Here is a 115,343-nt window from a genome sequence, read left to right on the forward strand (position 1 = left end):
GGCGAAAATCAGCGTTTATATGCCCTCCGGAGTAGAGCTGCTGAATGGGAAGAGCTATACCCTTCCGCTGAATAATCTGTACGGATCCAAAGCGGAAGCGGAAATTGCGTTTCATACAGAAGGTTATGACGACGGAAAGCTGGAATTTGTGGTAGAGGTATCGCTGGAAGGACGACACTCTTCAGGGGCTGTAAAGGTAACACTGATGCGGGAGGCATAGTACTGTTCAGACTCATCGGAACGGTTGCGGAAGCATATAGTATAAGCCCATGGCCGGAAGGCCGTGGGCTTACGGTCTTTGCCGCGGGCACGGCAGATGGCAGGGGAGGCAGAATGGGAAATTCGCTGAAAGTAATGCTTGTGGATGATGAAGTGACAATATTGGAGGGGTTTAAAAGACTGTTCGACTGGAAAGCCTATGGCTGTGAGGTGGTGTGCGAGGCATGGGACGGGGTGATGGCGGTAAACCAGGCAAAAATATACCGGCCGGATATTATTGTTATGGATATCAATATTCCCATTATGTCGGGGCTGGAGGCGCTCCGGGTGATTCGGGATCAAAATGGGGAATGCGCCTGTATTATTGTGAGCGGCTATGATGAATTTGCATACTGCAGGGAGGCGCTGCGATTGCGGATAACGGATTATATTCTGAAACCGGTTGACTTCAGCGAGTTCGGCAGAGTGATCGAAGGCATAAAGCTGAAGCTGATAGAAAACAGATGCCCACAGGAAGGCAGCTGCGGAGAAAAGCCGGTATTCCAGCTTGCGGCTTATCTTCAGGAGCACCTTGCGGAGGATATCACCCTGCTGACCCTTTCGGAGGAATTCCATATGAACCCCTCCTATATCAGCCAGCTGTTTAAAAATGAGCTGGGTATGAAATATCATGATTACCTGACCCGTCTGCGTATGGATAAAGCAAGGACGCTTCTGGCTTCCACCGGAAAAAGCATTACGGAGATAGCAGGGGAGGCCGGATTCCGGGATTACCGGGTATTTACAAAGGTTTTTAAAAGTGCGGAAGGGGTATCCCCCACCGCTTTCAGAAACGGATTTTCAGTCAAATAGCCCGACATAAACATCGGGCTGTTTGGCCACAGGATTTGCTATTGACAAGTAAGGTTTATTATTATAAACTAGGTTTATAATAATAAACCTTACTTGCGTTCGGAGATAGATAAGGCCGGACGGCGCAGAAAGCAGGGAAGGTGTGCCGATGCGCACAGAAGGGAGCGAATATGGAAATACCAAGGATTCCGGATGGGGAATACCGGTTTGCACAGATCGTCTGGGATACAGAGCCTGTAAACTCCACAACACTGATAAAGCTTGCCGGGGAACGTCTGGGCTGGAAAAAAGCGACCAGTTATACGGTGCTTCGAAAACTTTGTGAGAAAGGGATACTCAGGAATGAAAACGCCACCGTTACCGCGCTTGTGAAGAAGGAAGCCGTCTGCAGACAGGAAAGCGAGCAGCTGCTGCACAGAAGCTTCGGTAATTCCCTGCCTGCATTTGTCGCGTCCTTTCTTCAGGATAAAAAGCTGACGCAGCAGGAGGCAGAGGAGCTGAAACGCCTGATCGACGCCGCCAGCCTGGGCGGGGATGAAAAGGAAAACAATTCATAATGTCCCGTACGATGGGAGGAGGCGTGAACATGTATGCAATTTTACGTATGCTGCCCCAAATGATAAATATGACACTTGCCGCGTCCTGTGCCGGCTTTGTGGTCTTACTGCTGCGCACGGTGCTCCGGAAGGTGCCGTCAGGGTATTTTTATGCGCTCTGGCTCCTGGTGTTCCTTCGTTTCCTGTGCCCCTTTACCCTGGAGTCTGCGGTAAGCCTGATTCCGGTAAGTCGGGACGCGGTAACCTATAAATCCATAGTCACTGCCGGGATCAATGCATATACGGGAATGAGTGCGGCGCTGCCTTCGGACAGTGTGCTCCGTACAATCCCGGCCGCCGCCGGGCGGATGGGGGTGGACCACGGGAAGCTGTTCATGGGGGGCTGCACAGCGGTATGGCTTGCGGGAATGCTTGTGTTCCTGGCTGTTGCGCTGCGTTCCTGTCTGCGCCTGAAAAAGCAGGTGTCGGAAGCTGTTCTTCTGTTTCCGAAAGAAAAGGGGCAGGCCCGTGTATATGAAAGCCAGCAAATCACTTCCCCTTTTCTGCTGGGGTTTGTACGGCCTGCGGTTTATCTGCCTGCCGGGATGAAGGAGAGTGAAAAACAACACGTGCTTGCACATGAATACCAGCATATACGGCGTAAGGATTATCTGATAAAGCCGGTTTGTTTTCTTGCTGCTGTGCTTCATTGGTTCAATCCGCTGGTCTGGCTTTTTTTCCGGTTTATGACGGAGGATATGGAACGTTCCTGCGACGACGGCGTATTGCGGAATATGACCGCACAGGAACGTGCAGGGTATGCACAGACCCTTTTACGCCTGGGGCTTCGTAATAATGGGCTGGGGTATATGCTGCCGGCGGCTTTTGGGGAAAGCAACACAAAAAAACGTATTTCCCATATTCTTAGCTTCCGTAAGCCTTCCGGCTGGCTGTGTGCCGCAGCGCTGCTTCTTGTGGCGGCGGCGGGCGTAATGCTTCTCACTTCTCCGGCGGCCGGAAAAGGAGGTGCGCAGGAAGAAGAAAGCACACAGGAAGAAAGCACCGTAACGGCCGGTCCTCTGGAAGGAGAGGCGCTGGCGGCCGGGCTGTCGGATAACAGAAATCCGTATATAGGGGATCACATCAGGGATGCGGCACTGTTCGGGATGCTTCCGGTTCCGGAGGTATTGGAATACCGCAAAATGGAACTGCAGACGACGCAGGAGCCATATGAACTGATTATGGTTTACCGCCTCCGGGAAAATGCGGAAATGCCGGGAAAGGAATGGAGCTTCTCCAACGCGGCTCTACTATTTGCCTCCATCGAAAATGCCGGAAAAATCAGCTGCGCCGTAGAAAAAGGAGCGGAGGAATACCGTATTACTTATGACAGGAGTGAGGCGGAAGCTGTTTTCGGCCCGCTGTACGCGTATTCTGCCGATACGGAAAAAATGGCTGAACTGCAGAGGCTGCTTTCCGCATATCTGGAGAACGGAATGACCATATCCCTTGGAGAGGAACGGATATACGATCTGGATTCCGAAGGAAACAGGACTCTGCGTGAGACGGCAGCGGAAACTTCGGAGGAACCGGCTTCGGAAACGGAAACGGGGCAGACGGAGCACGCGTCCGTCCGGATGGAACTGGACAAAGACGTGTATTCCCTGAAGGAGCCTGTTCTGACTATGACGATAACCAATCTGTCGGACTATAATCTGAACTTCGGTGATCCTTATGATTTGATGAAGGAAGAAAACGGGGAATACCGGCTTGTCCCGATGAAAGAAAATACCGGCTGGCATGATATATTACATGTGCTGGAGCCGGGGGAAGAAAAGGAACAGGAAATGGATATAAGCCTGGTTTATGGAGAACTGGAACCCAGTAATTATTGCATTAACAAGTCGGCTGCTCTGGAAAAAGAGGACGGGGAAGAGGATCCCGTCATACTTCTCAATATCCCTTTTGTATTATATTAAGGATCAAGCGGAAAAAACCTGGGACTGCCGGAGCATGTAAACGTGCTGCCGGCAGTTTTTAATCGGATTTGTTTAGAATGAACGTATTTTGAATATTTATAAGAAGGGTACAGGCACAATTGGTATGCGGATTTATACATTCAGACGCTGCGTTGTAAAATATATATGAAAATGCGGAAAAATAATTGAGAATTTTAATCAATAATGCTAGCGGAGCGGAAAAGAATATGTTATAATTTTAACAGTTATGCGGCCGTACATTTTATCCTGCCGGCCGCATACGGAACGGATGGGCTGTCTGAGGGGAACGGCCCGGCCTGTGCCGGCAGGGAGCCGGTACGGAAAACGAGAAGGAAAGGGGAAGTTACATTTCAATGAGCCGACTGAAAATCAGCACACCTGACCGTGCCCAGTTAACTGTGGAACGGTTATACAAGGATCTGGAACGTCATATTGTTGCCAGCCCGCCGGGATTATGCCCGGTCGATCTGCAGCTGTCCTTTTTGAAGCTGTGCCACGCACAGACCTGCGGCAAATGTGTGCCCTGCCGAGTGGGCCTGCTGCAGCTTCAGAATCTGCTGGAACAGGTTCTGGACGGGACCGCCACTATGGATACACTGGCCCTTATTGAGGAAACCGCGAATAATATCACGGATTCCGCAGACTGCGCCATCGGTTTTGAAGCCGCCCATATGGTTCTGGCGGGGCTTCAGGGCTGCAGAGATGATTATGTTTACCATATTGAGCACGGTAAGTGCTCTTATTCCATCAACCAGCCGGTTCCCTGTGTGGCGCTGTGTCCGGCGGGGGTTGATATTCCGGGCTATATCGCCCTGGTTGGAGAGGAAAGATATGCGGATGCTGTTTCCCTCATCCGTAAGGACAACCCTTTTCCCACGGCATGTGCCCTGATCTGTGAGCATCCCTGTGAAGCCAGATGCCGCAGGAACATGATTGACAGCTCCGTGAATATCCGGGGACTGAAACGGATGGCGGTGGATAATGCCCGGGCCAATACGGTGCCTGTGCCGCCGAAGGCTCCGTCCACCGGAAAGAGGATCGCTATTGCCGGCGGCGGCCCCGGCGGCCTGTCTGCCGCTTATTACCTGGAGCTGATGGGGCATCATGCGGTGGTGTTTGAACAGAAAAGCAAGCTGGGAGGCATGCTGCGCTATGGGATTCCTAATTACCGGTTCCCAAGGGAGCGGCTGGATGAGGACATTGAAGCCATTTTGTCCACCGGTGTGGAAGTACATACCAATGTCAATATCGGAAATGGGGAGGAGGACATTCCCCTGAGCCGGCTCAGAGAAGAATTTGATGCGGTTTATATCGCTATCGGCGCCCATACCGATAAGAAGATCGGGATGGACGGAGAGGACGTGGGCGGCGTGATTTCGGCCGTGGAAATGCTCCGCAATATCGGCGACGGGAACCCGCCTGATTTTACCGGTAAAAGGGTAATCGTGGTAGGGGGCGGCAACGTGGCTATGGACTGTACCCGTTCGGCGTTACGGCTTGGGGCCGATAAGGTGGGGATAGCCTACCGGAGGCGCCAGAATGATATGACGGCGCTGCCGGAGGAAGTGGAAGGCGCGATTGCAGAGGGTGCCGAACTTTACAGCCTGAAGGCCCCTGTGCGCGTGGAAGCGGGCGAGGATGGAAATGTGGCGGCTCTCTGGGTGCAGCCTCAGATAATAGGGCCTATTGATGCCTGGGGACGTGCCCGTCCGGTACAGGCCAATGTGGAATTAAAAAGGATACCCTGCGATGTTGTTATCGTTGCGGTCGGCCAGGGAATTGAATCCCGCCATTTTGAAAATTCCGGCGTGCCGGTACACCGCGGTACCATTGAAGCGCTTGCGGAATCCAGTGTCAGGGATATCCCCGGCATCTTTGCGGGAGGGGACTGCGTAACCGGCCCGGCTACGGTAATACGCGCCATCGCGGCGGGAAAAGTTGCCGCGGCTAATATTGACGAATACCTGGGGTATCATCATGTGATTTCCTGTGATGTGGAAATCCCTCAGGTGACCTATGCGGATAAAAAGCCCTGCGGCCGTGTGAATATGGAAGAACGGGAAGCCGGCGAAAGGAAATGTGATTTCTGTGAGATTGAACGCTGCATGACAAAGGAGGAGGCCGCACAGGAAGCGGGCCGCTGTCTCAGGTGTGATCATTACGGATATGGAAATCTGAAAGGAGGCCGCGCGGCAATATGGTAACACTGACAATAGATAACAGAAAAATCAGCGTGCCGGAAGGTACTACAATCATGAAAGCGGCTGCGTCCGTTGGGATTATGATTCCCCATCTTTGCTATCTGGAGGGTATAAATGAAATAAGTGCCTGCAAGGTGTGCGTGGTGGAGATGCAGGGCAAAACCAAACTGATTACCGCCTGCAACAACCCGGTGGAGGAAGGGATGGTGCTTTATACCAATTCCCCCAAGGTACGTTCGGTGAGAAGGACAAATGTGGAATTGATCCTTTCCCAGCATAACAGCAACTGTGCCACCTGCGTGCGCAGCGGGAACTGTAACCTGCAGAAACTGTCCAATGATCTGGGGATTATCGATATCCCATATAAAAAAGAAATCATGGAAATGCCCTGGAACCGGGATTTCCCTCTGATACGGGATTTCAGTAAATGTATTAAGTGCATGCGCTGCGTGCAGATATGCGACAAGGTACAGGATCTGCATATATGGGATGTGCAGAACACAGGGTCCAGAACAACGGTGGATGTGTCACAGAACCGTATCATAGAAGAATCCGACTGCAGTATCTGCGGGCAGTGCATCACCCACTGTCCCACAGGGGCGCTGCGCGAAAGGGATGATACGGCCGGAATATTCCGTGCGCTGGCGGATCCGGAAACCGTTACCGTTGTCCAGGTGGCACCTGCGGTGAGAGCGGCCTGGGGCGAGGCCCTGGATTTGCCGGCTTATATGGCAACGGAAGGGAGAATGGTTGCCGCCCTCAAAAAAATAGGTTTCGATTATGTATTTGATACCAATTTTTCAGCGGATCTCACTATCATGGAAGAAGGCAATGAGCTGCTCGCAAGACTGGCGGATCCGGAAGAGAAGAGATGGCCCATGTTCACCTCCTGCTGCCCGGCCTGGGTGCGTTTTATCAAATCCCAGTACCCGGAAATGGCGGCGCATCTGTCCACCGCCAAATCCCCCCAGCAGATGTTCGGTGCCATAACCAAAAGCTATTTCGCCGGGAAAACAGGAGTGGATCCGGAAAAGATCTGCAGCATCTCCATCATGCCCTGTGTGTCTAAAAAGATGGAAGCCGTCCTGCCGGATATGTACAGTGCGGGAGCGGGGGCCGATGTGGATATTGTTCTGACGACCAGGGAGTTTGCCAGGCTTGTAAAAGCGGAGCATATCGCCCCGGCTCTCCTTACGGAAGAGGCCTTTGATTCCCCCCTGGGAGAAAGCACCGGCGCCGGTGTGATTTTCGGCGTGACGGGCGGCGTTATGGAAGCCGCCCTGAGAACAGCCTACTATTGTGTGGAAGGTGTAAACCCTCCTCCGGATACCTTTTCCGATGTAAGGGGATATGAAGGGAGAAAGGAGGCCACCTTTACCTTGGGAGGAAAAACGCTTCGTACCTGTACGGTCAGCGGGCTTAAGAATGCCAGGGATCTGATGGAGGATATCCGGTCGGGAGCCGTCCGGTATGATTTTGTTGAGGTCATGGCCTGTCCCGGCGGCTGTGTGGGAGGAGGAGGCCAGCCGATTCTCGACGGCGCGGAGATGGCGGATGTCCGCGGGCCGAAGCTTTATAAGCTGGATACCCAGAGACCGCTGCGTTTTTCCCATGATAATCCGGAAATCAGAAAGCTTTATGAGGACTATCTGGGCAAACCGCTGGGAGAAAAAGCGCATCATCTGCTGCATACCCACGGGTAAAATCTAAACAAAATGCTTGACAGCGCAGGAAGTCCCACAGTATAATAAAACGGATTCGTAGAAGGAAAGGACAACACCCTTATACCACGGGTGTTGTCTTTTTGTGTGAAAAGCTTGAAATAAAGGAAGGATTTTTTGAATGGAAATAACGAGATACCAGGACGCAGCAATTGATTCCCGCATACTTCGTGCCGTGGAGGAAATGGGTTTTGTAGACATGACACCTATACAGGAGCAGGCAATACCCGTATTATTGGAAAGAAAAGATGTAATTGGCCAGGCACAGACGGGAACCGGTAAAACAGCGGCCTTCGGAATCCCGGTTATACAGAATACAGATCCGGATAACAGGAACCTGCAGGCGGTGGTTCTGTGCCCGACCAGGGAGCTGGCGATTCAGGCGGCGGATGAGATGCGCCGTTTTGCAAAATATATGCATGGAGTCAAGATTCTCCCCATTTACGGAGGGCAGGATATTAACCGCCAGATAAAGGCATTGAAGGGCGGTGTTCAGATTATTGTGGGAACCCCGGGCCGCGTGATGGATCATATGCGCCGCCATACCCTTAAAATGGAGCAGGTGAACATGGTGGTTCTGGATGAGGCTGACGAAATGCTGAATATGGGCTTCCGCGAGGATATCGAAACTATCCTTCAGGGAATCCCCTCCGAACATCAGACTGCATTGTTTTCCGCAACGATGCCCAAGCCGATTCTGGAAATCACGGATACCTATCAGAAGGATGCGGTATATCTGAAGATGACAAGGCAGGAACTGACCATTCCTCTTGTGAAGCAGTATTATTACCGGGTTAACAGCCAGATTAAGGTGGAAGTGACAAGCCGCCTGCTGGACTATTATGGCATACAGAGATCCCTCATTTTCTGCAATACCAAGAGAATGGTGGATGAGCTTTCCGAGACTTTGAAAAACAAAGGCTATGCTGCAGAAGGCCTGCATGGGGATCTGTCCCAGAACCAGAGGGATACGGTGATGAACCGTTTCCGCAGCGGTAACCTGCAGATATTGATCGCCACGGATGTGGCCGCCAGAGGAATTGATGTGGACGATGTGGAAGCCGTATTCAATTATGATCTTCCGCAGGATATCGAGTATTATGTGCACCGCATCGGACGTACCGGCAGAGCGGGAAGGGAAGGACGTTCCTTCACCTTTGTTTCCAACCGGGAGATGTACCGGCTCAGGGACATTGAAAGAAGCTGCAAAACCACGATACAGGAAAGGAAAGTTCCTTCTGCATCGGATATAGTTTCCATTAAAGCAGAAAAAGCGCTCCGTGAGGCGTTTGACCTTTTGGAAGGGGATTCCCTTAAGAACCTGACGGAAATGGTGGAAAGAAAAATCGAAGATTGTGAATACAGCGCCGCAGAGCTTGCTGCCGCGTTCCTGAAGCTTCAGATGGGGGAAGAACCCCAGGAAATAGCAGAGGTGCTTCCGGAAAGAAGACGGAGTTATGCAAAAGGCAGCCGGGATTTCCGCGACGGACGCCAGGACAGGGGCAGAAGCAGGAATGCCGGAAGTTCCGATGGCAGACGGCAGCGTTTCTCTGATGACAGAGGCGGAGAACGACGCAGATACAGAGATACCGCTTCCGGAAAAGATACGAGGGGCGAACGGAACCACGGTTCCGAACGGAACTACAGTTCCGGGCGCAGCTATGGCACCGGACGCCGTCAGGCGGAAAACGCCGGACACAGGGAAAAAGACAGACGCATCGGTTGATTATAGGGAAAACAGCGAGCTGCTGCCGGGAAATAGCCTGGCAGCGGCTTATTTTTTCGAAGATCTTTCATAAACAGGAAGTGGGGCGGAATACCTTTAAGAAAAGAATTTTTTTTGTTTATGGAGGAAACTTATGTTACAATTAATGACGGACGGAATCCTGCGGTTCCTGGCAAACCAGCCGCAGGCTTTTGCCCACGTAAGAGGGTCTGAGAGCTTCCCTGACGTGCAGGGCCTGGTTACTTTTTATGATTTTTTGGATGGGACCATTGTTATGGCGGATATTTCCGGACTGCCGGATTCGCAGGAACCCTGTGAAAGAAAATTTTATGGATTCCATATTCATGAAGGAGCGGCCTGTACCGGGAATGAAACGGATCCTTTTGCGGATGCCGGAGCTCATTATAACCCGGACGGCTGCCCCCATCCAGCCCATGCAGGAGATATGCCTGTGCTGGAAGGAAACAGGGGAAGGGCCTGGCTGTCCTTCTACACGGAACGCTTTACTCCCGCCCAGGTCAGGGGCAAAACGGTGATTGTGCATGACATGGCGGATGACTATCATTCCCAGCCCTCCGGGGATTCCGGGCAGAAGATGGCCTGCGGGATTATCCAGTGAGCTTGCGTGGGAAAAAAAGAACGTGTATAATACCAATAATATGCTTATTTTAGTGAATACGAAACGAGGAAAATATGAACGATAACAATAGTCAGGAACGCTTAAACAAATATCTGGCCGACTGCGGGATTTGCTCCCGCAGGGAGGCCGACCGCATGATTGAGGCCGGCAGGGTTATGGTGAACAAAGCTCCTGCATCCATGGGAATGCGGGTTTCCGGTACGGAAGATATCACGGTTGACGGACGGCTGCTGGATAAAAAGGATCGTAAGGTAGTTCTTGCTTACTACAAACCGGTAGGTGTTACCTGTACGGAAAAAGATAAATACGCGGAAAAAACCATACGTGATGCCATTGATTATCCCATCCGGGTTACCTATGCGGGCAGGCTGGACAAGGACTCGGAGGGACTTCTCCTTCTGACAAACGACGGAGATCTGATCAACGGTCTGATGCGGGCTTCTAATTATCATGAAAAAGAATACCTGGTCAGGGTAAACAAACCTGTGACGGATACGTTTTTGCAGAAGATGGCGGAAGGCGTTTTTCTGAAGGAGCTTAATGTACAGACCCGCCCCTGTCAGGTGGAGAAGGAAGGGAAATTTGTGTTCCGCATCGTTCTTACCCAGGGTCTTAACCGGCAGATCCGCCGGATGTGCCGTGCTTTGGGATTTGACGCACAGGGAATAAAAAGAGTGCGTGTGGCCAATATTACCATTGGAAAGCTGAAGCCGGGAAATTACCGTCTGCTGACAGGAGAGGAATTGGAGGAGCTTTACGGGCTGCTGGATTCCTGAAGGCGCACGGACTATAAAAGGAGATTGGCAGGTAATGGATAAGACTGCAAGAATGAAGGAATTGATTGCGGCTCTGAATGAAGCGTCCCGGGCTTATTATGCCCAGGACAGAGAGATCATGAGCAATTATGAATACGATAAGCTGTATGATGAACTGACGGCTCTTGAGGAAGAAACGGGAACGGTCATGGCAGGAAGCCCGACGGTTACCGTTGGCTTTGAGGCGGTTGACGAGCTTCCCAAGGAACGCCATGAAAGCCCTATGCTGTCTTTGGGCAAAACAAAAAGCAGAGAGGATTTGCAGGACTGGCTGGGGGAACAGAAGGGACTGCTCTCCTGGAAGCTGGATGGGCTGACGATCGTGCTCACTTACAGGGACGGGCAGCTTTATAAGGCGGTAACAAGAGGAAACGGGGAAATCGGCGAAGTGATTACCCCGAATGCCAGGGTGTTCGTAAACCTGCCGCTCACCATTTCTTTTAAAGGAGAATTGGTGATCCGCGGAGAAGCCGTTATCACCTATGAAGATTTCCGCAAAATTAACGAACTGATTGAAGATGCCGATGCCAGATATAAAAATCCAAGGAATCTTTGTTCGGGTTCCGTAAGACAGCTGAATAACGAAATAACGGCGCAGAGAAATGTCCGTTTTTTTGCTTTTGCACTCGTGAAAGCGGACGGGGCGGATTTTAAGAATTCACGGAAGGAACAGTTTTGTTTCCTGCAGGAACAGGGCTTTGAGGTTGTGGAATATAAAGAAGTGGATGGGGAAACGATCCTTTCCGCCGTGGAAGAATTTGAGGACAAAGTGGCAGGCTACCCGGTACCGTCGGACGGCCTGGTGCTGATTTATGACGATATTGCCTATGGTCTCTCCCTGGGGCGTACAGCCAAATTCCCAAGGGATTCCATCGCTTTTAAATGGGCGGATGAAACCGCGGAAACCACATTAAAGGAAATAGAATGGAGTGCCAGCAGGACGGGGCTTATCAATCCGGTTGCCATATTCGATCCTGTGGAACTGGAGGGGACGACGGTGAGCCGCGCGAGCGTGCATAATATCAGTATCGTACGGAGCCTGAAGCTGGGAATCGGCGACCGTATCACTGTCTATAAGGCGAATATGATAATCCCCCAGATAGCGGAAAACCTGACAGGCAGCGACACGCTGCCCATCCCGGATACCTGCCCCGTATGCGGGGGAGCCACCAGGATTGAACAGGTGAACGATGTGCAGTCTCTGTACTGTACCAACCCCGACTGCGATGCCAAAAAGCTGAAGGCCTTTACTCTTTTTGTGAGCAGGGATGCCCTGAACATCGACGGACTCTCAGAGGCTACTCTGGAAAAATTCCTGGGAAGAGGTTACCTTCATACCTTTGCCGATTTATTCCATCTGCAAAACTATGAGGAAGATATCATAGAGATGGAGGGATTCGGGGAAAAATCCTTCCGGAATCTGATGGACAGCCTGGAAAAAGCAAGAAAAACAACACTTCCCAGAGTGATTTACGGCCTGGGAATTGCCAATATCGGCCTGGCGAATGCCAAGATGCTCTGCCGGGAATACCACGATAATCTGGAACGTATGATGCAGGCGGATGTGGAGGAACTGAGTCTGATTGACGGCATCGGAGGAGTGATTGCAGGAACCTTCCATGATTACTGGCAGTCTGAAAAAAACAGGGAAAATATGCATAAGCTCCTGAAGGAACTGGAAATCGAACAGATAGAGGTGGACGAGGCGTCTCTCACCCTGCAGGGAAAGGTTTTCGTCGTAACGGGCAGCCTGGAACATTTTGAGGGGCGCAGCGCCCTGAAAGAGCTGATTGAAAGCAAAGGGGGGAAGGTGACCGGAAGTGTTACCGGCAAGACTACCTGCCTGATTAATAATGACTATGCTTCCAATTCCTCCAAGAACAAAAAAGCAAAGGAGCTTGAGGTCCCTATCGTTACGGAAGAAGATTTTATGAGACAATATCTGGATATGGAGGTATAAGAAATGCCGATTAAAGTACAAAGCGATCTGCCTGCAAGGGCAATATTGGAAAATGAAAACATCTTTGTTATGGACGAATACCGGGCGCAGCATCAGGATATGCGCCCTCTTCAGATATGTATCCTCAACCTGATGCCGGTCAAACAGGATACGGAGCTTCAGCTTCTCCGATCCCTTTCCAACACGCCGCTTCAGGTGGATGTATCCTTTATGAAGATGAACAGCCATACATCCTTGAATACCTCTCCCACCCATCTGAATAAGTTCTATAATACCTTCGACGAACTGAAAAAATACAAATTTGACGGCTTGATTATCACAGGTGCTCCTGTGGAACAGATCCCGTTTGAAGAGGTGGATTACTGGCCGGAGCTATGCGAGATCATGGAATGGTCCAAAAGCCATGTGACCAGTACCTTCCATATATGCTGGGGAGCGCAGGCCGGTTTGTATTATCATTTCGGCTTAAATAAGGTCCTGCTGCCGGAGAAACTGTTCGGAGTGTTTTCCCATAAGGTATCCAACCGGAAGGTGCCGCTGGTGAGAGGGTTTGATGATTATTTCTACATACCGCACAGCCGCCATACTACCGTACCTGCCGAAGAAATCCATGCCTGCAGGGAACTTATGGTCATGGCGGAGTCGGAGGAAGCCGGCGTGCTTCTTGCCATGGCGGGAGAGGGGAAGCAGATCTTTGTCATGGGACATCCGGAATATGACAGATATACCCTCCATAACGAATATATGCGGGACAAGGAAAAAGATCTGCCGATACAGGTGCCTGTCAATTATTATCCGGAAGATGATTTTACCCGGAGACCGACCCTGCTCTGGAGATCCCACTGCAATGATTTGTATACCAACTGGCTGAATTATTACGTATACCAGGCGACACCCTATGATCTCGGTGAGATATAGAGTTTGCCGGGGAAACAGAAAGGCGGTGTATGGAATAACGACAGCCCCGGGGAGAGACGATCCCTCCGGGGCTTTTTTGTATTGGAAGTGTGCCGGAAGTACCGGAGGAACGGGTGCAAAATAGAAGGTTCTGTCAATTTTCCTTACATGCCCTCAATTACCGGGACAATCGAAGCAAAACAGCGCATTAAAATCAATCCCTACAATATCTACATAGGCAATTAAAAAATCCACCGAAGGATTCACGTTTCCCTGTTCTATCCGGGTCATATTATAGCTGTTTGTAGGCACTCCCCGAAGCTGCAGTTCTCTAATCACATCCACCTCTTTAAGGCCCCTGGCTTTTCTGTATTTTCTTATGTTTGCCCCAATTCGGTTAATACAGCCGGTCTGGATGATTTTTTCGTTTTTTGCCATAATTACATTCTCTTAATAATGAAATCTGTGGATACATAATAATTTACTTATTGCAATAATAATGGTTATTATGTGTAGAAAAGTTGCACAATATGCAGTTTTAGCATTATAATAGCTGTAAGTTGTGTCGCTCAGGCAAAAGAGAGAGAGTGGAGGCAGATATGAATTTATATATATCCAAAGAAGATGTGACAAATGTATTGAATGAAAGACTGAAAATCCTGACAAATGAAGACGTTCCGGATGATGAAGAGGTAAAAGTCATATTAGATGCCTTAGATTATTATGCACCTATAATGCAATCGGCAGTAGAAGAAAGTTATATAAATTTTGTTGACCGGTATTTGTAACAAAGGAAAAGACCGAATTTCTTCCTGTTTACAGAAAAATGGCTGTTTGCTATAATAAGAGACAGCTTATAAATTGCGGCATTTACTGCGGCCGTACGGCGTTGTCGGGCTGCGGCTGACAGAAAGGGAACGGACGGAAGATGATAAACAGAGAGGATATGCTGGAGCTGACCAGACGGATGACCCTTTCCCGGACATCATTTGACAGAATCGCAGGCTGTTATGTGGATGAGGACGGGGATTTTGAGGGGAGCTTTAATACGAATTTCCTGAAGCTGTCAGCAGCAGAGAGAGCCAAAAAACTGAAGCTGGCAAAGGCAATCCCTTTTTCTCCCACGAATGTAAACCTTAAAGAATATGAATTTCCGCAATGTGTGCAAAAACCGGGAAGTATGTGGCAGCTGCTTCTGTCGATGAACGAATGCGGCCTGAAGAATGATGCGCTGATGGATACCTTTTATGATATCTTGATGGAACGCTATCAGGCGGAATCGGAGTATGCGGTTCTTGTGTTCCATGGGCGTTATGATATTCCCGTGAAGGCTTCGGATAAGGAAAGCCTGTGGGAGTCGGAGGAAGTATTTGAATATATGATTTGCGCGATTTGTCCGTTGTTTGGAGAATATGAGCCGGGAGATCCGGAATGCGGATTCCTGTTTCCCGCTTTTACGGACAGGAGCAGGGATTTGAATCACATAGCGGTATTCCAGGCGGATGCAGGGCGGCCTCACACGGAGCTGCTTGAGGTTTTGGGGGTGGATTGGGAAAACAGAAAACGTGGTTTTTAGTATCGGGAGGTAACGGATGAAGAAATATTTTTGGATAATCGCAGTAGTTTTTGCTTTGACTTCTGCTGCCTGCGGTGTTAAGAAACCGGTGGAAGCGCCATCCGTGGATGCAGCGGAAACAGCGTCGGAAACGGTGGATGATACGCAGGAGGGGGACAGTACGCCGGAAGAGAGTACGCAGGAGCCGGTGGAGGAAACTTCGGGCGAAGCGGTGAAGGAAACTCCGGGGGAACCGGCGGAGGAAGGCCTTATCCTGACCAGCGCGCCAGTGCTTTATCTTTCCGACATGCTTTCAAGTACATGGAACCGGACGGAGCTTCATTCCGGTAATTATTCATGGAGCTATATGGAAAAGGGAGAAACAGTCAGCATGGTAGCCTGCGGGACGCATCCTCTGGATGAAAACAGTGGTGGGCAGGATAAGCTGAAGCTGCCGGAATACAACGGGATCGATTTTGTATCTTATGCCGTTTCCTGTGATGTCAGCCCTGATCGCATTGTGATAAGGGAATGGGATGCCTCCGAAGAAGGGAATATCCAGGCGGAGCCGGATTCCGAAACGGTCTGTGAGGAAACCTTATTTGCCGATCTGAAACCGGATAAAATTTATGAAATCACTGCGGAATGGAAGGAAGAGCTGCTGGAAGAAAGAGGTTTCTGCGGCGAAGCTTCTTATGAATTGCGGACGGAATAAGAAAGCAGCGTTTATAGGCGGCCAAAACGGCGAACGGTCAATAAAATAAAGGTGTGGTAAGCGGCATAGTCTGTTTGGGGCTATGCCGTTTTTGACTGAGTAGAAGGGAACGCAGCGAAGGAATCCATTTTTATAACTACAAAAAAAATGTACTAAAATCCTTGTTTGCATATCTTTTGTATAAAATAAATAATAAATATTGAAAAATATTAGATAGCAATATATAATAAGTGCATAAATAACACAAAAGACAAAGGTGATAGCGCTATCATATAGTCAAAATGATTATTTTGAGCAAAAGAATGAAAGGATTAATAGTTAAATAATTTGACGGAACAAAAGCGGAACAAGAAAGTAAAAGAGTATTATAGATACAACAAAGTTGCAATAAAGACGGCGAGAGAAAATGAGAAGTCAAAACGGAACTGTTAATTCAACAAAGTAAAGGAGGAAATGGTTATGAAGAAACTGGGAGCGTTTTTATTGTCGGCGGCTATGGTTATGTCGCTTACAGCGTGTGGGGGGGGGCAAAAAGCTGATGCACCTGCTGCTTCCGAACCGGTAAAAGAGTCCGCTTCTGCAGATGCTGCCCCTGCTGAATCCACACCCGCGGAAGGTGCTGCTGCAGAAGGCACAGACATCAGCGGAAGCACGCTGGAAGTTGCAGTTACTTATACCGGTGACCAGGCAACCACGTTCCAGGGACTGGTGGACAAGTTTGAAGAAGAGTACGGATGTACGGTCAATGTGGCGGAGTATGGTACGGACTATGAAAACACCTTAAAGACACGTATGGCCGCCAATGAGCTTCCCGATGTATTCCAGACACATGGATGGTCCATTCTGCGTTACAAGGAATATCTGATGAACCTTCAGGATCAGCCCTGGGTTTCCGATTATGATGATTCCGCACTGGGCGTTATCCAGGATGACGACGGGGCAATCTATGTTCTGATGATTTCCGAACTCATTAACGGAACGCTTGTGAACACTGATGTTTGTGAAGCGGCGGGAGTTGATCCCTATGCCATCCATACGTGGGATGATTTCACAGAAGCCTGCGAAAAAGTGAAGGCCAGCGGGACAACCCCTATCTGTGTACTTTCCAATCCCGGACTTCTTGCGAACTTTGCAGGAACCTTTGTAAGCTATGACGGTGAGATGTTCCAGGATTCCGCCGCTATGCTGGACGGTTCCTATGACTGGCAGAATTACAAGGCATCCCTCATCAAGTATATGTCCGACTGGATTGAATCCGGCTATTATTTTGAAGATATCCTTACCCTGGTAGATACCGATCTTACCGAGCGTTTTGCAGCCGGCAAGGGTGCGTTCTGTTTGGGAAATGACCCTTCCGTTATGCTTACCTGCCTTACCCTTAACCCGGATGCCAACTTTATTTTCCTTCCTTCCTTCGCATCCAAAGAAGGCGGAAAAGAGCATGTGGGCATCGGCGAAGGTGATACCTTTGGTATTTGGAAAGACACCAAGAATGCAGATGCAGCCAAAGTATTCTTAGAGTATATGGCACGTCCGGAAGTAGCAAAAGAGATGAATGCCGCTACCGGTAAAATCAGCTGCCTGAAATCCACCATGGAAATTGACGACGGATATGGCCTGAAAGTATTCCAGGATATGAAAGAAAAATGTGCGGACTGTGATATTTTCTATGAAAACCTTTGGGACAGACAGTATATGCCTTCCGGTATGTGGCCGATTTTCGGAAATGCCAGCAATATGCTCTTTGACGACCACAGTGAAAAGGGACAGGATGATGTGATTGAATATCTGTTAGAAAACTATCAGGATCTTTATGAAGCTGCGAAAGAAGGCTGAAATAGTTAACCAGAGAGAACAACTGAAAGAAAGCTGAAACGATGGTGGGGTGGCAATGCCATCTCACCTGTTTTGATAAAGGAGGTATTGCTTTGAAAAAAAGAAAATGGATATATCTCTCCTTGACTATTCCGGCTCTGGCTTTGATGGTTTTATTTATAGCAGCTCCGCTGGTAAACGCGATCCGCATATCCTTTTTTAAATGGAACGGCTATTCGCAGAATATGCGCTGGTACGGTCTGAAGAATTTTGTGAATCTGTTCACGGATGATTTGTTTTGGAGAGCCACACTGAATACATTTATTTATGGCTTTGGTTCCACGCTTATTCAGAATGTATGCGGTCTTGCTGCCGCATTGTTTCTGAACAATAAATTCAAAGGAAGAAACGGCGTCAGGGTAATTCTGTATATGCCTATCATGATTTCCGCATTTATTATGGGCCAGATCCTCTATTACTTTGTACAGGCGGAGGGCGGTGTGTTTAATGAGCTTTTGGGCATCATCGGTATCCCTTCCGTTTATTGGATGAAAACGGGACTTTCTTCCACCCTGATGATTACCCTTGCCAATTCCTGGCAGTATATGGGGCTTTGTATGATCATTTATCTGGCAGGGCTTCAGAACATTCCTGCTATGTATAAGGAAGCGGCCAAGCTGGACGGCGCGAACAGGGTAAAAGAATTTATCCATGTAACGCTGCCTCTGTTAATCCCGTCCATTACAACCGCAGTAGTAACCAACCTGATCGGCGGCTTCAAGCTGTTCGATGCCATTGTGGCTATGTCAAACGGCGGCCCTAACAGAAAGTCCATGTCCCTGTCTTTCTATATATCCCAGCTGTATTTCAATGATGAAAAAGCAGGATATGCTTCCGCAGTGGGTATCATGACCTTCTTTATCATTATGATCGTAGCGCTGCCTGTCAACGCTTATCTTCGTAAGAAGGAGGTGGAGTATTAATGGAAGCAAGGCTTAAAAAGACAAAAGGACCGAATACACACTCCGTATGGTGGTGCTATATTGTAGCGATTGTTTTAATCCTGATTTATTTACTTCCTATATATATCATGCTCAACCTGTCCTTCCGGACGATGCAGGATTTGGGAACGAAGCTGTCCCTGCCTGCAGCCTGGAATTTCCAGAATTACATAGAAGTTTTCAAAAGTGGGGATTTGTGGCTTGGTTTTAAAAACTCCATTATCCTTGTGGTGGAAACGGTAACTCTTGAAATCGTGCTCGCCGCACTTGCCGCCTACGGGCTTGCCAGAAGCAACGGAAAGCTTGCGGAATCCATCCGTAACCTGAATATGGGTATTATGATGATCCCCAGTGTAGCACTGTTGGTAGGTACCTATGGCCTTATGGTTAAATTCCATATGACCAATACGCTTTATGGCCTGGCTCTGCTGTCTGCAGCAGGGGGGATCCCCGGAACGATGTTCATGTACGTAAACTTTGTGGTTTCCATCCCGACAGCCCTGGATGAGGCGGCGGCTATCGACGGCGCCGGCGTGCTGCGGACCTTTACCCAGATTATTATGCCGCAGCTGAAGGCTGTGACGGTAACCAGAATTATCATGTCTGCAACGGGCTGCTGGAATAATTACCTGATGCCTATGTACCTGCTGCAGGATAAGTCCAAATTTACCATTATCCTTGTTATCAAATCGGCGTTTAACCGTACAAACGGGGTGGGAAACCTGCCGAAAGCCTGCGCCACGTGCGCCCTTGGCCTGCTGCCGGTCATTCTGCTGTATCTGTTCCTGCAGAAATATATTATTGAGGGACAGATAGACAGCTCCGTGAAATAACAGGATTGATTTATTGTAACTGTGCAGGTACGGAACGGTTACGGATTATGAATGCAGGGAGGAATAAGAACCATGAAACTATATAATCGTAAGCAAAATGACCCGGCTCCGCTTGGTCAGGCGGATCCCTATATGATAAAGGCAGGAGACGGCAGGTATTATATATATGCCACAGGCCCTTCCGGCCCGCAGCTGTATAGCAGCGACACACTGCTGGAAGGCTGGGAATATGAGGGAGGCTGCCTGGATATGACAGGGCAGAAAAATTGCTGGGCTCCCTGTGTGATTGAGATTGACGGGAAATATTATATGTATTATTCAAGCATGGATGCGGATGATGAGGACGAACATGGACAGACCATGCGGGTGGCTGTTTCGGATTCTCCGGGAGGGGAATTCCGGCTGGTAAAAAATCTCCTGCCGCCTTTTTCCATCGATCCCCATGCGGTTATCACTCCTTCCGGAATGTACTTTTTCTACTGTGTAAATGAATATGAGGCGGAGAGAGTAGGCACGGTGGTAATGTGCGATAAAATGACGGATCCCTTTACCCTGGAGGGAAATCCGGTATGCGTGATCCGGCCGACTCTGGATGAAGAGATTTACCAGAGGGACCGCTTTAAAGAAGGGCAGCATTGGCATACCATCGAGGGTGCATTTTACTTCTGCGTAGGGAATACCCATTATTTAATGTATTCCGGCGCCTGCCATCAGAATCCCACATACTTCATAGGTTACAGTGTGGCCCATGGATCGCCCGATGCGGATCTGAGAACCCTGGACTGGAAAAAATATCCCGATGATACCACCTATGCGCCGCTGCTTTCCAAAAACGATTTTGTGGAAGGCATGGGACATAACAGCGTGATCTTTGATAATGGGAAATGTTATATCGTCTATCATGGACGTGACAAGGAAGGCCGGGCTTCCCGGGAGGAGACGGCTGAAGATACCCGATCCGCCAGAATCGACGAAATGAAAATTGACGGAGATGTCTTATCCGTAGTGCCTACGAGATAATATAGCGTAAGGAACAGGGCCGGCATGCTGCCGGCCCTGTTCTGTTATGGAATGATTCGGTAAGCGACGGAAACGGATTCGGACGGTTTATGTATGGTGTGGGAACGGCTGCCCGGATTCATACTTCAGAAATATCTTCGTCGTCCTGATAGTTAATATGTTTTTTAAACATAGACTCCTGAAGGTATGACGACAGATAGAAGAAACCGGCAGGAACGATGAACAGCAGGGGCGGATAATATATCGCCAGTTCCACAGCAAAAACCAGGATACACAGGAGAAGGAAATTTTTAAAGAGATGTCCGAAGCTGAGTCTGACGATTAAGGTAAACAGCTCCTGCCTCTTCAGATGGAAACGCCCCAGCAGGGCGAAGCCATGAATCTGTATGCACAGGCAGACGAGAATGGAAAAAATGGAAAAGAATACATACATACTGGCAATGAGGCTGTCCGGTTTCTGCCAGCAAACATAGCAGGTTATACCGAACAGGGCGTATAGGAGAATCAGCAGGGCGGTAAACGGTACCGACTGTTTCAGATTACTTTTGAAAGCATCTTTAAATGTGGCAAACGCATAGCCGCGGTTCTGCCGGATTACCTTTATTATGGTGTGATAAAGAGCAGAGCTGGAGGCTCCCAGTGTGAGAACCGGCAGACTGCAGAGGCACCACAATACACTGAGAACCACCATATCCGCAGCCTTATTCAAGATTGTCATTAGAGTGCTGTCCTGATTAAACATAGGTTTTCCTTTCCGGGCCTATCAGCCGTTTTCGTATTCTACTTTCATGACGATATCCTGCGCGAAATCGCCGAAGTGTTTGCCGAATAAATTCATCCCGCCCACGTGCTGGCTGTCATTGTCTATTTTCAGGATGAAGGAGAAAAAATAGTCATTCAGCAGCCCCAGGCTTTCGATGGTTTCCTCCGAAACCTTTTGGTTGTCAATATAGCAGCCATGGTGGGTGACGTAGATTTTTTTGTATTCACCGAACTGGGTGTTGGATTCGCTCCACCAGGTGGGATTGTAAATCCCTTTCCTTCCGCCGTAATCTCCTTTGGTAAGAAAGGTGGCCACTTTTTTGTGGTTCAGCTCAAAGGTTATGTCAGAGGGCCAGTTGTTGTTATAGCCGGGGGCCTCAGAGCATATTTCAAAAGAGAATTCAATCTGTGCCACCTTATCCTGCAGGAGGGAATAATTGGAGAACTGGTATTCCAGAAACCCTTTGGTAAACCACATGAGGGAGGCATCTGTACGATCGGGGGAATAAAAGCCGTAAGGGCTGTCCTCATAATACAGATACGAAACAGCGGATGCGATTCCGCAGGGCGGGAATATCTCACAATTGCAGTAATGGCCGATAGGCATGTTTACGAATACAGGAGGCTTGCGGGTTATTTTGCTCACATGGGCGAAAACATCCAGGGATATATTGGCGGTTTTAATACCGCACAGCTTCTGGGAACCGCGCATGCCGGGCTTGGGAACGACGGTTATGAGATTGGCCTCCTTCAGTGTTTTGATATGAAGGCACATGGAGGACATGGGAAGATAAAAGGCTTCCGCAAGCTCGCTGATAGTCATGGATTTGGCAACCAGGCATTTCAGGATTTCCAGGCGGGTTTCCGAGGACAAGGCCCGGCATATTTTGGCAGTGGTTTCCGTGTCGGATAAATCCATAACGATATCTTTTTTATTTTTTATTTCTTCGTACATAAGCTGTGCTCCTTTATACTTGGCTGGACGGTAGCATATGCGGATTCTAAACAAAGTATAAAAGGAAAAGGCAGTTATTGCAAGACATAATTACATTAAAAATGTATTAAATGGGATATTGGCATATAAAATGTATAGTATTTAACTTAGATATTGAAAAGTAATGTATAAATTATATAATCAAATTATCCATAGGTACAAAAAATATGGATAAGAAAGGCGGGTGAAGATTTGAACATTTTATGGATCTGTACGGATCAGCAAAGGGCGGATACCCTGGGGTGTATGGGAAATAAATGGGTGCATACACCCAATCTGGATCGCCTGGCATCCGAGGGTGTGGTGTTTGAAAATGCCTATTCCCAAAGCCCTGTCTGTGCGCCGAGCAGGGGAAGCTTTCTGTCCGGACGTTATCCAAGAACCTGCGGACCCAGGCAGAACGGACAGGATATCGACAGCAGGGAACGGCTGCTGCCCAGAATCCTGGCTGACAACGGATATTACTGCGGACTTGCTGGCAAACTGCATCTAACCGCCTGTCATCCGGATACGGGGCGGCTGGAAGAGGCGCGGATTGATGATGGGTACCATGTCTTTTCCTGGTCACATCATCCCCAGCCCCATCAGGGTACAAACTGGCCGGCCAACGCCTATAACCGGTTCCTGCTGAAAAACGGGAGGGACTATATTACCCCGGACAGAGAGGATTGTACCTACGTCCAGACCGGTGTGGAGGAAACATGGCATCAGACCACCTGGTGTGCGGATGAGGCACTCCGGTTTATGGAAAACGCCAGGGTTTTTGGAAAGGACTGGATGTTTTCCCTGAATTGTTTTGATCCCCACCATCCCTTTGATCCTCCGGCGGATTATCTGCAGCGTTATCTGGATAAGCTGGATCAGCTTCCTCTTCCCAATTACGGGGAAGGAGAACTTGCGGATAAACCGGTTTTCCAGCAGAAAGATCATGAAGGAGCTTATGATACCAAAGGGTATTATGCGTATGACAGCATGAACGATCATGATCACAGGATGATCCGGGCCGCTTATTGGGCTATGGTGGATCTCATTGATAAACAGGTGGGCAGGCTGCTTGATTATCTGGACAGAACCGGCCAGAGGGAAGATACACTGATTGTATTCCATTCGGATCATGGGGAGAACCTGGGAGATCACGGTATGTATTTAAAGGGGCCTTATTTCTATGAAAATAATGTCCATGTGCCGCTGCTTATCAGCTGGCCCGGCAAGATTCCGGGAGGCCGCAGAAGCAGGGCGCTGGTGGAATTAACCGATCTGGCCCCTACTTTGTGTGATGCTGCCGGGATCCCTGCCGGTGATGGCTTTCAGGGAAAATCCTTCTGGAAGCTGCTTACCGGGGAAGCGGATCTGCATACGCACAGAAGCAGCGTGTACAGTGAGTATTATAACAGCAATATCAACCACAGAGATCCGCTGGCCTTTGCGACCATGGTGTGCGACGGCCGCTATAAGCTGGTGAGGGTACACGGCTGCCGGGAAGGGGAAACCTGCTGCACAGAGCTGTACGATTTGCAGGAACAGCCTTTGGAAAGGAAAAATCATTACCGGGATCCCGCAATGGCGGATGTGAAAATGCGCCTGCTGGAAACCATGTGCGACCGGATGGCAGGGACCTGCGATCCCCTCCCGGTGAGAAAGGCCTGCTGGTAAACAAGAGCGATGAAGGTACGAACAATAAAAAAGGAGGATATTATGGGATTAGTAAGAGTAAGGGATATTTTAAAGATGGCGGATGACAACCGTTTTGCGGCGGCGGCTATTGATGTATTTGATTTCCAGTCCGCGGAGTGGGTGGTGAAGGCGGCGGAAAGAGAACAGGTACCGGTGCTGCTGATGTTTTACCCGGATATGAGTTCCTTTATCCCATTCAGCACGATGGCGGGTATTGCCGTGGATCTGGCAAAACAGGCGAGCGTACCTGTGGGGGTCCATCTGGATCACGGGAAATCCTACGAGGTGGCGGTAGGAGGGATCGCCGCAGGTTTTCCTTCCATCATGTATGACGGATCCGCAAGGCCCTTTGAAGAAAATCTGGAAGTTACGGCAAGCGTGGTGAAATGCGCCCATATCATGGGGATTGATGTGGAGGCGGAGCTGGGGACTGTGGGACAGGGAAGCCGGAAAGAGGATTTCTGCAATGAAGAGCTGTATACCAAACCGGAAATGGCAAAAGATTTTGTGGAAAGAACACAGGTGGATTCTCTGGCGGTAGCTATCGGAAACAGCCACGGCCATTATGTATGCGAGCCGCATCTGGATATCCGGAGGCTGGATGAAATCAATAAAACCATTGATGTACCGCTGGTACTTCACGGCGGTTCCGGAATCCCGGCAGAGCAGATGATTGAATCCGTAAAATACGGAATCAATAAAGTGAATATCGGTACGGAATTCTTTGAAAAATGCAAAAACTGCGTGGCGGCTCATATGGGGGCGGACGGCTTTATCCTGGATCATTATAAAGAAGCGGGAGAAGAGGTGATCGATTTTGTGAGAGGCCGGATTGCCAGAATCAATCCGTATCATTTCACGCTCTGAGCGGCGGCACGCCGGGATAATGCGGGAGGGTTACAGATATGGGAATGAAAGAATCCATGGAAACAAGCCGTTCCATAGAGGTGGTGGGAATCGGGATCCCCTATTATGATATGGTGATCAATGTGAACAAAATGCCGGGGCTTGACGGAGCGGCAAGCGCCAACGAGGCTTTCTACCAGGGAGGGGGAAAGGTGGCAACAGCTATGGCGGCGGTGGCACGGCTGGGAAGAAGAGCCGGTATCATCGCCAAGGTGGGGGAAAACCACAGGGGAAGATTTGTCCTTGAGGATTTCCGGTACAACGGTGTGGATACTTCGGCTGTGATCGTAGATGAACCGGGAACCTCCAGCCCCTTTTGCCTTTCCTTATCCGAGGAAGAGCACAAAACCAGAATTTTTATAGGCAAAGAGGGAACGGCGGGGGAGCTGCAGCCGGAAGAAATTGACTACGGCTATCTGGGACAGGCGAAGTATCTGCATCTGGAAAACGGAAGGCCGGCCAGCGCGGCGGCGGCCCGTTTTGCAAAGGAGCACGGAATCGTGACGGTGATGGATGCGGATAATTATCAGGAGGGGATTGTTAAGCTGCTCCCTTTTCTGGATGTATTTATCGCATCGGAGTTCTTTTACCGTGATATGTTCGGCGGGCTGGCTTATGAAGCGGGATGCCGGAAGCTGATGGAGGCCGGGCCGTCTGTTGTGATCGTGACGCTTGGCAGCCGGGGGAGTGTGGGACTGACGGAGAAGGACGGCTTCTTTTGTACCGAAAGCTTCCGGGTGCCGGTACGGGATACCACCGGTGCGGGGGATGTGTTCCACGGGGCCTATATTGTAGGGATGCTGGAAGGCATGGAGGCGCCGGAATGCGCCAGATTTGCCAGTGCGGTTTCCGCTGTCAAATGTACCTGCTTCGGCGGCAGGACAGGGATACCGGACAGGGAAACGGCAGGAAAATTCCTGGAAACTGGAATTATCGACGACACGGAGGCGCTGGAGCGTCTGGATTATTACAGAAAGAATCTTTAGGGAGATTAGAAAATGGTAAAATTGGGGAAAACGGATATACAGGTTTCTGAAATCATTCAGGGAACCTGGGTTATGGGAAAAGATTATTGGGGAGGAGCAGAAGACAAGGAATCCATAGAAGCGATTCAATGTGCGCTGGAACACGGCATCCGGACCTTTGATACGGCATATATCTATGGAAAAGGCCACGCTGAGGAGCTGTTGGGGGCAGCGATTCGCGGTGTGCGGGATACCTGTACGGTTATTACCAAGCTGTGGAAAACGGACATGGCAAAGGAACGGGTGCAGCAGGGCCTGGAGGAAGCGATGCGGCGGCTTCAGACAGATTATATTGATGTCTTTTTCATCCACTATCCTTCGGAAACCGTACCGATAGAAGAAACGATGACGGAGCTTATGCGGCTGAAGGGAGAAGGGAAAATCGGTGCAATCGGGGTATCCAATTTCAGCCTCAGGCAGATGGAAGAGGCCATGCAGTTCGGGGATATTGACGTGATACAGCCCTGCTACAGCCTGCTCTGGCGGTTTATTGACAGGGATATCCTGCCCTTTGTCATCCGGAACGAGATCGCGGTGATTCCTTATTCCCCTTTGGGGCAGGGGATCCTCACCGGTTCCATGAAGCCGGGCCATACCTTCCGGGAGGGGGATTCCCGGCAGAATACGCCTTTGTTTGCGCCGGAGAATTTTGAACGGGCGCTGGCTGTAACGGAACGGGTGAAGGAGGTTGCACGAAAATATGATAAGACACCGGCTCAGACCGCCGTACGATGGGTAATGCAGTGCGAGGGCATGACGGCTCCTATTGTGGGAGCCAGGAAAAGAAGCCAGGTGGAGGATAATGCCGGCGCCATAGGCTGGGAGCTTGCGAAAGAGGATAGGGAGTATCTGGATGCCTACAGCAGGGAATTTGCCTACAGCCTGCCCATGTATAAAACATTATTTGACAAAACAATTGAGAAGGAATAGTAACGTGAAAACATCATGGGGGTAATTATGGTATGAAGAACAGGGATAAACAGCTAAAGGTAGGCCTGGTCCCCACGCGGAGAGAGGCCTTCGCCAATGAAACCACCACAAGACAGAAGGAAGCGGTGGTACAAAGATTCCGTCAGCTGGCGGACGAACTGGATTTTACAATAGTGGACATTGAAGATATTAATGAAGAAGGCATGTTAATGACCTACCGGGATGCGGAGGCCGCTTATGATAAGCTGTCTGCCGCCAGGGTGGATGCCCTGATTTTCCCGCACTGCAATTTCGGGCAGGAGGAGGCGGTGGGCAGGCTGGCAAAGGACATGAATCTGCCGGTCCTCATATGGGGGCCGAGGGACGGCTGTCCCAAAGGGCTGGAATGGCGGCCTACAGACAGCCAGTGCGGCATGTTTGCCACCACAAAGCTTCTCATGCATTATGGGGTTATCTTTTCCTACATAGAAAACTGTGAGATGGAAAGCGCTGTTCTTAAGGAGGGGCTGGCCGATTTCCTGGCGGCGGCAAATGTGGTAAAAGCCTTCCGTGCCCTGCGCATAGCCCGGATCAGCAGCAGGCCAAAGGAATTCTTAAGCGTCATGGTCAATGAAGCGGAGCTTCTGGAAAAATATGATATTGAAATCGTACCGGGAGAGCCAACAGTCATCCTGGATCGGGTGGATCGTATCCTGGCGGGGGATAAGGCGCGTATGGAGGAGCTGCTTACGAGTCTGACGGACGCGGGGCTTGATATCAGTGCGCTGGGGGAAAAGAAATATCCGCTGGCCGCCATTGAACTTGCGCTTCTGGATTTTGCCGGAGAGAATGACTGTAATGCCCTTTCCTGCGAGTGCTGGAATCTGTTCCGGAAAAAATACGGGGTTTCCCCCTGCTTTATCCTGGGGGATTTGAATGACAGGGGACTTCCGGCTGCCTGCGAAAATGATGTGCATGCCGCAATTACTTCCGTTATGGCTGTGGCGGCGGCCCGGTACAAGACGCCGTCCTTTGTGGCGGATCTCACGATCAGACATCCGGAAAACGACAATGCGGAGCTTCTGTGGCATTGCGGTTCCTTTGCCAAAGCACTGAAAAAGAAAGGCGTGCCGGGAAGCGTCATCCGGGAAGGTAAGGGCTTTTATGAGCTGGAAGGCGGTGCGGTTACCGTGCTGCGGTTTGACGGAAACCATGGGGAATATTATATGTTTGCCGGGGAAGCCCGGGGAGTGGACGGTCCTGTCACTAACGGGAACTATCTCTGGATTGAGACGGATAACTGGGTGAAGTGGGAGAAGAAGTTTATATTCGGGCCTTATATCCATCATGTGGTGGGAATCCATGGAAGCTATTCCGGCATTATCCGGGAGGCATGCCGTTATCTGGGGATCCGGATCGATCTGCCGGATATGCCGAACCAGTATTGATAAGCGGGGAATAAGAATGAGAGGCGATAAAAAGACTATCCGGATCTTCTGGACATTGTTTGCCTTTAATGCGTTCTTTTATGTGCCGGGAGCCACCTTCGGCGCCTATATCGGCGTATATTACCGCTCCCGGGGCATGGACGTGTCCCAGATTGGCCTGCTCTCTGCAATCGGGCCGCTTCTGGCCCTGATCATGCAGCCCCTGTGGGGTATCGTCTCTGACAGGAAGGGCCGGCACATGGCAATTCTGCGCCTTGCCCTCATCGGATCGGCAGCGGGGGTTCTGTGTTATTACCGGGCGGATACGTTCTGGCTTTTTGCCGCATGTGTGCTTGTCTATAGTTTCTTCAACTGTGCGGTAGGGCCTATCGGAGATTCCATTGTGGTGGATATGGCGCTGGAAAACGGCCTGCAGTTCTCCTCCATCCGGATGGGAGGAACACTGGCTTATGCGGTGGTGGTTATTTTTGCGGGAATGTACCTGAAAACAAACCCCACCGCGTCCTTCGGGATCACGGCGGCCGCTTGGACGGTGATGCTGTTTACAACGCTGTTCATGAACGGGGAAGTAAAGAAATATAAGTGTGAGAAACGGAAAGGTATTCTGACGGTGTTTAAAAACAGGAAAATACTGTTTGTGCTGTTTTACGCCTGTATTTTCCAGATAGTCCTGGGCTGCTACGGCTCTTTCCTGGGCCTTGTCGTGACGGATATGGGGTACGATAATGCCACGATAGGCCGTTTGATGTGTGTTTCCGCACTCAGTGAAATACCGGTTCTTCTCTGCATCGGTTATGTTTCCAGGAAAATCCGGATTGAATATCTGCTGCTCATTGCGGGGGCGGCCATGACCATAAGAATCTGGCTGCCTCTGACCGGAAGCATAGCCGGGGTGTTTCTGGGACAGTCCCTTCAGGGAATGACTTATATGATCATGTATTACAGCTGTGTCATGTTTATGAACCAGAATCTTTCCAAAGAACTGCATGGTACGGGGCAGTCCCTGTTTTATATGGTTCAGACGGGGCTGGCCTGTACCTTCAGCAACATTTTTGGGGGCTGGCTGGGAGGAAAAATAGGTCTCCTCAGAACCTATTTCCTCTATGGCCTGATACTGCTCTTCGTCACGGTGCTTTGTGCATTTGTGCTGAGGAGCCATTTTCATAGGAAAAAGCAAGAGCAAAAGGAGGCGGAATTTTTATGAGTGAAGCAGGATCATTACTGGCAGGACTTACCTGCCTGGCAGATGCAAAAACAAGATCGATCAGCCCGGAAAATTTCCATGGGGAAAAGGGGAAGGGCGGTATGGCGGTGGAAGGCACCGGAAAGGAATGTGCCAGGCAGCTGGGGCAGGGATGGAAAATCTCCCCGTCGGTGGAGATAGGAGGCAGGGAGCTTCTGGTACTTGCGGATATCGAAGGAAGCGGTATCATCCAGCATATCTGGCTGACCTGTCCCCATGAGGACTGGCGTTTCCTGATACTGCGCATGTATTGGGACGGGGAAGAAGCCCCTTCCATTGAAGTACCTCTGGGAGATTTCTTTTGCATGGGATGGTGCGAGCCGGGGCTTCTGCAGTCCCTTCCGGTATGTGTCAATCCAAACGGAGGGATGAACAGCTACTGGCAGATGCCGTTCCGTAAAGGGGCAAGGGTGACACTGGAAAACCTGACGGACAAAAAGAGCGTGGTTTATTATCAGATCACCTATGCCCAGACAGCAGTGGCGGAGGATACCCCTTATTTCCACGCCTGTTTTTCCCGGGATAACCCGCTGGAATATAAGAAAAACCATGTCATTCTTCCGTGTGCCGGGGGAAAGGGGCAATATGTGGGAACCTATCTCGCCTGGGGAGTGAACAGCAACCGTTGGTGGGGAGAAGGGGAGATCAAGTTTTATATGGACGGGGACAAAGAATTTCCCACCATCTGCGGAACGGGCACGGAGGATTATATCGGCGGTGCCTGGAATTTTGAGTATCCCAAGGGGGAATATTGCCGGTTTTCCAGCCCTTATTCCGGCCTTCATCAGATCATTCGTCCGGATGGCCTGTACAGCTCCCAGCAGCGCTTCGGTATGTACCGTTTTCATCTGACGGATCCGATACGGTTTGACCGGGATCTGCGTGTGGAAATCCAGGCGCTGGGCTGGCGGAGCGAGGGCCGCTACCTTCCATTGCAGGATGACATAGCATCCGTGGGCTACTGGTATCAGCTGGAGCCTCACAGGCCGCTTCCGCCGCTGCCGGGCGCGGATGAGCTGGAAGTGAACTGATATGGAAAAAGTACGGATACATTTGGATACGGATTTGGGGGCGGACGTGGATGATCTATGTGCATTAGCCTGGCTGATGCGCAATCCGAAGGTGGAGATAACAGGGATCACCACCTGCCTGGAACAGGGCGGTGTGCGTGCGGCTTATGCGGAGGATATTCTGCGGCAATACGGGCAGGGAGTCAGGGTACCGGTTGTCGGAGGGGCGGATTATACCTGGTCGGGGGAAAAGGATTTTTCTTTTACCTATGCCCATGAGGAAAGAATGTTCGGGCACCGTTATCCCAGGAAGGCGGCCTATCAGTCCCGGGCAGTTTCTTCTATCCGGGAGAGTCTGGAACAGGGGGCTGTGGTGGCGGCTATCGGCCCTCTGACCAATATAGCGGAATTCGACCGGGAATATCCCGGAAGGCTGAACCGGAATAATTTATTTATTATGGGGGGCTGTCTGCATCCGCCGGAAGAAGGGTGGCCCCAATGGGGGCCATCCAGTGACTGGAATCTGCATATGGATAAGGATGCGGCACAATGGGTGATGAACCGGATATCTCTTACTATGGTGGAGGTGGCAGTTACGCTGAAAACTTATCTGACGGAACGGGATTGCAGGCAGCTGGATAAAGGGGATGGCTTCTGCAGGCTGCTTGCCCGTCAGGCAAGGGAATGGAGAACGGTATCCGGCTTTATAGAAGAGCAGGCGGCGCAGTGTACCCGTTTGCCTTCCGATTTGTGCAATTTCCATTATGATCCGCTGACCGTGGCGATTGCATCCGGGTATGAGCACATCAAAAGTGAGGATATCCGGATCCGTTTTTCGGCAGGGGAAGCAGGGGAGGAATATGTATTACAGGAGGTGTCGGAGGGAAACCCTGTACGTGTGATAACGGATGTGGACACAGAAGCATTTAACCGGGATTGGCTTGCGGTGGTAACAGGCACCTCAATCTCTGACAGTAATCCGGCTTACATATAAAGACAGGACTCGTCAGACAAACAGGAGGCATGATTGCAAAAGGGAGGTTTTATGAGCACTTTTACATATTATAAGGACAGGCAGCGGACCATATCGTTCCCGGTGGGGGGATTAGGAACCGGAAGCATCGGGATTGCAGGAAACGGCTGTCTGATAGACTGGCAGGTATATAACCGGCCTGCTATGGGAACAAGGAACGGCTACAGCCATTTTGCCGTGAAAGCACAGGATGAAACAGGACTGCTGGATGCCCGGGTTCTTGTGTCGGATCTGGAGAAGCCTTATATGGGGCAGGTGGATGAAAAAACTATGCTGGGTATGCCCCATTTCCGGGAACTGGTGTTTGAAGGAAGGTATCCTGTGGCGGAGCTGTCCTTCCTGGATGAAAGATTTCCGGGAAAGGTCACGATCCGGTATTATAATCCGTTTATTCCTTTAAATGATAAAGATTCCAGCATTCCCGGGTTGTTTGCGGATCTGATTGTGGAAAATACCACGGATCACACCATACGCTATACGGCGGCAGGGGTGGTAACCAATCCTAATAAAGGCCGCTGCACCAGCAACCATTATTTCGAGGACGGAAGGGTGAAGGGAATCCGTTTTGTAACGGACGGAATGGATGAAAAGGATGTTTCCTACAGTGATTTCACCCTGGCGACGGACTCGGAGGAGGTATCATACCAGGAATACTGGTTCCGGGGGAACTGGCGGGATCATGTGGAAACCTACTGGCGGGAATTCGCTTCATGTAAGCCCCTGCCGAACAGGCATTATGAGGCAGGGATCGCAGATTATAAGGATACGGGTATCCTTTGTGCCAGCCAGGTTATCGCGCCGGGGGAAAAGAAGGAATTCCATTATATACTCACCTGGAATGTACCTAACTGCAGCAATTACTGGAGCGGCCTGGATATCAGCACCTCCAATATCCATTATGATGTATGCGACCGGACACCCTGGAAAAATTATTATGCGGTACTTTTTCAGGATTCCCGGGCAAGCGCTGCTTATAGTCTGGAAAACCGGCCCCGCCTTCTGGCGGAAACGAGGGAATTTATGGATGCTATGTACAGCACTTCCATCCCGGAAGAAGCCCTGGACGCGGTTACGGCAAATCTGGCAATCCTGCGTTCGCCTACCTGTCTGCGGCTGGAGGATGGATCCTTTTACGGCTGGGAAGGCTGCTTTGATGATGTGGGAAGCTGTGAAGGGACCTGTACCCATGTGTGGAATTATGCCTATGCGCTGCCTTTTCTTTTTCCTGCACTTTCCCGGAGCATCCGGGATCTGGAATATACCTACAGCCAGCAAAAGGACGGCGGACTGGAATTCCGTCTCCGCCTGCCGCTGGGAAGTACGGGCAGGCGGTTCCATTCCTGTGTGGACGGACAGCTTGGCAGCGTGATGCTGATCTACAGGGATTACAAAATAAGCGGTGACAGACAGTGGCTGGAAGGAAAGTGGGAGAAGATCAAGAAAGCAGTTGCGTATGCCTGGTCGGAGGAAAATACGGATGCCTGGGACAGGAAGAAACAGGGCGTTCTGGACGGCAGGCAGCACCATACCCTGGACATGGAGCTGTTCGGCCCCAACGCCTGGCTGCAGGGTTTTTATGTGGGAGCGTTGTATGCAGCAGCAGAAATGGCGTCTGTTCTGGGAGACAGGGAGGCGGAAGCGGAGTATGGGCAGCTTGCTGAAAAAGGCAAGGAATATCTGAACCGGGAGCTGTTTAATGGGGAATATTTTTACCAGAAGATCGATGTCCGTGATTCTTCCATAGCAGAGCGGTTTCAGGCCGGCAGCGATTATTGGAACGAGGAAAAAGGACAGATAAAATACCAGATAGCCGAGGGCTGCGGGATCGATCAGCTCCTGGCACAGTGGCATGCGAACCTGTGCGGCCTGCCTGAAATATTTGAAGAGGAGAAAGCGCGTACAGCGCTGGCTTCTATCTTCCACTATAATTACAAGCCGGCACTGGGGGATATTTATAATCCCTGGCGTATTTTCGCTATTGATGAAGAAAGCGGTGTCATCATGTGCGAATGGCCGGAGGGGACGGATAAGCCTGCCATACCATTGACTTATGCACAGGAGTGTATGGACGGCATGCAATATCAGGTGGCATCCCATATGATTCAGGAAGGAATGACAGAGCAGGGGGAACGGATAATAAAGGCGGTAAGGGAGAAATACCGGGGGGATAACAGGAACCCCTGGTGTGAAATCGAATGCGGCAGCTACTATGCCCGTTCCATGGCAAGCTATGCGCTGCTGCTTTCCTACAGCGGATTTATCTATGATGCGGCATCCGGCGTCATGGGTTTCCGTCCGGCCGGGAGAAAGGAGAAAGAAGGCTTTTCCAGCTTCTGGTCCATGGGCAGCGGGTGGGGAACCGTCCGTTATGAAAAGGACGGCAGCGTCCGGCTTGTCATTCTCCATGGCAGTCTTATGCTGAAGCAGTTTGTTTACGGAACCGGAGAAAACGTGACGTCGGTATCTGCAGACGGGGAAAAGACGGCATTTATCCGGGAAAAGGATGCCGTGAGCTTTCCGGAAGAAATAAGAATAGAGAAAAGCCTGGAACTGAAGGCGGATTAATCCGCCTTCAGTTCTATCCGCCGTCCGGTTTGGAAGGATTGGACAGCCCCATAAGCCAGCTCCAGTGCCCGCAGACCCCTTCTGGCGGGAACCGGCGGTTTTTGGCCCGCCCGCAGTGCCGGGATAAGCGCGTCCAGATGCCGGTCCAGATTCCGGCCAAAGCTTCGCTTATCGTCCTCAAAGAACCCGGCCTGCCAGGTTTCCGCCGTGTCGCTGTCTGTGGACTGGAAGGAATAGGAGCGCACATTATCTTCTATGAGAATCCTTCCGTCCGTGCCTCCGATTTCCACAAGCTGGGAGAGACGGTTATGTTCGTTGGCATCCAGCGTGGCAAGAAAAGAACCCACAGCATTGTTTTCAAAACGAAGAGCCAATGTAAAACTGGAATAGCTGTTGCGGCCGCCGTTGTCCGTCATTTCCGCCATACAGGAACGGATAGGACCGCAGAGGTGTTCCAGCAGATCCAGCCCATGGCATTGGGCTTCGATTAGATTTAAAAAAGGGTGATCCAGGTAAGGCGTATCCCAGCCATGGCCGAAACGCCAGTGCGCGAATACCAACCGTCCCAGACGGCCTTCATCGATGGCCTGTTTGGCTTTCAGGCAGGGAATGCTGTATCGCTGGTTGAAATCGATGGCATAGAAGAGGTCTTTTTCTTCCGCCTTCTCCACAAGGGCTCTTGCTTCCTCCAGTTTATAGGCCAGGGGCTTTTCCGATAAAAGGGGAACACCCGCTTCTATGACAGTCATGGTGGGCCCGAAGGTATGCTGGGCGGGCAGGCAGAGGGAAACGAAATCCGGCCGTTCCTTCTCCAGCATCTCCGGGATGGAAAGGTAACTGGGAACCCCGAATTCTGCGGCTCTTTTCTGCGTCCGTTCGGGCGAGCGTCCGGCAATTGCGATTAGCTGTGTGTCGCTTCGGACGGAAAAAGCCCTGGCGTGCTGATAGCCCCAATTACCGGCGCCGACAACCGCAACCCGTAATTTATTTTTGTCCATGCGGAATACCTCCTTTTTCCGGTGCTTCCTGAAAGAAAAGAGGCTGGGGATCTGTGGAAGGCCCGTCCACTACCAGAATATCCGGCCCGCCTTCCTTCTCTTCGAAACGGATGCGGTCCACACAGAGGCGGCGCGGGCTCATCTTAGTCCGATCATAATGCTGATGATATACGATAAACATCCGGGTATGATCCGGCGACCAGGTAATACAGTGATGGCCTACGCCATGTACCTTGTCGTTGGAACGAAGGATCGGGTTGTTTTCATATTTCGTGAATTCCCCAAGAGGAGAGGCGGCAACCGCATAGCCGGATCCATAGCTGGACAGGCAGTGGCTGCCGGAATAGGTGAGATAGTAAAGCCCCTTATGAAGCAGCATATACGGCGCTTCATTTACCGGCCACTGGATGCATTCCCAGGGAGTGTCCGGTACCAGAAGACGGGTAAGCGTTTCTTCCCGGATACCGAGCAGATCGCCGGTCATTTCAGCGCCCCAGATTTGGTTGGAATCAAAGAAGCGCACAAAATAAAGATACCAGGTCCCATCCGTATCCTGGAAAAAGTGACTGTCTATTTCCTTGATATCCTCATGAAGCGGTTTTTTCACCTCCTGGATAAAAGGGCCGAGGGGCGATTTGCTGGTGGCGATGCACAAATGCTCTTCCACGGAATAGGAAAGATAAAAGGTATTGTTTGTAAAGATGATATCAGGCGCCCAAAACTGCTTTTCCCCCCAGGAATCGCAGGCTTTCAGCGCCATACCTCTGTCGGTCCAGTGCACCAGATCCTGCGAAGTGTAGACCTTGAAGCCCATTTCCGAATCGTCCTTCATGTCCGTATTGGTGGCATAAAGATAATAAGTTCCTTCATAATAGATGACGTCCGGATCGGCGCAGCCGTCCAGAACCGGGTTTGTAAACATTTCCGCTCCCATTATAATACCTCCTGTGTTCCTTTGAATTTGCAGGCAGCCTTTTTGGCCTGCAACCTGCCGCTGGTTCTATTTTAGCAAATGCGGCAGGGAGAAGAAACCGTTTCGATGCGTTCCAGTAATTTTATATCCACTTTGAAAAACAACTACAAAAATGGTAAAGGAGTAAGCATGAGAGAAAAAGCATTGATAAAAGAAGGAAAGCTGCTGCCTTCGGAATACAGCAGGAGAAGAGAGAGGGATATCGCCTATCTCATGGAGCTGAAGGAGGAAAATCTTCTGTTTCCTTATTATACGGAAGCCGGATTAAACGGCCGCCTGAATTACCGTCCGGGTCCGGAGCTTCACGGGGGCTGGGACAGCCCTCTCAGCCAAATACGGGGAACCTTTACCGGGCACTGGCTGAGCGCGGCCGCCAGGCTGTATCAGGAAACAGGGGACAGCCGGCTGAAGGCCAAAGCGGACTACATCACAGCGGAAATCGGGCGCTGCCAGGAGGCAAACGGAGGGGAGTGGGCATTTCCTATTCCTGAGAAATACCTGTATGGGTTAAAAGAAGGCCGGCATTTCTGGGCGCCGCAGTATGTCTGCCACAAGGTGATGATGGGGCTGCTGGATATGTATCAGTATGCTGGCAATTCCGGTGCGCTCACCATCCTCCGGGGTTGTGCGGACTGGTTCTGCCGGTTTACCCGGGATATCCGTGCAGACACCATGGCGGATATGATGGACAGGGAAGAAACCGGCGGAATTATGGAGTTGTGGGCTGATCTTTACGATGTCACCGGCGATCCCCGCCATCTGGAGCTGATGAGGCGTTACGAGAGAACCCGGCTTACCGGGCCGCTTCTGGAAGGCAGGGATGTGCTCACCAACATGCATGCCAACGCCACCATACCGGAAATCCACGGCTGCGCCAGGGCCTATGAGGTGACGGGGGAACAGCGGTATCGGGATATTGCGGAAAGCTACTGGAGGCTGGCCGTGGAAGAACGGATGCCCTTTGCCACAGGAGGACAGACGGATGCGGAGGTCTGGACGCCGCGGAATAAGCAGGCGGCGCGGCTTTCTGATATGAACCAGGAGCATTGTGTGGTTTATAATATGATCCGCCTGGCAGATTACCTTTACCGCTTCAGCGGGGAGAAGAAATACCAGGATTACATAGAGCTGAACCTGCATAACGGGCTTCTGGCACAGGGCTTTTGGGAGGCAAGGGCGCTGGACGGCGCGCTGGAGCCTCATGTTCCGGATTCCGGCATCGTCTGTTATTACCTGCCGCTGGCCCCCGGATCCGTAAAGAAATGGGGAAGAAAGACGGAGGATTTCTGGTGCTGCCATTGTACGGCGGTACAGGCCAATGCCCGATACCGGGAATGGATCTGGTACCAGGATCAGGAGGAAATCACGGCTGCGCAGTATATTCCGTCGGAAATAACAACGCAGATAGGAAACAGCCGGGTGACACTGACAATGAAGGAAAGTGATTTGGGCGGTAATTATCTGCAGATATTTGAAGTGGCGGAAAACATACCGGTAAGACCGGAATTTAGCGGAATGGATATTACCGTTTCCGTGCAGGAACCGACAGCTTTCGTCCTGCGTCTGCGCAGTCCGTGGTGGCTGAAGGGGAAGGCCCGCATTTTCCTGAACGGGGAAAAGGAAATTCCCTACAGCGAGAAAGACGGGTATCTGTGCATAGAAAGAAAGTGGGAGGAAACGCAGCGCCTCACCATAGAGCTTCCTAAAGGGCTTACCAGCTGGCCGCTGGCGGATGAAGAGGAAACCGTCGCGTTCCTCGACGGACCGGTACTTCTGGCCGGGCTTACGCCGCATGCCCGGATGCTTTATGGAAACAGGCACATGCCGGAGCGGCTTCTGGCAGCGGATCATGAACGGGAATGGGAGGCCTGGAAAGGCGGCTTCAGGACTGTGGGACAGGAAAAAAATTTCCGCTTGATTCCTTTGAAGGAAATCGGGCGGGAGTGTTATACGGTTTATTTTCCGGTAAAAGAAAGAGAAGAAAATAATAAGGCATGAAACACCATGTCGGCGAAAAAGTCAACTTTTTTATTGTCTTGAATTATGTTATGATAATAAAATAAAGTAACAGCAGATAGGATATACGTTTGCTATAAAATGGACAGGTATTCCCGGATGCCGGCCGGAATAAGAGTTCGGAAGGGAGGCGGCATGTACGAGTGTACGGAAGCGATTTTCTACGATGAGATATGGAAGGCAGCTTCTTTAAAGGATGAAAATGGGAATTATAAGCAGGAGCTGCGTCTGCAGATGAAAAAGGAAAGCCAGAAGAACCGTTTTATCTGCCCGGAGTGCGGGGAAAGCCTTATTCTTAATGCGGGAAATATCAGGCAGCCTTATTTCAGCCATTACGCGGGGAGCGATTGTGTGCTGACAAGCAAAGAGCAGGCGGAGAGCAGCCGGCAGATGAGATACAGGATGCTGCTGCTGGCAAAAAGCAGCTTTCCTGATTCCGATATACGGGAATATGCGCCTTTAGAGGGAAATATGCGCAGCCAGATTCTTATTTCGCTCCCTGATAGAAAAATTGCGCTGAATTATGTTTCCGATTTCGTGAAGCTTGAACCGCTGGAGAAGAAGAATGCGTGCATCAGGGAAAAAGGGATACTGCCTGTGTGGTTTACTCCGTTCCGAGCGGAGGGAAGGGAGAAGCTGACCACGGCGGAGTATCTGATAAGCGCCGTGCAGCCGGTTCTCAAATGTATTGACTGGGGTAGGCAGATTATTTATATGAGAGAATATGACAGGGGCGCTGACCGGATTATATGGGAGAACTGTTATTCACTGGAAGAACTGAGATTGGATGAGGAAGGGGAATTTGTCTGCAGGGAACAGATAGAACCGGATGAAAGCCGGCTGCCGGAACGCAGGAAGGAGGAAAAGCAGCAGGAGGAAAAGCAGCACAGGCTGGAAAGCGGAAGATGTGCTGCCGGCCGGCTGTTCCGGCAGACGGAAAACATCACCATGCCTGTTTATAATCCGGATCAGGTGGTGATGCGGGTTCCGAGAGAAGAATACCTGCATCAGGATTATTTTTATGGACAGGCCGTTTATCTGGAAGCTTTTGATGAGTACTGGATTCTGAAAAAGCTGAAGGGAGAGATGCGGGAACGGACGGCGGCGGGAGCCGTAAGGGAAATGTTCCTGGAGTATGCGGATTATGAGCTTCTGCACGTTCAGGAAAAGGAAGAAAAAGAGCGATTCTTAAGACAGGTCTTATGGGCTTTGGAAGAAGTACGGGACAGCAAAGAATGGCTGAAGGCCGCAAGGCAGAGTCTTTTAACATCCAATTGACTTCTGATACGGGAGAAAACCACTTATGGTAACCATCAAGCAAATAGCGGAAGAACTGGGAATAAGCCCCACAACGGTATCCAATGTCATCAACGGGCGTACCGGCAAAATGTCGGCGGAAACCAGGAAAAAGATTGAAGAAGCCCTGTGGAAATACCACTATGAGGTGGCGGGCAAGAGCGGCGGCATGGCGGCGGAAGAGAATATGATCGCAGTGGGATTCTGTATGGGACAGAACAAAAATGTCCTGACGGATCCCTTCTGCGGAGAGCTTCTGGGTGCGATCCAAAGGGCGGTGAAGGAATACGGCAGGTATATTGTGATTGATGTACCGGAGACGGAAGAGGATCTGCTCCGCCTGTGCGCCCCCTGGAATATAGACGGGGCGATTGTTCTGGGCTGGAATCCGGAGCAGTGTTCCAGGCTTCAGAAAAAAATGGGGAAGCCTCTTGTTTTTATCGATTCCTGTTTTGAGGATAATGAGGAATATGATAACATTGGCCTGCAGGACTATGAAGGGGCCTTTGAACTGATCTCCTATCTCCTCCGTCTGGGGCACCGGTCCATCGCTTTTTTCTCGGATCAGGAGTCTCCTCTTGCCAGCAACCGGGAACGGCTGAAGGGGTATCAGGATGCGCGGAAGGCTTATGGACTTCCTTTTTCACAGGAGGATTTCTTTTTCCTGCCGGAAAATAAAACGCTGCGTCATGAAGTGCTGCGCCAGTTTGTGAGAAAAGACGGGAGAAACTACAGTGCGGCTTTTTTTGTTTCCGATTATTATGCGAATGAAGCGATCAGTGTATTTTATTCCAAAGGGCTGCATGTGCCGGAGGATATTTCCGTGGCAGGTTTTGATGACAATATCTATGCAAGGCTTTCCCGGCCGGCGCTGACCACAGTACGGCAGCTTCCGGAAGAAAAGGGGAAACAGGCGGTCGATCTGCTGATGAAACGGATCCGGGGAGTGGATTGCCCGGTACGTTCCCTGTCGCTTCCCACCGAGTTGATCGTGCGGGAAAGTACCAGGGCCGTATTCCCTTCCGGCGGGCAGGAAAGGGAAACGCGGTGATTCCTTTTCCAAAGGAATCAAGGTCCTGTTTATACCGCAATAACCCTCGCGGCGTGTATCTGCCTGGTTCGCTGTCCGCAGGAATAAACAGTTTGTAATTGTGCATTCTATCCAATTACAGACTGTTTTTTTGTGCAATAAATTGGTTTTGCAGAACACTTATTGAACAACCTGACAAAACCAACTACTCTTTAAAGCAGAAAGACAGATGCCGGATACGCAAAAATAGGTGACAGTTCAGAAAGGGGATTCTATATGGAAAACAAAAAGACAAAATGGTGGCAGAAAGCAGTGATTTATCAGATTTATCCGAGAAGCTTTTACGACAGCAATGCGGACGGGATAGGCGATTTACAGGGGATTATAAAGAAACTGCCTTATCTGCAGGAGCTTGGGATTGACGCGATCTGGCTGTCTCCCGTGTTCCGTTCCCCGCAGGATGATAACGGATATGACATTTCCGATTACCAGGACATTGATCCTATATTCGGGAACCTGCAGGATATGGATGAACTGATTGCTGAGGCGAAGAAACGGGGGATCCGGATTATTATGGATCTGGTTTTGAACCACAGTTCGGATGAGCACCCCTGGTTTCTGGAAGCGAAAAAAAGCAAAGATAATCCGTACCATGATTATTATGTATGGCGCGACGGCATAGAGGGAAGCGAAGCATTCCCAGGAAGCGAAGCATCTCCGGGAGGTTATCCCAACGATTTGAAGTCGGCCTTCTGCGGCCCGGCCTGGGAATGGGTGCCGGAATGCGGACAGTATTATCTCCATCAGTTTTCCGTGAAGCAGCCGGATTTGAACTGGGAAAACCCGAAGCTGCGCAAAGCCATATACGATATGATAAACTGGTGGATTGACCGGGGCGTGGGCGGTTTCCGCCTGGATGTCATCGACCTGATTGGTAAAGATACGGATAACTGTGTCATGGCGGAAGGCCCCATGCTGCATCCCTATATCAGGGAAATGAGCAGCGCCGCCTTCCAGGGAGCGGATTTGGTGACGGTAGGCGAGGCGTGGAGCGCAACCCCGGAGAGGGCATTCCTGTACAGCAATCCCGATGGTTCAGAGCTTTCCATGGTATTCCAGTTTGAACACATGCTGCTGGATCAGCAGCCCGGAAAAGAAAAATGGGACTTGGCTCCTCTTCCTTTTGTGGAATTTAAGAAGGTGTTTACGAAATGGCAGCAGAGCCTGTACCAGAAAGGCTGGAACAGCCTGTTCCTGGATAACCATGACCTGCCCCGTGCCGTATCCCATTTCGGAAATGATGAAAAATACCGTGTGGAATCGGCTAAAATGCTGGCAACCATGATACACGGCATGCAGGGGACCCCTTACATTTATCAGGGGGAAGAACTGGGCATGACAAATGTGAGATTTGATATCGAAGAGTACAGGGATATCGAGCTTTTGAATATGTATAAGGAACGTATGGAAAAGGGATACGAGGAACAGGAAATCATGCGTTCCATCTATACCAAAGGCAGGGATAATGCAAGAACCCCCATGCAGTGGGATGAAAGCCCCAACGCCGGATTTACCGCTGGGACCCCCTGGATCCGCTGCAACCCCAACTATACGGTAATCAATGCCCAGGAAGCGCTGGTGGATCAGGATTCTGTTTTCCATTATTACCAGAAGCTGATTGCTCTGCGAAAACAGGAGACTGTTCTGATCGATGGCTGGTATGAGCCTGTCATGGAAGAGGATACGGATATTTTTGCCTATACCAGAGAAAATGAAACGGATAAGCTTCTGGTGCTCTGCAACTTTAAAGAACAGCCCCAGACACGCACCCTTGCGGAAGAATGGAAAAACGGGGAAGTTCTGATTTCCAATTATCCGGACAGCTGTGCGGACGGAAAATTACGGCCCTATGAAGCGATGATGATAAAGGTGAGAAAGGGGTAATGCCAATATGAGAAAACGGGGGAAAACAGCGGCATATCTGACGCTGGCAGCGGTAACGGCCATGATGGCTGTGCTGCCGGGCTGCGCTCAGACGGCCGGGAAAGGCATAATCGAAATAGAACTTGTCCAGTATAAACAGGAGGCCGTGGAGGTCTTTGAAATGCTGGAAGAAAAATTTAATGCCACCCATGATAACATCCATCTGACAATAGAATCGCCCAATGATGCGATGACCATCCTGAAAACCCGTTTTATCAGGGAGGATGCGCCGGATATTATAGGGATAGGCGGAGATATCAACTACTCCAATTTCCTGGATTCCGAGATGCTTATGGATATTTCCGATTATCAGGGCCTTGCGGACATCAACCCATCGTATCTGACCATTGACAAGCAGCTGGAATTCATCCCCAAGGACGGCACTTATGCGGTTCCCTATGTAGCAAATGCAGCAGGGGTGTTGTATAACCGTACGATGTTTGAAGAGAACGGCTGGGAAATTCCAACGACCTGGAGTGAATTTACGAACCTGTGCGATACCATACAGGCGGCAGGCATGCAGCCTCTGTATTTCGGCTTTAAGGATACCTGGAACTGTCTGGCTCCCTGGAACGCCATAGCTGTGGATTTGGCCCCTGCAGATGTCTGCAGCCAGGTGAATAAAGGGGAAACCACGTTTACCGCACAGTACCGGGAGGTGGCGGAACGGATGATGGAGCTTCTTCCCTATGGACAAAAAGATCCCTTCTCATACGGTTATAACGATGCCTGTACCGCCTTTGCCCGCGGACAGTCCGCCATGTTTACCATCGGCAGCTATGCGGTGCCCCAGATCAAATCCGTGAACCCGGATATCGATATCGACACCTTTGTCCTGCCCGCCAGCGAAAACGCGGAAGACAACGTCCTGAACTCCGGGATTGACCTCCAGTTTTCCGTTCTGGCCGACTGCTCTGAAAAAGAAGCGGCCTATGAAGTGCTGGATTTTCTCCTTGCGGATGAGAACGTACAGGCGTATCTGGATAACCAGAATGCCGTACCCTGTAAGACCGGAGACTTCCAGCTTCCGTCCATGCTGGACGGTGTGGCCGGTTACATCAAAGAAGGGAAAATGGTGGACTACCAGGATCACCATTATCCTACGGAAATGGCAGTGGACGCCCTGATACAGACCTTTCTTATTGAAAAGGATACCGATGCGTTCCTGAAAAGATTTGACCAGGAATGGCAGCGCTATAACAGGGATTTAATCACGAAGGTGCAGCAGTATGAAAAAGAGCACCCGGATATCGGTGCCGAAGGGGGGACGAATCCATGAACAAAAAGAAAAAAATGAGCGACAGAAACAGGACCTTCCTGCTGATTACCATTCCTATACTGCTTTTGTTTTTCTGCTTTAACACCCTGCCTCTTCTCAAGGGCTTTCTCTACAGCTTTACCAACTTTAAAGGCTACGGAAGCTATGATTATGTGGGACTGCGGAATTATGCCGACCTCTTTCAGGATGCCCGAGTGGGAAAATCCTACCTCTTTACATTTAAATTCGCCCTGGTTTCCACCATTCTGGTGAATGTTCTGAGCCTGATTCTGGCCCTTGGGCTGAACAGCAGGATTAAAGGCAAGAGCGCGCTTCGCGGTATCTATTTCATCCCCAATGTGCTGGGCGGGTTGGTGGTAGGCTACATTTTCAGTTACCTTTTCACCTATATTCTGCCGGCTCTTGGCCAGGCGGCGGGTATTGATGCCCTGAGTACCAGCCTTTTGTCCGGAACCGGAACGGCCTGGTTTGCCATTGTGCTCGTATGCTCCTGGCAGTCCATTGCCATGAATACCATTATTTATATATCCGGCCTGCAGACCGTTCCCGAGGATGTGTATGAAGCGGGTGCCATAGACGGCGTATCGGGCTGGAAGAAATTCCGGAGCCTGACCTTTCCGCTGATTATCCCGTTTTTCTCCATCAATATGGTACTCTGCATGAAAAATTTCCTCATGGTATTCGATCAGATCATGGCACTGACCAAAGGCGGGCCGGCGCAAAGCACGGAATCCATTTCCTATCTCATTTATAACAACGGTATGAGCGGAGGACAGTTCGGATTCCAGAGTGCCAATGCCTTTATCTTCTTTATCGTAATAGTAGCCATATCCGTCATCCAGATGCGAATCACCGGTAAGAAGGAGGAGCAGCTATGAAAAAAAGACAGCAAAAAGGGACCGGACGGGTCAATTGGCCCATTACGGTTCTGTTGATTCTGGGAAGCCTGACGATTTTCTTCCCCTTATATATGGCGATTGTGATAGCCTTCAAAAAGCCCTCTGAAATGACCAACGATATCGCCGGTATTCTTTCCCTGCCCTCGGCCTTACGTTTGGATAATTTTACGGAAGCCATGCGGGTAACCGATTTCTGGCGTTCCCTGGGAAACAGTCTGCTCATTACCTGTATTGTCATTCTCATTGCCATGGCCGTCCACTCTCTGGCGGGCTATGCAATCGGACGGAATATGGCGCACAGCCGCTTTTACAATTTTGTATACCTGTATATCGTGAGCGGTATGTTCGTCCCCTTTGCTATCCTCATGATGCCCCTGGTAAAACAGACGGCCCAGATAGGCCTGGCAAACCGGGCGGGAGTCATCCTTTTATATTTGGTTTTCTATATGCCAATGAACCTGCTTCTCTATGCAGGTTACCTGAAAAATATCCCGCTGGCTCTGGAAGAAGCTGCGAGAGTGGACGGAGCCAGCACATGGGCCACCTACTGGAAAATCATCTTTCCTATCATGAAACCCATGCATGCAACGGTAGCCGTGCTCACCGCACTGGGAACCTGGAATGACGTAATGACTCCTTTGGTCATCATGTCCGGAACCGGGCACAATACCCTGCCTCTCGCACAGCTGAACTTCCAGACACAATTCGGTACCAACTACAACCTGGCGTTCGCTTCTTACCTGCTGGCGCTGCTGCCCATCCTGGTTTTCTATCTGTTCTGCCAAAAACAGATCTTGAATGGAGTGGTGAACGGGGCGGTGAAGTAAGGAGCCATTTACAATAATGACAAAGCGGAAAAACCGTTACAATTAATTTTTTTCTGGTCAGTATCCCAAAAAAGAAGAATGCAGCATGATAAAAAAGCAGATGCGTAATGCATCTGCTTTTTGCGTGCGGATTCTTCCTGCGGGTTTCATTCCTCTATTCGTGATTTCAGGCTTATGACTTTCCGGTTTTCATTTCGCAAAATCTCACCTTATGCGAAAATTAGAGTAAGTTTTAAACTGACATTATATGGTAATTATAAACTCAACACTGGAATTTATTGTAAGACAAGTTTTGTATTTTGTCAATTAATGCGTAAAAAAAGATATTGGAATGTCATTTTCTGACATGAAAAGCAAAAAATACCTTGAAATGACATTGTCAAAAAACATACCGGACCGTCTTATCCGGTAAATTACAAACGTTTGAGTTGCCATAGGTGTTGCAGTTAATTTATGAGCCGTCAAATATTTCGTCGAAAATGTGGAGGAGTCTATGGCAAGAAAAGGGGAAAATATCTACAAAAGGAAGGATGGCCGCTGGGAAGGGAGATACCACAGGGAAAACGCGCCGGACGGACGGAAAAGATACGGTTCCGTGTATGGCAGGACTTACAGGGAAGTGAAGGAAAAGCTTGTTCTGATGAAGAGAGAACAACTGACGGAACAAGACAATTGCGGCCGCCTGCCTGCCGGTTACACAATGGGAGAAGCGGCACGCCTTTGGCTGGAGGAACGGAAAGGCGGTTGGAAGGAGTCTACCTTTGCCACCTACCGTTCCATCGTGGAAAAACATATTCTGCCCGGGGTCGGTTCCCAACAGATAAAGGCCTGGGATACCATTTTATGCCAAAAATATTTTAAAACGCTGCGGGAGGGAAACAAAGGAAAAGGACTGTCTGCAAACTATCTCCACCAGATCGGTATTATTATTGACCAGATCCTGCAGGTCGTTGAAGAAAAATACCAATGCGGCAGGCTGGAACACCCGCATACCTCTTCCGTGCCGAAGCACAGAACGATACAGACACCTCCGGATGCGGATATCCGGAAGCTGGAGGAATACCTGCAATCGGAAGCTATGAATGGGGATGTAACCTGTATGGGTATTCTGCTGACCGGCTGCAGCGGAATCCGGATTGGAGAGCTTTGTGCCTTGCGGTGGGAGGATATCCGCTTTGACAAGGGAACTATGCATATCGGGAAAACGTTGCAGAGAATACGAACCTTCCGGGATAATAACCCAGAAGAGGAGGAGCATCCCCGGACAGGAACGAAAATAACAATCACAACGCCAAAATCCCTGAATTCGGACAGGGAGATTCCCCTCCCGGACTATCTTCTGTGTCTTCTGCAAAAAAAGAAAGGAAACAAAAACGGCTACCTTCTTCCGGGAAAGAAAAAAGAATATACCGAACCGAGGACCCTGCAGTACCGATTCCGGAAAATCCTGGACACACTTGGCCTGCCCTCCTTTAACTTTCATATGCTCCGTCATATCTTTGCAACCAACTGCATTTCCCATGGATTTGACATGAAAACAGTAAGTGAACTGCTGGGGCATTCCAATGTGACTACCACGATGCATATCTATGTCCATTCGGATATGGAACGGAAAAAAATGCTCATGGCCGGTTACCGCATGACGGCTTAGCCGGGAAAGAAAGAGAATTCTTTCCATATTTATTTCTAAGCCGTCAAAAAAATCGTCATTACTACTACACATATATAGAACGCATCTGCTTCCTGCGCGTTTTTTCGCATAAGGTGAGATTTAGCGAAAAACAGCGGTAACCGTTTGGATTCATTGTATAACAGATCGGAGTGCTTCGGAAGGTGGGAAAGAATGGAAAAAGATACATACGACAGAAAGGCCGCCGGTGAGCGGATCCGGGAAAAACGCAGACAGCTGGGAATCACCATGAGAGAAGCGGCAGAAAAGCTGGGGAGAGTACCGACCTATTATGCGGATATCGAACGCGGCAGCTGCGGAATGTCGGTGGAAACCATGATTGCCATATCCCGACTGTACCATATGTCTCTTGATTACTTGATCCTCGGAACAGAAGAAGAGGAAAAGACAGAAGATGCAGGAAGGACATACCAGGAAGAAACAGAGGCTGTATACCAGCTTCTGAACCATGTGTCGAAGAAAGAAAGACTTTACGCGGCCAAGGTCCTGCGGACCTTTCTGATAGCCTGCAGTGATATGGGAACAGAGGACGGCAGGACAGAGCAGACCATAGCCGGTCCCTCAAAGGGAGAGTAAGAAAGAATGAATGGACTGATTGATATCCATTCTCATATACTGCCTCTCGTGGATGATGGGGCGGAAAGTGTGGAAATGGCTCTGCTTATGCTGAAGAAAGCAGCAGAGGAAGGAATTGAAAAAATCATACTCACTCCTCATCAAAAACCGGATCGAAGATGTGTTACCCCGGAAGGAATACTCCGGAGAATGGAAGAACTCCGGGAACTGGCCGGAAAAGAAAAAATACCGGTGCGGCTCTATCCGGGGAATGAGATTTTTTACCGACATGGGCTTGCGGAATTGCTGGATAAAGGAAAAATACGGACTATGGCAGATTCCCGTTACGTACTGATCGAGTTTTTACCCGGAGAGGATTATACATATATCCGGGATGCGCTCAGCAGAGTCGCCTCCTTCGGATACCGGCCCATAACAGCCCATGTGGAACGCTATGTGAATGTGATGAGCCGGATAGACAAGGCAGAGGAACTGAAAGAGGATACAGGCTGCTATTTTCAGGTGAATGCCGCCAGCGTAACGGGTGAGAATGGGTTTTCTGTAAAAAATATGACCCGGAAGCTTTTGAAAGAAGGACTTGTTGATTTTATTGCCACGGATGCCCATAGAAGCGAAGGAAAACGAAGCCCTGACATGAAAGCCTGTGCAGAATGGGTGAAAAAAAAGTTGGGTGAAGAACGGATGGAACAGATATTCTGCGGAAATCCCACAGCCCTGCTGAAGGATCAAATCATATGATACAGCCCTGACATTTTTAAAATAACAGAACCGCCGAAATTTGATGAGCAAACAGGAATACAGATTGGAGAATACAAAAGTGATGGAAGAGAACACAATGCAGCAGACAGATGAGATAGAAATCGATTTATGGGAAATCTGCCTGGTGCTGGTACATAATCTGGCATTGATTGTATCTGTGGGAATTATGACTGCGCTGGGTACCTTTCTGATAACACAGCTGTTTATCACCCCCAAATATGAGTCCACCACTAAAATTTACATTCTGAATAAGCAGGAAAACAATGCGGTTACCTACTCTGATATCCAGTTGGGTACCCAGCTGACCAAAGACTATGCGGAACTGATCCAGAGCCGTTTTGTCCTTGAAGAAGTAGTACAGGGAATGGGGCTGGATCTGAGTTATGAAGAAATGAAGAAAAAAGTATCGGTAACAACCCCGACAGATACGCGGATCCTGGCTATTACTGTGGAAGATACCGATCCGGTGATGGCAATGCAGCTTGCCAATTCCATTCGTGAGGCTGCCGCCGTACATATCATGAATGTTATGGACATTCAGGCCGTAAACGTGTCGGAAACCGCGAATATGCCTATGAAAAAAGCTAGCCCCAGCGTGATGAAAAATACATTTATCGGCGGTGTGCTTGGCATATTCCTGATGATTGCCGTGATTTTGGTGCGTTTCCTTATGGATGATACCGTAAAGACTCCCGAAGACGTGGAAAAATATCTGCAGCTTTCCACCCTGGCGGTAATCCCCCTGAATGAAGGGGAAGAAGACGGGAAGAAGAAAAAGAAAAAAGTAAAAAGAAGCTAGTAAGAGAAGCAAAAAAGAGTATCGAAGGAACGGTTGCTTTTCTACTGTTGTCTTGTGCGGAAAGCAGAAATGGACAACTGTGAGCGGCAGGAGTATACAGCTGTTACCTACCAAAAACGGATACAACGGATAAAGGAGAAAGGCCACCATGCAGACAGTCACATTTAATTCCATAGAAAAGCTGGATTTCAGAACAAAGGAAAGCTATAAGACCCTGCGGACAAACCTGGAATTTTCAGGAAAAGACAGGAAAGTGATTTCAATAACCAGCAGTACGCCCAATGAGGGAAAAACGAGCGTATCCTTTCAGCTTGCCCTGTCAATTGCGGAAGGCGGGAAAAAGGTAGTCCTGGTGGATGCGGATCTTCGAAAATCCGTGCTGAAAGGCCGTTATAAAACCAATGCAGCCCGGTATGGTCTGTCCCATTACCTCAGCGGACAGGCATCCATTTCAGATATATCCTGCAAGACCAATATCCCTGATTTTTATGTGATTTTCTCCGGCCCGGTACCTCCGAATCCCAGTGAATTATTGGGAAACGATGCATTCCGGCTGCTGCTCGAATATCTGCGGAAGGAATACGACTATGTGATCGTGGATACGCCGCCGTTAGGGAGCGTCATTGACGGTGCGGTAGCTGCGCAGCATTGCGACGGAACCGTCATAGTGGTTGAAAGCGGGGCTATCAGCTATAAATTTGCCCAGAAGGTAAAGGAACAGCTGGAAAAAGTGGACTGCCGGATTTTAGGCGTGATTCTGAATAAGGTGAACATGAGCGGCAAGGGATATTACGGCGCTTATTATGGGAAGTATTATGGGAAATATTATGGAAAGTATTATGGGAATAGTGAGGAAGGCGGGCTGCATGCCGCTGTGGTGCAGAAAGGGGCAAAAGGAGCCAAAGCCGTGAAGGGGGAAGGGAATCTGCATTCCCATGACAATAAAAGTACCAGAGAATCGGGGAAAGAAAAGGCAGCGGAAGAAGTCGTAATCGCTGAGGATGATATGATTCAGCTTGATATGGATATTGTGGAATTGGCTGAAGATACGGAATTGGTAGAGGAACTGAAGTAAAGGAGGCATAAGAGGAATATGAAAAAGTTAGTATTCATAATCGGAGGAATTGACATTGTTCTCCTGGCAGTTTGTATGTTCCTGTATCTGGGGAAGGACAGAACCGCGCCGGTGATCTCATTTGGCGAGAATACGGTGAGCTATGAAGAAGGGATGGATGAAAGCCTTCTGCTTCAGGGAGTTGTGGCTATGGATGAGAAGGACGGGGAAGTGAGTGACAGCCTGCTGGTGGAAAAAATAGCGGGGACGAACGGGAAAGAAGTGATTGTTACCTATGTGGCGAGGGACAGTGCGAATAATGTGGGGAAGGCCTCCAGGGCGTTTCCTGTAGCAGGGAGTTATACGGGAGGAGATGTGCTGTCGTCTGCGGGGGAAGGACTGGACGACGAATATGGAATGGATGAAAGCAGGCTGGAGGAATCGGAGACAGAGACGGAGAGTAATGAGGAGAGTAGTTCTGTGCCGGATGATGTGGACAGGAATGATGCAGAGGAGGAACGGAATGGGGGAGATGGAGAAGAGGGGAGGCAGGATGAGCAGGGAGCGGAACCTCAGGATCGTCAGGAGCCGCAGGCTGGGCCGAATCCGATGTTGGTGACGAGCGGGGATGTGGTGAATACGAAAATTGGTACAGCACCGAATTGGGGACAGGTGATAGCGGCGATGACGGATGATAAGGATGATTATAATACGCTTTACAATAATTTGAAGCTGGAGGGGCATGTGGATTTGAATGCGGCTGGGGAGTATCCGGTGATGTTGTATACGGTGGATTCGGATGGGAACCGGTCGGAGGTGAGGAATTTGGTGGTTAGGGTTGAGGAGTAAATCAATCTGCATCAAATTTACAAAACCATTAAACGATTTAACATGATACGGTTTTATATAAGTAGGGATGTCGGTAAAAAACAATAAAATGTGCAAAAATCTACTATATGTACTTATATCGGCAATACGAAATGGGAAGAGGAGTTGGAAATGAAGGTTTGCTTAGTGGGATCAAGTGGTGGACATTTAGTTCATTTATATATGTTGAAACCATTCTGGGGAAATAAGGAACGATTCTGGGTAACATTTGATAAGTCTGATGCTCAGTCTCTTCTTTTGGATGAGAAAATATATCCTTGCTATTACCCTACAAACAGGAGTCTCAAAGCTCTTATTAAAAATACTGTCATTGCATGGAAAGTACTCCGAAAAGAAAAGCCAGATCTTATCATATCATCCGGTGCGGCTGTCGCTGTACCATTCTTCTACTTAGGAAAACTCTTTGGAGCAAAGCTTATTTATATTGAAGTTTTTGATCGTATTGATATATCTACCATGACTGGCAAGATGATATATCCAATCGCAGACAAGTTCATCGTGGAGTGGGAAGAGATGAAGAAAGTTTATCCTAAGGCTGTTAATTTGGGAAGTATTTTTTAAAGAGGAGCATGAAAAGTGATATTTGTAACAGTTGGAACGCATGAGCAACAGTTTAACAGACTTGTTCAGAAAATAGATGAGCTTAGGGGGAGTGGTGTGATTAAGGAAGAGGTATTTATTCAGACTGGATATTCCACATATGGGCCGAAATATTGTTTATGGAGCCAGTGGATTCCATATCCGCAGATGATTGAAAATGTCAATAAGGCAAGGATCGTTATTACCCATGGTGGCCCGTCCAGTTTTATCATGTCACTCCAAGTTGGTAAGACTCCAATCGTCGTTCCACGTCAGTCTAAATTTGAAGAACATGTGAATAATCATCAAGTGAAGTTCTGTAGGGCAGTTGCAGACAGATATGGCTCTATTATTGTCGTAGAAGATGTGGGGCGGCTTGATGAGATGATTGGAAAATATGATGAGTTAGTGAAGTCTATGCATGGAAAACAGGAAAGCAATAATGCCAAGTTCAATGAGGAACTTGAGAAGATTGTAGAGGAGTTGTTCTGATGGGAGATTTGAGGGTGTTGGTGATGTTATCAACATATAATGGGGAGAAATATCTCAAGGCTCAACTAGATAGTCTTAGAAATCAGACAAATGTTAACTTGTGTGTATTAGTTAGAGATGATGGATCAAAAGATAGAACATTAGAAATTTTAGAACAGTATAAGTCATTAATGAATTTGGCTTATGAAGCGGCCGAAAATGTTGGATCGACAAGAAGTTTTATGGAATTGATCCGTAATTGTTCTTCTGAGTACGATTTTTATGCGTTCTGTGATCAGGATGATTATTGGCATGCTGATAAATTATCCACTGCAATTGTGGGGTTAGAGAACTTAGATATAAAGAAGCCGTCACTATACTATTCTGGGCAGAAATTAGTGGATTCCAATTTGAGTCCAATATATGACCATACCCTTGATACATACAGAAACGAATATGCAAATGCAATATTTAATCAAATGGCAGGATGCACGACTGTTTTTAACAAGACATTATTGTTACTACTAAAACAATACCAAAATGTTTTAAATGTTCCTGGCTTCCATGATTCATTTACTTATAGGGTATGTGTGTTGGCTGGTGGAGAGTTTATATGTGATTCAGAAGGGCAAATAGACTACCGGCAACATGGCTCTAATATTGTGGGGCTTGATTATAGTTTGAAAGGTAAGTTGAACAAAGTTCTGCGGTACATACGTCCGAGTGAGTTGAAGCAGGACTTAGATTACATTTTTGATCAGGACTTGAAATGGTGTGACATGGAAAGAGTAGTTTTTTTCAATCATGTACGTTTATCAAACCATTCCATAAAATCAAAGCTGTGGCTACTAGTACATCAAGGACGGATTGATTTTCATAGCCCAGTATTGAGAGTGATTTATAACTTTAAAATACTAAGTTCACAATTATAAAGGATAAGAGTGATGAAGTTTAGCATTGTTGTACCGGTATACAATGTAAAAAAGTATTTAAGAGAATGCCTGGATACATTAGTTGAACAAATACGTGAAATAGATAATGATGCAGAAATAATAGTTGTAGATGACGGCTCAACGGATGGTTCATCAGCTATTTGTGATAAATATGAAAAAAATAATCTAGGTATTGTAAAAGTTATCCATAAAAAGAATGGTGGTTTATTATCGGCACGACGGACAGGATTTGCGGCGGCAAAAGGAGAATATATCATTAACTGCGACTCGGATGACAAATTGTTACCGGGAGCATTGAAAAATGTGGTGCAAGGCCTATTGATTACTAATACTGATGTACTTTTTTATAATGCGGAGCAGTTACTTGAGAATGGGACATCAAAGATATGGTTCGAGAATATTTTCTCTACAGATGAAGTATCGATGGTTACCAAAGAAGAGGTTTGGAAAAATTATTTTAACGGATATGCGACTGTTTCAATGTGCTGCAAAGCCTTTCGTCTAAAATGTCTTGCACTCGAAGATGATTATAGCCATTTTAACCATATAAACATGGGCGAAGATAGTCTTCAATCGATAGAAGTTTATAATAAAGCAAAGACGTTTGCATACTTAAACATACCGATATATGGATATCGAATGTCATCTGGAATGACAGCGAAATTTGATCATAATTTTTATGCTCAATTTAAAGTCGTTTTAAATGAGGTTTTGAAGAATAAGGATAATATTAATCTTGCAGATTTCGATAAACGTTTTTCTAAGAAATTATTTGATATTGTAGGCAGATCGATTACACAGGGGAGAGTTTCTCGTAAGTTGGGACTCACTGGAGAGAAAGATTATTTTAATAAAATTAGTTCAGATGAATTAGTATGTCGCTTCAAACTATATTATCCAGCAGTGAGATATGAACTACAGAGAAGTCATAGGATAGTATGTGATTTTCTTATCAACGGACGGTATGGAATGCTGTACCTGTTATTAATGATAATGAACACTATTAAGAAAGGGTGATTGTTTTTGAAATCAATTATGAGATTTCTTCAGTGTTGCGTTTACTCACTGAATACAATGATAAACTTTAGAGATCATTCAAAGAATGAAAAAGCTAGGAAATATCGTTCTATCCTATTAATTCCACTGGGACTTGTTCGTTACTTAATGCTATCTTTATATGAACATGTATTTTTTATAAAAAAATCTGAAAATATAGCAGTGGTTTGTATTGTAAAAAATGAAGGGCGTTACATCAGAGAGTTCATTGAATATTATATTGGGCTTGGATGCGATTTGATTATTTATGATAATGGATCAACTGATGACACGGCTAGTATTATTAAAGAATACTCAGAACACACTCATTATATTTACTATCCAGGAGTTAAAAGACAGATAGATGCTTATAATCAAGCCATAAAAAAATATCGTGTAAGGTATAAATATTTAATTGTAGTAGATGCTGATGAGTTCTTGGTTTGTGATGAACTGCTAAATGGAAAAAGTCTTTTGACTATCATAAACGAATTCTTTGACAAATCTAAAAAGATTGCATGTCTCGGTATTAACTGGTTTATATTTGGTTCTTCGGGATATGATGATTTTCCTGGGGGGGGGTATTGGAGAAATTTACCAGATGTTCGGAAGATGCCTTTGATAGAAATCGTCTAATCAAGGTGGTAGTCAAACCAGAAAGAATAGTGGGTTTTGTAGATCCACACCTTCCATGGGTACTGTTAGGGTATCAAGCAGTGGATCTTGATTACCATCCGATTTCATATCCGCAGATAGATTTACCTGTTCGACGTGATATGCGTATATATCATTATTTTTGCAAAAATAAAAAGTGGTTTATTGAGAAAGTAGATCGTGGAATGGCGGATAATCTGCGTAAAATGATAATTGATTATTTCGAGTATTGTGACCGGAATGAACTTGAAAATAAAAAAGCAGCAGAAATTTGGAAAAATATTATTAAGCCTGAAAAAACGGAAGGACAACAGAATTGAATATGCGATTATATGTTGTGGCGGATAAATTACTATATAAGCTATTTATCATATTCATAACTTTAGATTCCGCATTAACGAATATAGCTATTGTAGAATCTGAAAAAGACAATATTCATACAGTTCTATTATATGCTGCACTAATATGTGCTCTTTCTTGCATTGTTGTAAAAAAGTACGAACAAAGGCAATTTATCATAACTATGATAATTTATGCTTTTGCTGTATTTACGTATATAAATAGTGCGGCTACAGCATTTATGCTTACAATTCTAACAATAATACTGGCAGAGAGACAGGATGTAGAATCTACGCTGCATATTATCTGGCGCATCAGATTACTTGCCTTAATTTCAGCAGTTATATTAGCAGTCATGGGAATATTACCAATGGGTACAATTTCATTTGGCAGTAGTGAAAAAGGAGAATTACTAGGCTATGTTCATGCAAACTCTTTTGCTGGAAATGCAGGTGTCGTACTTCTTTTGCTGTTAGCTGTAAGAAGAAAATCCATTGGGGTTTTGAATTATATATTCTTCTTGGTGACATCTTTAGTGGTTTATTTTTTTTCACGCTCTCGAACTGAGTTAATAGTAATGTCGGTGATAGCAGTCCTTTTACCATTGATTACTAATTCTGCACATATTAAAGAATGGTTTATTAGATTGTCGAAATGGATTGTTCCAACAATTGTTGCATCAAATTTCTTACTTATTGTAATGCAATCATTTAATATTGCTGCGGGATTTGTAGACAAGATAGGCATGCTGTTTAATGGTCGAATATATTTAGCAATGCTTAATATTCAATTTTATGGTATATCATTGTTAGGGCATCAGATTGATAGAGCGCGGATTGCTACAGTTCAATGGTATTCTGCATTAGATAATGGATATACATATTTGCTTTTAAACTTTGGAATCGTAGGAGTTTTGATGTTTGTTACATTTCAACAAATGACTATGAGATATTTCGTAAAAGTACAAGATGAAATAATGTGTTTATTATGTCTGGCTTTTGCTATCTGGGGAGTTTATGAAGGAATGATGGTATCAGCACAGTCAAATTTTACATTACTTTTTGCAGCAAGTCTGCTTGAACTAAAACAACATAAGATTACGATACGTAGATAAAGATAAGGAAAAATTACATGATAGAGATACCAAAGATAATCCATTATTGCTGGTTTGGAGAAAATCAAATTCCGGATTTAGCAGTAAAGTGTATTGAGTCGTGGAAAAAATACTTTCCGGACTATGAAATAAAAGAGTGGAATGAATCAAATTTCGATTTTAATATATGCAATTATTCAAAAGAGGCATATCAGGCTGAGAAGTGGGCATTTGTAAGTGACTATGCTCGTTTCTGGATATTATATCATGAGGGTGGATTGTACTTTGACACCGACGTTGAGGTGATCAGAAGTTTCTCAGATATAGTCGGACGCGGAGCTTTTATGGGGAGTGAAAAGAATACTATGATGGTATCGGATCAAGGACCTAACAATCAAAAAATCGTTGTGAATCCTGGCCTCGGACTTGGAGTAGCTCCTGGTATAGGCCTGTACAAAGAAATACTTAAATATTATGAGAAAGAACATTTTGGGGATAAAAGTGGAAAGTCGTACGTAGAAACGGTAGTAACCAAGACAACAAACATTCTGATTAGTCATGGATACGATCCCTACAAAAAAGAAATACAGAATGTTGCAGGAATTTGGATTTATCCTCCAGAATATTTTTCTCCAATTGACTATTCAACTGGAATATTAACTGTAACACCAGATACACATTCGATTCATTGTTATATGGAATCTTGGTTATCTGAAGCTGAAAAAAAGATCCACAACAGAAATAGAAAGATTAACAGTATTTTGGGGGAGAGAGTTGGCAGTAAGATTGGCTGGGTACTTGAACGGCCATATTATATTAGGAAAAAAATCAAAGAAGAGGGGCTACAGGGCTCTATTAATAGAACAAAGGAAATACTATCTGGTAAGTAGATGAATAAAATTTTGAAATTAATTTTGATGTGTCAATTCATATTAATTCAAAAGACATTGTGAAGTATGTTAAATGTATTCGAAACAAAACTATTCGAACATTGAAATTATCATTATTGAAATGATTCGTCAAATAAAACCTGTAGTATCAGCAAATTTCTAGTAACATTTATTGTCTTCGGATCAAAACTGATTAAGGCGGAATATCTCACGTTACTCGCCCAGAGGGCAGTCAGGCTATGGATACTTTAAATGAATACAGTGTTTGTTTGGGAAAAGTGTTACAAGCTGGATTATCAAAATGAAAGAGATATTTAGAAAATGATTTTTTATGAATGTATGTGCCAATAAACTACCGAAGCGATTTGATAGATAATAGGAAATATGACGGGCTTTAACAGGAGCGTTATTTATGCCTTTTATAGTTATATCAGGATGGCTTATTTGGTTTGGTACACAAAAGATAATTATAAACTAAAGGTATGAATACGAATGGGACGATATAAGTACTTGCTAAAAAATATAGGATTGTTGACACTCAGTAGTTTTACCACGAAATTATTGAGTTTCTTTTTGGTACCCTTATATACCAATGTGCTGTCTACTACAGAGTATGGGACATATGATATGTTCAACACGACAATCGGGGTATTGCTTCCAATATTGACACTGAACATTCAGGAATCCGTGATGCGTTTTTCGCTTGACGATAAGCTTGACGAGAATTCCATTCTTTCAATTGGAGCTAAGTATTTTATTGTCAGTAACTTGCTGGTTGTCGCTGGACTTGTTGTAAATGATGTATTTAGGTTTAGTATCATAATCAGGGACTATTCGATATTTTTCTTCTTGATGTTTTTTACACAGGCACTTTCTGGTATAGTGCTTGCATATATCAGGGGGATTGACCGTATTGCAGAATTATCTGTGTCGAGTGTGGTCAGCTCTCTGGCAATCATTTTCTGTAATATTCTGTTCCTCGTTGTGTTTAAGTGGGGCTTGATCGGATATTTCTTAGCTAATATATTTGGACCATTTGCCCAGTGTCTGTATCTGTTGCTGTGTACAGGAGTATTTCATAAAATCAAACTGACAGAAAAATATAAGTTAGAAACAAAGGAAATGCTTACTTATTGCAAGCCTATGATTGCTAACAGTATAGCTTGGTGGGTGAATAATGCATCGGATAAATATGTGGTAATTTGGTTTTGTGGTTTGGCGGAGAACGGTATCTATTCAGTAGCTTCAAAGATACCATCCATTTTAAATATTGTGCAGTCTATTTTTGCACAGGCGTGGACGTTGTCTGCGGTGAAGGAATTTGATCCAGAGGACAAAAATGGATTTTTTGCAAATACTTATAAGGCATATAATTGCCTAATGACCATCATGTGTTCCGCGATTATAGTGGCAGACAAGATCTTTGCAAAATTTTTGTATGCCAAGGATTTTTATGCGGCTTGGAATTATGTGCCATGGCTGACAATTGCTATTGTTTTCGGTGCATTGTCTGGGTATGTAGGTGGCTTCTTTTCTGCAGTAAAAAAGCCAAAACTTTTCGCACAATCTACAATGATTGGCGCAGCTACAAACGTTGTATTTAACATTATTCTAACCCCATTGTTGGGGGCACTGGGAGCAGCGATTGCAACCGCAGTTTGCTATTGTGTAACATGGGTATTTCGGTATATCCATGTACAGAGGATAATTAAGCTTAGAGTTAGGCTGGGAAGGGATATCATGAGCTATATTCTTCTTGTTGTGCAGTCAGTAATATTGTTGATAGTGGAAGACTCGATGAGATTATATACATTGGAATTTGGCTTATTTGCGATTGTGTTGTTACTGTATATAAAGGATATCGGTTTAATATTTAAGAATTCTTTGAATGCGTTAAAACTACATAGAGAATGACTATTTGTGATATTGAAAATAAAGCGGGTGATACAGTGAAGATTGGAATTGTTACATGGTTTAGTGGTTCGAATTATGGAACGAATCTACAGGCAATCGCACTTCAACAATATCTTAGAAATATTGGGCATGAAGTGCTGATTGTAAATTTTGAAGTCAATACAAAAGATGCTGTCAAATTGACAGTGTTCCAGAAATTGACTGATTGGAAAATGCTGGGCATAAGAATAAGACGACAGCCAGAAAAGTATATGCAGAAACTGGCATATCTGAAATATCACAATGAAATATTGGGAAGGGATAAAAAACTTATCGCAACAGTTCGGGAAAAATGCTGTCTTACGCAAAAAATCAGTGATGAAAAAGAATTAATTTCGATATTTAACTCTTTTGAATTGTTAATAACTGGAAGTGATCAGATATGGAATCCAGAGGGATATCATCGGTTTTATTTCGCAGATTATGATGAAGTGACAACACGAAGAATATCCTATGCTCCAAGTTTGGGTGTAAATACAATCCCGGAAGATAGAAAATCAGAAATACGTAGAGGCCTCAGTAAATTTAGTGCGGTTTCTGTAAGAGAACAAAATGGAGTAGAACTTTTAAGACCGCTTTCGAAGAAAGAACCGGTGGTAACCATTGATCCTACATTGCTTTTGTGTGCAGATGATTGGAATGAAATTTTTCCGGTTAAAAAAGAACGGGGGGGAAAATATGTATTGAGTATATTTCTTACAGATAGATATTCACACTGGAACGCGGCCAGAAATTTTGTAAAGAAGAAAAAACTGCAGCATGTTATTATACCATACTGTGGATTTTCTTATTTGCAAAAGGCGAATATCATTGCAGATGCAGGATTGCAAGAGTTCCTGGATTTAATACGGGGTGCGGAATATGTACTAACTGATTCGTTTCACGTAACATCATTTTCTCTGATTTTCAAGAAACAATTTTATGCATTTACCAGATTTAAGGAAGATGCATACACTTCTCAGAATTCACGAGTTCGAAATATTTTGAGTATTGCCGGAGTGAATGATCGATTTTTGCCCTATGGGACAAAAAAAGTGGTAGATCTTAAGAATATTAATTATAATGCTGTGGAAAAGGCTCTTGAATATGAGATAGAAAGATCAAAAGAATTTCTTTCGGCAGCCATAGGAGAGGAGTAGTATGATAAAATGTAGTGGGTGCGGCGCATGTTCGGTTATTTGTCCTAAAAATTGCATTGCCATGAAAGTCAATGAAGATGGTTTTTATAGACCAAAGAAAAACGCCGATGAATGTATTGATTGTAATCTGTGTGACGAGGTCTGTCCGCAGATACATGCCGATGGTACGAATCTTGATGATATTACTATGTATTCAGCGTTCGCTATAGAGAAACGAATAAGAACAGAATCTTCATCCGGTGGTATAGCGTGGCTGCTGGCAGAGAGAGCAGTAGAATTAGGGTATGGAATTTGTGGAGTGACTTATAACTATAAGGAAAAGCGTGCTGAACACAAGAATTTTTTTGAATTAGATGGTATGAGAGCACTGAAAGGTTCTAAATATTTGCAAAGTATTTGTGAACCAGCTTTTCAGGACGTCCTTAAGGAATTGCAATTTAATTGTAACAGGCGCTTTATCATATTTGGCACGCCTTGCCAAATTGCAGGAATAAACCATGTCCTTATAAAAAAGGAATTAAGGAAGAGAGTTGCTTTAGTTGATATATTCTGTCATGGAACGCCAAGTTATCTCCTATGGCAAAAATATTGGAAATGGTTGGATTTAGACAAGGGAATGAAGGAGGGTAAAAAGATGATATTGACTTTCAGAGATAAAACATATTCTTGGCATAAGTATTTTATGCATATTACTTCGACTTCAAAAAATGAGTGGGGGGGTAAAAGAATATCTGGCAGAAGCGGATAGAGATCCTTTTTTAAAGCTATTTACTCTGGGGGTTGTGAACCAGGAAGCCTGCTTTACTTGTCCATATAGAAATCAGACAGCAGCCGATATTCGTCTGGGAGATTATTGGGGACCACGTTTCGAGAGTACTGAGGAGGGGGTCTCCATGATTTTAGTAAATACTGAAATCGGCAGAAATCTTATGGATGGCATTAAAGAAAAAATTAATTATTTTGAGCAGGATATTAAAGAAAGATTTGGGCAGCAACACACAGACTATCAGTATCCGAAATATTATGATGCGTCATTGATGATGCTGCGCGATGACCGTGTACGGCTTAACTCCATAATTGATCTTTATGAGAATGGTTTTGATAGGTTTAAGAAGCAAGTAAAAGTTCTCGTAGAGAAATTATTGAAGCAGCTTTGAATATACATGGGAGTCAACTGGATTTCTCTGACGCTTTTTGCAGAAGGAGAAAACCTATATGGAAAAAGTTACTATTATTGTTGCTATTTATAAATCGGAAAAATTCTTGCCTAAATTGATTAACTCTATTATCACGCAGACATATCAAAATTTAGAAATAGTCCTTGTGGATGATGGATCTCCTGACAACAGCGGAGCTATATGTGATGAATTTGCGACTAAAGACAACCGTATTGTGGTTATACATAAAAAGAACGGTGGAACATGTGAGGCTCGTAATGCGGGTATGGAAATTGCAACAGGCGAGTACATGAGCATTATAGATGGTGATGATTGGCTGGAAGTGGATTATGTTGAGTATCTTATGAAACTGATACATGAAACGGGATCAGAGATGGCAATGACAGATAAAATCTATACAACTCGTGACCGTGTCCAAACTGAAAATGATGTAATAGAAACGTGGACGGCTGAAGAAGCTACAATGGCAATTATTTATCCAAGAATCCCGATTGGTCCATGGAATAAGATATATAAGACTGAGTTGCTTAAGACAAATAATATTAGTTTTTCTGTCCCGTGGTCGGGGGAGGGGCTGTGGTTTTCGTCTAGGGCTGCACAATTTGCTAATCATGTTGGAGTGGGGCACCGTAAGATATATAATTATAGACTAAATAATACGGACAGTGGTCTTACGCATTATAATCTTCAGATGGGTATTAATGCTTCTGAAAATATACGTTATATTGGTGAGCAACTTCATATTAGGACATCCAAGACGGTAAATGCTGTCAATTGGCATATTTGGAAAAACTATGGTTATGAGCTGTTCTTAATAATAGCAACGAATTCTGTAAGTGAGAACAGAATGCGATATGATGACTGTATCAAAAATATACGGAGCCGTCTTCTGAGGGTACTGATTTTTTCTAAAATAGGACTAAAAACAAAAGCCAAAATGCTGCTCGCAGGATTTTTCCCCGTGTGGTGGGCAAAACGTAGATTGAGTAAAGAACAAGAAAATTTGGCTAAGGATACCATGGAGTAATTGTTAAGACTTGATACACTCGTCTGATTAAAGCCCTCATCCCGGGTGCCGCTCGTTTTGTTTACAGGGGGAGAAATGATTTACAAGAATATACAGTTACATTAATAGATTGACTACAAAGAAGGAATTTATTCCGCAATAGTAGTTAGTATACGGATTGCTGACTAATGAGAAAGGCTGTGTGACTATATCTAATAAAAGGATGATGGACAGCTATGCTTACATGATGAAAAAGGAAAGTTTTGGGTTATATTGAAACCCTTGCAGATGTCTTTAGAGAGTGCTGATCATAATGTTTGTGGGTGATACTAAGAAAATTGTTAAAACGTATCAATGAATGTTTCTTTATTTATGCAACAGAAAAGGTGAAAATTCGCCTTCTGGACAGTAATATCCTCAAAAATTTAGATTTAATAGAAATATCATATAAGCATATTGTTCACATTTTAATAAAATCATATGATTATCCATACAAAAGTCACAATAACACAACAAATATCAAAATAATGCAATTGTCCCGCCCCTCCCTTTTTCCTATAATAACAATATCAAAAAAAGGAGGGGTTTTCCTATGAAAAAGAAGCAACTACTAAGCATTTTCTTAACCGCCGCCATGACGCTGTCCCTGACAGCCTGCGGCAATTCAGACAATTCTGCGGAATCCGCGGCAGCAAATGCAAATACCAACACCGCATCCACTGAAAGTTCCGCACCTGCAGGAACCGAAGCCGCCGACACAGCAGCGCAGGCGGATCCATTCGGCAAATATGCCGATCCGCTGGAAATCCATTTCGTCCGTGCCACCGATGACACTATCGAAACCAACGTTCTTGCCAACCTTCCCGGCCAGTCCCTGGAGGAAAATTTCTGGCTGGATACCTACGAGGAAGAACTGGGTATCAAAGTCGTATACGACTGGATTGTAAAAGGTGACGATGAATTTAACCAGAAAATGAATGTATCTATGGCGAGCGAAGACCTTCCCGATGTTATGTGTGTCACCTCCACACAGATGATGCAGCTTATCGATGCAGGCCTTGTGCAGGAAATGGGTCCTGTTTTTGAACAGTATGCAACCGATTTCACCAAAGAAGTGATGTATCAGGAAGGGGATTCCCCGTTCCTTGCAGGGAACAAAGACGGCGTGCAATATGGCCTCCCGGTTACCGGCGGCAGCGTTGACTCCGTGGATCTCATGTGGATCCGTACCGACTGGCTGGAAAAACTGAATCTGGAAGTTCCTTCCACCATGGATGAGGTGATGAACGTGATTGACCAGTTCGTCAATGCAGATTTCGACGGTAACGGACAGAAGGATACCATAGGTATCGGTGTTGCGGGAACCTCCCTTCTTGGAGGCGGTTTCGGCGGTCTGAGAGGTTTCTTTAACGCTTACGGCGCATATCCTGGTATTTGGGTGGAAAAAGACGGACAGCTTGTTTACGGCGCCATCCAGCCGGAGTGCAAAACGGCTCTGGCAGCGCTTCATGAAATGTATGAAAAAGGTTACATAGATCCGGAATTCGGCGTAAAGGATTCCACGAAGGCCGGGGAAGCTGCAGCCGCCGGAAAGTGCGGATTTTCCTTTGGACAGCAGTGGCTTTCCCTCACCCCTTTCCAATCTACGAAGGATAATGATCCCGACAGTCAGTGGTCCGCATATCCGCTTCCTACCGCAACGGGACAGCCGTCTACAGCACAGGCCGATCTGGGCACCAACCGCTGGATTGCCGTAAATAAAAATTTTGAAAATCCGGAAGCGGTCGTTAAAATGATCAATCTGTTCATTGAAAAATGCTGGGGCGAAACCGGTGACAATGGTAAATATTATGCGCCGCCGGAAGCGGAAGGCGTATGGAAACTTTCTCCTATCCAATGTTCCATGCCGGAAAAAAATCTCCAGGCTTATCTGGATATTGAAGCGGCCCGCCAGTCCGGTGATACCTCTTCGCTTACGGGAGAAGCCAAGTCCATCCAGGACAAGCTGGACAGCTATTATTCCGGAAGTGACGAAGGTTTTGCATTGTGGGGATGGGAGAGAATCTACGGACCTGCCCCCAGCTCTTATTCCTCCATTAACGATATGAACGAAAATGGCAGAATCATGATTAACAAGTTTGTGGGTGCGCCTACGGAAACCATGACGGAGAAACTTTCCACGCTGGAAACCATGCGTGATGAAATTTATACCAAGATTATTATCGGGGAATCCTCTATTGATGATTTCGATACCTTTGTGGCAGATTTCAATAAGCTGGGCGGAGATGATATGACGGCGGAAGTTAACGAATGGTACTCTTCCGTGAAATAGACTGCTTCGCATGAAGAACTGGTTCCATTCCATGCGGCCTTCCGGCATTGGGCCGGGCCGCATGGAATTTCTGCCTAAAAGGTAAAGGAGTGGGAGAATATGGCAGCTGCAAAGACAAATCAGAAAAAGAAACATGTGTTCAAAAGGGAACTTCCTCTTCACATGATGCTGATACCGGGAATTATTTTTACTTTTATTTTTTGTTATATCCCCATGGCGGGGATGGTAATAGCATTTCAGAAATTCATACCGGCCAAAGGACTTTTCGGCGATCAGAAATGGATTGGCCTTGATAATTTTACATACCTTATCAATATGCCGGGAGCGATGTCAGCCTTAAGAAATACCGTTGTCATTGCTTTTTTTAAAATCGTGCTAGGGCTTGTAGTTCCCATAACCGTGGCAATTTTGTTAAATGAAGTACGTTCCGCTAAATTCCGCAGAACGGTACAGACTGCCATTTATCTGCCTTATTTCCTGTCCTGGGTAGTTCTTGGCGGCGTTATGATAGATATTCTTTCCCCTTCCCAGGGAATTGTGAACCAGGTGCTGAATGTTTTCGGCATCGATTCTATTTTCTTCCTGGGAAGCAATAAATGGTTCCAGCCCACAATTATCATGACGGATGTGTGGAAGGGATTTGGTTTTGGTACGGTGGTTTACCTTGCGGCCATTACAGGGATTGATCTCAGCCTTTATGAAGCGGCTACCATGGACGGGGCGAACCGGTTCCAGAAAATGTGGCATGTTACGCTGCCCGGGATCCGTATGATTGTGGTGCTGATGTGTGTCCTGGCTTTGGGAAATGTGTTGAATGCAGGCTTTGACCAGGTACTGAATCTGTACAGCCCGCAGGTTTATGAAACCGGCGATATTATTGATACCTTTATCTACCGGATAGGCCTGATAGATGCCCAGTTCGGTCCGGCGACCGCGATGGGCGTATTCAAGTCTGCGGTTTCCTGTCTGTTCATATCCGTTTCCTACTATGTTGCTTATAAATTTTTTGATTACCGGATATTTTGACAGCGAAAACAGGAGGCAAACCATGATAAAACAAAACAAGAGGAAACAAGGGGTGCCGGCGGTGAGAGAATCCGTGGGTTCCCGAATTTTTACCATAGTGAATACCTTGATACTGGTTTTTCTGGCATTGATCTGTATTCTGCCGTTAATCAATATCCTGGCGGTTTCTTTAAGCTCCAATGCGGCGGCCACAGCAGGGCTGGTAAAGCTTGTGCCTGTGGAATTCACGCTGAAATCTTATGAATATGTGGCAAAGAGGGCGGCATTCTGGAAATCTCTGGGTGTAACAATCCTCCGCTGCCTTCTGGGGGTTTCCCTGAATGTGCTGATGTGTGTCCTTACCGCCTATCCGCTTTCAAAGGACAACGGCAAGCTGCGTATGCGTACAGGATATACCTGGTTCTTTTTTATTACCATGCTGATTAATGCAGGACTCATCCCCTGGTATATGACCATTAAAAGCGTACATCTGCTGGGTACCATATGGGCGCTTGTCCTCCCCGGGGCGGTTCCGGTATTCAGTGTGGTGCTCATGCTGAATTTTTTCCGCGCGATTCCGGAGGAACTGGAGGAGGCGGCTTTTATGGACGGAGCGAACCACTGGAATATTCTCGCCCGGATTTATGTTCCCCTTTCTAAAGCCAGCATAGCAACTATCTGCCTGTTTGCCCTGGTTTATCATTGGAATTCCTGGTTTGACGGCATAATTCTGATGAATAAACCAACCCAGTATCCTTTACAGAGCTACCTGCAGACAATAATCATACAGGGGGACACCTCAATAAACAGTACTACCGACTGGCAGACTATGGCTTTGGTTTCAGACAGAACGGTAAAGTGCGCGCAGATTTTCCTGTCCACCCTGCCTATTGTTGCTGCTTACCCGTTTTTACAGAGGTATTTTGTAAAAGGTATGGTAATGGGATCCGTAAAGGGATAAAATAGTAAAAATGGTAACTGTGAAGGTATGGAGCATTTATAAAAATAGAAAGGGAGGCCGTGGATATGTTCAAATCAAAAACCTTCCGTAAAATGTTGATTTCCATAACATTGGTTTGTTTTTGCTTTTATGGAATCGGCCTCTTCAGTAACCTTTACAGCCGCAGAGTATTGGCAAAACAGATACAGGATACGCTGGATTCCAAAGTTCGTTTCTGGGAAGAACAGCTGGAGCAGGAGATCAGCAGCCTTCTGCTGACCCAAAGCAGCCTGATGGATGACAGTAATCTTTTGAAGCTTCATGTGATGTGGGACAGCATGAGCAGCTACCAGAGGAATGAGTCCATCAAGCAGTTTTCCTACCGGCTTCTGAATATCAAGGTATTGCACGGAATAGCGGGATCGATCAAGACCTATTTCCCGGAAAGAAAAGTGGTAATCAGCGCGGATGCCCCAATTCTGGAAGAATATGAGGACGATATTTTTGAAGGTTATGAGCAGTCCTTTCTTTCGGAGGAGGGAAATATCTGCCTCACTGTTTATTTCCCTTTCTATGTGAATCCCCGGAAGGACAGGCTTCCGCATTATTATATTCGTACCACCATCACACCCTCCACGCTGCAGGATACCCTGTCGGATATGCTGGGAGAGGATGAGGGGATTCTATTTCTGATGGATCGGGAGGAAGGAAGGGTACTTGCCAGTTCCGGGAAAAAACTCATAGAAGATGTGGCTGGTACACCTGTTCTGAATGAGGTTAAGCAGCAGCTCACGGGTATGGGGGAAGCGGAAATACTGCATGTGTCTGAGGATGGTTTTGCTTCCGGCTGCCTGTTCCCCCGCCTGGGTGTATGGCTTGTATATTGTTATCCGGACAGGATACTGGAGGAGCCTTTGGATTTTTTCGGCGTTTTCACTGTTGCACTGACCGTGCTTGCCCTGGTACTTCTTGTAAGCTATGCTTATTATGCCGGAAAATCTTTTGCCAGGCCGTTAGAGAAAATCATGCAGGCCATGGAGGATTTCCAGGATAAGGAAAGCTTTTTGATTGAAGAAAAGAACCGGGATGATAGGGACGAACTCACCGTTATTTATCACCGATACAATAAAATCGTAAAAAAGACAGAGAGCCTTATCCGGGAAAATCTGGATTCCAAATACCGGGTACATATCGCGGAATTGAGACAGCTGCAGTATCAGATTCAGCCTCATTTTTTGTATAACAGCATTTTCCTGATTTACCGGATGGCACAGATGGATGAAAATGAAACCATGGCGGAGTATGCGGAGCATTTGGGTAAATATTATCAGTACATCACCCGTGTGGGAAATTCCAGGGTCAGGGTGTCCCAGGAAATCAGCCATATTGAAAATTATCTGGCGATACAGGAGACCCGGTTCGGGGAACGGATCCGGGCGTTTTTAGGGGATACGCCGGATGCCGTAAAAGATATGGAGATTATGCCTCTTATTCTGCAGCCGCTGGTGGAAAATGCGTATGAGCACGGGATGAAGGACTGCATGCGGAATGGGGAAATACGGATTTCCATGTATTATGACGATGAAATTTTTTGCTTTACCGTAGAAGATAACGGGCCGGGCATGTCGGATGCGGAGTTGGCCCGGATGCGGCTTAAAATGGAAGAGGGGACGATAGAAACAGAAGAAATCCATGCCATTTCCAATACCAATATACGGCTGAAACTGCATTATGGAGAAGGCAGCGGCCTGGACTTTGAAAACAGAGAGGAAGGCGGATTCCGGGTTACTGCCCGGATACGTCTGGGGGAAGAACAAAATCATGTATAATCTGTTAATCGTTGACGACGAGCCATTGATCCTGGAAAGCCTGTACCACATGCTGGTAAAGAAATATGGGGATAAATTCCTTGTTTATCAGGCTCCTTCCGCAGACGGGGCATTGGAGCAGTTCCGGAATATCCGGGTGGATCTTCTGATGACGGATATCCGCATGCCGGGTATGGATGGTCTGTCCCTTGTCAGGATTGTAGAAAAGGAATGGCCGGACTGCCTTACGGTTTTCCTCACGGGACACAGTGAATTTGAATATGCCAGACAGGCCGTGAGCGGCAGGACGATAGGGTATGTGCTGAAGCTGGACGGGGACCGTGCCATTGAAAAAATAATGGATAAGGCGTATGATCGACTGGAAAGAGAATACGAGGAAAAAAGCAGATTCCTGAAAATGAGCGCTTCCTGGCAGGAGGCTGTTCCCTTGCTGCGGCAGGATATTCTAAAACAGATGATCACGACGGAAAAATGGACGGAGGACAAAAAACGTTCCCTTTCCCATAAAATTCAGGCTTCCGGTATGGAATTCTCCCTGGAAAAAAACTTCCTGATAGCTATTATTTCCATGCCGCCAACAGAGACACAGCATCAAGTACGGAACAGGACGGCGGCATTGCCGCCAATAGAGACACCGCATCCAGCACGGAACCAGACGGCGGCATTGCCGGCAACAGAGGAGGAAACAGATGGAGGTAATATCTGGAATGCGGTCGCTATGAGCCGGATTCAGTCCGCCATTATGGAAAGCCTGAAAAGTGCCTTTAGGGCATATTCCGCTTCAGTGTCCACCCATCTTTTTCTGCTGCTTGCCCAGTCGGAGGACAACAGGCCGCTGCGGCTGAAAGGATTCTTGGAAATTGCCCTGTCCATGTGCGAGCGGATGGATTTGAAACCGCCGCAGATCTATCTGTATGAGGAACAGACAGCGCTGGAGGGACTGACAGGTGCTTTTTCTGTTCTGGGAAGAAAGCGGTTTGAACTGACAGGGGAAGGAGGTATAATCCTGTGCGGCTTAGATGCGATGCTGTCGGATTATACATGGAGAGAAGAAGGGCCTGTCATGGGCCGCTTTAATGTGGAAAAGCTGTCGGAGAGCTTAAGCTATGGAAATGCGGCGGATTTCAGAACCGTTATGGAAGAGGTTAAGCAAAATACACCGGAGGATAATCCGGCGGCGCAGATTGCCGTGTATACCACCCTTGCATCCCTGCTGCTGCAGGCGATACTGAACTATCTGCCTAAGGAGAGTGTACTGCTTACGCACCGGAATCTGGGGCAGATAGCCAATTATAGTGCACACAGAGGTTTTCTCGATGCCTGCCGCTGTCTGGAAGGGCTTGCGGATGATTATTTCCGCAGCAGGGAGGCGGTTCATGATAATTCGGATCACTATATTGTACATAAAGTAAACGCATATATTATGCAGCATCTGGCAGAGGATCTGTCCATGACCACAATAGGGGAAGTCGTGGGCCTGCATCCGTCCTATCTTTCCAGGCTCTATAAAAAAGTAACCAATCTGTCTCTTGGCCAGTACATCACCGCCAGGAGACTGGATTTGGCGAGGGAGCTTCTGGCGGATCCCTGTCTTCGGACACAGAACATTGCTGAAAGGACAGGGCTGAATACGGCTTCCTATTTTACACATTTTTTCAAAAAAAATACGGGAATGACTCCCCAGGAATACAGGAACCAGCTGATTGAAGGAAAACCTTGGCAAAACGGATAAAAGACAGAAAGAGAGGATTACAGAAAATGGGTATTGCATGGGAAAAGAGGGGTAATCAGACTATTTTCAGTCTGGACGGAAAAGAGGCGCTTTTGATTATAACGCCGGAAGGAATGGCGGATACCTTTGAGAAACAAGGAGAGGGATTGCTTTTATGGCGCAGGACTGCGGCCGGGCCGGCAGAAGCCATGGAATGCTTCGCTTCCATGGAACGCTTTGCTTCCATGTGTATGGAGGCAGAAGCCCTGTTCATACCGGAACACACCATGGTCCCGGCAGTCTCCTATGACGGAAATCCCTGGGGACAGGATCATGAGTATAAAGGATTGCAAATGCAAGACAGGAATTCCGCCTCCGCAGAAGGGACCGCCTATACGTTTGCCAGCCATCGTTGTGCGGTGCCCGGAGCTACCTGTTCCTGGAATGACCTGTTAGGGGTAGCATTGTTTGGAAGGGGGGTCTGCTCCGGCAGTATGCAGCCAAAAGAAAATGGCCATATGCTCCACCGGATTCTCTGGCCGGAACAGGAAGGCCCGCAGGTGCTATATTCCGATGCCTGGGGCGAAGCCTTCTATGGGACAATGGAACCGGCCGTATCTTTTACGGCCTGGTTATATATCGCCGAAGGAAAGCAGGCGGTTAAGGGGATGCTTCAGGCTGCATGGAAACGGGAATACGTACCTAAGCCGCCGGTTCGCAAAACAGGAGAGGTTTGGGATTTAAGTACGGAATATGCCCGTTTGTTGTATACGGAAGAAAAGCCTTCCGTGGAAGAAGAGCCTTCCGTAAAAGAAGAGCCTTCCGTGGAAGAAAAGCCTTCCGTAAAAAAAGACGGATTTCGGGCCTTCAGCATCGGTTTTACCTGGAATGGTGAGGAATGGGTGAAGCGGCCTGACTTCAAATATGAAATCGGCTGGTGCGGCCAGAATGCTTCTCTTGCCGTTTCTCTTTTGTATGATTACCAGATGAATCACAGAGAGGAATCTCTGCAGTATGGCGTTTCCGTCCTTGACAGCTGGGTGGAAAAAGCAAGAAGCAGGGAGGGGCTGCTTCTTACCCGGTACGATCCGGAGGATTCGCTTATCGATGCCTGCAATCTGGGAACGGCTGGACAGCAGTTTTTTGAAGCCTATGATCAGGCGAAAAGGCTGGGGCTTAATAAAAAGAAGTGGCTGGACGCTGCCTATGAAATCTGCGACTTTGCCATGTCCCGCCAGCGTCTGGACGGAGGAATCGGCATGAGCTGGAACAGGGACGGATCCCCCCATGAGTTGAAGGGGACAGCGGGGGCTTTCTTAATTTTACCTTTAGCGGAAGCATATCTTCGCACCGGAGAAGACAGATATAATATTGCTGCAGTGAGAGCTTATTCGTACTACTACAGAGAGTTTGCCAACAATGGATACGGCACCAGCGGCGCTTTGGATACCTGCTGTATTGACAAGGAGTCGGTGATTCCTCTCTTAAAGGGCGGTCTGCTTATGTACAGGGCAACCGGTTTTGATGCCTATCTGGACATGGCGGAGGAAGCGGCCTGGTATCTTTCTACCTGGCAGTGGCATCAGACGGTGGAGTATCCTGCAGATACGGTGCTGGGGAAAATGGGATATGATACCTTCGGAGGAACAGCGGTTTCCACCTCGCATCACCATCTGGATCCGTTCGCACTCTGCTATGTGCCGGATCTGCTGGAACTGTCCGCACTGACGGGAAGGGAAGAGTGGAAGGAACGGGCGCTTGCCATATGGAGAAACGGCGTACAGGGGATTTCCGATGGAACGATGCAGGTATTGCAGGCAGGGCCAAGGCCGGCAGGGAGCTGCGACGAAGGAATCCTTCATACCAGGTGGGGAAATTATCAAGCCGGCAAAAACGGCGGCTGGGGCAGTATTTTCAGTGTCACCCAATGGCTGGTGGCATGGCCTTGTGCATTCCGGCTTGAGGTATTGCGCAAATGCGGAAACTGGAATCTGCTGGATGGATGGAGGGCATAACGATGATTCAATGGAAGAAAAAAGGACTGGATACCTGTTTTTACAGTGAAGGGATACAGCTGGCAAGAGTTACAGGTATTGAAGGGTGTAAGGACAGCTTTGAGGAAATCAATCCGGGCATATTCTGCTGGAAACGCAGATGCAGCCCTGCGGATCATATGGTAATGGAGGTGCGCGCGGCATATTCACCTGATTTTACCATGGTGCCTGGAGTCAATTATAATGGAAACGGCTGGGGGACCTTCTGCGAATATACCTCCGACCGCTACCATGGAAGGCCATGGCAGTATGGCTGGCACCGGGCATCCGTAGCGGCTATGACCTATTCGGAAAAGGAGCTTGACGGCAGATTAGTGAGTACCGCCTTGTTTGGAGAAGAGAACTGCGGCGGCAGCTGTCAGCTATTCGAAGAAAACGGCGAAGAGGTTCACCGGCTTTGCTGGCCGGAAACAGAAAGTCCGAAAGCCTTATATTTATACCGGCTGGGGGACGCCTGGCATGGAACAATGGAGCCGAAGGATACCTTTACCGCCTGGCTTGTCCTGGAAGAAAACGGGAAAGCAAAGTCCGGTTACCGTCTTGCGCTGGATGCCGCCTGGAAACTGAATGACAGGGAAAGAAAGCTGCCGCTCGCTCCCCAAAAAGTCTGGGAATATGGTATCGCTTATGCAAAAACGCTTTTTACCCGGGAGGATGACGGTTTCTGCGGATTTAACATCGGCTTATATTGGGACGGATCCGGATGGAAAAAACGGGAAGCGAATAAATACGAAATAGGCTGGTGCGGCCAGAATGGAATGCTTGCCAATGCCTTGTTGTGCGAGGCGCTTTATTCGGGAGATAAAGAGGCGGAAGAAATGGGCTTTCAGGTTTTGGACAGCTGGCTGGAGAAGGCTATGCTGCCGGCAGGCGTGGTCGCCAGCTACTACGACCCGGGACAGGACAGATATCTGGAGGCCTGTGATCTGGGAACGGCAGGACTGGCTTATTTTGAGGCGGCACAGCTTTCCGAAAAGCTTGGAAAAAGCGGGGAAAAATACCGCCGGGCCGCGTTTGGGATCTGTGAGTTTGCTGTCAGAGTCCAGGATGAGGCAGGCCGGTTTGCCAAATGCTGGCACGAGGATGGAAGAGCGGCTATCCGGGAAGGTACAGTAGGCGCTTTCCTGGTGCTTCCCTTGCTGGAGGGATACCGGCAGTCAGGCAAGGCCTGCTATTTGGAGTCGGCCGTGAAAGGAACACAGGTATATCTGGAAGAATTGAAAACATATGGCTTTACCACTGCCGGAGCCCTGGATATTTTCTCCATTGACAAAGAATCCGGGATTCCGCTTCTGAAGGCTTCCATGGAGCTTTACCGGCTGACCGGAGAAGAAAAGTGGCTGGAAGCCGCCGTGGACAGTGCATGGTATCTTTCCACATGGCAGTATACCCATACCTGCCATTTCGGCCCGTCCTGTCTGCTGGGACAGACCGGTTATGATTCCTTCGGCGGAACGCTGGTATCCACCGTCCATGAGGGGATTGATCCTTTTGCCCTCTGTTATGTACCACAGCTGTATCAGCTGTGGAAGGAAACCGGGGAGGAACGCTGGTTTAAGAGAGCCAGAGCGATCTGGAGAAACGGCTGCCAGCACATTTCAGACGGAACGTTGCTCATTGACGGCAGACAAAGGCCGAAAGGAAGCCAGGACGAAAGCTATACTGTGACCAGACAGGGAACACACGGAAAGAAAGCGGAAGCTTCCGATTCCGCCGAATCCGGCACTTTCCTTGGGCCCGATTCCATTGGGATTGCTTCCCAGTGGCTGGTGGCCTGGCCTGGTTCCTTCCGAATGGAAGTACTGCGGCTCCTGAAGGATGCTCCGGAACTATGGAACTGAGAAAAATTTGCATGTAGCGGTGAAGGTACTGAACCGTTATCAGGAAAGGAAGAAAGAGAGTGTAATATTTATGACAGAACATGGAAACAAAGAATCCCAGGAAAGAGTTTTTTATATTGACAGCTTAAAAGGAGAAGACACCAATTCCGGATTTGCGCCGGAAAAAGCATGGAGGAGCCTGGAAAAGGTGAATGAACAGATTTTTTGTCCGGGCGATCGAATCCGCTTCTGCAAAGGCGGCGAATGGCATGGCATGCTTGCGCCGAAAGGAAATGGAAGCGTATGGGCGCCTATTGTTGTGGAAAGCTACGGGGAAGGCGAAGCGCCGGTAATCCACGGAGACGGCAGCTATGCGGCGATCCTGCTGGAAGGTGTCAGCTGCTGGGAGATCAAAGGACTGGCAGTGACCAATCAGGCAGAAGACCGGGGCGTACGCCAGGGAATCTGTATTTGTGGAAGTCCGCAGGGCATCACAGGGAATCTTGTAATTGAAGGCTGCGAAATCAGCCGCGTGACCGGAGAAAACAGAAGGGCAAGGGACGTTTATCAGAGTATGTACTGGAATTCAGGGATATATGTGACCATGCCCGGCCGTTCTTCGGATAAAAACCATCTCCATAATATTATTATCAGCAACAATTATGTCCATGATGTGCTTACCAGCGGAATTCGCGTAAACCAGCAGGAGGATTTTATAAATGACATCCACCATACCCATGTGGTGGTGAGAGGAAACCGGATCGAGAGAACCGGAAGCGACGGTATTATCGTAGCCAATTGCATCTCTCCCTTGATAGATGGAAATATCTGCCTTGATGCAGGGGCTTTGGGAAGTTTGGAAGATACCAGACTGATTGCCGGCATTTGGGTGTGCGCCACCTCCGATGCCCTGATTCAGCGCAACGAGGTTGGGGGTACCCGTCTGTTTGAAAATGACGGAACCGCTTTTGACACCGATTGGGGTACCGCAGGCGACACGGTTTTTCAATACAATTATACCCATGACAACCAGGGCGGTTTCTGGCTGGACTGCATGGGAATTAACAGGAACCGGGAATGCGGTAAAACCATACTTCGCTATAATATAAGCATCGATGATAAACGCTGTCTGATCCAGGATGATTACGGACTGCCTGCCCACCTTTACGGCAATCTGTTTTTAAACAGTAAGGAAGGCCCGCTTATTTGCTGCCACAAGGAAGGCGAATCCCATAAGTTCCGGAATAATATTTTTTGCTTTGCGGATAAGCCCGCCGCCGGCTGGCAGAAATCCTCTTTCCAAAATAACTGGTACAGTGATAAGACCGGTTTCCCTGAAAACGACAAAGAAGCGTCCGGAGACATCCCTGTTTCCCTTTCCGGCCTTATCGATAAGAAGCCCTCATCCAGGGCAGGATGCGAAAGCTACTGGAATCAGCTTCATGATTTGTAGAAGAAAAAAGTAACTGTAAATAGAAAAGGAAAGTCTGATAAACAGCATGGTATGTTAGAGATAGGGAGGCAGTTATCAACAGTTCTCAATCTTAAGAAAAATCTCCTCGTTTATCAGAGACGGAAGGTAAGAAAATTGACAATTTTATTGTTTGGTGTCTCAAATGTTGGCAAAACGACCATTGGAAAATTACTGGCAGAAACACTTGGTTATTACTTTTTTGATCTTGATAAGGAAGTAAAAAAGCATTATAACACTACCTTGGAAGATTTTGTGAATGTTGGTACTCTTGAGAGCCGTGACCGTAAAAGAGGTAAAGTGATAGATAAGATCATGAAAAACGAGAAGGATAAAGTGTTTGCAATTTCTCCCATATCTTATCCGGAAAATTTTAATCATTATCTGCGTATGCGTAATGTTCTCGCTATAGAGTTGACAGACACGGCAGAACATATTTTTGAACGTCTTGTTTTTAGCGATGAAAATGATACTATTTACAAAGATGATGAATACAAAAATGCACACAAGGAAAATTACATTGCTGATATTGAAGATGATATTTCATGGTATGGAAAATCATATATCAATATAAAGAACAAGTTCGATATGAAGAATGACCTCCCCGAAATAATTGTAAGACGTATAATAAAGACATTCAATTTGGCATAAATACAGCTTTTAAGGCCAAAGATTTTATTCCCGCAAGCAAAGAGCCAAGTAGCCTGCTGGCATAGTTATTTGGCAACTGCCGCGATGGGGGGCTATGTGCCGGTGGCACATATTTAGCACCGGCCAAAGCGGAACATAGACCAAATACCCATACACTTTAGTGTATTGTGCTCTGCAGCGCTACAAGCTCGATACCCCGTTGCTTGCGGCGGGATATTTGATTGAGACAGGCCGGGAAATCGAATAAACGTTATTACATTCAATTAAGTTCATTATAATTTAATAATAATATAGACTTTGTAATTTCACTATGCTATAATGCTTGTACGGGAGGTGATGAAAAGAGATGACAGACAATGAATTGCTTCAGGAAATACTGGCTGTTACCCAGTCATTAAAAACAGATGTAAGTTCATTAAAAACAGATGTGCAGTCATTAAAAACAGATGTGCAGTCATTAAAAACAGATGTGCAGTCATTAAAAACAGATGTAAGTTCATTAAAAACGGATGTGCAGTCTTTAAAAACTGATATGAAGTTCGTTAAGACAGATGTTCAGCAACTGAAATCGGACATGCAGGATACCAAACATCGAATTACCTCTCTGGAACTGACATTGGAAAATGAGACCAACCGTAATATCCGTCTTATAGCAGAAGGGCATCTGGACTTGAGCAGGAAACTGGATCAGGCTTTAGTGGTTGAGAATCAAAAGGAAATGCTTCTTATTCGTGTAAATACTTTAGAGAATGAAATGCGTAAATTAAAGGAACAGATGGTAACAACATCCTGAAAACAAAGGTTATAGAGAATGTGAATTCTGAAAAAAGGAATTTACATTCTCTTTTTTCAGAAGAAAATGAATTATGTTCTGAAGTTATTCAGCATGTAATTGACTTATTAGCCAGAGAGTATATCCATAATCCACATGAACTTTACAAATTCTTGTAATCAAAATGATAGCAAGAAGAGCAAAACAGCTGATAATTCCTTCTACAGGGTGATTTACTACTATCAGCCACCGCTTTTGATAACCTGCTTGATTTATTCTCCAGGTCTGGATAAAATAGTAAATAGGAATTTTAATTATATATAATGAAATAAATAATAATTTGACGGGGGACAAACCTTTGAATTACAAGAAAATGAAAAACCTTTTCCTGAGACAGTCCTATCTGGATTCCTGGGAAGACTATGAAAACAGTCTGCGAAAGCCCAGCTTTATCAAATGGGATTATATAATCCTTACTGCATCCAATGAAGAGCAGGCTCGTACATACCAGGAACAGATAGACTACAGGCTGGCCCAGGGGCTTCTGCCTGCGGGGACGCAGTATGCAGTGCTTCCCGATCCGGAGGGAAAGCGGGTGGGTTCGGGCGGTGCCACCTTTAATGTCCTGAAATATATTGCAGAGAAAGAGCGGCAGACAGATACCGGAAACCTGTTTAAGAACCGCAGGATTCTTGTCATTCATTCAGGAGGAGACAGCAAAAGGGTTCCTCAGTATTCCGCCTGCGGAAAGCTTTTTTCACCGGTGCCCAGGCAGCTGCCGAATGGGTATGCGTCCACACTGTTTGATGAGTTTGTAATCGGTATGTCCGGGGTTCCTTCCAGGATACCGGAGGGGATGCTGGTTTTGTCGGGAGATGTGCTCCTGCTTTTCAATCCGCTGCAGATTGACTTCAATTATCATGGTGCGGCCGCTATTTCTATGAAGGAGAACGTATTGACCGGAAAGGATCATGGGGTATTTCTGAATGACGGCAATGACTATGTTGGTCAATTTCTGCACAAACAAAGTGAGGAACGCCTGCGTCAGCTGGGTGCGGTAAACGGTCAGGATAATGTGGATCTGGACACCGGAGCGGTGATTATGGATACGGATCTTCTGCATGCATTGTATGGGCTTATCAGTACAAATGGACAGTTGGATGAAGATAAATTCAGGGAATTCGTGAACGAGGATGCCCGGATCAGCTTTTACGGTGACTTTTTGTATCCGCTGGCCCGTTCTTCCACGCTGGAGCAGTATTATGAGGAAGCGGCGGAAGGAACCATTAATGAACAGCTTCTGACCTGCCGCCGGAAAATTTGGGAGGCTCTTTCCCCTTTTTCCATGAAGCTACTGTGTCTGTCCCCCGCGGAATTCATACATTTTGGGACAACTGCGGAACTTCGCAGGCTTGTGACGGCTGACGTGGAAGATTATGAATTTTTAGACTGGAAAAAGCAAGTGTCCACGACGGCACCGGATCATGCGCCGTATGCAGCCCACAATAGTTATGTGGGAAAGCGGGCCGGGATTTTGCCGGGTGCGTATCTGGAGGACAGTTATGTTCTGGATGAAACGCAGATTGGGCAGGGAAGTGTGATATCCAATGTGAAACTGAGAAATGTTACGGTGCCTGACCAGGTGGTGCTTCACGGCCTGCGGCTTCTGGACGGCAGGTATGTGGTACGGATTTATGGTGTTTCGGATAATCCCAAGGGGACCCTGGAGAAAAATGCCGGTTTCCTGGGCACAAGCCTGCCGGCGTTTCTGGAAAACAACGGTCTGAAGCCGGAAGAAATATGGGATACGCAGGAACACTATTTATGGTTTGCCGCCCTTTATCCTGCAGCGGATACTATGGAGGAGGCAATCAGACTTTCCTTACTGGTAAAACGGATGGCGGACGGCACAGCTGCTTTCGAAGAACGGGAGGAATGGAAAAAGGCGGATCGGAAAAGTCTTTATTCCAGTTTTAACGGAGCGGATGTCCTTGCCATCAGCAGATGGCAGCATGAACTGGAAAGCCGCATTTTAGCCAGTAAATTTGTCTGGGCGATTGAGGGCGGAAGCTACTATAAAGAAGCGCTGCGTGTGTTCGGTGCCCATGGAATCAGTACGGATATCTATGAAATGCTTCTGGAGGATGCCGGAAAGTCTGTATTTTCGCTGAAGATCCGTATCTATTATGCCCTGGCCCAATATATGAAGGAAAAACGTGTTTCTTTTAAGGGTAAGGGGTATGATGCCCTGGAGGCTATGTGTTTTGAAACCATTCAGAAAACCATTTATGATAATGCGGCAGAAAAGCTGCCCTGCAGCCGGGATTACCGCATTGCAAAAGGAGAGGTATCCGTAGAGCTTCCGGTGCGCGTGAATTGGGGCGGCGGCTGGACCGATACGCCTCCGCATTGCAATGAAAAAGGAGGAACGGTTCTCAACGCTGCGCTGAAGCTGAATGGTATCTACCCTATTCAGATACAGGTAAAGCGCCTGGAACGGCTTCATGTGGAATTTGCCAGCACGGATATCGGAGCTTCCGGCTGCGTGGAAACCGTGGAGGAGATACAGGACTGCCATAATCCATATGATTCCTTTGCGCTGCATAAAGCTGCTCTGATCGCCTGTGGTATCATACCGCTGCAGGGAGGAAATCTGGAAGAAATCTGCCGCCGCCTGGGGGGAGGAATCAGCCTCTCCACAAGAGTGGTGGGAATTCCGCAGGGTTCCGGTCTGGGAACCAGCAGCATCCTGTCCGGGGCCTGTGTGAAAGGGCTTTTTGAATTCCTGGGCAGAGAAGCATCGGAAGAAGAGATATATGATATTGTCCTGAACATGGAACAGATTATGAGCACTGGGGGAGGATGGCAGGACCAGGTCGGCGGACTGACGGCGGGCATTAAGTTCATTACCACCATGCCCGGCATCGGGCAGAAAATCAAAGTAGAAAAGGTACAGCTTTCCCAAAAGACAAAGGAAGAGCTGCAGGAACGGTTTGCCCTTGTTTATACCGGTCAGCGCAGGCTTGCCCGCAATCTGCTGCGTGACGTGGTTGGCGGATACCTGGGAGGGCGTCCGGAATCCATAGATGCCCTGGAAAAAATGCAGAATCTGGCGGTATTGATGAAATTTGCCCTGGAAAGGGATAATGTGGATGGCTTTACCGAACTGCTGAACCAGCACTGGGAGCTTTCCAAACAGCTGGATGCAGGCTCTACCAATACCTGTATTGAACAGATCTTCATGGCCTGTGAGGATATGATAGATGCCAGATTTATCGCAGGAGCAGGAGGAGGCGGCTTCCTTCAGATGATTTTGAAAAAGGGAATTACCAAAGATATGCTTAAAAGCAGGCTTCATGAAATATTTCAGGAGAGCGGTGTGGATGTCTGGGACAGTACTTTTGTATGAAATGGGTTTAAACATAAAGCCGGGAGGTAAAACATCTCTCGGCTTTATGTTTTTAATTCTCCCCGGCCTATCTTACTTGTTTTTTACATTTCCAGATGAGCATTTTTTTGGCATCCTCCAGATGCTCGCGGCACAAAATACGATAGTGAATCCATCCGCCGTCACCACAGGGGTATCTTCCGTCTATAATTTCCCTGGTATAAGGCAGCAGTTCCTGATATACGCCTTCGAACTGCCGGTTGTCCATACGCAGCATCAGGGTAAATGCCTGATCCTCAGCAAAAATGTCACAGATAAGCTTGTTTTTCCTGCTGTGCTTGACACCCCATCCATAACTGTTTCCATAAGGGAAGCGGATTTGCTGCTGTGTGTCCCATTCCTTTGCAAGGAAATCATTCAGTTCACGGTAAAGTTCTCCATTTATCCCACAGTGTCTGACTAAATCCTCCATAGTAGGAATTTCCTGTTTAGTCAGCATTCGTTCATACATGACGCTCCTCCTGTTTTTTTACGTATTGTTCCATAATATCGTCCGGTATCCGTAGAGAATAGCGGCATTGCAAATCTCCGGCCAATGCGCATGAGAGGACTTTCCCCTCCAGTTCCCGGTCAAAAACGGCCTCCCAGAAATTTTTAATGTGCCCGAGGCTGCAATTGCACAGCGTGGAAGAAACCGGAGTATCGGTAAGGATGGATTCCTTAGCGAAAGGGCAGTGGCAGGAATAGTAACGTTTCATTTTGGAATCGCAGGCTTCCAGATAGGGACCTATACTGGCAGGTAAAGCTTTCAGATACAGCTTATTGTCCTTTCTGATCCCGGATATCATATCGGGGTTTTGCCTGATATAGGCTAGAACCTCATCCGTAACAGGATCCCCATAAAAATCCTTGCCGTTTTTATTCAATTGGATAAAGTTATTCATTTCATTCTCATAATGCTTCTGAAGAAAGAGATCCTAGTCTCCTGTTTCAAGAAATACATCCCTTGCCCATGCGCTTTGTGCGGGGTGAAGGCCGTGGCGTACACGGGATAATGTAACATTCCTTGTTTTTTCATCGGTCATCGTACGGAACCGTTCCATAAACTGATACATGTTCCGGCATTGGCATCCGGGCTCCGTTTCCATCACCGGCAGCGTCAGGCCATCCGTAAGCCGCAGCCAGAATTCTTCTCCCAATTCTTCCCGGATACATCGTTCAAAAGTAGAAAATCCGAATTCCCCATTATAGATTATGTTGTGATCAGACATAAACTGTCCCCCTTTATCCCCGCGGATAATGAACCAAACAGATGCGCCTGAAAGGCGGCTTTGGCGGTTGCAGCGGGAAAATAATTCAGTGAATTTGCTTTATATCATCGGACGATGACCGTTGTATCCCGCCGGAGATATAAACCGTTACTTTCGTTTAAGTATAACATAATAAAGCTGACAACATATGTCATATTATTTTTAAATTTGGGCGTCTGCCTGTGCCTCCTGAGGGTAACAGATTAGGGCAAGGTGCGGCGGAGCAGTATAGGAGGCCAGACGGAGCAGCATAGGAGGGCAGTTTTTACTTTACAAACGATTCTCCATGTGCTATTATTCAAATACCGACAGACAGTCGGTCTATAATATATAGCCATCACACAAGAAATAAATGATCAAAAAAGAAGGCCTTCTCTGTACAGGAAGAAAGGAATAAAGCATGAGAATAGTGAAGGAAGCGGAAGAACGCAGAAATGAAATATTGGATGCGGCAGACATACTTTTCGGGCAAAAAGGTTTTGATGCTACCAGCACCAACGATATTCTGGAGAAGGTAGGCATTGCCAGAGGTACACTGTATTATCATTTTAAGTCCAAGGAGGACATTCTGGACGCCCTGATCAAACGGTATCAGGAACAGATTATAAACGCGGCCAGAGCAATTGCAGCAGATAAGAGTATTTCAGTCCCTGTGCGTATCATAAAAGTGATCCGCGCCATGAATGTGAGTCAGGGCAGCGCAAAAGAGTTGAAGGAACAGATGCACAAGCCTCAGAACGCGCTGATGCACCAAAAGACCCAGACGGTTGTGCTGGAAGGCGTGACGCCGATTCTCACGGAGATAATCCGGGATGGGATAGAGGAAGGACTTTTTGCAACACCTTATCCCCGGGAATGTATGGAGATGCTGCTGTTATATGGCGGTACGGTGTTTGATGATGCGGCGGATACCTCACAGGATGTGAGGGAGCAGCGTATCCGGGCTTTTATTTTTCATACGGAAAGGCTTCTGGGAGCCGAGAGCGGCAGCCTGACCCCATATATGCTGCAAATGTTCGGCTTGAGATAGGGGAGTGCGGAAACCATATGTTTTCCTGATATGTGTACTGCTTCAACCGTATACGTGTACAAATTGTGCAGATGGGAGCAATAATGATTGGTAAAATGATACATAATGATCTGGCGAAAAACAGGGCCGTCACATTGGCCGCCACAGTTTTTATAGCGGCTGCCGCTCTTCTCGTTTCGCTGGCGGCGCTTCTTGCCATCGATCTGGCGGGTGCGGTAGATGCTTTCATGGAGCGGGCAGAGACTCCTCATTTTATGCAGATGCATACCGGGGAAATCAACCGGGAAGCTCTGGAACAGTTTGCTGCGGATAATGAAAATGTGAAAAGCTTTCAAATACTGCCTTTTCTTAATGTGGAGGGCGGAAAGATAAGGCTGGGGGAGAATACACTTACAGGTACCACCCAGGATAACGGTTTTACCATACAGGGACTACAGTTTGATTACCTGATGGACTTGGAAGGGAAGCGGATACAGCCACAGGAAGGGGAACTGTATGTACCTGTCTGCTACAGGCAGGAGAATATGGCTGGCATTGGAGATACAGCCGTAATCGGTGGTATTCCGCTGCGTATAGCCGGTTTTTTACGGGATTCCCAGATGAATTCTCTGTTGTCCTCCTCCAAACGGTTCCTGGTGAATCCGCATGATTATGAGAAAATGGAAGGCGTGGGGAAGGAAGAATATCTGATTGAGTTCAGGTTAACGGACCCTTCTGCGGCAGACGCGTTTTCTCATGCATATACAGCGGCAGGGCTTCCGGCAAATGGGCCTGCCATTACATATTCCCTCATTAAAATGATCAATGCCATGTCAGATGGTATTATGATAGGTCTGCTCCTGCTGGTGAGTATCCTGGCCGTGCTCATTGCTCTGCTGTGTGTACGCTTTACGCTTTTATCACAGATAGAGGAGGATTACCGGGATATTGGGGTGATGAAAGCTATCGGTTTCCGGATTTCCCATATGAAACGGATTTATCTTATGAAATATGCGGTATTGGGAGGAATCGGCTGCCTTGCCGGGTTTGGCCTGTCCTTGCTTTTGCGTGAACCGATGCTGGTGAATATCCGGCAGAATATGGGGGAAGCAGGGAGGGAAGGCTTTTCTCTTGCCGCCGGTTTTTGCGGAGTGGCGGGAGTTTTTGCTGCGATACTTATTTTTACAGGCCGTGTGTTGAACCGGTTCCGCGGCATATCGGCTTCCCGTGCGATAGGATTCGGTTTTGAAGAGGAAACGGGCAGGACGGCCGGCCGTATTTTTCCGGGACTCAGCCGTTTGGTGGGAGTTAATGCCGCCTATGGCCTTCTGGATGTTTTTTCCCGTAAAAAAATATATGCCACGATTCTGGCAGTGCTGGTGTTCACGGTATTTATTGTGATTGTCCCGCGGAATCTGTACAGCACAATTGCGGACAAAAGCTTTTCCTCTTATATGGGGATAGGGGACTGTGATCTGCGGATGGATATCCAGCAGACAGAGGACTGTGCGGGTAAGGCCCAAAGCATAGGGGAAGCGCTGGAAAAAGAGAATGCAGTAACAGATTACACGGTGCTTCATACGAAAAAATTTACCATCCTGAATGCGGAAGGTCAGGAAGAAAATATCAAAATTGAGTTTGGTGATCACAATGCCTTTCCGGTGTCTTATGCGAAAGGCGGCGCACCCTTGACACAGGAACAGATTGCCCTTTCCGCACTTCTGGCAAAGGAGCTGGGAAAAGAAGTGGGCAGTACGCTGACCCTGTTCACAGGGACAGGAGAGATGACCCTGAGTGTATGCGGAATCTATTCGGATATCACGAATGGAGGAAAGACGGCAAAGGCTGTTTTCACGGATATGGACGCGGAACCCATGTGGAGTGTGGTGTATGCAAAGCTGGACGGTTCCGTTCCGGCCGCAAAAGCGTCTTTATATTACCGGGCACTTTTCCCGTTTGCCAAGGTTACGGATATCCGGGAATATGTGGCGCAGACATACGGACAGACACTTCAGTCGGTAGAACGGGCGGCAACTGCAGCCGCTGCGGCCGCTATTATTATTACAACGTTTATTACCCTGCTTTTTGTCAGGCTGCTGATCGCGAAAGACAGATATGCCATTGCCGTAATGAAGGCCGGCGGTTTTACCAATAGGGATATAAAGCTTCAATATATATGGCGTCTGGCCGCCGTGATGCTGACAGGCCTCCTCATCGGCATCTTCTTTGCAGGTACGGCAGGGGAAAAGCTGGCGGGAGCAGTTCTCTCCGCGTTGGGAACGGTCTCCTTCCGGTTCCGTGTCAATCCACTTGCGTCCTATCTGGCCTGTCCGCTGTGGATGGTCTGTTCGGTAGCAGCAGGGGTTTTGGCCGGCGTACAGGGCGTGAATAAGATCGATACCGGTGAAAACATAAAAGAATAGTTGCAAGGATGCCGTTTGGCACAGAAGGAAAAGCGAATGAAAGAGATAATCAGCGGAAAAAGCCTGGTAAAGACGTTTGGACAGGGGCAGGAAAAAAGAAGAGTATTGGATGAAGTGAACATATCGGTAGAGGAAGGGGAATTCCTTTCTATTATGGGACCTTCCGGTTCGGGAAAGTCCACGCTGCTATACGCCTGCAGCGGTATGGATGGGGTTGACGGCGGAACGATAGCCTTTTGCGGCAAAGAGCTTTCTTCTTTCCGGGAAAAAGAGCTTGCTGACCTGCGCAGAACACAAATGGGGTTTGTATTCCAGCAGCCTTCCCTCTTGAAAAACCTGAATATTCTGGATAATATCGTTTTCCCATCCCTGCGGGATCGCCGGAAAAATACCCGCGAAATAGTGGAGAGGGCGAAGGTGCTGATGGAAAGGACAGGAATAAGCGGGCTGGAAAAAAGAAAAATTACTCAGGTTTCGGGAGGCCAGCTTCAGCGTGCGGGAATCTGCCGTGCTCTTATGAACCGGCCGGAGATTGTTTTTGGGGATGAACCTACCGGAGCGCTGAATTCCAAAGCGTCGGAAGAAATCATGGATCTTTTTACGGAAATTAATGAACAGGGGACCGCCGTGATGCTGGTAACCCACGATGCCAAAATAGCGGCACGTACCCGGCGCGTCCTCTTTTTGTCGGACGGCAGGGTGGCGGGGGAATTGGAGCTGCCTAAAGCCGGAGGCCTCAGCCGGGCCGCTAAAATGAATAAAGTGATGGAAAAAATGCACCTGCTGGGAATTTGAAGTCTTCCCGGCAGACGTACCGGTATTATCAGCGGATGCTCCTGGCCATTTCCAGAAGTCTGGGATAGGCATAGGAGAAAAAGTCCTGATAGCTTTCACAATAGCTGTTCAGCCCCGGAGTCCTTCCGTCGGGAAGAAGCGTCCTGTCCCGGCGGCAGCCGTTCCGGCACAGAGGATACCAGCGGCATTCCTTACATTTGTCGGGAACGTGACGGGACAGATTGACAAAATCCAGGCCTTCCCGGGCCTGATTCATTTCTTCAAAGGAGTTTTCCCGGATATTTCCCAGCTTCCAATCATCCAGGACATAAAAGTCACAGGGGTAGACACTTCCGTCAGCCTCTATCACCCATTGCTCCGAACAAATCCCCATCATATTGCAGGATTCCGGGGGATAGTTATGCAGCATACCGACCCAGTTTTCAAAAGTGCGGTTATAAACCGGATGCCCTTCCTTCCAGTCAGTATACCAATAATCAAAAAGATCCTTCAGGAACTTCCCATATCGGTCCGGCGTTAGGGAATATGTAAGGCTGCCCTTGTTTTCTTCAAAAGGATCGATACAGGGTATATACTGCTGGTAGGTGAAGCCCTGTTCTCCGAAAAACTGATAGATCCGTTTGATCCGCCTGGCGGACTGGGCCGTCACCACCGTGAGAATATTAAATTCCACCTTGTATTCCTGGAAAAGGCGGGCTGTTTCCATGACCCGCGTAAAGCTTCCGGTTTGATCAGGAAATTTGCGGTTTTCATCGTGCAGCTGTTCGTAGCCGTCCAGCGATAAGCCCACAAGAAACCGGTTGTCATGAAGAAAACGTGCCCACTCTTCATCGATGACAATCCCGTTGGTCTGCAGGCTGTTGTGGATTTCGACCCCTCTGTGATTATGTTTCTTTTCAATCTCTATAAGGGTTCTGAAAAAATCCAGGCCGGCCAGGGTAGGCTCCCCTCCCTGAAAAGCAAAGGTTGCCATACGGGTCACCTGGTTCAGCGTTTTTTCCACCAGAATATCCAGTGTCTCTTCGGACATCATCCCATAGGTTCTTTCGCTGCGGTTATTCATTTCATCCGCATAAAAACAGTAACGGCAGCGGAGATTACAGCTCCCGGAAGCAGGTTTGATCAATAAAGTAACAGCAGGCTGTTTTGGCATGGCAATAGCTCCTCTCAATGTATATAAATTCAGAATATAACAAATTGGATAACTTGGCAACTCTATCTAAGTTTCCGCTCCGAAGCTGCGGCACATTTCCATAAAACGACGTGCGTTTTCCGTCAGATATTTGTTTTGATGGTAGATGATGGAAAAGCTTCGGTGCAGGGCCGGCGCGTCGAAGGGGATGCAGGAAACGGTGCCCTGGTTTAACGCTTCCGCCACCAGCAGGCAAGGCAGGGCGGAAATGCCTATATTTCTGCTCACGGCCCGCACAAGGGATTGGGTGCTCACACTTTCCCACAAAATGGTCATTGGCAGCTGGCTGTAGTTCATCAAGTCCTCAGCGGCTTCCCGGCCGGCGCTTCCTTTTTCCCGCAGGACAAAGGGGCAGGCGGAGATATCCTTAAGGGATACGTCCTTTTTTTGGAGAAGAGGATGCTTAGGCGAGCAGATAAAGCAGATCCGATCCTCCAGAAAAGGTTCGCTTATGATTTGGTTATGCTGGGGCGTTCCTTCCACAAGGGCAAAATCCAGCTGGTTGTTCAGCACGGCCTCTTCGATAAAGCCGGAATTATTAATGGTTACTTTAGGGCTTGCAGAAGGGTATTGCATGGTATACTGCTGTATCAGCGAGGGCAGAAGGAAATTGCCGATAGTTACGCTGGATCCGATGCGCAGGGTGGCGGATTGTTTCCAGGCCGGGATCTTTTCTTCCATTTCATCAAACAGGGATATGATATGGAGGGCATAGTCATAGAGCTGTTCCCCCTGCTCGGTGATGAAAATCCGCCTGGAAAATCGTTCGAAAAGGCGGATTTTGTAATTCTCCTCCAGTTCCCGGATAGCAAGGCTTACTGAGGGCTGGGCGAGGTGCAGGCGGTCAGAGGCTTTGGTGATGCTGCGTTCCTGATAAACAGCTACAAAAATACGAAGATGGCGTAACGTCATGGAAGAATCCTCCGTTGTGAATTCATAATGATTTTGTTATGTAATATATAATATAATACTATTTTACTTATATAACAAGTGGATGTATACTTACCATGTCGGATAAAAGAAAACAATCCATAGTATAAAAAATGGGTAAAGGGGTTTGGTAATGGAAAAGAAAAGTAAAGTGCTTAAAAAGTTATTTTTTTCCACCCTGTATCTGAGTACCTTCACCTTCGGAGGCGGATACGTAATTGTGACATTGATGAAGGATAAGTTTGTGGATGAGCTTCACTGGATAGATGAGGAAGAGATGCTGGATCTTGTGGCAATCGCCCAGTCATCGCCGGGAGCCATTGCAGTAAACGGAGCAATTGTAGTCGGATATAAGCTGGCCGGCATTCCCGGTGTCCTGTGTTCCATACTCGGGGCGATCCTGCCGCCTATGATTATTCTGTCGCTGATCTCCCTGTGTTATGATGCCTTCCGTTCCAACCTCATAGTGGGTTCCATGCTGAAAGGGATGCAGTCCGGGGTTGCCGCTGTGATTGCATCGGTGGTTTTTGATATGGGGAGCAAGGTCGTGAAGGAGAAGGACTGGATGAATATTGTTATCATGGGAGTCAGCTTCCTGATTAGCTATTTCTTCCAGGTAAACGTGGTATTGATTATCATTGTGGTGGCATGTATCGGAGCGGTACGCACTTTCGTTAAAGAAAGAAGGGGGGCAAAGGCATGATTTACCTCCAGTTGTTCTTAAGCTTTCTACAGATTGGCGCTTTCAGCTTCGGCGGAGGTTATGCCGCCATGCCTTTGATTCAGAGCCAGGTGGTTGATCTGCACGGCTGGCTGACCATGAAGGAATTTACCGATTTGGTGACCATTGCGGAGATGACACCGGGCCCCATTGCCGTGAATTCAGCAACTTTTGTGGGAACGCAGATAGCCGGACCGCTTGGTGCCATTATTGCGACGGCAGGCTGTATTCTGCCCTCCTGCATCTTCGTAACCGCCCTTGCCTATATTTATATGAAATACCGGAAAATGAGCATGCTCCAGGGAATACTTGGCTCCCTGCGCCCTGCGGTGGTGGCGATGATCGCCAAAGCCGGGGTTACTATTCTGATATCCGCCGTATTCTTGAGCGGAGCGGTGGAAGTAGCACTGGATAATATTTCTGTCCGTGCGATTCTGTGGTTTGCGGCGGCATTAGTCCTGCTGCGGAAAAAGAAGATGAATCCTATCATGGTCATGGTTTTGTGCGGGGTCATGGAAACGATATGTGTACTGGTGATGAAATGGATATAAGTAATCTTTTTACTATAGGGGAAATGGGAAGGCTTTTCCGTACCAACATCCGGACGCTGCGTTATTATGATGAAATCGGCCTGCTGAAGCCGGAGATGGTGGACGCCTCCACCGGTTACCGATATTATTCTTCCAGGCAGTTTGAACGGATGAATACCATTAAATATCTGCGTACCCTGAATATGCCGCTGGATAAAATCAGGGCATTTTTTGAGAACAGGGATACAACGGTTATAGAACAGATATTGGAGGAGCAGCTGGAAGAAACCAGAAAGCAGCTTTCTTCGCTGCACGCCATAGAAAGGAAGCTTGCCACCAGGCTGGATCAGCTGCATTATGCGATGAATGCGCCTTTGGGAGAAATCTGCAGGAAATTCGTTCCCGCCCGCCCTGCGGCTTTCCTGAAAAAAGAGATCTCCCTGGAGGAAAGCCTGGAATATCCTATCCGGGAATTGGAACGGACCAACCAGCTTCCGCCTTCTGTTTTTCTGGGAAAGGTGGGGGTGTCCATCAGCAGGACCGATCTGATGAAAAGGCAGTTTGCCCATTTCTCAGGTATTTTTATTTTACTGGAAGAGGAAGATAATTATCAGGGAGAACGTACCCTGCTTCCGGAGGGGGAATATCTCAGTATTTTGTATACAGGTACCCATCAGGATTCCGCTTCCTATTATGAAAGGCTCCTGGAATATATGAAACAGCAGAAGCTTTTCTGCTCCGGGGATTCCGTGGAAATTACCTGGATAGATTCCGGCTTTACCGATGACCAGGGAAAATATGTGACGGAGCTGCAGATTCCTGTTGCAGTGCACCGCGACGCCCAGTATACTGAAAGCATCAGGAGGGATTCCTGAAAATACAGGAAAAAAGGGGTAATTAAATGGAAAAAGGGAGAGATTCTTCCGATAGAGAAAAAGGTCCCGGGCCATGGACACTGGGGTTCCGGATCCCGGAAGAAGAAGGGATTATCTTTTTAGGAGAGGATGACGGAAGGGGTTTTGAACTGGAATTCAGAAAAGGGAAGCTTTCCGTCAGCATCCGGTTTCCTGTCAGGACGGAGCCGGTTAAGCTGGAGGCGGCATGTGAGCCGGGATATGAGGCCATGCTTACTTATACCGGGTACAGGCTGGAGCTGTGGGCCGAAGGAGAGCTGGCGGATGAGGACTGGCCTATCGGGCAGGTGGATATCGCAGGAATCTGTAAAACGGGACAGGGAATCCCGGTAAGCCTGCAGTTGGGGAAATGTCCTGTAAGGCAGGAAAAAGAACGTACTTTTACAGGGATACAGGGATGGAAACCGGAAGGGGCCAATGTGCATCTCGGTGACTGCATGCCTTTTTATTGGGAGGGAACCTTCCATCTCTTTTATTTGTATGACCGCCGGGGCCATAAAAGCAAATGGGGGCTGGGAGCCCATCAGTGGGCGCATATAGCGACCAGGGATCTGGTGAACTGGACGGAATACCCGATTGCCGTGGGAATTGATGAAGAAGCGGAAGGATCCATCTGTACGGGATCGGTTCTGTTCCATGACGGAAAATACCATGCTTTTTATGCGGTCCGTATGTGTGACGGATCCCCTGCGCAGCTTACCTGCGCCGTATCGGAGGACGGCATTCAATTCATAAAGAGCCATGAGGTTTTTGCCCTGCAGCCCCCTTACGACGGGGCGTCGGCCCGGGATCCAAAGGTGATCCGGGATGAGCAGGGAACGTTTCATATGTTTGTAACAACCTCTCTCATAAAGGACGGGCAGAGCAGAGGCTGTCTTGCCCATCTGTTATCCTCCGATCTCATTACTTGGGAGACGGCGGAACCCCTTGTGGTGCTGGATATCAGCGACCAGCCGGAATGCAGTGATTATTTTAAACTCGGGGGATATTATTATCTGGTATACAGCAATTTCGGTACGGCCAGATACTTTTTTTCGCCGAACCCGTTCGGCCCATGGCAGGCCCCGGAGGATAATATCGTGATGGAACGTGCCTACCGCGTCCCCAAGGCGGCGGAATGGAAAGAGGGGCGGATCCTCTTTGCGGGTTTCTATGTGGATCCGGATGTTGACTATGGCGGAACGGTGCGTTTTTATGAGGCGAAGGCACGCAAAGACGGTTCCCTGCGTTTCCTTCCGGTGCCGGAGATGGAGGAAGGCTGTTGACGGATTATCCTTATGTCCGGGCAGGTAAAAAAATAAAAAGGGTTGACCCTCCAGTTACTGGAGGGTTTATTCTTTGTCCATATTCTTATATCTACGGGAGAGAACTACATATGAAACGGACAGAGAATAACCTGACAAAAGGGAATGTGATCCGGGTACTGTTTACCTTTGCCGTACCCTTTATCGCGGCAAATATCATACAGGCCCTGTATGGAGCTGTTGATTTGTTTGTCATCGGCAGATACTGCAGCCCGGAAAGCGTGGCGGCGGTTTCTACAGGAACACAGGTAACACAGATCATCACGAGCCTGATTACAGGGCTGACACTGGGAAGTACAATTCTGGTTGGTAAATATACGGGGATGGAAGCGGAGGAGGAAGTTAAGAAAACGATAGGGACCACCCTCACCGTATTTGCTATAGCAGCGGCTCTTCTTACGGTGCTGATGCTTCTGTTTACGGATCAGATCCTGCTTCTGCTCAAAACCCCGGAGGCCTCCTTTGAACTGGCGGGAACCTACGTGCGCATCTGCTGCTGCGGGATCCTGTTCATCTGCGGCTATAATGCAATCAGTGCCATTCTGCGGGGATACGGGGATTCCCGCAGGCCGATGCTCTTTATTGCGCTTTCCTGTATCCTGAATATTGCGGGGGATTTCATCCTGGTAAAGGGAGCAGGCCTGGGGGTGGCAGGTGTCGCTTTGGCTACCATCGGATCCCAGGCGGTAAGTATGATAACGGCAATCATCTATCTGAACCGCAGGCGTTTTATCTTCACCTTCCGGCTGGAGAATTTCCGGATTGATCCGGGAAAGGTAAGAGAACTTGCCTGGGTGGGAATCCCCATTTCCCTGCAGGAATGTATGGTGCGGTTTTCCTTTCTGTATCTGACCAGCGTAACGAACAGGCTTGGGATCTATGCGGCTTCCGCAGTGGGCATTGCCAGCAAATATGATGTATTTGCCATGCTGCCCGCGACCTCTGTCGCCAATGCGCTGGCAGCGGTTACGGCACAGAATTACGGAGCCGGGAAACCGGAACGCGCCAGAAAAAGCCTGTTCGCAGGCCTCATTTTCGCTGCTGCGGCCTCCTCCCTTTTCTGGCTGTGGGCGCAGTTGTCTCCGCAGTCCATGATTGGTATATTTTCCGGAGACCCGGCCATCATTGAAGCAGGGATCCCCTTTTTTGTCACTTGCAGCTATGATTATATCGCCGTTAGCTTTGTTTTCTGCCTGAACGGGTATCTGAACGGGCGATCCAAAACCATATTTACCATGATAAGCTGCGGCTTCGGGGCACTGGCCCTGCGGATTCCCCTGATTCATCTGGTTTATACATACTGGCCCGGGGATCTCACCCGGATAGGGGCTATTGCGCCTGTGGTTTCCGGTTTTATGGCCTTTTACACCCTGATCTATGTAGGGATACAGTTTTATAAGGAAAGACAGCAGACAACAGAGAACGCTGTACGGGCCGATGTATTATAAACGGGTTTCCAAAACAGGAAACGCCATTGCAGAAATATTTGCAATGGCGTTTCTTATCCTATATAATTAGCTTTAAAATGTGCGGCCTCCTCCGGAAATAACGCCGCTTATCCCGCCTTTTATTTCAGGAACAGCTCAATAACGGGTACCAGGCTGTGGGGCTTCACCGGAGGAAGGTAGAGAATGAGATCATCATTTTTCTTTTCTTCATCCTGTGCGGAAAAATGGTCAATGGCACCTTCGGTGAACAGGATTTCGCTTCCGTCATGAAGGAACTGTACATATTCCACCTTTCCCGCCAAACCTGGCAGACACAGATGGGCGAAGGGATAGGCGAACAGATGGAGATACAGTCGGCTTCCGTCCTCGCTCTGGGTATAACGGCAGTCGGCAGGAGCGGTAAATTCCGGTTCCGCCATGGTGCAGCCGTAAATGGAGCGGCTGTTATATTTCATCCAGTCCGCATAGACCTTCAGAGCTTCCTCCGCGCGGTAATCCAGATAACCTCTGGAGGTGGGGCCTACATTCATCAGCAGGTTGCCGCCGCAGGATACCGTATTGATCAGCATACGGAGAAGCATTTCCGGTGTTTTCCAGGTCTGCTCATCACGGTAATAGCCCCAGGAGCCGGAAAAGGTCTGGCAGGCTTCCCAGGTAACCAGTTCACCGGTTTCCTTGTGGGTGATCCAGCCGGTGGGCTGATACTGTTCCGGAGTCCAGAGATCCTGTTCGATATCCGTACGGTTATCGATGATAATATCCGGCTGGAGGGATCGTGCCGTAGCAAGGAGTTTTTCGGCTTCCCAGTCCTCTTTTCCTTTCCCCTTCATCCAGGAACAGGGGCCTTCCCCATCCCTGCCGTCGTAGGAAAAATCAAACCAGAGGACATCGATTTTTCCGTAGTTGGTAAGCAGCTCGGTAACCTGGTTCCTCATGTATTCCGCATATTTCTGCATGTCCCGTCCCTGGTTTAGTTCCAGGGCGTCCGCATCGTCTCTGCGGGGATGCAGGACATCAATGGGAAAATCCGGATGATGCCAGTCGATGAGAGAGTAATAGAACCCGATGTGCAGTCCCTCCGCGCGGAAAGCATCTACATATTCCCGGATTAAATCCTTTCCGCAGGGAGTATTGGTGGATTTATAATCCGTATATTTGCTGTCGAACAGGCAGAAGCCTTCATGGTGTTTAGTGGTCATAACCACATATTTCATGCCGGCGGCTTTCGCCTGTTTTGCCCATTCCTTCGGGTCATAAAGATCCGGGTTAAAATGTTTGAAATAGAGATCGTAATGCTCTTCGGAGATTTTTTCATTGGTTTTCACCCATTCATGACGTGCGGGCATCGCATAAAGCCCGAAATGAATGAACATACCAAACCGGTCATGGGTGAACCAGCTGGTGTCTCCGGGGGTTTTGCGGGTAACATAGCTTGACATATTTCCTCCGTTCTGCCGTAACTGCGGCACATCTTTATTTTTACCTGCCTTATTGCCGGCGGCCAAGATGTATGATGGGTATATTGTAGTTAATAATGGAGCGGGAGAACATGTCAAAAACGGGAAAAAATATGGAGTTTTCAGCATGATTTATTCAACGAACCGAAAGCCTGTAAAGCTGTGGAAAAAGCTCAGCCTGGAAGTGGCGGATTCCGGCTTTGCGAAGGCGGACACTACCTGGAATATGAAAAATGTGTGTTCCCCTTATTCCAGGATTTATTACATTCCGGAGGGAGAAGGGACGGTTATCCTGCAGGGACGGGAAATTCCGTTACGGAAAGGGCATATATACCTGATTCCGGCGGGGCTTTTATATGATTACCGGTGTGACGAATACATGGAACAGCTGTACTTCCATGTAAATATCACCATGCCTAACGGGATGGATTTATTTTACGGCTGCGGGGAGATATTTGAGAAAGGTGCGCCTTTTGGGCGGCAGGAAAAGGCGGTGAAGCTTTACTGGTCCTCCCATATGGAGGATGCCTTCCGTCTCCGGGGGATGCTTTGGGAGGAACTGGGGGATTTTATAAAAATGGCAGGGATCCAGGAGGAAGGAATGAAATGTTATTCAGAAATGGTGGATCAGGTTTTTGCGCTGGCCCAGAAACCGGTGAGCGCCAGAAATCATGTGCGTTCCCTGGCCGCCAGCCTTCATGTATCGGAAAGCACGCTTTCCAAACGGTTCCGCGGGGAAACCGGGATGACTCCCGGCATTTATCTGGAACAGCTTATGCTCCAGAAGGCCTGCCGGCTGCTGATACATAGTGACAAAACAATGGCGCAGATTGCGGAGGAACTGGAATTTTCCGATCAGTTTTATTTCGCCAAATTTTTTAAGCGGCTGATGCATATGCCGCCGAGTGCTTATCGGAGACAGATGAGAGAAAACGAAAGAGACGGATTGGAGAACAGACATGGTACAGACAATTTTTGAACTGCTTTGGTATTTTTTTATTTATTCATTTATAGGCTGGTGTGCGGAAATCGCTTATGCTGCAATAAAGCACAGGAAATTTATGAACCGTGGATTTCTGAACGGCCCCCTCTGCCCGGTTTACGGCGTGGGTATGGTGCTGATCCTTCTTTTTTTCGGATCCCTGAAAGGAAATTTTGTTTTCCTGGCGCTGGGCTGTTCGGTAATGGCGGCTGTGGTGGAATTTTTTACCGGCGCTCTCATGGAAAAGGTATTCCGGTGCAAATGGTGGGATTACTCCGGCTATAAGCATAATATAGGCGGATACATATGCCCGCAGTTTTCCCTGCTTTGGGGAATCGGGGCGGCACTTATCATTACCTTTCTCCACCCTTTTTTCGCCCCGCTCATCGGGATGATTCCTTCTCTGCTCGTAAAGATTACGGCCGTTGTGCTGCTCGTGGCAGCGGCGGCGGATTTTGTCTCCGTAACAGGCGCCATCCTGCAGATGGAGCGGACTGCGCGCATTGATGAGATTGCGGCGGGAATGCAGGAGGTTTCCAACCGGCTGGGCAATGCGATTTTCAACGGGATCCGGAAACGTATGACAAAGGCTTTTCCCAATCTGGAGAAGGAAGGGGAGAATGCGCTGGCGGAGGCGTTTCGCAGGAAGGAACGGGTAAAAAGCCTGGTATTCGCGCAAGGATGCAGCTTCCACAAGCTGGTCTGGCTGTTCTTTATCGGCGCGTTTCTGGGGGATATCACGGAAACCATATTCTGCCGCGTAACGGCGGGAGTCTGGATGAGCCGAAGCAGTGTAATATATGGTCCCTTCAGCATCGTCTGGGGAATCGGCGTGGTGGTGCTCACCATGATGCTTCATAAATACAGGGATAAGGATGACCGCTATCTCTTTATATTCGGAACCGTGGTGGGCGGAGCCTATGAATATGCATGCAGCGTTTTCACCGAAATGGTTTTCGGTACGGTTTTCTGGGATTACAGCAAAATCCCTTTTAACCTGGGAGGACGGATTAACCTGCTTTACTGTTTTTTCTGGGGGCTTGCCTCTGTGCTGTGGATTAAAAACGTATATCCGTTCCTTTCCCGATGGATTGAAAAAATCCCCAAAAAAGCCGGAACGGTAATTAGCTGGCTCTTTCTCCTGTTCATGACGGTGAATATCGTATTGTCGGGGATGGCACTGGGCCGCTACAGTGACAGGTATGCGGGAAAACCTGCGGCAAACAGCGTGGAAAGCTTTCTGGATTCCCACTATCCGGATGAACGGATGGAGCGTGTATATCCCAATGCCATCATTAAGGAATAGCGGTCTTAAGGCTGGCTGTTAAAAAATTTCATCCCGGAACAAAGCTGCATCAATCTACCAACATAAATACATCCTCAGCCACACATACTAAACGTGTCGGAGGATGTATTTTTTTATGGAAAAAAGGGATTGTGCGGCAATTTCACATACCAGCCGCACGGACTGTAAAAATACGTACCGAACCTTATTTTATGCATCAGAAAGGAGTTTTATTATGGATAAAAACGGTAATCATCTTGCTATTGCAAGTGTTCCCTGCCAGAAATGGAAATCCACCTATGAACCGGAGGCCGCCCTGAAGAAGGGGACCATCTTCCCGGAATTAAACATGCCTTTTTTCAAGGCGGATGATGGGGACGAAATCCCATCCGCCAAAAGGAATACGCAGGAAGCTGACACAAAGCAGCAGGAGAGGGAAGCTCTTCTGACGAAAATTAACGAAGCCGGCTTTATGGTAAATGATCTCACACTGTATCTGGATACCCATGAAACGGAGGAAGAGGCGCTCCGTATGTTTGAAGAGTATGCCAACCGGAAAGTAATGCTGATGAAAGAATTCGCAGAAAAATTTTATCCCCTGTCACAAAACTGTATGGTCCTGTGCGGTAAGGCGGCAACGGATACCGCGCACGGAGGATCCCCCCTGAATACAGCAAAAACATTCAGCTGGACGGATGGCCCGGCACCTTGGGAAGGAGCGTGTATATAAATGTGGGTATATGAAAAAAGATTGCAATTCCCGGTAAAAATCACAAAAACCTGTCCGAAAACGGCACAGATGATTATAAGCCAGTACGGCGGACCGGACGGTGAGCTGTCCGCATCCATGCGGTATCTTGCCCAGCGTTATTCCATGCCGGTCAAGGAAGTGGGCGGGCTGCTGACAGACATCGGGACCGAGGAACTGGCGCATATGGAGATTATCTGCTCCATGGTTTACCAGCTGACAAAGCATCTGACAATCGAACAGGCTAAGGAAGCGGGATTCGATGCTTATTATATCGATCATACCACAGCGCTCTGGCCCCAGGCTGCGGCGGGCCTGCCTTTTACTGCGATTGAATTCCAGTCCAAGGGAGATGCCATAGCGGATCTGACGGAGGATTTGGCTGCGGAACAGAAGGCGAGGACCGTATATGATAATCTGCTCCGTATGATCACGGATCCGGAGGTCAGGGAGCCTCTTAAATTTTTGCGTACCAGGGAAATTGTCCACTTCCAGAGATTCGGTGAAGCGCTGGAAAAGACAAAGGATAAACTGGATTCCAATAACTTCTATTATTACAATCCGGAATTTGATAAGGAAATGAAGGATACTAACAAGTCATAACAGTTCAGACAGGTCTGAACAATGGATTACTGCATCCGGCTGCTGGAACCGCTGTGTGGGAGCCGGATGCCGCCCGCATCCATGTTTTCTTCCGGTCTGCGCATTTCCTGCGCAGACCTTTCCGCGGGCCGCATAGACCTTTTCGTCCATCCGGCCTTGAAACGCTTCTTCGGGCATGGTATAATTGCCCGAAGAAAATCAGGGCTGCCGGAGCGGTTCCGGTATACCGAACCAGGAGGATACATATGGTACCAAGTCTTGCGAGAATGTCGGTTATTATCAAATCCCGGCATGAAACCTCCGTTATGACGGGAAATTATGAGATGGCTTATATTTGCGGCCTGCTGTGTAAGCTTACGGGAACGGCGCCTCCACCCCTGGAGTCACCCGCCCGGCTTCAGGAAGCCATGATGAACAGTCTGGAACAATACCAGACGGAGGACGACAGGGAAAAAAATATCATTAAAATGCTCAAATACTACAAGCCGGACGGCCTGCTTGACGATCAGGTCAGGGAGCTGTACAGGATGGGACTGGAAGAAAGAACCCCCTGGAAGAGATAAAAAGACAGGAGAGAACCATGGCGAAGAAAAAAATTATGCTGCTGACCACAGGGGGGACCATCGCTTCCCACAAAACGGAGCACGGGCTTGCGCCGGCGCTCACGGCGGAGGAAATCCTGGAATTCCTTCCATCCATGGACGGTATCTGCCATCTGGAGGCCAGAAACCTTTTCAGTATTGACAGCACCAATATGACATGCAGCCACTGGATGCAGCTTGCGGGAGCCATTGAGGAAAGCTATCCTTATTTTGACGGCTTTGTCGTCCTGCACGGAACGGATACCATGGCTTATACGGCAGCCGCCCTTTCCTACCTGATCCAGAATTCCCCCAAGCCCATTGTACTCACCGGTTCCCAAAGACCTCTGGAAATGGAAATATCGGATGCCAGAATGAATCTGCGGGACAGTATTGTCTACGCGCTGGATGAGCAGTCCAGCGGTGTCAGCCTGGTGTTCGGCGGTAAGGTAATAGCGGGTACCAGGGCGAAAAAGGTAAAGACCATGAGCTATAATGCCTTTGCCAGCATCAATTACCCGGAACTGGCGGTAATGCGTGATGATCATCTGGTACGTTATATTGAGCCGAAGCCTTTTCCGGAGAAGCTTATCTTTTCCCACGGACTGAATGACCGGGTATTTCTGCTGAAGCTGACCCCGGGAATGTCTCCGCTGATCCTGAAGGATATCTTTGCCCAATATGACGGTATCATTGTGGAAAGCTTTGGAGTGGGAGGAATTCCGGACAGCCTTCTGCAGGAATTCGTCCGGCTGATGCAGGTATATGGTACCGGCAAGGCCGTGGTGCTGACAACGCAGGTAACCTATGAAGGAAGTAACATCGGGGTTTATGAGGTGGGCAAGAGAGTGCAGGAACAGTTTCATCTCCTGGAGGCTTACGATATGAACCTTGAGGCGGTCTTTACTAAACTGATGTGGATCCTGGGCCGCAAACCGGCAGACTTTGAAGAGGTAAAGGCCCTGTTTTATAAAACGGTCAATTATGATTTTTTTATGTGAATATTTTCCAATTGTCTTTCATATACTTCTTAGTAAGAATAAGAAATAACAGGAGGACAACCATGCCGAGAGGAAGGAAAAACAAATCTCTGGATGAAAGAATCCAGGATACGCAGCAGAGTATTTATAATCTGGAGGTAAGGACCCAGGAGCTTTATGAGGAATTGGAAGAGCTTCTGAAGCAGAAGAAAAATGAAGAGCTTGAGAAATTGTCGGAAGCCCTGGAAGAAGCCGGCGTTTCCGTGGATGAGGTGCTTGCCCAGCTGAAAACAGATGTGCAGGAAAACATTGCCTGAAGCAGTTGAGATGCATAAAATAAGAAGAAGAGCAGGATTGGCCTTGCGGCATGCAGACCTTCCTGTTCTTTTTTTATAAAAATTTTAGAATTGATCTTCCTGAAAAGAAAAGAAAGAATTGCGTGACAGCCGGTTACGCCATATAATAGAAATAGCGCACTAAGAAGGGAGGAACGAAAATGAGTGTATTAGGTAATCTTTTATGGTTTCTTTGCGGTGGTTTTTTCAGTGCACTGGGCTGGTTTCTGGCCGGTGTTTTATGGAGCATTACGATTATAGGGCTGCCCATAGGAAAACAGTGCTTTAAGTTCGCAGCTGTGGCGGCATGGCCCTTTGGAAAAGAAATTGTTTACGGAGGAGGCGCCGGTTCGCTGATTCTGAACATCTTCTGGATGATCCTCACGGGTATCCCCATGGCTCTTGAATCGCTGTTGCTGGGTATTTTGCTGTGCATCACCATTATTGGAATACCGTTTGGCCTGCAGCATTTTAAACTGGCTAAACTGGCATTGATGCCCTTTGGCTCACAGATAATATATACATAGGAATGAGGGGATTTTGATGGGACTTCAAAAGAGTGAACAGGAAACAAAAAAGAAATGCAGTCTGGCGGCGCTGTTTGCGCCAACCGATATGACGGAGGGCTCACCCGGCAAACGGATTGTGGCCTTTGCCATACCCATGCTGATCGGCAATATCGCCCAGCAGCTGTATAATACGGTGGACAGTATTGTGGTAGGACGTTATGTGGGAGATAATGCCCTTGCCGCCGTGGGGAGTGCAAGCCCTATCCTGAATCTGCTGCTGGTGCTGTTTGTGGGCATATCTGTGGGAGCCAGTATCATGGTATCCCAGTATTTTGGAGCAAAACAGAGGGAAGAACTGTCCGGCTCCATCGGATGCAGCATCACACTGACGGCTATTTCTTCGGTAATTATTATGATAGTGGCGCCGTTGGTGGTAAGGCCGCTGCTGCGGCTTCTGAATACGCCGGAAAGCATTATGGACTGGTGCGCTTCCTATCTGATTATCCTTTTTGTGGGAATTGCCGGAATGGCTTATTATAACATTCTGAGCGGTATTCTCCGGGGGTTGGGGGATTCCGTTTCCGCGCTGGTTTATCTGCTCGTTGCGACGGTGCTGAACATCGGGCTGGATATCCTGTTTGTGGCGGTTTTCCAGATGGGAGTTGCGGGTGTTGCGCTTGCCACTGCGATTGCGCAGGCAGTATCGGCTATCATGTGCTTTTTCAAGCTGGCAAATATGAAGGATATTTTTGACCTGAAGCTGCATTATCTGAAGCCGGAAAAAAAGCATTCAGCCGATATGATACGTCTTGGCCTGCCCTCCGGCTTTACGCAGGCGGTTTTCTCCATGGCGATGATCGTTGTCCAGTCCCTGACCAACAGTTTCGGGGAAATGTTAATTGCAGCCAATGTCATCATCATGCGTGTGGACGGTTTTGCGATGATGCCTAACTTTTCCTTTGGTACGGCAATGACAACATTTGCGGGACAGAATGTGGGAGCCAGGAAATATACACGAGTGGAAAGCGGAGCCAAAGAAGGAACGATTATTTCCGCCGCCATATCCGCCACGATTACGGCGCTGATATTAATTTTCGGCAAATATCTGATGGGCATTTTTACGGAGACAAAGGAACTGGTGGAGCTGAGTATGCACCTCATGCGGATTCTGGCTGTGGGATATATCGCCATGGCTGTGACACAGTGTCTTTCCGGCGTTATGAGAGGGGCGGGAGATACCATGACGCCCATGTGGATTTCCCTGATTACGACCGTGGCCATCCGGGTACCCCTGGCTTATGGGATCGCCTGGTTTACCAGAACGCCGGAGCTTCCCAACGGAAGAAATGAGTGTGTGTTTATTTCCCTTTTATGCTCGTGGGTACTGGGCGCCCTGATTACCTACCTTTTCTATAGGAAGGGTACCTGGAAAAAGAAAGCGCTGGATAATTGACACGGCAAACAGATTCGATCAAAAACTGCTGCTTCTAAATCAGAAGCAGCAGTTTTTTAATCCCTTGTTTCGTTTACGCGTATCCGATTATTCATCCTCGGCTTCCGTATTTTTAGGCTTGGGAGCCATGTATGTGGAATTTCCCACATATTCCGTACTCACTTCCTGGCCGTCCTGATACGTGGTAAAATACGTTTTCGCGGAAAGGCTTCCTGTTTTCTTTGCCCAAAGCTTGAAGCTGCGGCCGTTTAAATCATGCTCCCATACCAGCACATTGATGGTGAGCTTCTTGCCTTCCGTATAAGCCTGCAGAATAACCGGCGCGGAATAATTGTTGCGGAACCGTAAATCCTTGGAGCCGGCAGAGATAGCCGCATCCAGTCCCAGAGGCAGATAATGTACAGGCATGCTGTGGGGATGACGCTCCAGAACCACTAGGCCGGCATTCTTTACTGCATTGTAGGTTGTGGAGGATACCTGGCAGATGCCTCCGCCGATAGCCATGACTGTTTCTCCGTTCAGATAAGCGCCTGCTTCCCGGTAGCCGTTGGCTGAGGTTCGGGGCTGGATGGCGGTGCTCACGGAGACTTCCTGCCCGGGCATAATAATCATATTGTTCAGATGACCGGCCGCTACCTTAATATTATTGATACGGTTGGAGGAGCTTGTGGAAAAGCTTGTGGTACAGCTTCCTGCCAGCACGAAGTCCGGACTGTAGGTCAGAACCCCTTCATTCACAATAGAAGTAAGGTAACCGGAGGTAAGCTCCAGAGTTATCGTCTGTGGGGTGCCCGCCGCAAACTGCTGCTGCAGCGTTGTAAGCAGCCAGTTTTTTACATTGGCATTGAGCTGGTAATAGGTTTGTCCGGAATTATAGATGTAGCTTCCCGTGCCCGTATCAAAGATGGGGCTGTCGCTTTGAAATACCTGTGTTTTCAGCTGCTCGTTAATGGCATTGAGAAATACGTCGATAACGGCTGTTTCGCCCAGAACGCACTGGGGGATCCCGGTATCATTGGAGAGAAAAACCGGATAGTCCTTCATGGTATTGATTCCCATGGCCCATACCTGGCCGTTCATGGTGAGGATAATGTTCTGGTTCAGCCATTGTGCATCAATATAGCGGCTGTCGGATATCGTAGTTGTAATACCTCCTGCCGGAGGCGCTTCTGCGGCGGCTGCCTGAATGGGCAGAGCGGCGGCAGCGGAGACCGGAGCGGCAAGAAGCAAACATATCAGTAGTAATGGTTTCCATTGTAATTTTGTCATATCTGAATACCGTCCTTTCGAAAATACACCAATTCTCTAGGAATTAGTCTTTAATAGAATATCATATATCCATAAGTTTTCCAACCGGAAAAACAGATTTTATAAAAATATGGAAATGCAGAAAGGAAAAGGGTATGATAGAAAGGCATAAACAATTGGTTAGGGAGGCTTCTATGTATAAGATTCTGCTCGTGGAGGATGACAGTACAATAACGGCGGTTTTGAAACGCACTCTGGAAAAATGGGGATATGAGGCGGAGGCTGTTTCCGACTTCGGTCATGTGGAAGAAGAATTTATCCGTTATTCGCCGGATTTGGTTCTGCTTGATATATCCCTGCCCTTTTTTGACGGCTATTATTGGTGCCGGGAATTCCGTAAAACAAGCCAGGTGCCGATTATCTTTATCTCCTCGGCTTCCGATGACATGAATCTGGTCATGGCAGTAAACATGGGGGCGGATGATTTCCTTTCCAAACCCTTTAAGCTGGAAGTGGTGCTTGCGAAAATACAGGCGCTGCTCCGCCGGGCCTATACCTTCGGTACCCGGAAGGATGTACTGCGTGCAGGGGATGCCACCCTTTCCCTTCACGATGCGGTGCTTGACTATCGGGGCAGGAAACTGGAGCTGACTAAAAATGAATTCCGGATACTGAGCCTTTTGATGGAAAAAAGAGGCACTGTCGTCTCAAGGGATGAAATGATAAGGAATCTGTGGGAAAATGAATCCTTTATCGACGATAATACCCTGACGGTAAATGTGACAAGACTGCGGAAAAAGCTGGAGGAAATAGGGCTTACGGATTATATCCGGACCAAAAAGGGGCTTGGCTATCTCCTTCCGGAGAAAACAGAGGGAGAATAGGCGGATGGGAAAAGAAAGAAAATATGGACGGGAATATCTGCGGGAACGCAAGGGGCTTCTGTTTTATCTGTTTGTGTACCTGTTCCTTCTGTTCGTCTGGTGGCTGTACGGTCTGCCCTGGCAGCCGATGGCATATTTGTTCTTGCTGCTTACGGTTTTGGCTGTGCTGCAGCTTATGTATAGCTTCCGGAAGTACCGGAACAGGAGAAGGCTTCTGGAGCTGTATAGAAAGCAGGCGGCAGAAGGCATTTTTACGGCGGAGGAAGAGCCGGAAGGCCTTGAGGGGGACTGGTATGCGTTCGCCAGGGCATGGTATGGGGAATATGAGCGGCAGAAAGAAGAAAACCGCAGGGAAAGAGAGAGAAGCGGCAGGTATTATACCCTTTGGTCCCACCAGATAAAGACACCGATTGCGGCCATGCATCTGCTTCTTCAGGAGGAAAAGAAGGATCTGCTTTCTCTGGAACAGGAGCTGCGGAAGGCAGAGCAGTACGTGGATATGGCGCTGCAATACCAGCGTCTGGACCGGACAGGCAGAGATCTGGTCTTAAAGGAGTATTCCCTGGATATGCTGGTAAAAAAGGCGGTAAAAAATATGGCCTCCGTTTTTATCTATAACAAAATAGGAATTCAGATCGATGAAATGGCCGGAGGTGTGCTGACAGACGAAAAATGGTTTTTATTTGTGCTGGAGCAGGTGCTGGGCAATGCGGTAAAATATACGGCCGGCAGGAAACACGGGGAAATCAGGATATACAAGAGGGATACGGATAACGGGCCGGCTCTTGTGGTGGAAGATAATGGGATAGGAATCCGCGCAGAGGATATTCCCAGAGTGTTTGAATGGGGGTATACCGGATTTAACGGAAGACAGGAAAAGCGCTCTACGGGAATCGGTCTCTTCCTGTGCCGCCAGGCGATGGATATGCTGGGCCAGTCCATAGCCATTGAAGCCGGGGAAGGGAAGGGGACCCGGGTGATACTGGGCATTTCCCGGAAGAAAATGGAAATGGAATAGAGTTGACATTCCGGGAACGCGTGCATATAATATATGACAATACTCTTTGCACTGCATACAAATCTACAGTACAAACTGAGCAGGCTGTGTGTTCTGCCGGCATTCGTTGCGGCCGGGGAGGATCCATGGATAGCCGGGCCGTCGTAATGGCAGCAGATGGAATAAGCATCTGTGGGACAGTATTTTTTCTGTCCCCCAGGTGCTTTTTTATACCCTGGCGGGCAGACAAATGCAAATCTTGTATGTGTCATAGAGTTATCTTACAAATCAGGAGGTAACTTTTATGGAACAGAATCTCAGAAAAAACAAGGAAATAACCGGTGATACGCAGTTAGCCATGCGGGTGTCCGTAATCAGTGTGGCCATCAATCTGTTGTTATCTTTACTGAAGCTGGCTGCGGGACTGATCGCAAAATCAGGGGCCATGGTGTCCGATGCCGTCCATTCCGCTTCCGATGTATTCAGCACCTTCATAGTAATGATCGGGGTTGTCATATCCGGCAGACAATCGGATTCCGGACATCCATACGGGCATGAGCGTATGGAATGTGTGGCATCCATCGTGCTGGCGGTCATCCTGGCGGCTACGGGAATCGGAATCGGCGCAGCGGGAATCGAAAAAATAACACCGGGAGGTACCGGCACGATCCTGGTCCCCGGACAACTGGCCCTGGCGGCAGCCGTCTTATCCATCCTTGTAAAGGAATGGATGTATTGGTTTACAAGGGCAGCAGCTAAAAAAATCAACTCCGGAGCCCTCATGGCCGATGCGTGGCACCACCGTTCGGATGCACTCTCCTCCGTTGGGGCATTCGCCGGTATCCTCGGCGCCAGGCTGGGTTTTCCCATCTTTGATCCGATAGCCAGTCTGCTGATCTGCCTGTTTATAGAAAAGGCGGCCCTGGATATATTCCGGGATGCGGCGGCCAAAATGGTTGACAAGGCGTGTCCGGAAGAGACGGCGGAAAAAATGAAGAAGGTGATAGAAGAGCAAGAAGGAGTGGAGCGGATCGATATGTTAAAAACAAGGCTGTTCGGTTCCAAAATATATGTGGATGTGGAAATATCCATGGACGGAACCCGGCCGCTGGAGGAGACACACCGGACGGCGGAGGCTGTCCACAGCGCCATAGAGATGGAATTCCCGGAGGTCAAACATTGTATGGTACATACCAATCCCATGTAACCGGCCGTATCTTACAGGAATGTAAGGTTTCCGGTGAAAATGTAAGGCAGATCGATGGAATCCTTCTTTTTGTATCCTTATAATAAAAGGCGTAACCAAAGTCAATAAGGCAGAATGGAGGATAAGATGGCACTGTTGGAAGTTAATCATCTGAAAAAAATATATACCACACGGTTCGGCGGAGCAAAGGTGGAAGCCCTTGCGGATGTGGAATTTTCCGTGGAAAAGGGCGAGTATGTGGCAATTATGGGAGAGTCGGGTTCCGGAAAAACCACCCTTCTGAATATCCTTGCGGCCCTGGACCGGCCTACAGGCGGAAAGGTACTGCTTGATGGAACAGATATGTCGGCAGTACCTGACAGCCGTATGGCAGCTTACCGGAGGGACAACCTGGGGTTCGTATTCCAGGATTTTAATCTGCTGGATACCTTTTCCCTCAAGGATAATATTTTCCTGCCCATGGTACTGGCCAGAAAAGATTATAAAGAGATGGAAGAGAGGCTGAAGCCGCTGGCGCGGAAGCTGGAAATCGGGGAACTGTTGGAGAAATACCCTTATGAAGTGTCCGGAGGACAGAAACAGCGGGCGGCTGTAGCCAGAGCCTTAATCACCAGGCCGCAGATTCTTCTCGCCGATGAGCCTACCGGGGCCCTTGACTCCCGGGCCGCAGACGGCCTGCTTGGGATGTTTGAGGAAATTAATAAAAGCGGGCAGACGGTCTTTATGGTGACCCACAGCATCCGGGCGGCGAGTCATGCGGGCCGTGTTCTTTTTATCAAGGACGGAATAATATTCCACCAGCTCTACCGGGGGGATGGTTCCAACGAAGAGATGTACCAGAAAATATCCGATACCCTAACCGTTCTGGCCACAGGCAGAGAGGAGGCGTGAGATGAATACCATGCATAACCTTCTGTTTTATCCCCGTCTGGCCGGAACAAATGTGAAAAAGAACAGCAGCATCTATTATCCGTATCTGTTTGCCGGAAGTCTGATGGCCGGACTTCTTTACGTACTCAATTCCGTAGCCGACATGGTGGCGGACAGCGGAATGGAGGGCGGGGATATCATGCATATGCTTGTCCGCATCTGTTTTTTTATCTGCATCCTGTTTGTCTTTATCATATTATTTTATATTAACAGTTTTATTATGAAACGCAGAAAAAAGGAGTTCGGCCTGTTCTGTATTCTGGGGATGGAAAAAAAGCATCTGGCTTTTGTCCTGTTCTGGGAGGTATTCCTGGGCATGCTGATAAGCCTTCTGGCCGGTATTGGGGGAGGCGCCCTGTTCAGTCAGCTGATGTTCCTGCTCCTGCTGAAATTTGCGGGGCTGCCCGGAAGGCTCACGTTCCGGATCCCCGTTCAGGCAGTAGGGGAAACCTGTCTGATTTATCTCATTTGTTTCAGTTTTGTCCTTGTTTATGATATTTACAGCGTGTTCAGAGCGAATCCCACCGAGCTTTTAAGGAGCAGCCGGGAAGGGGAACGGGAACCGAAAACCAGATGGTTCCTTGCCCTTATCGGGGCTGCTTCATTGGGGGCAGGTTATGTGAAGGCGCTGACAACCTATACGGCATCCGATGCGCTCATGGCTTTTTTCCCGGCTGTTATTCTTGTCATTATCGGCACCTATTGTCTGTTCCAGGCAGGCAGCATCGCTTTGCTGAAAACGTTACGGAAAAAGAAATCCTTTTATTACAGGCCGGAAAATTTCGTTTCGGTTTCAGGAATGATTTACCGGATGAAGCAGAATGCCGCCGGGCTGGCAAGTATCTGTATTCTGTCCACAGCGGTTCTGGTAACCCTTTCCAGCTGCCTGAGCTTATACGCAGGGGAAGAAGATATGCTGAAGAACCAGTTCCCCAGGGAAATCAATCTGTATGCCGAACTGCCGGAGCTTACAGAGGGAGGCGGTTCTGGGGAAAGCACCGTCCCTGGTGCCATGAAGGAGGCTGCGGAGGCTCTATCCGTATCCGCGGGCTGTACGGCAAAGAAGCAGATGGAGTTATACCTGCTGTCCTTTGGCGCATCTTATATGAATAACCGCTTCAGCACCGCCTTTGGGGACAACGGAAGAACAAGTATGGTATCCATCCTGCCGTTGGACGACTATAACCGCCTTTATGATCAAACCCGTGTACTGGAGGAAGGGGAGGTACTGTATCTTACCACAGGAGAACCCTTGTCAGGGGAAGTGGAGATCTGCGGTGAAAAATACCGGATACGGGAACAGCTGAAAGAGGAACCGTTCAGGGAATCGGACATTACACAGTTCCTGGGCTTTGGTTCGGCGGCGGAACTGCACGTATTCATTGTCCCCGGCTTGCAGGACATGGGCAGACTGTCCGCCGCCAGCAATGCGCAAGCCCAGGAAGGGAGATTTCCCGCCTACATCTATTATAATTTGTTTTTTGATTTGGAAGGAGGGGAGGAGGCGGTGACGGCCTTCGAAAGCCGTGCGGCAGCTGAAATTCCGGGGATTACCCGCATCTATGTGAGAAGCCAGGCCAGGGCGGAATTTTATGAACTCTATGGAAGCATTCTTTTTGTGGGGATCTTTTTCATCGCTTTGTTCCTGACGGCAACGGTACTCATTATTTATTATAAACAGATAACAGAAGGATACGATGACAGGGAACGCTTCCAAATCATGGAAAAAGTGGGGATGAGTGTAAAAGAAGTGAGGAAAACGATTACCAGACAGGTTCTCCTGATCTTTTTCCTTCCGTTGGGGATGTCGGTGATCCATATCGCCGTGGCTTTTCCCCAGCTGTGCAAAATGATGACGGTTTTCGGGATGACCAACATCGGCCTGTTTGCGGTATTTACCCTGCTTTCCGTATTCCTTTTCGCATTGGCCTACCTTCTGGTATATCGCCTTACGGCGAGAATTTATTTTAAAATCGTCCAGGCATGACACAGACGGTCATTTTTCTTCACACGCATGATAAGAAGTATCGTCCCGGCGGAATTCCAGAGGGGTTTTCCCATAGGTCTGCCGGAAGGCTTTTTTATAAAATATATTGCCTTTTCTCTTTAAATATGATAGTATGACTAACGCGGGTTAGTTTAGCCAAACCAAATACTGGTAATATATGCCGGACGGTAAAATAGAAAGGGTGTTGGTAAGGATGAGTAAGAGGAGAGAAAAAGGATTACTGATATGTTCAGCAATCATGCTGGCGGGTTTGCTGGGGGCGTGTGCCTCTTCTGCAGGTACACCGGATCCTTCGCAGGCAGAAGGTATGCGTACGGTGGAAACGGATAAGGGGCCGGTAGAAATTCCTGTGGATCCCCAAATCATTGTTTCCGATTATTATCTGGGCGAATTCCTGGCTGTGGATGTAAAGCCGGTAATCGCATCGCCTTATTCGCTGTCCAACCCTTTTCTGGAGGGACGGACGGAAGGGATCCAGGAACTGAATACAGTGAGCGCGGAAACGTCGCTGGAAATGATTGTTGAAAAAGAACCGGATTTAATTATTACGATTACGGAAGCCGATTATGAGAAATATTCAGAAATAGCACCTACGGTATACATCCGGGACGGCAAACGCAGCGATGAGGAACTATTCCGTTATATTGCCGATCTGACAGGAAGGGGTGAGGAAGCGGAAGCTTATCTTTCGGATTTTAACAAAAGGGTGACAGAGGTAAAAGATGAAATCCGGGAAATTGTTGGGGAACGCACCGTTTCTGTGGTGGAAGTATGGCCGCAGCAGATCTATACCATAGGCAGCCATTTTGCCAGGGGAGGCTCCATCCTGTATGATATGTGGGAATTAAAGGCGCCGGAGAAGGTACAGAAGGAAATGGTGGAGGGAGATACGGCCTATGAAGTGGTTTCCCTGGAGGCATTGCCTGAGTACACCGGTGACTTCATCCTGTATGGCGTTCTGGCGGATACGGACAGCTCCTTTTTGGAAGATTCCAAATTATGGAACAGTCTGGATGCTGTGAAGGAAGGCCGTGTGCTGCCTTATGAGCAGGTGGCGTTCATGCACAGGGACCCTATTACACGCAACGCCCAACTGGATATCTTTGTGGAATTTTTTAGAAGGTTTGGGGAACAAGGATGAAAGCGGGCGGGCACAGGAAAAGAATTTGGTTCCTGCTGGCGGGGAGCGCTGCAGTTATCATAGCCGCAGCGCTCTCTGTGCTGTACGGCAGTACCGGCATTCCTGCGAAGCAGGTATTGGAAGCCGTGCTTCATCCCGATATGGCAAACAGGCAGCATATCGTCATACAGGAACTGCGGATCCCGCGGACCCTGGGCTGTATGCTGGTGGGGGCTTCCTTCGCCTCCGCCGGGGCTATAATGCAGGGAGTGACCCGGAATCCGCTGGCGGATTCCGGTCTTTTGGGGATCAATGCCGGCGCTTCCTTTGCACTGGCACTTTGCCTTGCCTTTCTGCCGGGGCTGGGCTTTACGGGAGTGGTAGGTTTCTCCTTCCTGGGGGCTGCGGCAGCGATGACGGCTGTGTATGGACTGATGAGTCTGAAACGGAGGAAAACGGATCCGGTGCGGCTGGTGCTGGCAGGCAGCGCGGTCAGTATTTTTCTTTCTTCCCTCAGCCAGGGCGTATCGATCTTCTATAATATAGGCTATGATCTCACCTTTTGGACCGCAGGCGGAGTGGCGGGCATCCGCACCCGCCAGCTGCAGTTGGCCGGTCCGGTGATTCTGGCAGGGCTTTTGGCGGCTCTGGCGCTTTCCGGCCGGGTATCCATGCTCAGCCTGGGAGAGGATGCCGCCAGAGGTCTGGGATTACGGGTGGAACGTTCCCGGCTGCTCTGCCTCTTTGTGGTACTGCTGCTGGCCGGAGGTGCTGTCGCTTTGGCCGGTCCCGTCGCCTTTGTGGGATTGATGGTCCCTCATGTAGTCCGTTTTTTTGTGGGATCGGATTACCGCAGCATCATTCCCTGTACTATGGCAGCAGGCGCGTTTTTTATGCTTGCAGCAGATATCGTATCCCGTGTTGTGAATGCACCTGGTGAAACACCGATCGGTCTGGTATTCGCAGTCATCGGTGTGCCGTTCTTTATCTGGACGGCCCGAAAGGAGGGGAAAGCGTTTGACTGAATCCGGACGAAAACTGCGTACAGGCGCCGTTATGGGTATCCTTGCGGCACTGCTTGCCGTCGGAATATGGCTGGATATCAACGCAGGCTACAGACAGATAAGCCTGGAGGAACTCTGGCAGATAATAAGGGGAGAAGGGGTAAAAAGCCTTCGCTATACACTGCTGAACCTGCGGCTCCCCCGGGTGCTTACCAGCCTGCTGGTGGGAGTGGGGCTTTCGGTATCCGGCTGTGTCATACAGGGCGTATCCCGCAATGAAATGGCAGAACCGGGCATACTGGGCGTAAACGCGGGGGCGGGACTGTTTGTGGCCGCTTTCCTGGTCTTTTTCCCGCAAAGCGGCCTGAAACTTACCTTCCTTTTACCTGTTCTTGCTTTTGCCGGTTCCCTGGCGGCAGCCTTTCTGGATTACCGCCTGGCCCTGACCCGGCAGGGGCTGTCGCCGAAGCGGCTTTTATTGGTGGGAATCGCCATGTCCACGGCTCTTTCCAGCGTGACAACCATGCTGATGCTGCGTATGTCGGACAGGGAATATGCATTTGTACAAAACTGGCTGGCGGGAAATATCTGGGGGGCGTCCTGGCCTAATGTGCGCCTTCTTTCCGCCGGTCTGCTTGCATTGGTTCTCTTTGTATTCTATAAAAGCAGGACCCTGAATGTTCTGGCACTGGGACGGCAGACGGCCACAGGACTGGGTGCGGATGTACCCCGCCAGTCCGCGGTGCTTTTGGGGGCGGCCGTTGCCATGTCCAGCCTGTGCTGTGCGGTGGGCGGCGGACTGAGCTTTGTCGGACTGGTATGCCCCCATCTGGCCCGCCGCCTGGTGGGGCCGGATTACCGGGTGCTGCTTCCTGCAGCGGTGCTTTCCGGCGCGGTGCTGATGACCTTTTCCGATATCCTGTCCCGTACGCTTTTGTCCCCAAACGAAATACCGGTGGGGATTGTGGCGGCAGTGATCGGGGCGCCTTATTTCTTATACCTGCTGATTCAAACATAAAGGAGGAGAGTGGTATGGATGCTTTACTTACAGGGGAACGTATCTCGGTGGCTTACCAGCAGAATGTTATCATTCCGCCTATGGATGTGGAAATTCCCCGGGGATGCATCACGTCCATCATCGGGCCAAACGGATGCGGAAAATCCACTTTATTGAAAGCGTTGTCCCGGATGCTTCCCATCCGGAGCGGACAGGTGCTGCTGGACGGCGGCCTGATTGCCCGGATGCCTACGGCGGAGGTGGCTAAGCAGATGGCAATTCTGCCTCAGGGGCCGCAGGCCCCGGGAGGGCTGACGGTGGCCGAACTGGTGGCATATGGCAGATATCCCCATCAAAAGGGGTTCGGAAGACTCCGGAAGGAGGATCACGAGGCCATTGCGTGGGCGATACACATAACCGGAATGGAAGAATTTTCGGACAGGGATATTGATGCGCTGTCGGGCGGACAGCGGCAGCGTGCCTGGATTGCCATGGCTCTTGCGCAGGATACCCAGGTTATTCTGCTGGACGAACCCACCACCTATCTGGACATGGCCCATCAGCTGGAGGTGCTCAAGCTCCTGGAAGAGCTGAACCAATCCCAGGGAAAGACCATTGCGCTGGTAATTCATGATTTGAACCTGGCGGCCAGGTTCTCCCATCATATGATTGCCATGCGCGGGGGGAAAATCTGTTACGAAGGCTCGCCGGATGATATTATGACGCCCCGGGTTCTGGAGGAAGTATTTTCCCTGAAAGCCTGTATCACCAGGGATCCCTGGACGGATAAACCGGTGTGTATAACTTATGAGCTTCACGGAATAGAATCATAAAGGACAGATAAATAAAAACTGCATTCCGCACGGTATCCCTGGTATGGGCGCCGTGACCGGAATGCAGTTTTTTTATTCGGAAGCCTGTTCCATCTGCAGGTTTTTCTGGGCAGTGGACAGCATCAGCTTAATACGGTTCAGCTGGTTCACTTCGCTGGCACCGGGATCATAATCAATTGCCACAATATTGGACTTGGGATAACGCTTGCGCAGTTCCTTGATTACCCCTTTGCCCACCACGTGATTGGGCAGACAGCCAAAGGGCTGCGTACATACGATATTGTTGGTTCCCGTCTTGATCAGCTCCACCATTTCACCGGTAAGGAACCAGCCTTCACCGGTCTGGTTGCCGATGGAAACAATAGGGGCCGCATAGGAGGCGATATCGTCAATTTTGGCAGGCGCGTGGAAATGCCGGGATTTATCGAAAGCTTTGGCAGCCCCGGAACGAATCCACTGCATGGCCTTAATGCCTGCTTTTGCCGTAAAAGCCGATTTCTTGCTGGTGCCGAGATGTTCCGCTTTATAAAGCTGGTTGTAGAAGCAGTAAAACATAAAATCAAGCAAATCGGGCACCACGGCTTCCGCGCCCTCCGATTCCAGCAGATCCACCAGATGGTTATTGGCAGCAGGGGCGAATTTTACAAGGATTTCCCCGACAATACCTACCTTGGGCTTCTTTTCCTCCGTAATAGGAATGGCATCAAAATCTTCAATGATTTCCCTGCATAAACGGAAGAACGTATGAAAACCCGGATGTCTGGAACGCACGAAGGTCTTGCAGGTTTCCGCCCATTTGCGGTGGCAGGCATTGACACTGCCTTTTTCTTTCTCATAGGGACGCATCCGGTAAATGCAGCGCATAAAAATGTCGCCGAATACCGCCCCGTAAACACCCCGCAGCAAAACATCCAGATTGAGCGTAAAGCCCGGGTTGCTTTCGATCCCCGCCATATTTACGGAGATTACGGGAACCTGCTCCATTCCGGCCTTTGCCAGGGCGCGGCGGATGAATCCCACATAATTGGTGGCCCTGCAGCCGCCGCCGGTCTGGGACATAACCACGGCAACCTTGTTTAAATCATACTTGCCGGACAGGAGGGCGTCCATAATCTGGCCCACCACCAGCAGGGAGGGATAACAGGCGTCATTGTTTACATACTTCAGGCCGGTATCAATGGCATGGCGGTTATCATTGGGCAAAACCTCCACACGGTAGCCGCAGGCATTAAACGCCGCCTCAAGAAGTTCAAAATGGATAGGCGACATCTGGGGACATAAAATGGTATAATCCTTTCGCATTTCTTCCGTAAAGACCACCCTGTCCAGAGCGGTGGAAGCGATCGTGCGTTTTTCCTTTTTCTTTTCCTTCGCCTTAATGGCGGAAAGCAGGGAACGGATACGTATCCTGGCGGCTCCCAGGTTATTTACCTCATCGATTTTCAGACAGGTATAGATCTTGCCTGAACCGGAAAGGATATCATTTACCTGATCCGTGGTAACGGCGTCCAGGCCGCAGCCAAAGGAATTCAGCTGGATCAGGTTCAGGTCATCCCGTGTGCGGACAAACGCGGCGGCAGCATACAGTCTGGAATGATACATCCACTGATCCGACACAATCAGAGGCCGCTCCGGCTGTCCCAGATGGGAAATGGAATCCTCTGTAAGCACTGCCAGGCCGTAGGAGGTAATCAGTTCGGGTATCCCATGGTTGATTTCCGGATCCAGATGGTAGGGTCTGCCTGCAAGGACAATTCCATGCGTTCCGGTTTCTTCCAGAAACAAAAGTACCTCTTCCCCCTTCTTCTTGATATCTTCCCTGGAAGCGGTCATTTCCGCCCAGCCTTTTTCCGCCGCCCTGCGTATTTCCTGCTCCGGCAGTTCCGGGAATTCCTTCACCAATGCCCGGGCAGCCACCTCAAGGCTGGTAAAAGCCATGAAAGGATTGCGCAGAACCGCTTCCCCCCGTCCGATTTCATCCACATTGTTCTTGATGTTTTCCGAATAAGAGGTGACGATAGGACAGTTATAATGGTTGCTGGCATCCGGGGTTTCGTTCCTTTCATAAAAAAGCGCCGGATAGAAGATGAAGTCCACCCCCTGCTTAATCAGCCAGGACACATGGCCGTGGGCCAGCTTTGCCGGATAACACTCGGATTCGCTGGGGATGGATTCGATTCCCAGCTCATAAATATTATGGG

103 protein-coding genes and 1 riboswitch (2 of these 104 cut by a window edge) are annotated in these 115,343 nt (G+C 48.2%); of the genes, 90 read left to right on the plus strand and 13 right to left on the minus strand.

Annotated features, from left to right (window positions below; genetic code table 11):
- The 11 genes from DXA36_RS02280 to metA form a co-directional block, all read left to right on the plus strand.
- Window positions 1-220, plus strand: partial view of an ADP-ribosylglycohydrolase family protein gene (locus DXA36_RS02280; RefSeq protein WP_118675963.1) — the final stretch only. The gene continues 1,343 nt to the left of window position 1, outside the view; 220 of the gene's 1,563 nt are visible here — the last part of the coding sequence; its start codon lies beyond the left edge, outside the window; the stop codon is at window positions 218-220.
- A gap of 113 nt (window positions 221-333) precedes the next feature.
- Window positions 334-1,071: a response regulator transcription factor gene (locus tag DXA36_RS02285; protein WP_118675964.1), complete on the plus strand. Its 738-nt coding sequence runs from the start codon at window positions 334-336 to the stop codon at window positions 1,069-1,071.
- A 170-nt stretch (window positions 1,072-1,241) separates the two neighbouring features.
- Window positions 1,242-1,628 (plus strand): BlaI/MecI/CopY family transcriptional regulator, encoded by a 387-nt coding sequence (locus DXA36_RS02290; protein WP_118675965.1) that lies wholly within the window; start codon window positions 1,242-1,244, stop codon window positions 1,626-1,628.
- 29 nt (window positions 1,629-1,657) lie between these two features.
- Complete coding sequence (locus DXA36_RS02295) at window positions 1,658-3,586, plus strand: M56 family metallopeptidase (RefSeq protein WP_182478879.1); 1,929 nt, start codon at window positions 1,658-1,660, stop codon at window positions 3,584-3,586.
- Between the two features lie 374 nt (window positions 3,587-3,960).
- On the plus strand, window positions 3,961-5,811 hold the full coding sequence (locus tag DXA36_RS02300; protein WP_118675967.1) for an NAD(P)-binding protein: 1,851 nt from the start codon (window positions 3,961-3,963) through the stop codon (window positions 5,809-5,811).
- Window positions 5,805-7,511: an NADH-dependent [FeFe] hydrogenase, group A6 gene (locus DXA36_RS02305; RefSeq protein ID WP_118675968.1), complete on the plus strand. Its 1,707-nt coding sequence runs from the start codon at window positions 5,805-5,807 to the stop codon at window positions 7,509-7,511. Before DXA36_RS02300 ends, DXA36_RS02305 begins: the two co-directional genes overlap by 7 nt.
- A 139-nt stretch (window positions 7,512-7,650) precedes the next feature.
- On the plus strand, window positions 7,651-9,255 hold the full coding sequence (locus DXA36_RS02310; RefSeq protein ID WP_118675969.1) for a DEAD/DEAH box helicase: 1,605 nt from the start codon (window positions 7,651-7,653) through the stop codon (window positions 9,253-9,255).
- 133 nt (window positions 9,256-9,388) lie between these two features.
- Window positions 9,389-9,874 (plus strand): superoxide dismutase family protein, encoded by a 486-nt coding sequence (locus DXA36_RS02315; RefSeq protein ID WP_118675970.1) that lies wholly within the window; start codon window positions 9,389-9,391, stop codon window positions 9,872-9,874.
- Between the two features lie 74 nt (window positions 9,875-9,948).
- Window positions 9,949-10,671 carry a pseudouridine synthase gene (locus DXA36_RS02320; protein ID WP_118675971.1) on the plus strand — a complete coding sequence of 241 codons (723 nt, stop codon included), beginning with the start codon at window positions 9,949-9,951 and terminating at the stop codon, window positions 10,669-10,671.
- A 34-nt stretch (window positions 10,672-10,705) separates the two neighbouring features.
- Window positions 10,706-12,670, plus strand: a complete 1,965-nt coding sequence (gene ligA / locus DXA36_RS02325; RefSeq protein ID WP_118675972.1) for an NAD-dependent DNA ligase LigA — start codon at window positions 10,706-10,708, stop codon at window positions 12,668-12,670.
- Between the two features lie 3 nt (window positions 12,671-12,673).
- Window positions 12,674-13,588, plus strand: a complete 915-nt coding sequence (metA, locus tag DXA36_RS02330) for a homoserine O-acetyltransferase MetA (RefSeq protein ID WP_118675973.1) — start codon at window positions 12,674-12,676, stop codon at window positions 13,586-13,588.
- A 153-nt stretch (window positions 13,589-13,741) separates the two neighbouring features.
- Here metA and DXA36_RS02335 read toward each other — a convergent pair whose 3' ends face one another.
- Complete coding sequence (locus tag DXA36_RS02335) at window positions 13,742-14,005, minus strand: helix-turn-helix domain-containing protein (RefSeq protein WP_118675974.1); 264 nt, start codon at window positions 14,003-14,005, stop codon at window positions 13,742-13,744.
- 161 nt (window positions 14,006-14,166) lie between these two features.
- Between DXA36_RS02335 and DXA36_RS02340 the strand changes: the two genes are divergently transcribed.
- From DXA36_RS02340 to DXA36_RS02370, 7 genes are all read left to right on the plus strand, one after another.
- Window positions 14,167-14,355, plus strand: a complete 189-nt coding sequence (locus DXA36_RS02340) for a hypothetical protein (RefSeq protein WP_118675975.1) — start codon at window positions 14,167-14,169, stop codon at window positions 14,353-14,355.
- Between the two features lie 140 nt (window positions 14,356-14,495).
- Window positions 14,496-15,143, plus strand: a complete 648-nt coding sequence (locus tag DXA36_RS02345; protein ID WP_118675976.1) for a DUF4317 family protein — start codon at window positions 14,496-14,498, stop codon at window positions 15,141-15,143.
- A 16-nt stretch (window positions 15,144-15,159) separates the two neighbouring features.
- Window positions 15,160-15,837 carry an LptM family lipoprotein gene (locus DXA36_RS02350; protein ID WP_118675977.1) on the plus strand — a complete coding sequence of 226 codons (678 nt, stop codon included), beginning with the start codon at window positions 15,160-15,162 and terminating at the stop codon, window positions 15,835-15,837.
- 459 nt (window positions 15,838-16,296) lie between these two features.
- The gene (locus DXA36_RS02355; protein WP_182478880.1) at window positions 16,297-17,673 is read left to right on the plus strand and encodes an ABC transporter substrate-binding protein; all 1,377 of its coding nucleotides are present in this window, start codon (window positions 16,297-16,299) and stop codon (window positions 17,671-17,673) included.
- A gap of 92 nt (window positions 17,674-17,765) precedes the next feature.
- Window positions 17,766-18,635: a carbohydrate ABC transporter permease gene (locus DXA36_RS02360; protein WP_118676413.1), complete on the plus strand. Its 870-nt coding sequence runs from the start codon at window positions 17,766-17,768 to the stop codon at window positions 18,633-18,635.
- Complete coding sequence (locus DXA36_RS02365; RefSeq protein ID WP_118675979.1) at window positions 18,635-19,486, plus strand: carbohydrate ABC transporter permease; 852 nt, start codon at window positions 18,635-18,637, stop codon at window positions 19,484-19,486. The genes DXA36_RS02360 and DXA36_RS02365 overlap by 1 nt, the downstream gene beginning before the upstream one ends.
- Before the next feature lie 72 nt (window positions 19,487-19,558).
- Window positions 19,559-20,506: a glycoside hydrolase family 43 protein gene (locus DXA36_RS02370; protein WP_182478881.1), complete on the plus strand. Its 948-nt coding sequence runs from the start codon at window positions 19,559-19,561 to the stop codon at window positions 20,504-20,506.
- 118 nt (window positions 20,507-20,624) lie between these two features.
- Here the strand turns inward: DXA36_RS02370 and DXA36_RS02375 are convergent, their stop codons facing one another.
- Together DXA36_RS02375 and DXA36_RS02380 are read right to left on the minus strand one after the other, a co-directional pair.
- Window positions 20,625-21,224, minus strand: coding sequence for a YesL family protein (locus DXA36_RS02375; protein ID WP_182478882.1), 600 nt, complete (start codon window positions 21,222-21,224; stop codon window positions 20,625-20,627).
- A 45-nt stretch (window positions 21,225-21,269) separates the two neighbouring features.
- Window positions 21,270-22,223 (minus strand): ArsR/SmtB family transcription factor, encoded by a 954-nt coding sequence (locus DXA36_RS02380; RefSeq protein WP_118675982.1) that lies wholly within the window; start codon window positions 22,221-22,223, stop codon window positions 21,270-21,272.
- A gap of 231 nt (window positions 22,224-22,454) precedes the next feature.
- Between DXA36_RS02380 and DXA36_RS02385 the strand changes: the two genes are divergently transcribed.
- Genes DXA36_RS02385 through DXA36_RS02425 form a run of 9 tightly spaced genes read left to right on the plus strand, consistent with a single transcriptional unit; the run spans window position 22,455 to window position 34,075 of the window.
- The gene (locus DXA36_RS02385; RefSeq protein ID WP_118675983.1) at window positions 22,455-23,915 is read left to right on the plus strand and encodes a sulfatase family protein; all 1,461 of its coding nucleotides are present in this window, start codon (window positions 22,455-22,457) and stop codon (window positions 23,913-23,915) included.
- A 42-nt stretch (window positions 23,916-23,957) separates the two neighbouring features.
- Entirely contained in the window at window positions 23,958-24,803 is an 846-nt protein-coding gene (locus tag DXA36_RS02390; protein WP_182478883.1) for a class II fructose-bisphosphate aldolase, read from the plus strand.
- 38 nt (window positions 24,804-24,841) lie between these two features.
- A complete protein-coding gene (locus tag DXA36_RS02395; protein ID WP_118675985.1) occupies window positions 24,842-25,828 on the plus strand; it encodes a carbohydrate kinase family protein in 987 nt (328 codons plus the stop codon).
- 12 nt (window positions 25,829-25,840) lie between these two features.
- Entirely contained in the window at window positions 25,841-26,797 is a 957-nt protein-coding gene (locus DXA36_RS02400; RefSeq protein ID WP_118675986.1) for an aldo/keto reductase, read from the plus strand.
- Between the two features lie 32 nt (window positions 26,798-26,829).
- Window positions 26,830-28,224: an L-fucose/L-arabinose isomerase family protein gene (locus DXA36_RS02405; RefSeq protein ID WP_118675987.1), complete on the plus strand. Its 1,395-nt coding sequence runs from the start codon at window positions 26,830-26,832 to the stop codon at window positions 28,222-28,224.
- Window positions 28,225-28,240: 16 nt separating this feature from the next.
- Complete coding sequence (locus tag DXA36_RS02410; protein ID WP_182478884.1) at window positions 28,241-29,428, plus strand: MFS transporter; 1,188 nt, start codon at window positions 28,241-28,243, stop codon at window positions 29,426-29,428.
- Window positions 29,425-30,498 carry a glycoside hydrolase family 172 protein gene (locus DXA36_RS02415; protein ID WP_118675989.1) on the plus strand — a complete coding sequence of 358 codons (1,074 nt, stop codon included), beginning with the start codon at window positions 29,425-29,427 and terminating at the stop codon, window positions 30,496-30,498. The genes DXA36_RS02410 and DXA36_RS02415 overlap by 4 nt, the downstream gene beginning before the upstream one ends.
- Before the next feature lies 1 nt (window position 30,499).
- Window positions 30,500-31,471: a nucleoside hydrolase gene (locus DXA36_RS02420; RefSeq protein ID WP_118675990.1), complete on the plus strand. Its 972-nt coding sequence runs from the start codon at window positions 30,500-30,502 to the stop codon at window positions 31,469-31,471.
- Window positions 31,472-31,522: 51 nt separating this feature from the next.
- Window positions 31,523-34,075: a GH116 family glycosyl-hydrolase gene (locus DXA36_RS02425; protein ID WP_118675991.1), complete on the plus strand. Its 2,553-nt coding sequence runs from the start codon at window positions 31,523-31,525 to the stop codon at window positions 34,073-34,075.
- Here DXA36_RS02425 and DXA36_RS02430 read toward each other — a convergent pair.
- Both DXA36_RS02430 and DXA36_RS02435 read right to left on the minus strand, forming a co-directional pair.
- Window positions 34,072-35,073 carry a Gfo/Idh/MocA family protein gene (locus tag DXA36_RS02430; RefSeq protein WP_118675992.1) on the minus strand — a complete coding sequence of 334 codons (1,002 nt, stop codon included), beginning with the start codon at window positions 35,071-35,073 and terminating at the stop codon, window positions 34,072-34,074. The two genes, DXA36_RS02425 and DXA36_RS02430, sit on opposite strands and share 4 nt — an antisense overlap.
- A complete protein-coding gene (locus tag DXA36_RS02435; RefSeq protein WP_118675993.1) occupies window positions 35,060-36,007 on the minus strand; it encodes a glycoside hydrolase family 43 protein in 948 nt (315 codons plus the stop codon). Before DXA36_RS02435 ends, DXA36_RS02430 begins: the two co-directional genes overlap by 14 nt.
- Window positions 36,008-36,175: 168 nt before the next feature.
- On the opposite strand from DXA36_RS02435, the gene DXA36_RS02440 reads away from it, so the two are divergent.
- The 37 genes from DXA36_RS02440 to DXA36_RS02615 all read left to right on the plus strand — a co-directional run bounded on the left by DXA36_RS02440 (window position 36,176) and on the right by DXA36_RS02615 (window position 80,426).
- Window positions 36,176-38,044 carry a beta-L-arabinofuranosidase domain-containing protein gene (locus tag DXA36_RS02440; protein WP_182478885.1) on the plus strand — a complete coding sequence of 623 codons (1,869 nt, stop codon included), beginning with the start codon at window positions 36,176-36,178 and terminating at the stop codon, window positions 38,042-38,044.
- Between the two features lie 153 nt (window positions 38,045-38,197).
- Window positions 38,198-39,340, plus strand: coding sequence for a competence protein CoiA family protein (locus DXA36_RS02445; RefSeq protein ID WP_182478886.1), 1,143 nt, complete (start codon window positions 38,198-38,200; stop codon window positions 39,338-39,340).
- Between the two features lie 25 nt (window positions 39,341-39,365).
- Entirely contained in the window at window positions 39,366-40,409 is a 1,044-nt protein-coding gene (locus tag DXA36_RS02450; protein WP_118675996.1) for a LacI family DNA-binding transcriptional regulator, read from the plus strand.
- A 255-nt stretch (window positions 40,410-40,664) separates the two neighbouring features.
- Entirely contained in the window at window positions 40,665-42,332 is a 1,668-nt protein-coding gene (locus DXA36_RS02455) for a glycoside hydrolase family 13 protein (RefSeq protein WP_118675997.1), read from the plus strand.
- A gap of 7 nt (window positions 42,333-42,339) precedes the next feature.
- A complete protein-coding gene (locus tag DXA36_RS02460) occupies window positions 42,340-43,650 on the plus strand; it encodes an ABC transporter substrate-binding protein (RefSeq protein WP_118675998.1) in 1,311 nt (436 codons plus the stop codon).
- Entirely contained in the window at window positions 43,647-44,528 is an 882-nt protein-coding gene (locus tag DXA36_RS02465; RefSeq protein ID WP_118675999.1) for a carbohydrate ABC transporter permease, read from the plus strand. The genes DXA36_RS02460 and DXA36_RS02465 overlap by 4 nt, the downstream gene beginning before the upstream one ends.
- A complete protein-coding gene (locus DXA36_RS02470) occupies window positions 44,525-45,376 on the plus strand; it encodes a carbohydrate ABC transporter permease (protein WP_118676000.1) in 852 nt (283 codons plus the stop codon). Before DXA36_RS02465 ends, DXA36_RS02470 begins: the two co-directional genes overlap by 4 nt.
- Before the next feature lie 493 nt (window positions 45,377-45,869).
- Window positions 45,870-47,027 (plus strand): tyrosine-type recombinase/integrase, encoded by a 1,158-nt coding sequence (locus tag DXA36_RS02475; protein WP_118676001.1) that lies wholly within the window; start codon window positions 45,870-45,872, stop codon window positions 47,025-47,027.
- A gap of 192 nt (window positions 47,028-47,219) precedes the next feature.
- Complete coding sequence (locus DXA36_RS02480; RefSeq protein ID WP_118676002.1) at window positions 47,220-47,642, plus strand: helix-turn-helix domain-containing protein; 423 nt, start codon at window positions 47,220-47,222, stop codon at window positions 47,640-47,642.
- Window positions 47,643-47,648: 6 nt separating this feature from the next.
- A complete protein-coding gene (locus tag DXA36_RS02485) occupies window positions 47,649-48,380 on the plus strand; it encodes a CpsB/CapC family capsule biosynthesis tyrosine phosphatase (protein ID WP_118676003.1) in 732 nt (243 codons plus the stop codon).
- A gap of 64 nt (window positions 48,381-48,444) precedes the next feature.
- Complete coding sequence (locus DXA36_RS02490; protein WP_242880618.1) at window positions 48,445-49,200, plus strand: YveK family protein; 756 nt, start codon at window positions 48,445-48,447, stop codon at window positions 49,198-49,200.
- Window positions 49,201-49,348: 148 nt separating this feature from the next.
- A complete protein-coding gene (locus DXA36_RS02495) occupies window positions 49,349-50,275 on the plus strand; it encodes a polysaccharide biosynthesis tyrosine autokinase (protein WP_118676004.1) in 927 nt (308 codons plus the stop codon).
- A gap of 18 nt (window positions 50,276-50,293) precedes the next feature.
- Complete coding sequence (locus DXA36_RS02500; RefSeq protein ID WP_118676005.1) at window positions 50,294-51,103, plus strand: hypothetical protein; 810 nt, start codon at window positions 50,294-50,296, stop codon at window positions 51,101-51,103.
- A gap of 150 nt (window positions 51,104-51,253) precedes the next feature.
- Window positions 51,254-51,703, plus strand: coding sequence for a PssD/Cps14F family polysaccharide biosynthesis glycosyltransferase (gene pssD, locus DXA36_RS02505; RefSeq protein ID WP_118676006.1), 450 nt, complete (start codon window positions 51,254-51,256; stop codon window positions 51,701-51,703).
- A 15-nt stretch (window positions 51,704-51,718) separates the two neighbouring features.
- Window positions 51,719-52,213, plus strand: coding sequence for a glycosyltransferase (locus DXA36_RS02510; RefSeq protein ID WP_118676007.1), 495 nt, complete (start codon window positions 51,719-51,721; stop codon window positions 52,211-52,213).
- The gene (locus DXA36_RS02515) at window positions 52,213-53,124 is read left to right on the plus strand and encodes a glycosyltransferase (protein ID WP_118676008.1); all 912 of its coding nucleotides are present in this window, start codon (window positions 52,213-52,215) and stop codon (window positions 53,122-53,124) included. The genes DXA36_RS02510 and DXA36_RS02515 overlap by 1 nt, the downstream gene beginning before the upstream one ends.
- A 12-nt stretch (window positions 53,125-53,136) precedes the next feature.
- The gene (locus tag DXA36_RS02520) at window positions 53,137-54,162 is read left to right on the plus strand and encodes a glycosyltransferase family 2 protein (protein WP_118676009.1); all 1,026 of its coding nucleotides are present in this window, start codon (window positions 53,137-53,139) and stop codon (window positions 54,160-54,162) included.
- A gap of 6 nt (window positions 54,163-54,168) precedes the next feature.
- Window positions 54,169-54,816 carry a glycosyltransferase family 2 protein gene (locus tag DXA36_RS33440; protein WP_243114545.1) on the plus strand — a complete coding sequence of 216 codons (648 nt, stop codon included), beginning with the start codon at window positions 54,169-54,171 and terminating at the stop codon, window positions 54,814-54,816.
- Window positions 54,765-55,154, plus strand: coding sequence for a hypothetical protein (locus DXA36_RS33445; protein WP_243114546.1), 390 nt, complete (start codon window positions 54,765-54,767; stop codon window positions 55,152-55,154). Before DXA36_RS33440 ends, DXA36_RS33445 begins: the two co-directional genes overlap by 52 nt.
- The gene (locus DXA36_RS02530) at window positions 55,151-56,287 is read left to right on the plus strand and encodes a hypothetical protein (RefSeq protein ID WP_147366530.1); all 1,137 of its coding nucleotides are present in this window, start codon (window positions 55,151-55,153) and stop codon (window positions 56,285-56,287) included. The genes DXA36_RS33445 and DXA36_RS02530 overlap by 4 nt, the downstream gene beginning before the upstream one ends.
- 17 nt (window positions 56,288-56,304) lie before the next feature.
- On the plus strand, window positions 56,305-57,156 hold the full coding sequence (locus DXA36_RS02535; protein WP_118676011.1) for a glycosyltransferase family 32 protein: 852 nt from the start codon (window positions 56,305-56,307) through the stop codon (window positions 57,154-57,156).
- Window positions 57,157-57,648: 492 nt separating this feature from the next.
- Window positions 57,649-59,070 carry a lipopolysaccharide biosynthesis protein gene (locus DXA36_RS02540; RefSeq protein ID WP_118676012.1) on the plus strand — a complete coding sequence of 474 codons (1,422 nt, stop codon included), beginning with the start codon at window positions 57,649-57,651 and terminating at the stop codon, window positions 59,068-59,070.
- A 35-nt stretch (window positions 59,071-59,105) separates the two neighbouring features.
- Window positions 59,106-60,248 (plus strand): polysaccharide pyruvyl transferase family protein, encoded by a 1,143-nt coding sequence (locus DXA36_RS02545; RefSeq protein ID WP_182478887.1) that lies wholly within the window; start codon window positions 59,106-59,108, stop codon window positions 60,246-60,248.
- 1 nt (window position 60,249) lies between these two features.
- Window positions 60,250-60,996, plus strand: coding sequence for a Coenzyme F420 hydrogenase/dehydrogenase, beta subunit C-terminal domain (locus DXA36_RS33825; RefSeq protein ID WP_118676014.1), 747 nt, complete (start codon window positions 60,250-60,252; stop codon window positions 60,994-60,996).
- Window positions 60,956-61,405, plus strand: a complete 450-nt coding sequence (locus DXA36_RS33830; RefSeq protein ID WP_118676015.1) for a Coenzyme F420 hydrogenase/dehydrogenase, beta subunit C-terminal domain — start codon at window positions 60,956-60,958, stop codon at window positions 61,403-61,405. Before DXA36_RS33825 ends, DXA36_RS33830 begins: the two co-directional genes overlap by 41 nt.
- Before the next feature lie 58 nt (window positions 61,406-61,463).
- Window positions 61,464-62,453, plus strand: coding sequence for a glycosyltransferase family 2 protein (locus DXA36_RS02560; protein WP_118676016.1), 990 nt, complete (start codon window positions 61,464-61,466; stop codon window positions 62,451-62,453).
- A gap of 571 nt (window positions 62,454-63,024) precedes the next feature.
- Entirely contained in the window at window positions 63,025-64,764 is a 1,740-nt protein-coding gene (locus DXA36_RS02565; protein WP_118676017.1) for an extracellular solute-binding protein, read from the plus strand.
- Between the two features lie 99 nt (window positions 64,765-64,863).
- Entirely contained in the window at window positions 64,864-65,790 is a 927-nt protein-coding gene (locus tag DXA36_RS02570) for an ABC transporter permease (protein ID WP_118676018.1), read from the plus strand.
- A gap of 22 nt (window positions 65,791-65,812) precedes the next feature.
- A complete protein-coding gene (locus tag DXA36_RS02575) occupies window positions 65,813-66,730 on the plus strand; it encodes a carbohydrate ABC transporter permease (RefSeq protein WP_243114547.1) in 918 nt (305 codons plus the stop codon).
- A gap of 65 nt (window positions 66,731-66,795) precedes the next feature.
- A complete protein-coding gene (locus DXA36_RS02580) occupies window positions 66,796-68,538 on the plus strand; it encodes a sensor histidine kinase (RefSeq protein WP_118676019.1) in 1,743 nt (580 codons plus the stop codon).
- On the plus strand, window positions 68,531-70,270 hold the full coding sequence (locus DXA36_RS02585; protein WP_182478888.1) for a response regulator transcription factor: 1,740 nt from the start codon (window positions 68,531-68,533) through the stop codon (window positions 70,268-70,270). The genes DXA36_RS02580 and DXA36_RS02585 overlap by 8 nt, the downstream gene beginning before the upstream one ends.
- Window positions 70,271-70,296: 26 nt before the next feature.
- Window positions 70,297-72,264 (plus strand): hypothetical protein, encoded by a 1,968-nt coding sequence (locus DXA36_RS02590; protein ID WP_118676021.1) that lies wholly within the window; start codon window positions 70,297-70,299, stop codon window positions 72,262-72,264.
- 2 nt (window positions 72,265-72,266) lie between these two features.
- Window positions 72,267-74,144 carry a hypothetical protein gene (locus DXA36_RS02595; protein WP_118676022.1) on the plus strand — a complete coding sequence of 626 codons (1,878 nt, stop codon included), beginning with the start codon at window positions 72,267-72,269 and terminating at the stop codon, window positions 74,142-74,144.
- 70 nt (window positions 74,145-74,214) lie between these two features.
- A complete protein-coding gene (locus DXA36_RS02600; protein ID WP_182478889.1) occupies window positions 74,215-75,576 on the plus strand; it encodes a right-handed parallel beta-helix repeat-containing protein in 1,362 nt (453 codons plus the stop codon).
- A gap of 135 nt (window positions 75,577-75,711) precedes the next feature.
- Window positions 75,712-76,245, plus strand: coding sequence for a shikimate kinase (locus tag DXA36_RS02605; protein WP_118676417.1), 534 nt, complete (start codon window positions 75,712-75,714; stop codon window positions 76,243-76,245).
- A 346-nt stretch (window positions 76,246-76,591) separates the two neighbouring features.
- On the plus strand, window positions 76,592-77,038 hold the full coding sequence (locus DXA36_RS02610; RefSeq protein WP_118676024.1) for a hypothetical protein: 447 nt from the start codon (window positions 76,592-76,594) through the stop codon (window positions 77,036-77,038).
- 337 nt (window positions 77,039-77,375) lie between these two features.
- Window positions 77,376-80,426, plus strand: coding sequence for a fucose pyrophosphorylase domain-containing protein (locus DXA36_RS02615; RefSeq protein ID WP_182478890.1), 3,051 nt, complete (start codon window positions 77,376-77,378; stop codon window positions 80,424-80,426).
- A gap of 67 nt (window positions 80,427-80,493) precedes the next feature.
- Here DXA36_RS02615 and DXA36_RS02620 read toward each other — a convergent pair whose 3' ends face one another.
- Genes DXA36_RS02620 through DXA36_RS02630 form a run of 3 tightly spaced genes read right to left on the minus strand, consistent with a single transcriptional unit; the run spans window position 80,494 to window position 81,676 of the window.
- Complete coding sequence (locus DXA36_RS02620; protein ID WP_118676025.1) at window positions 80,494-80,916, minus strand: DUF3788 family protein; 423 nt, start codon at window positions 80,914-80,916, stop codon at window positions 80,494-80,496.
- A complete protein-coding gene (locus DXA36_RS02625; RefSeq protein WP_118676026.1) occupies window positions 80,909-81,349 on the minus strand; it encodes a hypothetical protein in 441 nt (146 codons plus the stop codon). Before DXA36_RS02625 ends, DXA36_RS02620 begins: the two co-directional genes overlap by 8 nt.
- Window positions 81,350-81,382: 33 nt before the next feature.
- Window positions 81,383-81,676 (minus strand): hypothetical protein, encoded by a 294-nt coding sequence (locus tag DXA36_RS02630; protein WP_118676027.1) that lies wholly within the window; start codon window positions 81,674-81,676, stop codon window positions 81,383-81,385.
- A 439-nt stretch (window positions 81,677-82,115) separates the two neighbouring features.
- On the opposite strand from DXA36_RS02630, the gene DXA36_RS02635 reads away from it, so the two are divergent.
- The 3 genes from DXA36_RS02635 to DXA36_RS02645 all read left to right on the plus strand — a co-directional run bounded on the left by DXA36_RS02635 (window position 82,116) and on the right by DXA36_RS02645 (window position 85,942).
- Complete coding sequence (locus DXA36_RS02635) at window positions 82,116-82,745, plus strand: TetR/AcrR family transcriptional regulator (RefSeq protein WP_118676028.1); 630 nt, start codon at window positions 82,116-82,118, stop codon at window positions 82,743-82,745.
- An 83-nt stretch (window positions 82,746-82,828) separates the two neighbouring features.
- Window positions 82,829-85,147, plus strand: a complete 2,319-nt coding sequence (locus tag DXA36_RS02640; protein ID WP_118676029.1) for an ABC transporter permease — start codon at window positions 82,829-82,831, stop codon at window positions 85,145-85,147.
- Between the two features lie 36 nt (window positions 85,148-85,183).
- Window positions 85,184-85,942 carry an ABC transporter ATP-binding protein gene (locus DXA36_RS02645; RefSeq protein ID WP_118676030.1) on the plus strand — a complete coding sequence of 253 codons (759 nt, stop codon included), beginning with the start codon at window positions 85,184-85,186 and terminating at the stop codon, window positions 85,940-85,942.
- 28 nt (window positions 85,943-85,970) lie between these two features.
- On the opposite strand, the gene DXA36_RS02650 is transcribed toward DXA36_RS02645, so the two are convergent.
- Together DXA36_RS02650 and DXA36_RS02655 are read right to left on the minus strand one after the other, a co-directional pair.
- Entirely contained in the window at window positions 85,971-87,095 is a 1,125-nt protein-coding gene (locus DXA36_RS02650; protein WP_118676031.1) for an anaerobic sulfatase maturase, read from the minus strand.
- A 66-nt stretch (window positions 87,096-87,161) separates the two neighbouring features.
- Window positions 87,162-88,046 (minus strand): LysR family transcriptional regulator, encoded by an 885-nt coding sequence (locus tag DXA36_RS02655; protein ID WP_118676032.1) that lies wholly within the window; start codon window positions 88,044-88,046, stop codon window positions 87,162-87,164.
- A 151-nt stretch (window positions 88,047-88,197) separates the two neighbouring features.
- Here DXA36_RS02655 and DXA36_RS02660 point away from each other — a divergent pair, with 151 nt between their 5' ends.
- The 5 genes from DXA36_RS02660 to DXA36_RS02680 all read left to right on the plus strand — a co-directional run bounded on the left by DXA36_RS02660 (window position 88,198) and on the right by DXA36_RS02680 (window position 92,981).
- Complete coding sequence (locus tag DXA36_RS02660) at window positions 88,198-88,767, plus strand: chromate transporter (protein ID WP_118676033.1); 570 nt, start codon at window positions 88,198-88,200, stop codon at window positions 88,765-88,767.
- On the plus strand, window positions 88,764-89,336 hold the full coding sequence (locus DXA36_RS02665; RefSeq protein ID WP_118676034.1) for a chromate transporter: 573 nt from the start codon (window positions 88,764-88,766) through the stop codon (window positions 89,334-89,336). Before DXA36_RS02660 ends, DXA36_RS02665 begins: the two co-directional genes overlap by 4 nt.
- A complete protein-coding gene (locus tag DXA36_RS02670; protein ID WP_118676421.1) occupies window positions 89,333-90,190 on the plus strand; it encodes a MerR family transcriptional regulator in 858 nt (285 codons plus the stop codon). The genes DXA36_RS02665 and DXA36_RS02670 overlap by 4 nt, the downstream gene beginning before the upstream one ends.
- A gap of 26 nt (window positions 90,191-90,216) precedes the next feature.
- Window positions 90,217-91,494, plus strand: coding sequence for a family 43 glycosylhydrolase (locus tag DXA36_RS02675; RefSeq protein WP_118676035.1), 1,278 nt, complete (start codon window positions 90,217-90,219; stop codon window positions 91,492-91,494).
- Window positions 91,495-91,604: 110 nt separating this feature from the next.
- Window positions 91,605-92,981, plus strand: coding sequence for an MATE family efflux transporter (locus DXA36_RS02680; RefSeq protein WP_243114548.1), 1,377 nt, complete (start codon window positions 91,605-91,607; stop codon window positions 92,979-92,981).
- Between the two features lie 119 nt (window positions 92,982-93,100).
- Here DXA36_RS02680 and DXA36_RS02685 read toward each other — a convergent pair whose 3' ends face one another.
- Window positions 93,101-94,420, minus strand: coding sequence for an alpha-L-fucosidase (locus DXA36_RS02685; protein ID WP_118676036.1), 1,320 nt, complete (start codon window positions 94,418-94,420; stop codon window positions 93,101-93,103).
- Window positions 94,421-94,565: 145 nt separating this feature from the next.
- On the opposite strand from DXA36_RS02685, the gene DXA36_RS02690 reads away from it, so the two are divergent.
- From DXA36_RS02690 to DXA36_RS02735, 9 genes are all read left to right on the plus strand, one after another.
- Window positions 94,566-95,417, plus strand: a complete 852-nt coding sequence (locus DXA36_RS02690) for an AraC family transcriptional regulator (RefSeq protein WP_182478891.1) — start codon at window positions 94,566-94,568, stop codon at window positions 95,415-95,417.
- Window positions 95,398-96,726 carry a putative ABC transporter permease gene (locus DXA36_RS02695; RefSeq protein ID WP_118676038.1) on the plus strand — a complete coding sequence of 443 codons (1,329 nt, stop codon included), beginning with the start codon at window positions 95,398-95,400 and terminating at the stop codon, window positions 96,724-96,726. Before DXA36_RS02690 ends, DXA36_RS02695 begins: the two co-directional genes overlap by 20 nt.
- A gap of 214 nt (window positions 96,727-96,940) precedes the next feature.
- Complete coding sequence (locus DXA36_RS32845; RefSeq protein ID WP_182478892.1) at window positions 96,941-97,435, plus strand: spore coat protein CotJB; 495 nt, start codon at window positions 96,941-96,943, stop codon at window positions 97,433-97,435.
- Window positions 97,436-98,056: a manganese catalase family protein gene (locus tag DXA36_RS02705; RefSeq protein WP_118676039.1), complete on the plus strand. Its 621-nt coding sequence runs from the start codon at window positions 97,436-97,438 to the stop codon at window positions 98,054-98,056. It begins immediately after the preceding gene.
- Window positions 98,057-98,301: 245 nt separating this feature from the next.
- A complete protein-coding gene (locus DXA36_RS02715; RefSeq protein ID WP_118676041.1) occupies window positions 98,302-98,619 on the plus strand; it encodes a DUF3837 domain-containing protein in 318 nt (105 codons plus the stop codon).
- Window positions 98,620-98,636: 17 nt separating this feature from the next.
- The gene (locus DXA36_RS02720; RefSeq protein WP_118676042.1) at window positions 98,637-99,638 is read left to right on the plus strand and encodes an asparaginase; all 1,002 of its coding nucleotides are present in this window, start codon (window positions 98,637-98,639) and stop codon (window positions 99,636-99,638) included.
- Window positions 99,639-99,700: 62 nt separating this feature from the next.
- Window positions 99,701-99,934, plus strand: coding sequence for a hypothetical protein (locus DXA36_RS02725; RefSeq protein WP_118676043.1), 234 nt, complete (start codon window positions 99,701-99,703; stop codon window positions 99,932-99,934).
- A gap of 179 nt (window positions 99,935-100,113) precedes the next feature.
- On the plus strand, window positions 100,114-100,479 hold the full coding sequence (locus DXA36_RS02730) for a YccF domain-containing protein (protein ID WP_118676044.1): 366 nt from the start codon (window positions 100,114-100,116) through the stop codon (window positions 100,477-100,479).
- A gap of 16 nt (window positions 100,480-100,495) precedes the next feature.
- Window positions 100,496-101,914 (plus strand): MATE family efflux transporter, encoded by a 1,419-nt coding sequence (locus DXA36_RS02735; protein ID WP_118676045.1) that lies wholly within the window; start codon window positions 100,496-100,498, stop codon window positions 101,912-101,914.
- A gap of 87 nt (window positions 101,915-102,001) precedes the next feature.
- Here DXA36_RS02735 and DXA36_RS02740 read toward each other — a convergent pair whose 3' ends face one another.
- On the minus strand, window positions 102,002-103,183 hold the full coding sequence (locus DXA36_RS02740; protein ID WP_118676046.1) for a VanW family protein: 1,182 nt from the start codon (window positions 103,181-103,183) through the stop codon (window positions 102,002-102,004).
- A gap of 173 nt (window positions 103,184-103,356) precedes the next feature.
- Here DXA36_RS02740 and DXA36_RS02745 point away from each other — a divergent pair, with 173 nt between their 5' ends.
- The 9 genes from DXA36_RS02745 (at window position 103,357) to DXA36_RS02785 (ending at window position 113,142) form a co-directional block, all read left to right on the plus strand.
- Window positions 103,357-104,046, plus strand: coding sequence for a response regulator transcription factor (locus DXA36_RS02745; protein ID WP_118676426.1), 690 nt, complete (start codon window positions 103,357-103,359; stop codon window positions 104,044-104,046).
- A gap of 4 nt (window positions 104,047-104,050) precedes the next feature.
- Window positions 104,051-105,064 carry a sensor histidine kinase gene (locus DXA36_RS02750; RefSeq protein ID WP_118676047.1) on the plus strand — a complete coding sequence of 338 codons (1,014 nt, stop codon included), beginning with the start codon at window positions 104,051-104,053 and terminating at the stop codon, window positions 105,062-105,064.
- A 65-nt stretch (window positions 105,065-105,129) separates the two neighbouring features.
- Window positions 105,130-105,246, plus strand: a riboswitch (NiCo riboswitch).
- 101 nt (window positions 105,247-105,347) lie between these two features.
- A complete protein-coding gene (locus tag DXA36_RS02755; protein WP_182478893.1) occupies window positions 105,348-106,250 on the plus strand; it encodes a cation diffusion facilitator family transporter in 903 nt (300 codons plus the stop codon).
- Window positions 106,251-106,376: 126 nt separating this feature from the next.
- Window positions 106,377-107,141 (plus strand): ABC transporter ATP-binding protein, encoded by a 765-nt coding sequence (locus DXA36_RS02760; RefSeq protein WP_118676048.1) that lies wholly within the window; start codon window positions 106,377-106,379, stop codon window positions 107,139-107,141.
- Window position 107,142: 1 nt separating this feature from the next.
- The gene (locus DXA36_RS02765; protein WP_118676049.1) at window positions 107,143-109,167 is read left to right on the plus strand and encodes an ABC transporter permease; all 2,025 of its coding nucleotides are present in this window, start codon (window positions 107,143-107,145) and stop codon (window positions 109,165-109,167) included.
- Between the two features lie 214 nt (window positions 109,168-109,381).
- Window positions 109,382-110,329, plus strand: a complete 948-nt coding sequence (locus tag DXA36_RS02770) for an ABC transporter substrate-binding protein (protein ID WP_118676050.1) — start codon at window positions 109,382-109,384, stop codon at window positions 110,327-110,329.
- The gene (locus DXA36_RS02775) at window positions 110,326-111,333 is read left to right on the plus strand and encodes a FecCD family ABC transporter permease (protein ID WP_118676051.1); all 1,008 of its coding nucleotides are present in this window, start codon (window positions 110,326-110,328) and stop codon (window positions 111,331-111,333) included. Before DXA36_RS02770 ends, DXA36_RS02775 begins: the two co-directional genes overlap by 4 nt.
- Complete coding sequence (locus tag DXA36_RS02780) at window positions 111,326-112,330, plus strand: FecCD family ABC transporter permease (protein WP_118676052.1); 1,005 nt, start codon at window positions 111,326-111,328, stop codon at window positions 112,328-112,330. Before DXA36_RS02775 ends, DXA36_RS02780 begins: the two co-directional genes overlap by 8 nt.
- Before the next feature lie 14 nt (window positions 112,331-112,344).
- Window positions 112,345-113,142, plus strand: coding sequence for an ABC transporter ATP-binding protein (locus DXA36_RS02785; protein WP_118676053.1), 798 nt, complete (start codon window positions 112,345-112,347; stop codon window positions 113,140-113,142).
- Between the two features lie 72 nt (window positions 113,143-113,214).
- On the opposite strand, the gene DXA36_RS02790 is transcribed toward DXA36_RS02785, so the two are convergent.
- Window positions 113,215-115,343, minus strand: the 3' portion of a protein-coding gene (locus DXA36_RS02790) for a 2-hydroxyacyl-CoA dehydratase (protein ID WP_182478894.1). The gene runs 2,107 nt beyond the window's last position; 2,129 of the gene's 4,236 nt are visible here — the last part of the coding sequence; the start codon falls outside the window, past its right edge; it ends in the stop codon at window positions 113,215-113,217.

Source organism: Eisenbergiella sp. OF01-20, assembly GCF_003478085.1.
Classification (GTDB): Bacteria; Bacillota; Clostridia; order Lachnospirales; family Lachnospiraceae; genus Eisenbergiella.

Excerpts from the sequence above, each read along its gene's own strand:
- DXA36_RS02285 (WP_118675964.1), top strand. The coding sequence starts at position 334 with ATGGGAAATTCGCTGAAAGTAATGCTTGTGGATGATGAAGTGACAATA.
- DXA36_RS02290 (WP_118675965.1), top strand. The coding sequence starts at position 1,242 with ATGGAAATACCAAGGATTCCGGATGGGGAATACCGGTTTGCACAGATC.
- DXA36_RS02295 (WP_182478879.1), top strand. The coding sequence starts at position 1,658 with ATGTATGCAATTTTACGTATGCTGCCCCAAATGATAAATATGACACTT.
- DXA36_RS02300 (WP_118675967.1), top strand. The coding sequence starts at position 3,961 with ATGAGCCGACTGAAAATCAGCACACCTGACCGTGCCCAGTTAACTGTG.
- DXA36_RS02305 (WP_118675968.1), top strand. The coding sequence starts at position 5,805 with ATGGTAACACTGACAATAGATAACAGAAAAATCAGCGTGCCGGAAGGT.
- DXA36_RS02310 (WP_118675969.1), top strand. The coding sequence starts at position 7,651 with ATGGAAATAACGAGATACCAGGACGCAGCAATTGATTCCCGCATACTT.
- DXA36_RS02315 (WP_118675970.1), top strand. The coding sequence starts at position 9,389 with ATGTTACAATTAATGACGGACGGAATCCTGCGGTTCCTGGCAAACCAG.
- DXA36_RS02320 (WP_118675971.1), top strand. The coding sequence starts at position 9,949 with ATGAACGATAACAATAGTCAGGAACGCTTAAACAAATATCTGGCCGAC.
- ligA (WP_118675972.1), top strand. The coding sequence starts at position 10,706 with ATGGATAAGACTGCAAGAATGAAGGAATTGATTGCGGCTCTGAATGAA.
- metA (WP_118675973.1), top strand. The coding sequence starts at position 12,674 with ATGCCGATTAAAGTACAAAGCGATCTGCCTGCAAGGGCAATATTGGAA.
- DXA36_RS02335 (WP_118675974.1), bottom strand. The coding sequence starts at position 14,005 with ATGGCAAAAAACGAAAAAATCATCCAGACCGGCTGTATTAACCGAATT.
- DXA36_RS02340 (WP_118675975.1), top strand. The coding sequence starts at position 14,167 with ATGAATTTATATATATCCAAAGAAGATGTGACAAATGTATTGAATGAA.
- DXA36_RS02345 (WP_118675976.1), top strand. The coding sequence starts at position 14,496 with ATGATAAACAGAGAGGATATGCTGGAGCTGACCAGACGGATGACCCTT.
- DXA36_RS02350 (WP_118675977.1), top strand. The coding sequence starts at position 15,160 with ATGAAGAAATATTTTTGGATAATCGCAGTAGTTTTTGCTTTGACTTCT.
- DXA36_RS02355 (WP_182478880.1), top strand. The coding sequence starts at position 16,297 with ATGAAGAAACTGGGAGCGTTTTTATTGTCGGCGGCTATGGTTATGTCG.
- DXA36_RS02365 (WP_118675979.1), top strand. The coding sequence starts at position 18,635 with ATGGAAGCAAGGCTTAAAAAGACAAAAGGACCGAATACACACTCCGTA.
- DXA36_RS02370 (WP_182478881.1), top strand. The coding sequence starts at position 19,559 with ATGAAACTATATAATCGTAAGCAAAATGACCCGGCTCCGCTTGGTCAG.
- DXA36_RS02375 (WP_182478882.1), bottom strand. The coding sequence starts at position 21,224 with ATGACAATCTTGAATAAGGCTGCGGATATGGTGGTTCTCAGTGTATTG.
- DXA36_RS02380 (WP_118675982.1), bottom strand. The coding sequence starts at position 22,223 with ATGTACGAAGAAATAAAAAATAAAAAAGATATCGTTATGGATTTATCC.
- DXA36_RS02390 (WP_182478883.1), top strand. The coding sequence starts at position 23,958 with ATGGGATTAGTAAGAGTAAGGGATATTTTAAAGATGGCGGATGACAAC.
- DXA36_RS02395 (WP_118675985.1), top strand. The coding sequence starts at position 24,842 with ATGGGAATGAAAGAATCCATGGAAACAAGCCGTTCCATAGAGGTGGTG.
- DXA36_RS02400 (WP_118675986.1), top strand. The coding sequence starts at position 25,841 with ATGGTAAAATTGGGGAAAACGGATATACAGGTTTCTGAAATCATTCAG.
- DXA36_RS02405 (WP_118675987.1), top strand. The coding sequence starts at position 26,830 with ATGAAGAACAGGGATAAACAGCTAAAGGTAGGCCTGGTCCCCACGCGG.
- DXA36_RS02410 (WP_182478884.1), top strand. The coding sequence starts at position 28,241 with ATGAGAGGCGATAAAAAGACTATCCGGATCTTCTGGACATTGTTTGCC.
- DXA36_RS02415 (WP_118675989.1), top strand. The coding sequence starts at position 29,425 with ATGAGTGAAGCAGGATCATTACTGGCAGGACTTACCTGCCTGGCAGAT.
- DXA36_RS02420 (WP_118675990.1), top strand. The coding sequence starts at position 30,500 with ATGGAAAAAGTACGGATACATTTGGATACGGATTTGGGGGCGGACGTG.
- DXA36_RS02425 (WP_118675991.1), top strand. The coding sequence starts at position 31,523 with ATGAGCACTTTTACATATTATAAGGACAGGCAGCGGACCATATCGTTC.
- DXA36_RS02430 (WP_118675992.1), bottom strand. The coding sequence starts at position 35,073 with ATGGACAAAAATAAATTACGGGTTGCGGTTGTCGGCGCCGGTAATTGG.
- DXA36_RS02435 (WP_118675993.1), bottom strand. The coding sequence starts at position 36,007 with ATGGGAGCGGAAATGTTTACAAACCCGGTTCTGGACGGCTGCGCCGAT.
- DXA36_RS02440 (WP_182478885.1), top strand. The coding sequence starts at position 36,176 with ATGAGAGAAAAAGCATTGATAAAAGAAGGAAAGCTGCTGCCTTCGGAA.
- DXA36_RS02445 (WP_182478886.1), top strand. The coding sequence starts at position 38,198 with ATGTACGAGTGTACGGAAGCGATTTTCTACGATGAGATATGGAAGGCA.
- DXA36_RS02450 (WP_118675996.1), top strand. The coding sequence starts at position 39,366 with ATGGTAACCATCAAGCAAATAGCGGAAGAACTGGGAATAAGCCCCACA.
- DXA36_RS02455 (WP_118675997.1), top strand. The coding sequence starts at position 40,665 with ATGGAAAACAAAAAGACAAAATGGTGGCAGAAAGCAGTGATTTATCAG.
- DXA36_RS02460 (WP_118675998.1), top strand. The coding sequence starts at position 42,340 with ATGAGAAAACGGGGGAAAACAGCGGCATATCTGACGCTGGCAGCGGTA.
- DXA36_RS02465 (WP_118675999.1), top strand. The coding sequence starts at position 43,647 with ATGAACAAAAAGAAAAAAATGAGCGACAGAAACAGGACCTTCCTGCTG.
- DXA36_RS02470 (WP_118676000.1), top strand. The coding sequence starts at position 44,525 with ATGAAAAAAAGACAGCAAAAAGGGACCGGACGGGTCAATTGGCCCATT.
- DXA36_RS02475 (WP_118676001.1), top strand. The coding sequence starts at position 45,870 with ATGGCAAGAAAAGGGGAAAATATCTACAAAAGGAAGGATGGCCGCTGG.
- DXA36_RS02480 (WP_118676002.1), top strand. The coding sequence starts at position 47,220 with ATGGAAAAAGATACATACGACAGAAAGGCCGCCGGTGAGCGGATCCGG.
- DXA36_RS02485 (WP_118676003.1), top strand. The coding sequence starts at position 47,649 with ATGAATGGACTGATTGATATCCATTCTCATATACTGCCTCTCGTGGAT.
- DXA36_RS02495 (WP_118676004.1), top strand. The coding sequence starts at position 49,349 with ATGCAGACAGTCACATTTAATTCCATAGAAAAGCTGGATTTCAGAACA.
- DXA36_RS02500 (WP_118676005.1), top strand. The coding sequence starts at position 50,294 with ATGAAAAAGTTAGTATTCATAATCGGAGGAATTGACATTGTTCTCCTG.
- pssD (WP_118676006.1), top strand. The coding sequence starts at position 51,254 with ATGAAGGTTTGCTTAGTGGGATCAAGTGGTGGACATTTAGTTCATTTA.
- DXA36_RS02515 (WP_118676008.1), top strand. The coding sequence starts at position 52,213 with ATGGGAGATTTGAGGGTGTTGGTGATGTTATCAACATATAATGGGGAG.
- DXA36_RS02520 (WP_118676009.1), top strand. The coding sequence starts at position 53,137 with ATGAAGTTTAGCATTGTTGTACCGGTATACAATGTAAAAAAGTATTTA.
- DXA36_RS02535 (WP_118676011.1), top strand. The coding sequence starts at position 56,305 with ATGATAGAGATACCAAAGATAATCCATTATTGCTGGTTTGGAGAAAAT.
- DXA36_RS02540 (WP_118676012.1), top strand. The coding sequence starts at position 57,649 with ATGGGACGATATAAGTACTTGCTAAAAAATATAGGATTGTTGACACTC.
- DXA36_RS33825 (WP_118676014.1), top strand. The coding sequence starts at position 60,250 with ATGATAAAATGTAGTGGGTGCGGCGCATGTTCGGTTATTTGTCCTAAA.
- DXA36_RS33830 (WP_118676015.1), top strand. The coding sequence starts at position 60,956 with ATGAGTGGGGGGGTAAAAGAATATCTGGCAGAAGCGGATAGAGATCCT.
- DXA36_RS02560 (WP_118676016.1), top strand. The coding sequence starts at position 61,464 with ATGGAAAAAGTTACTATTATTGTTGCTATTTATAAATCGGAAAAATTC.
- DXA36_RS02565 (WP_118676017.1), top strand. The coding sequence starts at position 63,025 with ATGAAAAAGAAGCAACTACTAAGCATTTTCTTAACCGCCGCCATGACG.
- DXA36_RS02570 (WP_118676018.1), top strand. The coding sequence starts at position 64,864 with ATGGCAGCTGCAAAGACAAATCAGAAAAAGAAACATGTGTTCAAAAGG.
- DXA36_RS02575 (WP_243114547.1), top strand. The coding sequence starts at position 65,813 with ATGATAAAACAAAACAAGAGGAAACAAGGGGTGCCGGCGGTGAGAGAA.
- DXA36_RS02580 (WP_118676019.1), top strand. The coding sequence starts at position 66,796 with ATGTTCAAATCAAAAACCTTCCGTAAAATGTTGATTTCCATAACATTG.
- DXA36_RS02585 (WP_182478888.1), top strand. The coding sequence starts at position 68,531 with ATGTATAATCTGTTAATCGTTGACGACGAGCCATTGATCCTGGAAAGC.
- DXA36_RS02590 (WP_118676021.1), top strand. The coding sequence starts at position 70,297 with ATGGGTATTGCATGGGAAAAGAGGGGTAATCAGACTATTTTCAGTCTG.
- DXA36_RS02595 (WP_118676022.1), top strand. The coding sequence starts at position 72,267 with ATGATTCAATGGAAGAAAAAAGGACTGGATACCTGTTTTTACAGTGAA.
- DXA36_RS02600 (WP_182478889.1), top strand. The coding sequence starts at position 74,215 with ATGACAGAACATGGAAACAAAGAATCCCAGGAAAGAGTTTTTTATATT.
- DXA36_RS02610 (WP_118676024.1), top strand. The coding sequence starts at position 76,592 with ATGACAGACAATGAATTGCTTCAGGAAATACTGGCTGTTACCCAGTCA.
- DXA36_RS02620 (WP_118676025.1), bottom strand. The coding sequence starts at position 80,916 with ATGTATGAACGAATGCTGACTAAACAGGAAATTCCTACTATGGAGGAT.
- DXA36_RS02625 (WP_118676026.1), bottom strand. The coding sequence starts at position 81,349 with ATGAATAACTTTATCCAATTGAATAAAAACGGCAAGGATTTTTATGGG.
- DXA36_RS02630 (WP_118676027.1), bottom strand. The coding sequence starts at position 81,676 with ATGTCTGATCACAACATAATCTATAATGGGGAATTCGGATTTTCTACT.
- DXA36_RS02635 (WP_118676028.1), top strand. The coding sequence starts at position 82,116 with ATGAGAATAGTGAAGGAAGCGGAAGAACGCAGAAATGAAATATTGGAT.
- DXA36_RS02640 (WP_118676029.1), top strand. The coding sequence starts at position 82,829 with ATGATTGGTAAAATGATACATAATGATCTGGCGAAAAACAGGGCCGTC.
- DXA36_RS02645 (WP_118676030.1), top strand. The coding sequence starts at position 85,184 with ATGAAAGAGATAATCAGCGGAAAAAGCCTGGTAAAGACGTTTGGACAG.
- DXA36_RS02650 (WP_118676031.1), bottom strand. The coding sequence starts at position 87,095 with ATGCCAAAACAGCCTGCTGTTACTTTATTGATCAAACCTGCTTCCGGG.
- DXA36_RS02655 (WP_118676032.1), bottom strand. The coding sequence starts at position 88,046 with ATGACGTTACGCCATCTTCGTATTTTTGTAGCTGTTTATCAGGAACGC.
- DXA36_RS02660 (WP_118676033.1), top strand. The coding sequence starts at position 88,198 with ATGGAAAAGAAAAGTAAAGTGCTTAAAAAGTTATTTTTTTCCACCCTG.
- DXA36_RS02665 (WP_118676034.1), top strand. The coding sequence starts at position 88,764 with ATGATTTACCTCCAGTTGTTCTTAAGCTTTCTACAGATTGGCGCTTTC.
- DXA36_RS02675 (WP_118676035.1), top strand. The coding sequence starts at position 90,217 with ATGGAAAAAGGGAGAGATTCTTCCGATAGAGAAAAAGGTCCCGGGCCA.
- DXA36_RS02680 (WP_243114548.1), top strand. The coding sequence starts at position 91,605 with ATGAAACGGACAGAGAATAACCTGACAAAAGGGAATGTGATCCGGGTA.
- DXA36_RS02685 (WP_118676036.1), bottom strand. The coding sequence starts at position 94,420 with ATGTCAAGCTATGTTACCCGCAAAACCCCCGGAGACACCAGCTGGTTC.
- DXA36_RS02690 (WP_182478891.1), top strand. The coding sequence starts at position 94,566 with ATGATTTATTCAACGAACCGAAAGCCTGTAAAGCTGTGGAAAAAGCTC.
- DXA36_RS02695 (WP_118676038.1), top strand. The coding sequence starts at position 95,398 with ATGGTACAGACAATTTTTGAACTGCTTTGGTATTTTTTTATTTATTCA.
- DXA36_RS32845 (WP_182478892.1), top strand. The coding sequence starts at position 96,941 with ATGGATAAAAACGGTAATCATCTTGCTATTGCAAGTGTTCCCTGCCAG.
- DXA36_RS02705 (WP_118676039.1), top strand. The coding sequence starts at position 97,436 with ATGTGGGTATATGAAAAAAGATTGCAATTCCCGGTAAAAATCACAAAA.
- DXA36_RS02715 (WP_118676041.1), top strand. The coding sequence starts at position 98,302 with ATGGTACCAAGTCTTGCGAGAATGTCGGTTATTATCAAATCCCGGCAT.
- DXA36_RS02720 (WP_118676042.1), top strand. The coding sequence starts at position 98,637 with ATGGCGAAGAAAAAAATTATGCTGCTGACCACAGGGGGGACCATCGCT.
- DXA36_RS02725 (WP_118676043.1), top strand. The coding sequence starts at position 99,701 with ATGCCGAGAGGAAGGAAAAACAAATCTCTGGATGAAAGAATCCAGGAT.
- DXA36_RS02730 (WP_118676044.1), top strand. The coding sequence starts at position 100,114 with ATGAGTGTATTAGGTAATCTTTTATGGTTTCTTTGCGGTGGTTTTTTC.
- DXA36_RS02735 (WP_118676045.1), top strand. The coding sequence starts at position 100,496 with ATGGGACTTCAAAAGAGTGAACAGGAAACAAAAAAGAAATGCAGTCTG.
- DXA36_RS02740 (WP_118676046.1), bottom strand. The coding sequence starts at position 103,183 with ATGACAAAATTACAATGGAAACCATTACTACTGATATGTTTGCTTCTT.
- DXA36_RS02745 (WP_118676426.1), top strand. The coding sequence starts at position 103,357 with ATGTATAAGATTCTGCTCGTGGAGGATGACAGTACAATAACGGCGGTT.
- DXA36_RS02750 (WP_118676047.1), top strand. The coding sequence starts at position 104,051 with ATGGGAAAAGAAAGAAAATATGGACGGGAATATCTGCGGGAACGCAAG.
- DXA36_RS02755 (WP_182478893.1), top strand. The coding sequence starts at position 105,348 with ATGGAACAGAATCTCAGAAAAAACAAGGAAATAACCGGTGATACGCAG.
- DXA36_RS02760 (WP_118676048.1), top strand. The coding sequence starts at position 106,377 with ATGGCACTGTTGGAAGTTAATCATCTGAAAAAAATATATACCACACGG.
- DXA36_RS02765 (WP_118676049.1), top strand. The coding sequence starts at position 107,143 with ATGAATACCATGCATAACCTTCTGTTTTATCCCCGTCTGGCCGGAACA.
- DXA36_RS02770 (WP_118676050.1), top strand. The coding sequence starts at position 109,382 with ATGAGTAAGAGGAGAGAAAAAGGATTACTGATATGTTCAGCAATCATG.
- DXA36_RS02775 (WP_118676051.1), top strand. The coding sequence starts at position 110,326 with ATGAAAGCGGGCGGGCACAGGAAAAGAATTTGGTTCCTGCTGGCGGGG.
- DXA36_RS02785 (WP_118676053.1), top strand. The coding sequence starts at position 112,345 with ATGGATGCTTTACTTACAGGGGAACGTATCTCGGTGGCTTACCAGCAG.